The sequence below is a fragment of the Duganella qianjiadongensis genome (assembly GCF_009857915.1).
Taxonomy (GTDB): domain Bacteria; phylum Pseudomonadota; class Gammaproteobacteria; order Burkholderiales; family Burkholderiaceae_D; genus Rugamonas; species Rugamonas qianjiadongensis.
This window is the reverse complement of the sequence record NZ_WWCM01000001.1, coordinates 55529-169265: the sequence shown is the minus strand read 5'-3', so window position 1 is coordinate 169265 and position 113737 is coordinate 55529. Positions and strand designations below refer to the sequence as shown.

Below are 113737 nucleotides of genomic sequence, written 5' to 3'. Positions count from 1 at the left end.
CCGATGTCGTTGAATCCTTCGTTCAGAAGGGGGGCAGCGGAGGCGGGGCTGATGGCAGCGGCAGCCAGCAGTCCGATCAGGGTTTTTTGCAAGTTCATGATGCTCCAATGGTCTTGTTTGCCCTAGCGGGCGAGCGTGTGGAACAAGTCAGAAGGCACGGCTAAGTGCTTCTGGCGCTGACGACTACATGACAAAATTACCTTAAATCTTCTTGTTTTTCTAAAAAATAAAATTAAAAAATACACCATTCGCTTGTGCAAAATACACGGATTCTCACCCTGTAGAGCAAGATTTGAATATTGTCGATGCGGCAAAAAACCATGGAAAATTCGGGACTTTTTTGCAACATGTTCTATGGGAAAAGTTGCTAGAAAGGTTAAGTAGGGCGAGGGGAGGGGCTGGCGGGAAGGAAGGGAGGAGGCGTGCAGGCAGGGCCGTTGCCCGCCCGCACGCCTTGACGTTCGCCAGCCGCGGGGCTACTTAATGAAACTCAGTTGTTTGCTGATGCGTTCCAGCACAGGTTTCTTGCGCTGGTTAAACACCACCTTGTTATCGGAAATCAGGTTGTTACCCTTGGTGTCGATGGAGATGATAAGCGGGCCGAATTCCCTGACGCGGTTGATCCACAGGGTTTCCGGCATGCCCAGATCGGGCCACTCGTAGCCTTCGATTTCTTCCACTTGCGTGGCGGCCAGCACGGCGCAGCCACCGGGGAAAATGGCGTGCACGGCCACGCCTTCCTGACAGCCGGCCACCGTCTCCGGACCCATGCCGCCTTTGCCGACGATCAGTTTGACGCCCGTCTGCTTGATGAATTCGCGCTCGAATTTTTCCATGCGCATGCTGGTGGTGGGACCTATCGATACCATCTCGTAGCTGTCATCGTCCTTTTTGCGCACGATGGGGCCGGCGTGGAAGATGGCGCCGCCTTCGAGATTGACGGGCAGTTCGCGCTTCTGTTCGATCAGGCGGCGGTGCGCCACGTCGCGGCAGGTCACCAGACGGCCAGTCAGATACACCACATCGCCGACGTTGAGGTCGCGCAGGTCTTCATCCCTGATGGGGGTGGTGAGGATTTTTTTCACAGTACGACTCCTTCGTGGGAAATGATTTCATAGGACATGTCGGCGTTGATGCGGATCTTGCCGCGGCGGTGAGCCCAGCAGCCCGTATTCACGGCCACGCCTATGGTGGACGGGTGGCGGGCCGACGATTCGATGTTCACGCCCATCACGCTGTTGTTGCCGGTCAGTCCTTGCGGGCCGATGCCGATTTCGTTCAGTCCCTGTTCCAGCAGCTGCTCCATCAGGGCGGCGTTGGGATTGTCGGCTCTGGAATCGACCGGCCGCAGGATGGCCAGCTTGGACAGGCGCGCCGCCGTTTCCACCGAGGTTGAAACGCCCACGCCAACCAGCAGCGGCGGGCAGGCGTTGACGCCGCGTTCGGTAATCACGTCCATCACGAATTCGGCCACGCCTTCATAGCCCTGACCGGGCATCAGCACCTTGGCGGCGCCGGGCAGAGTGCAGCCGCCACCGGCCATGTAGACATCGATGGTGCAGCTGTCCTCGCCGGGCACGATGCGCCAGTCCAGCCATGGAATCTGGGTGCCCGTATTGGTGCCGGTGTTTTTCTCGTCAAAGGTTTCTACTGCGTTGTGGCGCAGCGGCCCCATTTTTGTGGCGCCCAGCGTGGCGTCACGCAGCACGTCCTCCAGTTCGCCGATCAGGGGGAAGTTGGAACCGGCCGAAATGAAGTACTGGATCACGCCCGTATCCTGGCAGCTGGGGCGGTTCAGTTTGTCGGCCGCCTGCTGGTTGCCGTCCATGGAATCGTAGATCGATCTGGCCAGCGGATTGGTTTCCATGGTGCGTAAATCGGCCAGTTTGGCTTTGACGTCTTTCGGCAGCCGTTTGCCGATGTAGGACGTGAACTTGGCCATGGTGTCCGTCAGGGACTGTACTGCTACTTCCTTGTCCATAATGTGCTCCTGTTAAAAGTCGGTGATAGATGGGTTTAGTGGGCGGCAACGGGGCGGGCTTGCGGCTGGCCGGGACCGCTGCGGGCCAGCAGCAGCGTCAGTACGGCCGACAGCACCAGCAGGCCAGCGACGAAGTACAGGCCGCCCTGATAGCTGCCCGTGCTGTCCTTGACCCAGCCGATCATGGCGGGGCCGGCAAAGCCGCCCAGATTGCCGATGGAATTGATGGTGGCGATACCGGTGGCGGCAGCAGCACCGGACAGGAACATGGTGGGCATGCTCCACAGCGGCGGCTTGGCGCAGCTGATGCCGATGTTGACCAGCGTGAGGGCGGCGATCAGGCCGACGATGCTGCTGGCGCCAGCAGCCACTACCAGCCCGATGGCGGCAGCGCAGCAGGCCAGCACCACGTGCCAGGTGCGTTCGCCGGTGCGGTCCGAGTGGCGCGACCACAGCACCATGGCCAGCACCGAGACGATGGGCGGAATGGCGTTCAGAAAGCCTACCGTGATGGACGACACGCCCAGTTCCTTGATGATCTGCGGGGCCCAGATGCCTAGCGTGTACAGCCCGGCCGAGGTGCCGAAATAGATCAGTGCCAGGGCAATCACGCGCGGATTGGCCAGCCCGGCGAACACGCTGTGGTGGGCCTGTGCGGCCTTGTCAGCCTGTTCCTTCTGCATGGTCTGTATCAGCCATGCGCGCTCGTCGTCCTTCAGCCAACGGGCCTGCTCCGGCTTGTCCGTCATGTAGAAGAACACTACGACGCCCAGCAGCAGCGCGGGTATGGCTTCGAGGATGAACATCCATTGCCAGCCCACCAGCCCAAGAAAGCCGTGCATGTCGAGCAGCGCTGCCGAAATAGGCGAACCGAGGGCGGTGGAAATCGGTGCGGCAGCCATGAACAGGGCCGTGACCCCCGCGCGGTGGCGGGCCGGGAACCAGTAGCTCAGGTAGAGGATGATGCCGGGGAAGAAACCGGCTTCGGCTGCCCCCAGCAGGAAGCGCATGATGTAGAAGCTGGTGGCACCCTGTACAAAAGCCATGGCGCCGGAAATCAGGCCCCAGGTGAGCATCACGCGGGCGATCCACAGGCGGGCGCCGAATCGATGCAGGGCGATATTCGAGGGCACCTCGAACAGGAAGTAGCCCCAGAAAAATATCCCTGCACCCATGCCCAGTATCGAGGCCGTAAAGCCCAGATCGTGCTTCATGGTGAGGGCGGCGAAACCGATGTTGACGCGGTCCAGATAGGCGATGAAATACAGCAGCATGATGAAGGGCACGATGCGCCAGCTGATGCGGCGCATGGTGCGCTGCTCGATATCGAGTTGCATGATAAGTCTCCAGTGTTGCTTTGAGGTGGGCCAGCCTCGTGGCTGGCGGAATGTCCGTCTAGTGCGGTTAGTCCACCGGTCGATCGATATGCCCGGGCAGCTTTCTCGATGGCGTACAACTGGCGAGTAGGTTATAGTTTTTAAAAAACGCAGGGATCGAGCGAAATTTAAAACATTAGTTAAAAAAAATTACGAATGAATGCAGATACGGAACTGGCTTTCTTTTGCCTGCTGGTGAAGCAGGGTACGCTGGCCGCCACGGCGCGCGAACTCAATCTGACCCCGCCGGCCGTGTCGCGCCGCCTGACCCAGCTGGAAGAGCGGCTGGGTGTGCGCCTGCTGAACCGCACCACGCGGCGCATCAGCCTGACAGGTGAGGGCGAGGTGTATTTCACCCACGCCCAGCGCATCCTCGGCGATATTGCGGAAATGGAAAGGCTAGTCGCCAGCAGCCGCGCCGCACCGCGCGGCTTGTTGCGCGTGAATGCGCCGCTGGGTTTTGGCCGCAGCTATATCGGGCCGGCCATTTCGGCGTTTTCACGCCGCTATACGGAAGTGGAAGTGCTGCTGCATCTGACCGACCGCCCCGTCAGCCTGCCTGATGCGGCCGTCGATGTGTGCATACGCTTTGGCGACCTGCCCGATTCGCGTCTGATTGCCAAGAAAATTGCGGCCAACCGCCGCCTGCTGGTGGCCAGCCCCGAGTATCTGCGCCACAGCGGCACGCCGCTGCATCCGCATGATCTGGGCCAGCACAGCTGCATTGTGCTGCGCCAGAACGACGCAGCCTACGGCAACTGGCGTCTGAGTCGTGGCAAGCAGGTGGAAACTATCAAGGTACATGGCAAGCTCAGCACTAACGATGGCGAGGTGGCGCTCAACTGGGCGCTGGAAGGCCATGGCGTGCTGATGCGGGCGGAATGGGATGTGGCGAAATATCTGCGTAGCGGCCGGCTGCTGCAGCTGTTGCCCGAGTTCGAAACGGCGCCGGCCGATATCTATGCCGTGTATCAGGAAAGGCTGAATCTGTCGGCCAAGGTGGCGTATTTTGTCGACTATCTGCGCGACTACCTGAGTCAGCATGCCGATAGCCCGAAGCAGGCACAGCAGCGCTGGTAAGTTCGCTGGGAATTTGTTGGTTAACGGTGCCGCTAAGCCGGCTGATAGGCGGGCTGGCGGGCAAACCAGTCGGCCAGAAATTCCACGCACAGACGTACCCGTGCCGAGACCGACAGACGCGAGGGATAGACGGCCCAGATATCGGCCGGCTGGTAATAGCCGGGCAGCACGGCCACCAGCTGGCCGCTGGCCAGCTGGTCAGCCACGTCCCAGCTTGAGCGCAGGATGATGCCATGGCCGTCGAGCGCCCACTGGCGCACGATTTCGCCATTATTGGACGACAGCTGGCCCTGCACGCGCACCGACTCCACGCCATGGGGCCCATGCAGTTCCCAGCGGCCGAAATCCTGATCGCGCTCGCGGATAGGGATGCAGCGGTGCTGGTGCAGCTGTTCCAGCGTGGTGGGGCTGCCGTGCGCGGCCAGATAGGCCGGCGCGGCGCACAGCAGGCGGCGGTTGCCGGCAATGCGGCGTTTGATGACACTGCCTTCGTGGACATGGCCGACGCGGATATCGAGCTGGAAGCCTTCTTCCACCAGATCGACCGGACGGTCGAGCAATTCCAGCTGGATTTCCATTTGCGGAAACTGCTGGGCCAGTGCCGACAGGGCGGGCGCCAGCTGGCTGCGGCCGAAACCGCTGCTGCTGCACAGGCGCAGCAGCCCATGCGGCGCGGCCTTTTCGCGCGAAATGGCCTGTCCCATCAGATCGACATCCTCGCAGATGCGCAGCGCCCATTGATGCACGATTTCGCCCTGTGCCGTCAGCGTGACCTGGCGGGTGCTGCGGTGGAACAGCTGCTCCTGTACGGCCGCTTCGAGCAGGGCGATGCGCTTGCTGACCACAGCCTTGGAGATGCCTAGCTGGCGCGCGGTGGCGGCAAAGCTGCGCTGGCGCGCCACTTCGCAGAGCAGGCGTAAATCATCGAGCTGAGGGTTGGTGTGCACGATTCGTGTCCGTAAGATTCACATTCTGAGGGATTGTAATTCATACTGTGAACGCTATGCTAGCGGCTTCGAAGGTTCATAGCAGGAGTGTCCAGTATGAAACAGCGTATCGCGGTGATCGCCGGCGACGGCATAGGCAGAGAGGTCATGCCCGAGGGCTTGCGGGTATTGCAGGTGGCGGCGCAGCAGTTTGCGCTGGAACTGGAGTTCACCAGCTTCGACTGGGCCCACTGCGATTACTACGCCGCGCACGGCAAGATGATGCCCGATGACTGGTTCGAACAGTTGCGCGGTTTTGACGCCATCTACTTCGGCGCCGTGGGCTGGCCCGCCAGCGTACCCGATCATGTGTCGCTGTGGGGTTCGCTGCTGAAGTTCCGTCGCGAGTTCGACCAGTATGTGAATCTGCGTCCGGTGCGGCTGATGCCGGGCGTGCCGTGCCCGCTGGCCAACCGCAAGGTGGGCGATATCGACTTCATGGTGGTGCGCGAAAATACCGAGGGCGAATATTCGTCCGTGGGCGGGCGCATGTTCGAGGGCACGGAGCGCGAGACGGTGCTGCAGGAATCCGTGTTTACCCGCAAGGGCGTGGACCGGATCCTCAAATATGCGTTTGAACTGGCCCAGTCGCGGCCAAAAAAACATCTGACTTCGGCCACCAAATCGAATGGCATTGCCATCAGCATGCCGTACTGGGACGAGCGGGTGGCCGCCATGGCGCCGGCCTATCCCGCGGTACGCTGGGACCAGTACCATATCGACATACTGGCGGCCCGTTTCGTGCTCAGTCCCGAGCGCTTCGATGTGGTGGTGGCCTCCAATCTGTTCGGCGACATACTGTCCGATCTGGGGCCGGCCTGCACCGGCACGATCGGCATTACCCCCTCGGCCAACCTGAATCCGCAGCGTACTTTCCCTTCGCTGTTCGAGCCGGTCCATGGTTCGGCACCCGATATCTACGGTCAGGGCATCGCCAACCCGGTTGCCATGATCTGGTCCGGCGCCCTGATGCTGGACTTCCTCGCCCACAACGCCAGCAACGGTGCTGCCTATCGCGCGGCGCACGATGCTATCGTTGCTGCCATCCAACAGGTGCTGCAGCACGGGCCGCGCACGCCCGATCTGGGCGGCAGTGCCAGTACTGTCGCCATGGGGCAGGCTATCGCCGCAGCGCTGGCTGCGCACGCTGCCTGATGGCGCGCCTGCCTGCGCGCCATAGCGGCCAGGGTGCTGCATGCTGAGCGCATACGCCGGTTTTGCTGCCAGCCAGCTTGCGCTGATGCTGGCGATAGGCGCTATCCTCGGCTTCATGGGCGGCATGTTCGGCATAGGCGGCGGGATCATCGCGATTCCGTTTCTGGTGCTGGCCTTCGGCATGGAGCAGGCGCTGGCACAGGGCACGTCGCTGGCGATGATGGTGCCTATCCTGTTGCTGGGCTGGTGGCGCTACAGCCGCCATCACCCGCTGGACTGGCGCGTCAGCCTGCCGCTGGGGGCCCTGGCTGCACTGGCGACGCTGCTGGTGGCACGCTATGCCACTGGTCTGCATCCGGCTGCACTGCGCACGGTATTCGCCGTCTTTCTGCTCTTGCTGGCCTTGCGCATGCTGAGCCAGCAGCGCGCGGCCGCGACGCTGCCAGTGGCCGGGCCGGCGCGTATGCAGCGCGGCTGGCTGCCGCTGGTCGGTCTGCTGGGCGGCGCCTGCATGGGCTTGCTGGGAGTTGGGGGCGGGCTGGTCGCCACGCCGGTATTTACCGGGCTGTTCGGTTTGCGCCAGACCGAGGCGCAAAGCCTGTCGCTGGCGCTGGTGACGCCGTGTTCGGTGGTGGCATTGCTGACCTACGGCAGTGCCGGCCATGTACAGTGGGCCGTGGGACTGCCCATGGCTGCTGGCGGCATGCTCACCGTGACGGCGGGCGTGGCGCTGGCACACCGCCTGCCCGAGCGCAGCGTCAAGCGGGCGTTCGCTGCGATGATATTGGTAACGGCGCTGTGGCTGCTGCTGAAAGCCTGCCTGTGAGTGGCCCTGTACTTAGGCCAGATTAGTCCTGCAGGCTTTTCTGGCGCTGCTTCTTACGCTGGTACATGGCCTGGTCGGCCAGTTCGGTCAGCGCTTCGATGTGGTGGCCATCGTCGGGATAGATGGCACTGCCTATGCTCACCGAGAGCGGCAGCTGCTTGCCTTCGAACTGGTAGAGCCGGCTCGCCTGCTGCACCAGATGCGCGACTTTGGCCTCGATCTGCTGCTGGTCGCCGATATCGGTGAGCAGCACCATGAATTCGTCGCCGCCTATGCGCGCCACCAGATCGGCCTGGCGCACTTCCTGCCGCAGGCGCTGGCCGATTTCGCGGATGGCGGCATCGCCGGCGCGGTGGCCGTAGGTATCGTTGATGAATTTCAGCCCATCCATGTCCACGCCCAGTATGCCGAGCTTGTGGCGCTGGCGCTCGGCCAGTGCCAGACTGCTGCGCAGGCGGTCGAAATAGTGCGCCCGGTTGGGCAGGTTGGTCATGGCATCGTGGGTAGCCTGATGGTAGAGCTGGTCGATATCGTATTTGCTGGCGTGGTACATGGCGGCCGCAATCACGCCCGACATCAGCTGCAGGATGGCGATGGCGCGGGCGTCGAAGCTGGCCGGCTGCGCGGCAATCACTTTCAGCACCCCGACCGCCTGTTCGCCATGGCTGAGCGGCACCACCACCATCGAGCGCAGGCCCACGGCCTGACAGGCGCGCTGGTCCACCCGGCTATCGGTGAGGGCGTCATGGCAGATCAGCGCCTCATTGCTAGTCACGCACAGGCCGGACAGGCTGCCTTCCAGCGGGATGCGCAGGCCCAGCTGGCCGGCGGCGCTGCCGCTGGCGGCGCGATACACCATGAAGCTGCCTTCGGCAATTTCCACCACGGCGCCGCTGCCCTGGGTTAGCTGCTGGCTGTGCTGGCATACCAGATTGATCACCTGACCCAGATCGAGTCCGCAACGGGCAATTTCGGTTTGTACCTGGATGATGTCCAGCAGGATGGCCGGATCGAGCTGGATAGGCGGAAAAATGTGATCCATGTCAGGTTACTGTCGTGCCGGGCACGCCAGAGCATCAATTGGTTGGCAGAAAACAATCTGATGAGTCTGTCTATATTGTAGCCATTTTATTCTACACATTGTTCCATTTATATTGGAGATTTGTAACTTTGATGCACTGCGCAAGATGGGTCAACTTGCGGATTCCTTGATTTAGGTTGCTTGACGTCATCTTTTTAAACCAGTATCGTCGCTGCATCTTTAAAGCCTGCGCCTGCCTGCGCTCGCTGGTTTGTTATGTGCTCCCCACTCCCGCGCACAGTCCGTTTCACGAGAATGACGATGAAATCTATAGACGCACTTCTGGATCGTCTGCTGTTATGGCAGAAATTTGTTCTGCTGGCCGTGGTGGCGCTGGTGGTCGCCCTGATCCCGGCTAGCCTGTATCTGCAGCAGACCACTGCGACCATCGAGGCCGCCCAGACCGAGATCGAGGGCACGCAACCGGCGGCCGCCATCTTCAAAGTCATCCAGCTGACCCAGCAGCATCGCGGGCTGGCTGCGCTGGCGCTGGGCGGCGGCAGCGAGGCAGGACAGAAGCGTGCAGCCAAGCAGCAGCAGGTCGATCAGGCCTATGCCCGCATGGGCGAACTGGTCAAGGCAATGGATGCCCCCCCGCTGGCAGCGCGCTGGGAGCAGCAGCAACAGCGCTGGCAGAGTCTGCGCGAGAGTTTCACCGCGGGCCAGATGTCGGTGGCGCAGAGCTATCAGTTGCATACCAGCCTGATTGCCGGCCTGCTCGGCGTGAACGATATGGTGGCTGACCAGTATGAACTGCAGCTCGATAGCAGCGTCGATAGCCACCAGCTGATCCAGGCGGTGTACTACCAGATGCCGTATCTGGCCGAAGAAACCGGACGTCTGCGCGCCATGGGGACGGCGCTGCTGAACCAGCATGAGGCGAGCGCCGAACAGCGCGCTGCGCTGGCGGGCGCGATTGCCCGCGTACAGGACAGGCTGGAGCAGACCGGCATTGCGCTGCACAAGGCCACGCAGGCCAATGCAGAACTGGCCAGCGCGCTGGCCACGCCATGGCAGAGCGCCGAGCAGCAGACTCAGGCTTTCCTGGCGCTGGCGAACCAACGCATCGTACAGGCTCCGACGCTCGATTATGCGTCGGCGACCTATCTGGAACGGGCCACCAGCACCATCGACGCCCAGTTCGCCATTAACGGTGCAGCAGCCAGCAGCCTGAAAACCATGCTGGAAGCCCGCATCGCTGCGCTGCACACCCGCCGCTGGCTGATGTTTGCCGCCATGGCCGGCCTGATCGTGGCCGCCGGCCTGTTTGCCCGTCTGATTGCCCGTTCCGTCAGCCTGCCGCTGGTGCGGGCCGTGGAGATCACCCGGCGTATCGCCCAAGGCGATCTGACGTCGCGTTTCCAGCCGGGCGGACTGAGCGAAACGGCCCAGCTCATGCATGCCCTGCAGGAGATGAATCAGGGCTTGCTGAACATCGTATCCAGCGTGCGCAGCAGCGTTGGCAATATCGATTCGGCATCCTGCGATATCTCCAGCGGCAATCTCGATCTGTCCAGCCGCACGGAAACCCAGGCTTCCAATCTGCAGCAGACCGCTGCCTCGATGGAGCAGATTACGGCTACCGTACGGCAGAGTGTCGACCATGCGCGCGAAGTCGATCAGCTGATCAGTACTGCTGCCGGCGTGGCCGAACGTGGCGGCGCCGTGGTGCAGCAGGTGGTGGGTACCATGGGTGAAATCAATCTGGCGGCGCGCCGCATCGTCGATATCACCAGCGTGATCGACGGCATCGCCTTCCAGACCAATCTGCTGGCGCTGAACGCTGCGGTGGAGGCGGCCCGGGCGGGCGAGCAGGGCCGCGGCTTTGCCGTGGTGGCGGGCGAAGTGCGCAATCTGGCGCAGCGTTCGGCAGCGGCAGCGCGCGACATCAAACAGCTGATCGATAACAGCGTGCAGCGCATCGAAGCGGGCAATGCGCTGGCCGAACATGCGGGGCTGGCCATGACGGAAGTGGTGGGCAGCGTGGAACGGGTGACCGCCATTATGTCGCAGATGGTGCTGGCCGCGCAGGAGCAAAGTACCGGCATCGAGCAGGTCAATCTGGCCATCGCCCAGATCGACGAAATGACCCAGCAGAATGCCGCGCTGGTGGAACAGTCGGCCGCCGCATCGGAGTCGCTCAAGGAACAGGCCGGCGCACTGAGCGAGGCAGTGGCGGTGTTTACGCTGGAACGGGTGCGTCCGCAGCGTGCTGCGCTGGCCTATGCCTGAAGCAGCAGCTAGGCCTGAACCGGCAGCTGCGCCTGAACCGGCTGCTGCGCCAGCAGCAGTTCGCCCATGGCCTCGGCCGGCATGGCGCGGGCATACCACCAGCCCTGATACAGCTCGCAACCCTGCTCGCGCAGGTAGGCCAGCTGGCCGGCATTTTCCACCCCTTCGGCCACCATCTTCAGATTGAAGCTGCGCGCCAGTCCGATGATGGCCTGGGCTATCGTGCAGTCATTCGAGTCGCCGGGCAGGCCCTGCACGAAGCTGCGGTCGATTTTCAGCTTGCTGACCGGCAGATCCTTGAGCCGCGTCAGCGATGAATAGCCGGTGCCGAAATCATCCAGCGCCACGCTGCAGCCCAGTGCCACCAGCGCAGCGATCTGGGCGCGTGCCTGATCGGGCCGCGCCATCACCACCGTTTCCGTAATTTCGATATCGAGCAATCCGGCCGGTGCGCCCGTGCGCTGTAACATGGCGGCGACCTGCTGGGCCAGATCGGGCTGGTTGAACTGGTGGGCGGAAAAATTCACCGCTATTCTCAGCGGAGTGCCGGCCTGCTGCCAGTGACAGATTTGCCGGCAGGCCTGTTCCAGCACCCAGTCCGACAGCGGCAGGATCAGGCCGGTGGCTTCGGCCACCCCCACAAAGCGCTCGGGCGATACCTGTCCCAGCTGTTCGTCGTGCCAGCGCAGCAGCGCCTCGGCTGCCTGCAGGGTGCCAGTCTGGACATCGACCTGCGGCTGGTAATGCAGCTGCAGGCGGTTTTCCGCCAGCGCTTCTTTCAGCCGTGCATGGATCAGCATGTCTTCGTGCGCGCGCGCATTGAGCTCCTGCGAATAGCAGGCGTAATGTCCGCGCCCGTTCTGCTTGGCCTGATACATGGCCATATCGGCATAGCGCAGCAGGGTATCGACGTTGGCCGCATCGTCGGGCAGGAAGGCGATGCCTATGCTGGCGCCGGAATAGATCTGCTGGTGGCGCAGCGAATAGGGGGCCTTGAGTACATCGAGCAGCTTGGCGGCCACCCGCATGGCATCGTCCGGGCTGCCCAGATCACCGAGCAGGATGGCAAATTCGTCGCCGCCCAGCCGCGCCAGCACATCGCCGCTGCGCAGGACCGACTGGATGCGGCTGCCCGCTTCGATCAGCACGCGGTCGCCCACGGCATGGCCGAAATTGTCATTGATGGTCTTGAAGCGGTCCAGATCGAGGAAGAGCAGGCTCAGACGTGTCGCCTGCCGCGCCGAGCGCAGCGCGGCCTGCTGCAGCAGGGCCTTGAACAGGCGCCGGTTGGGCAGGCCCGTCAGGTCATCATGGGTGGCGCGGTGCTGCAGCGTACGTTCGAAAGCGTGGCGCTCGCTCAGATCATGCACATAGGCGATGGCATGGCGCTGGCCGCCATCCTGCCAGTGGCCGAGCGAAATTTCCACCGGACGCAGGCTGCCGTCGCTGCACAGCAGCGATAGTGCGGCTTCGCCCATGGCACGGGTGCGCGGCTGGGCAAAATAGCCGGCCATATAGCCGGCGTGGCGGGCGCGCTGGGCGGGCGGCAGCAGCAGGGCCACGTTCTGTCCCAGTAGCTGGTCCAGGCTGTAGCCGCTGAGCCTCTGCATGGCCGGATTGGCCATGCGGATGATGCCGTTCTGGTCCACCCGCACGATGCCATCCGGTGCTGCATCGAAGGTGATCTGTTCGCGTCTCTGCTGGATAGCCAGGCGCCGCCGCGGCAGCAGCGCGGCGTGGTGCACGGCCAGTGCCAATAGCAGCACCAGCAGCACGGCCAGCAGGGCAGCGGCGAGCACGCTATGCTGGCGCTGCAGCGCCAGTGCTGCCAGTGCGGCCAGCAGCAATCCCAGCAGCGTCGCCGCCACAGCGCCCGGCAGCTGCAAGCCAGTCCGGCGCGGCGCAGCGCTGGTCACGCCATGCTGGCAGCTGGGCGGTATCATGCGCTAGCGCTGGCCAGTTGCAGGGGCGCGGCAGTGGCTGCCGGCCGCATGCTGCTGCGGGCAGCGCCTTCGAGGCGGAAGCGGGCCACGACTTCGCTCAGGGCGCCGGCCAGCTGGTCGAGCTGGGCGGAAGCATTGGTGGTCTGGTCCACCAGATGGGCGTTCTGCTGGGTCACGCCATCCATCTCGACGATGGCCTGATTGATCTGCTCGATGCCGCAGCGCTGCTCTTCGCTGGCGATGGCGATATCGCGGATCACATTGCTCACCTGCTGCACGCTGTGCACGATGGCCTGCATGGCGCTGCCGGCTTCGCTCACCAGCTGCGAGCCATCTTCTACCTGCGCCACCGAGGTGGCAATCAGCTGCTTGATTTCGCTGGCCGCCGCCGCCGAGCGCTGTGCCAGATTGCGCACTTCGCCAGCCACCACGGCAAAGCCGCGCCCCTGTTCGCCGGCGCGCGCTGCTTCCACCGCCGCATTCAGCGCCAGCAGATTGGTCTGGAAGGCGATGCCGTCGATCACGCCAGTGATGTCGGCAATCCGGCGCGACGACTGGTTGATGCTGTCCATGGTCTGCACCACCTGCTGCACCACGCTGCCGCCGCGGTCGGCCAGCGCGCGGCTGTCGGCCACCAGCGAACTGGCCTGTGCCGTGTGGGCGGCATTCTGCTGCACGGTAGCGGTCAGTTCTTCCATCGAGGTGGCAGTCTGTTGCAGGGCACTGGCCTGATGTTCGGTACGGGCTGACAGGTCGACGGTATCGGCCGCAATCTGGGCGGCCGCAGCGCTGATGCTGACCGTGCCATGGCGCACCTGCTGCACGATGTCGGCCAGATTGCTGTTCATGCGCGCCATGGCGTTGATCAGATGGGTGGTTTCATCGCGTCCGCGGCCAGCCTCGATGCGCTGGCTCAGATTGCCGTCGGCCACATGGTCGGCGGCGCTGACGGCGGCGTTGAGGGGCGCGGTGATGCTGCGCGTGACGGCCCAGGCGCAGGCGACGGCGGCCAGTATGGCGGCGCCGGCCAGCAGCAGCATCAGGCGGATGGCGTCGGCGCTGGCAGCGTGGGCGTCGGCACCGGCGATTTCCATCAGTTTGCCGCCCAACTGGACCAGACCCTGCACGCGTTCGAAATAGACCTGGCGCTGCTGCGCCATGGGGCCCATGATGATGGCAACTGCGCCGTCCCGGTCGCCGCTTTCGAACAGGCTGAGGGCGCGCTGCTGGCTTTGCAGATAATGGCCACGCGCTTCCTGCATATCGGCCAGGATGGCGCGTCCTTTGGGAGTGGTCAGCAAGCGGTCGAGCTGGCTGATGTAGCCGCTCACGCGCTCGCTGCTGGCCTTGATGGCGGCCAGATCGCGCTGCTGTAGTTCCGGATTATCGAGCAGCAGCAGGTTGCGCAGGCGGATGGCGTTATCGCTGATGCCTTCCAGTATCTGGTTGGCATACACGACTTTAGGATAGCGGTCTTCCACGATCAGGCGGATGCTGTCGTCGAGGTTGGCGAGACGGGAATAGGCGAGCAGCGTAATGCCGATCAGGAAAGCGACGATCAGGCCGTAGCCTGCCGCCAGACGGGTACCGACTTTGTAGTGGTTGAGTTGCATATGAAGCTCCGGTGAACACGCACTGCCAGACAGATCTGGGGCAGTAGTTATCGGGCTGCAGGTTCTGTTGCATTGCAGCCGGCTAACGAGGCGTGTTCAGGGCCTCAGGCAGGACAATCAGGGGTAGGGACTGTTCCGTTCAAGTAGTTTTACCGTTTTTTGTGCCGCCGGTCAATTATTTTGGTGCTGTCGGTAGATTATTTGCACCAAGACTGAGCAGGTTGCGCGCACTCACCACCTCGTCGGCCACGTCGGTGAGCTTGCGGCGCTGGCGCCGGGCGGCATCGCGCAGCAGATTGAAAGCGGCGCTGCGGCTCAGCTTGTATTCCATCATGACGATGCCGGTAGCCACGTTGACGCTGCGCTCGGTATCCAGCGCTGTTTGAAGCTGGCGCTGGCTGCGGCGCAGGTTGTCCAGCTCGCTGGCGCGCGCCAGCGCCGCTTCGATCACGGGTAGCAGCTGCTGCACATCCTGCGGCTTGACCAGATAGGCGAGGGCGCCGCTGCGGGTGGCCTGTTCCACCATGGCCGCCTCGCCGTAGGCGCTCAGCATGATGAAGGGAATGTGGTCTAATTGCGACAGTCGTTCGGCCAGTGCCAGTCCGCCCTGACCCTGCATACGCACGTCGACGATGGCCAGATCGGGGCGGGCGCCCGTCGCCAGCCATGCTTCGGCCTGCTCGGCCGATTCGGCGCAATCGACCTGATAGCCAGCATGGCGCAGGCCGCTGGCCATAGTGCTCAGTACCAGCCGGTCGTCCTCGACCAGCAGCAGGGCGGCATGTTTCGTTAAGTTGTACATGGTGTTTCCCGGGTAGTTATTTGGAGTGCAGGTGGCGCCAGCAGCAGGGTGGTGAGCACCAGTTGTTCTTGCTGACGCATGTTCAGGCTGGCGCCGGCGCGCGGCATCAGCGCCTGGACCAGTTGCAGCCCGCTGTAGGGATCGGGCGTGGCGGCCGACTGGGCGGGCAGCAGGCCCTGATTGCTGATGGTGATTTCGATCTGCTGCGCAATCGCTGTGCGGCGCAGCCTGATGTCGACCCCACCATGGTCGCGGCCACCGTGCTTGGCAGCGTTAAGTATCAGTTCGTTGAGGATCAGGGCTATCGGCACGGCCTCATCGTCGGCCACGCCGGCCGGCTGCCAGAGCGGCGGCAGATCGAAGCGGATCACGGTCTGCCACAGCGCGCTGACCTGATCGGCAATTTCGGCGCACAGTTCGCACAGGTGAACGGCACCATCGGCGGCCCGGCCGCGCAGGCCGTGCACCACCGACATGCCTTTGACCTGCGAAATGGCATGGCTGATGGGCTCTTCCAGCTGCGGATGCTTGTAGGTGAACTGGCGCAGGATGCCGGTGATGCCCTGCAGATTATTCTTGATGCGGTGATGCACTTCGCGCACCAGCACATCGCGATGCGCCGCCTCCTGCTGCAGACGCAAGGTTTCGCGCTGGTGGCTTTCGGTCACGTCGATCAGGTGGCAGACGTAATGGGTGACTTCGCCGCGTACGCTGTACACGGCGCTGGTGGTGCCGCGCGCATAGAAGTCCTCGCCATTGCGGCGGCGCAGCCACGCATCGTCGCGGAACACGCCGTGCTTGCGGGTGGTCCGCCACATCTCTTCGTAATAGCCCTCGGGCTGGCGCTGCGAACGCAGGATGTTGATGGGCTGGCCGGACACTTCGGCCGGCAGATAGCCGGTAATGTCGGCAAAGGCCTGATTGACGCGCAGGATGCGCAGGTTGGTGTCGAGCACGGCAATGCCGGCCTGCGCTTCGAAGGCGATGGCAGCAATCCGCAGCGCTTCTTCCGTCTGCTTGCGCTCGGTGATATCGATAGAAATGCCGCACATGGCGTAGATTTCGCCGGACTGGTCGCGCAGCGGCAGCTTGACGCTCTGATAGATGGCGGCGCGGCCATTGCGCCGGTCCACGGTGGGCTCTTCCACCCGCAGTGTGGCGCCATACTGCCACACGGCCTGTTCGTGCTGGCGCAAGATGGCCACGCTGGCGGAACTGAAGAACTCTTCGTCGCGCCGGCCGGCCAGCTGCTGCATGGTACGCTGGAACAGGGTACGTACACGCCGGTTGGCATACAGATAGCGGCCTTCGCGGTCTTTCAGATAGACAAAGCTGTCGGCATGGTCGAGGATGTCGGCCAGTTTGCGTTCGCTCTGCTGCAAAGCCACTTCACGCTGGTTGAGGGCCGCCAGCAGACCGTTAAATGCCACAAACAGGCGGCCGATTTCATCGTCGCGCTGGACGCTGAGCGCCTGCAGCGGCGCGACGCTGACGCGCATCTGGGTCAGCTTATGGATAGCATCCATCAACGGTGCCAGCTGGCGCCGCAAGGTCCACCAGGTGAGCCCGCCCAGCAGCAGGGCAAATACGATGGTGGCCAGCAGCAGGTGGCGCTGCATGGTGGCGACGGGGGCAAAAGCATCGCTGGTGGGCAGGGCAGCGGCCACATACCAGCTGGCCAGTTCGCTGCGATGGGCTGAAGCCAGTACTTCCGTTCGGCTGCTGTTGCGGGTGACGCCGGAACCCTGGTAGCCGCCAACGAAGCGGTCGACCAGTGCGCTCTGTCCCACGGGCGGGATATTGCCCAGCACATAGGCCGGATTGGAGGAGGCGATGACCAGGCGCTGGTCCGGTTCCACCACCATATAGCTGCCGCTGCCGCCATAGCCGGCAGTGAGCAGACGGCTGAGGAAATTGCTGTTGCGTAGATTGGTAAAACCGGTGAGCGTGGCATAGCGCTGGCCATGCTGGTCCAGCATAGGGACCGACAGGGGGAGCAGGCCGGACAGGCGGCTGCTGGCATGGACCGTCACGCGCGCGGGGTTCAGTTCTGCCGGTAGCACGTACGGTGGCGGTACGCTGCCGCCCCGGCTGGCGGCTGCGCTGACCAGCAAATGGCCCTGCAGATCGTGGACCTGCAGGCCAGCGTCGAATTGCAGACCTTTATCCAGTCCTTCGAGCAACTGGCGCAGGCGTTCGGGCCGCTCCAGCATGGACGGGGCGAGGCTATGGGCTAAATGGCTGAGGCTGCTGCCCTGTTCGTTAATGGCGGCATCGAGCGACGTGGCGACCAGTGTTACCGCCGAAAGCTGCTGCAGGCCCAGCATGTGTTCCATATCCTGCCGCAGCACCTGGGTGGAGAAATACGACAGCGACCACAGACCAAGCAGGCTGATAGCCAGCATGGTGACGGTGAGCCGGGTTTTGAGAGTGTGCCTTTGCATCGGAACTGGATCACGCGGGCCGGAAAAACGCGTGGTTTTGATTATTATTAAATAATAGGTTTTATTTTTTGGAAATAATTTGACCCAACTCAAATATACAGGAAGCAGTATGCATCCTGTGTTTTAGTTGCATTTTGCACGTAACTAGCGCTGGCGTGGCTGTGCAATCGGCTGCGCGTTTGTACGTGTTTTGAGTAATTCATGCATAAACATGCATGAATATTCGTTTACCTTCTTGTTTGTGCGCATTATGATGGCGTCATGAACGATATTCCCCGTAACCGGCGCGATCTCATCCTGCACAGGCTGGAGCAGGGCCAGTCCGTCGCTGCGGCCACGCTGGCCAGCGAATTCGGCGTTTCCGAAGATGCCATCCGGCGCGACCTGCGGGCACTGGCAGCGCTTGGTCTGTGCCGGCGCGTATATGGCGGCGCGCTGCCGCTGTCGCCGGCAGCCACCTCCATGGCGCAACGCATGGCCCACGTGCCGGACCGCAAGACGGCGCTGGCACGGGTGGGCGCTACGCTGGTCCAGCCCGGCGAACTGGTGTTTCTCGATAACGGCAGCAGCAATCTGGCGCTGCTGCCGTTTCTGCCGGCCGACAGCGGTGTGACGGTGGCCACCAATTCGATTGCCATCGCCAATGCCGTGCAGCAGCGCGGCGGCTTACAGCTGCTGATGCTGGGCGGCAGCGTGGATGCCCATGTGGGCGGCTGTATCGATGCGATTGCGCTGTCCATGCTGGAGCGGCTGCAGCCGGACCGCTGCTTCCTCGGCGCCTGTGCTTTTTCTATCGAACAGGGGGCGAGTGCCTTCCATCTGGCCGATGCCTGTTTCAAGCAGGCGCTGCTGGCTAGCGCCGGCCAGAGCGCGCTGCTGCTCACCAGCGAAAAACTGCAGACGCGGGCGCCGTACCGCATCTGCGCCAGCGCGGCCATAGACTGCTATGTGCTGGAACACGATGCACCGGCCGCCTGTGCCGATGCGCTCGAACAGCGCGGCAGCCTGGTTTTGCGTGCCAGTCCGCTCGCTTAGCTCCCTACTACCTACTGACTTTTTCTGGAGATACTGTGGCTATAGTTTCCGACGCCCCCGCACGGCTCGCGACACGCGTGCTGTTTCTCGTTGCCGGTTTCGGTTATTCATGCTGGGCTCCGCTGATCCCGCAGACCAAAGCCAGACTAGGTCTCGATGAACATGTGCTGGGCCTGCTGCTGCTATGCATAGGCGTGGGTTCCATCTTGGCGATGGCGCTGACCGGTGCGCTGGCCGTGCGGCATGGCACCCGGCCTTTGCTGATCGTCAGCGGCTTCGGCTTCGCTGCGGCGCTGGCGGCCTTGCCGCTGGCCGACTCAGTACCCGCGCTGGGCCTGAATCTGCTGGCCTTTGGCGCCACGCTGGGCGCACTCGATGTGGCGATGAATATGCATGCGGTGGAAGTGGAAAAAAGGGCCGGTGTGTCCCTGATGTCGGGCTTCCATGCGCTGTTCAGCGTGGGCGGTTTTGCCGGTTCGGCGGTGATGACGCTGCTGCTATCGCAACGGCTGCCAGCGTTGCCTGCTACCGCGCTGTGCGGCGCCGTGATGGTGCTGGGCATGCTGCTGGCCGCGCCGCGCATACTGCGTGATGGTGCGCGCAGCGGCGGCGCCATGTTTGCCCTGCCGCGCGGGCTGGTACTGGGCATAGCGCTGCTGACCTGTATTACCTTTCTGGTCGAAGGTGCGCTGCTGGACTGGGGCGCGCTGCTGCTGACGGAGCAGGGTCTGTTTGCTGTCGAGCAGGCGGGCAGCGGCTATATCGTGTTTTCCATTGCCATGACGCTGGCCCGCTTCAGCGGCGACTATATGGCCACCCGGCTGGGCGACCAGCGCACGCTGCTGGGCGGCGGCGTGCTGGCGCTGGCCGGCTTTGCCGTGCTGCTGACGGCAGCGAGCGGGCTGGTGGCGCTGGCCGGTTTCGGCCTGATCGGACTGGGCTGCGCGAATATCGTGCCGGTGCTGTTCCGCCGTGCGGCCCTGCAGCAGGTGATGCCGGCCGGTCTGGCGATTGCGGCAATCTCCACCACGGCTTATGCGGGCATACTGGTGGGGCCGGCCGGTATCGGCTTTATTGCCAAGCTGGTCGGGCTGCCGCAGGCGTTCTGGCTGCTGGCAGCGTTGCTCGCGTGTGTGCCATGTTCGGCGCTATGGCTCGTATCCGGGCGTCCGGCCAAGGCATAATGGCTTATCGCACCGGCCTTGGTGTCATGAAGGGAAGCAGACTATGCTGCTTATCGCCAGCAAACTGGGTAAGAACGAAAAATACGATCAGCTGCGCTGCGAGCGGCGCGACGGCAGCGAGACGGGTACCATGATCCCGCTGCCGCGCGGGCGCTGTATGACGCAGTACTGGAACTGGCGCAGCGCTGGCAGGCCGTGGCCAGCCACAGCTCACTGAGGCTGGAATTTGCCCCGGCCTAGCGGGCGCGGCGTCGTCTTGTCCAGCCGAGCAGGCCCAGACCGGCCAGCAGCATGGCATAGGAACCGGGTTCAGGCACAGGCGAGGTTTCGATATTATCCACGGTGAAGCCGTTAAACATCGCCAGACTGCTGCCGCTGCTCCTGAAAGTGACAGAGGTGAGATTGCTGAAGCTGCTGTTGAACTGATAGCTGACCAGCGGCATCGGACCGCTGAGCGTCGAGGTGTCGATCAGGAAGGACTGGGTAACGCTAGCGCCGCCCAGCACATGGCCGATGACGTCGATCTGGCGGGGGAAATTGGCAGGCGTGTGCACGTCGTTGAAGTTGAACGAACCGGCGCCATCGAAGCCCACCAGCGAGAAGGTGCCGCCACCGCGTTTTACCATGGTCAGGGCAGCGGAATCGCCCAGAAAGTCGCCATACGGTGCCAGTGCCAGCACGGTACCGTTGACCGGGCAGCTAGGGCCGCAGCTCTGTCCGCTGTACATGCCCGAAGCCAGACCGCTCAGGGTAAAGGCAAACCCTGCGCTGACGAAACTGCCCCGGGTACCGTTGGGCACATCGTCAAAGCTCAGTACTGCCGCCTGTGCACTCAGCGATGCGCCTGCAAGCAGGCAAGTCAACAGGGTCCTTTTTGCAATCTGCATCACGTTCTCCTCTTGAATTTCGCCGTCTGCCGGGCAGCCGGCCGCCCGTGCAGACCTGCACATCCGTGTGATGCTACTCCATGCAATGTGGAAATAATACTGGAAATTATTAATCCACTAGTTTTATTGCGATAAGCGCAATAAATAGTGTGGCTTTTAAGGCCTAAGCGGCCCGGCTATCGCGTGGCGGGCCCGGCCTCAGGAGCTATCGCCGTGAGCACATGCTGTTTGAAGGCCTGTGCCAGCGGCGTCAGCTTCTTGCTGGCAGGGTGGACGATGTGCCAGGCCGAAGGCAGGGGAAAACCGCTCACATTGATCACGCTGACGCCGTGTTCTTTCTGCTGGCCGTGCAGGGCATGGCGAGACACTACGCCTATGCCCAGCCCGCCAGCAACAGATTCCTTGACGGCCTCGTTGCTGCCCAGCTCCATGCGGATATTGGCGCGGAAGCGGTGGGCATGGAAGAACTGGTCGGCGGCCATGCGTGTGCCCGAGCCCGGCTCGCGCAGGATAAATCGCTGATCTGCCAGCTGTTCCAGACTGACGCTGCGGCGCCGCGCCAGCGGGTGATTGCTGGCAGCGATGACGACGATAGGGTTGGGCATGAAGACTTCGTCGCCCAGCGCTATTTCGGCCGGCGGCATGGACATGATGTAGAGGTCGTCCAGATTGTCGCGCAGGCGCTGCACCACGCCATCGCGGTTGAGGATTTCTAGCGCGACATCGATGGCCGGATAGCGCGTGCAGAAGCTGCCGATCAGGCGCGGCATGAAGTATTTGGCGGTGCTGACCACCGCCACGCGCAGCTTGCCGCGCGAGAGTCCCTTGATGCCATCGACCTGCTGTTCGAAGCTGTCCCAGCTGCGGCCGATGGCGCGCGCCGTTTCGGCCAGCTCCCGCCCCACCTCGGTCAGATGGACTTTTTTGCCGATCACATCGTACAGGGGCAGGCCGATCGAGGCGCTGATTTCTCTGAGCTGCATGGATGCGGTGGGCTGGGTTACATGCATGGCGCGCGCTGCCGCGCTGACGCTGCCCGTTTCAGCCAGCGCCAGAAACAGGCGCAACTGCCGGAAAGTGATATTCATAGAGTTTTATCTATGCATGATGAGATAAGAATCGATTTTACATGATATCTGTGTTTCCCTAGAATTCGTTCCAAGGAGAAAAAACCATGCAAAACATTCTAGATCCTGCCATTCTGTTCTTTGTCTTCGGCGTGCTGGCTGGCGCCGTGCGCTCCAATCTTGAAATTCCGCCTGCCATCTCGCGCTTCCTCTCGCTCTACCTGCTGATGGCGCTGGGCCTGAAGGGCGGCTTTGCGCTGTCGCATTCGGGCCTGACGGCCAATGTGGGCCTGAGTCTGGCCGCCGCCGTGGCGCTGGCCATCGCCGTGCCGTTGATCGGCTACACTGTTCTGCGCCAGTTCGTTTCCGGCTTCGATGCGGCTGCCGTGGCCGCGACTTATGGCTCCGTCAGTGCGGTGACCTTCGTCACGGCCGTGCAGTATCTGGAAAACCAGCAGGTGGCGTATGGCGGCCACATGGCGGCAGCGATGGCGCTGATGGAATCGCCCGCCATCATCATGGCCATAGTGTTTGCCAACAGCCTGCGCCAGCAGGCCGGTGGCAGCGCGGTCACGCCCGCTGGCGGCGCTGCCGTGCTGGCCGGTCCGGCAGCGTTGTCCGGCGCTGGCGGCAAGCAGGGTGTCTCGGTCGGCAAGATACTGCACGAGTCGTTCACCGACGGCGCGCAGTTGCTGCTGCTCGGTGCCATGGTGGTCGGCATCGTCACGGGCGACGCAGGCAAGGCCGCCATGCAGCCGTTCTCCGGCGACCTGTTCAAAGGCATGCTGGCGTTCTTCCTGCTCGATATGGGCCTGATGGCGGCGCGTAATCTGCTGCAGATACGGGGCAAATCCCCGGTGCTGGTGGCCTACGCCATACTGGGGCCGCTGCTGCATGCCACACTGGCGCTGACGCTGGCCGTGCTGCTGCACCTGCCTACCGGCGATGCAGCCCTGCTGATGGTGCTCGCTGCCAGCGCTTCGTATATCGCCGTGCCGGCCGTGCTGCGCTATGCCATGCCGGAAGCGACGCCGTCGCTGTATTTTGGCCTGAGTCTGGGCGTGACGTTCCCGCTGAACATCCTGTTCGGTATTCCGCTCTACGTGGCCGTGGCCCGTATCGTGCTGGGCTAGGCCGGCACGGTCAGCAGTGCCTGCGGCGCCAGGCGCAGGTTCTGTGTGCGGCCGGCGCTTGTGGCAGATTCAGGGACGCTGCTGGCGGTAGCTGTGGGCCAGCAGCAGTGCCAGCGCAGCGGAGGCGGTGCGCGAATCGGCCGGATCGGCGCGGCTGGTCAGGGCGATAGGCACGGTGGCGCCCAGCACCACGCCGCAGGCAGCGGCGCCAGCCAGATATTCGAGCTGTTTGGCCAGCAGATTGCCGGCCTCCAGATCGGGCGCAATCAGTATGTCGGCATGACCGGCAACGCTGGAGGTAATGCCTTTGGCGCGCGCAGCGGCGGGCGAAATGGCGTTGTCGAAGGCCAGCGGGCCATCCAGTTCGCCGCCCGTAATCTGGCCACGCTCGGCCATCTTGCACAGGGCGGCAGCGTCCAGCGTGGATGGAATTTTCGGTGTGACGGTTTCCACGGCCGACAGGATGGCCACCTTGGGCGACGGCGTGCCCAGCGCATGCGCCAGCGTGATGGCGTTGCGGATGATGTCGGCCTTGTCGTTGAGGTCAGGCTGGATGTGCAGCGCGCCGTCGGAGATCAGCAGCACCTTGTCGTACATCGGTACTTCCAGCCGGAACACGTGCGACAGGCGGGACTTGGTGCGCAGCGCCGGTTCGGCCAGCACGGCGCTAATCAGTTCATCCGTGTGCAGGCTGCCCTTCATCAGCATTTCGACGTCGCCGCTGGCGGCCAGCTGCACGGCGCGTGCCGCTGCCGCATGGCTGTACGGCACGTCGATCAGCTCCACCCCTTGCAGCGACAGACCGGCTTCGTCGGCCACGGCCTGTATCTTGGCTTGCGGGCCGATCAGCACCGGCACGATCAGGCCTTTATGGCCTGCTTCCAACGCGCCGCGCAGCGAGGCAGCATCGCAGGGATGCACCACGGCGCAGCGTACGGCAGCCAGCCCGGCCACGCTGGTGAACAAGCTGGTGTACTGGTGACGCGATGGCATATACAGGGGCGGCAGCTGGGTGCGCGGACGGCGCACTTTTTCCGTCGGCGCGATCACCGTGGCCAGACCGGACAGTACCACGGCGCCATTCTGGTTCTTGATTTCGCAATCGAGCGTAACGTGCTTCTTCTCGTCTTCCTTGCTGGCGACGGTGGCCGTGATGCGCAGTTCGTCGCCGATGCGCACTGGCTTGAGAAACTTCAGAGTCTGGCCCAGATAGATGGTGCCGGGGCCGGGCAGCACCGTGCCCAGCAGGCGCGAGATCAGTGCCGCGCCCCACATGCCGTGCGCGATCACGCCATGGAACAGGGTGTGATCGGCATATTCGGTATCGACGTGGGCCGGGTTGATATCGCCTGACACGGCGGCGAAAGCGGCAATGTCGTTTTCCGTCAGGGTGCGGCACAGCCGCGCGCTCTGACCGACGCTCAGTTCTGCGTAAGTGATGTTCTCGATGATATCCTGCTGCTCGTGCGTCTCATGGACGGCATCATTTACTGCGTCGGTCATTGCTGTGCCTTTCGGAAGGCCGGATCAGTGGGTCATGAGAACCGGCAGGTTCATTTGTTTGAGCACGTCGCGCGTTGCGCCACCCAGTGCAATTTCACGCAGGCGCGAGTGGCCGTAGCCGCCCATCACCAGCAGGTCGGCCTTCAGTTCGGCGGCCAGTTCCAGCAGTGCCGTACCGATAGGCTGTTTGGTGGTTTTCTGTACCACTTCCACTTGCACGCCCTGACGTGCCAGATAGGTTGCCATATCGGCGCCCGGCTGCTGGCCGTGGGCGGCATAGTGCTCGGTACCGTTGAACACGGCCAGGGTAGCTTTGCCGGCGCGCTGAAGCAGCGGCAATGCCGCGTTGATGGCGCGGGCAGCCTGCTGACCACCGTCCCATGCCAGCAGCGGCGCCTGGCCTATCTGTTCGACTTTGCTGGCGGTCGGCACGATCAGCACTGGCTTACCGCCGTGCAGCATGACGTATTGTAGTACGGCCGACGGCGTGCCGCTGCTGTCGCCCTGCGGCATTACCAGCAGGTCGGCATAGCGCGCCTGCATCACCAGCGCATAGTCGGGCGTGTCGTCGATACGCCGGGTTTCGTAGGAGGAAACGCCATAGCCTTGTGCCTGTTTCGCAAAAGCGGCCAGCTGTGCATCGGCTTTTTCCGTCAGTGCGCTCATATCGGTGGGCAGGGCTACCATGCCCGCTACGGCGGCATTGCACTGGGCGATGGCCTGATCGGCGCCACTGAGGGCGAAGCCCACCAGATGGGCTTCATAGGCGTTGGCAAGCTGGGATGCCAGACGGATGCCGTTGGCGACTGTGTCGGGTAAGTCGGCTTGAACCAAGATGGTCTTGTAAGACATGACATTTCCTTCCGTGTGTGGTGTGGACGAAGGCGGGACGCTCCGCGCACATGCCACTATCGTAGGTATTTCGCTCAAAAAAATGATTGATTCAGATCAAAAATTTCCAGTTTCCTTAGTCTTAAGCCATCAGTGTAATGGTCTTGCGGAAACGTGCCAGTGCGGTACCGAACAGCACTGCGCCAATGGCCGTAATCGCCAGCAACTGCGGCCAGATCACGTCCAGTCCCGCGCCGCGATACAGCAGGGCTTGGCCTGCGGCAACGAAGTGCGTGGTCGGCGCAGCCAGCATCAGATCCTGCACCAGTTGCGGCATGCTTTCGCGCGGCGTGCTGCCGCCCGACAGCAGCTGTAGCGGCAGCAGCACCAGCACCAGCAGCATGCCGAACTGCGGCATGCTGCGCGCCAGCGTGGCGAGGAAAATGCCCATGGCGGTGGTGGCGAACAGGTGCAGCGCGGCCAGCAGGGCGAACAGGGCCACCGAGCCGCGCACCGGCACATGCAGCGCACCCTGCACGATGAACAGTAAAGCGCCCAGCGCGGCAATCAGCACCACCAGACCCATGGCCCAGATTTTCGACAGCATGATCTCCAGCGGCGTAACCGGCATCACCAGCAGGTGTTCGATGGTGCCGTGTTCGCGTTCGCGGATCAGCGCAGCGCCGGTCAGCACGATGGACAGCATGGTGACGTTGTTGATGATTTCCATTAGCGAGCCGAACCACGCCTGCTCCAGATTCGGATTGAAGCGCATGCGCAGCGCCAGATCGACCGGCGCAGCGGGCGCTGCCTGCTGGCGGCGCAGGAAGTCGCCCACTTCGGCAGCGATGATCTGCTGGATGTAGCCATTGCCCGTAAAGGCCTGACTCATGCGGGTGGCATCGATATTCAGTTGCAGCGCAGGCTGGCGGCCGGCCAGCGTATCGCGCTGGTAGTTGGGCGGGATGTCGAGCACAAAAGTGTAGTCGCCCTGATCGAGCCCGGCATCGGCGCGTGCCGGGTCTATCATCTGCGGCGCCTTGAAGTGGGGCGGGTAGAAGGCCGAGGCGATGCGTGCCGACAGCGGCGAGGCATCCTGATCGATGATGGCGATGGCGGCATTGTGCAGACTCTCCGGCATGGCAGTGGCGGCGATATAGATGGAGAAGCTGAAGGTGTAGGCGATCAGCACCAGCATCATCGGGTCGCGCAGCAGGCTCCAGAGCTCTTTCACGCCGAGCCGGTAGATATGATTGAGGCGCGTATTCATCTAGCGCTCCTGTTTGTGCAGCAGTAGCACCGACAGCAGCACGATCACGGGCACGGCCACGGCCAGCGGCCAGAAGGCCGAGCCGAGGTGGGCCAGATCGAGCGCCTTGTTGAAGACGCCGCGGCTGATGGTGAGGAAGTGCGTGGCCGGATAGATCTTGCCGATCAGGCGGCCCGGCCCCTCGAGTCCGGAGACGGGATTGAGCAGGCCGGAGAACTGCACGCAGGGGATGATGGTGCCTATCATGGTGACGAACAGGGCGGCAATCTGGCTGCGCGTGAAGCTCGATGCCAGCAGGCCCAGACCGGTGGCGCAGATCACGTACAGCAGTGCGCCTAGCGTGATAGTGAACAGGCTGCCTTTGAGTGGCACGCCGAACGCGGTCACGGCCAGTATCGTCATCAGGGCGAAGTTGAACATGCCCAGCGCGATATAGGGCAGCTGTTTGCCGAGCAGGAACTCGGCCCGCGTCACCGGCGTGACGTACAGGTTGAGGATGGAGCCCAGTTCCTTTTCCCGCACCACCGAGAGGGCGCTGAGCATGGCCGGTATCATCATCAGCAGCATGGGGATAACGGCCGGTATCATGGCCGGCAGGCTCTTGACGTCGGGGTTGTAGCGGTAGCGGGTTTCGATGCCGCCTGCGCTGGCCGGGTGCATGCCCAGCCGGTGCACGGCCATGTCGGCCAGCCAGCTCTGGTGCAGCGACAGCAGATAGCCGCGCGTGGTTTCGGCGCGCAGCGGCATGGCGCCATCTATCCACGCGCCCAGCTGGACGGGAGCGCCGCGCTGCAGGTCGCGGCCAAAGCCGGCAGGGATTTCGATCGCCATGGCCAGCTCGCCGTTGCGCATGCGCCGGTCCAGATCGTTGTAGTCCAGGATGGGCGGGCGTTCGATGAAATAGCGCGAGCCGGCCAGATTGAGCGTGTAGTTCTGGCTCAGGCCAGTCTGGTCGTGATCGAGCACGGCATACGACAGGTGCTCGACGTCCAGATTGATGCCGTAGCCGATGATGAACATCAGGATCGCCGTGCCCAGCAGGGCCAGCGTGGCGCGCACCGGGTCGCGCCGCAGTTCCAGCGTCTCGCGCAGCGTGTAGCTGTAAGCACGTGCCAGACTGGCGCGCCAGCCACGGGTGGGGGTAGCTGCTGGCTGGGGGGCAGATGGCGGCAGCGGGGCAGCGCTGGTAGCACTAGCGGTAGCGCCGGTGGCATCCTGCAGATAAGCGATGAAAGCCTGCTCCAGTGTGGCGCTGCCGCGCAGGCGCACCAGTTCTTGTGGCGCGGCGCTGATCAGCACCCGCCCCGCGTGCATCAGCGAAATGCGGTCGCAGCGTTCGGCCTCATTCATGAAGTGGGTGGAGATGAAGATGGTGACGCGGTCGCGCCGCGCCAGTTCTATCATCAGCTCCCAGAACATATCGCGCGCCACCGGATCGACACCCGAGGTGGGCTCGTCGAGGATCAGCAGCTCGGGCCGGTGCACCATGGCGACGGCCAGCGACAGGCGCTGGCGCACGCCCAGCGGCAGCTGTTCGGGCATGGCAGCGAGCACGCCGTCAAGGCCGAAGCGGCTGGCCATGTCGGCCACGCGCGCCGCGATCTCGTCTTCCGGCACGCTGAACAGGCGCGCATGCAGTTCCAGATTCTGCGCCACCGTCAGCTCGGTGTAGAGAGAAAAAGCCTGCGACATATAGCCCACGCGGCGCCGTGTGGCCATATCGCGTGGATCGACCTCGTGGCCGAACAGGCGCGCCGTGCCCGCCGTGGCGGGCAACAGCCCGGTCAGCATTTTCATGGTGGTGGACTTGCCGCAGCCGTTAGAGCCGAGGAAGCCGAAGATTTCACCGCGGCGGATGCGGAAATCTACCCCGTCCACGGCGGTAAAGTCGCCGAAGCGCATGGTCAGTCCCTGCGCTTCGATGGCGATATCGTCCTGCGCGCCCGGCTCGAAGGGCGGTACCACCAGTTGATGGTGGCCGCGGCGCTTTTCTTCCGGCAGCAGGGCAATAAAAGCTTCTTCCAGTACCTCGCTGCCGCCTTGCCGGCGCAGTTCGGCGGGCGTGCCGGTGGCCAGTATGTGGCCGCTATCCATCGCCACCAGCCAGTCGAAGCGGTCGGCTTCTTCCATGTAGGCGGTGGCGACCAGCACGCTCATGGCAGGACGTTCCTGCCGGATGCGGGCGATCAGTTCCCAGAACTGGGCGCGCGAGAGGGGATCGACGCCGGTGGTGGGTTCATCGAGGATGAGCAAATCGGGATCGTGGATCAGGGCGCAGCACAGGCCCAGCTTCTGCTTCATCCCGCCCGACAGCTTGCCGGCCGGACGGGCCAGAAACGGCCGCAGGCCGGTGCTATCGGTCAGCTGGTCGATGCGGCGGCGCCGCTCGGCGCCATCGTGGCCGAACAGGCGGCCGAAGAATTGCAGGTTTTCTTCCACCGACAGGGTGGGGTAGAGGTTGCGCCCCAGCCCCTGCGGCATGTAGGCGATGCGCGGGCAGACCGCGTCGCGATGGCGCCGCTGCGCCATGTCGCCGTCCAGTACCTGCACCAGCCCCTGCTGCACGGCGCGGGCGCCGGCCAGCAGCGACAGCAGGCTGGATTTGCCTACCCCATCGGGGCCGATCAGCCCCACCATGCAGTTGGCCGGAATGTTCAGGCTAACCTGATCCAGCCCGACGGCTGCCCCGTAATGCAGGCTGACGCCTTCAACCCGTGCCACCGGCGGCTGTTGCGCCGGACCGTTCACTTGCTCACCCGTACTTGCAGTTCGCTAGGCCACGCCGTCTGGGCGTCGAGCTTGACCCATGCCACGCCGGGCAGGCCGGTTTTCACCTGGGTCAGATGCTGCTGCAGCAGGCTGCGGTCGATCTGCGCTTTGACGCGGAACATCAGCTTCTGGCGTTCGCTGGCCGTTTCCACGGTTTTCGGCGTGAACTGGGCCGTGCTGGCGACGAACGAGACTTTGGCCGGGATCACCATGCCCGGTGCGGCGTCGAGCCGCACATGCACTTCGGCGCCCAGAGCCAGCTTGCCGGCTACCTGTTCCGGCACGAAGAAAGTCATATACACATCGCTCAGATCGACCAGATTGAGCACCTTGCCGCCCGCGCCCAGCACTTCGCCCGCTTGCGCGATACGGTACTGCACCCGGCCAGCACGGGGTGCCTTGAGCGCGCTGTCGCTGATATCGACGCCGATGCGTTCGATGGTGGCCTGGGCTGCCGCCACGGCCGACGTAGCGCCCGTTATCTGGGTGCGCGCCGCTTCGATGGCGCTGCGCGCCGCCGCCGCCTGGGCCTGTGCGGCGCGGATGGCCGCCGTGCTGCTGCGCACGCGGCTGCGGTCATCATCGAGTTCCTGTTCGGACGAGGCGCCTTCCGTCACCAGCGTCTGGGAGCGGCGCAAACGGCGTTCGGCCGCATCGAGCTCGCTTTCACGCAGCGTTACTGCCGCCAGTGCCGCCTGATAATCGCTCTCGCGCACGGCGACCATGGATCTGGCGCTGGCGACACCGGCTTCGGCATGGGCCAGATTGGCACTGGCTTCGGCGCGCTGGGCTTCCAGCGTCAGCACCTGCATGTGGCCGAGCACCTGACCGGCGTTAACGAAATCGCCTTCGTTGACGAGGATATCCTGCAGGCGGCCCGGCAGCTTGGCGGCGACATCGATCTCGGTGGCCTCGATGCGGCCATTGCCGCTGGCGAAAGCCTCGCCGGGACCGCTGTTGCGCAGCTGGGTCCAGCCGTAATAGCCGGCGAGCAGGGCGGCGCCGGCCACGCCGGCGGATATCAGTTTGGTACGGAGAGTGAGCGTCATGAGCGTGGCGTAGATAAGAGTTCAGGAGGTTGTGCGCCGTCCGTTGCGCCGCCCAGGGCGGCATACAGGGCGATACCGGCCGAGAGCAGGGCGCGGCGGGTCTGCACCAGCTGCTGTTCGGCACTGAGCAGATCGCGCTGGGCGTCGAGCACGTCCAGATAAGGCGCGGCGCCGTTATCGAAGCGCAGCTGGGTCAGACGGGCGCGTTCGCGCTGGACTGCCAGTGCGTGACTGGCAATGTCCACCTGCTGGCCTAGCCAGCGGCGTGCCGACAGTGCATTGGCAACGTCGCGGAAGGCGGCCTGCACCGCCTTGTCGTAGCTGGCCACGGCACTATCGCGTCTGGCCTGCATCAGCGCCAGATTGGCATCGCGCCGGCCGCCGTCGAACAGGGGCAGGGTCACGCTGGGAGTGAAGTTCCAGCTGCCGCTGCCGGGCTTGAACAGGCCGTCGAGGGCGGCGCTGGCCGTGCCGCCCGAAGCGGTCAGACTGATGGACGGGAAATAGGCCGCGCGCGCCGCGCCGATATTGGCATTGGCCGCCTGCAGCTGCAGTTCGGCCGCGCGCACATCGGGGCGCCGCTCCAGCAGGGCAGCAGGCAGGCCGGCGGCCAGTTGCGGCAGTTCGCCCAGCGTGCTGTCCGGACTGGTGTTGGCCTGCCATGCGACGGGCTGGCCCACCAGCAGCTGCAAGGCCTGTAGGGCAGCGTCGCGCTGCTGTTCCAGCTGGGCGGCCAGTGCCTGCGCCTGGGTCAGCAGGGTTTCCACCTGCGTCAGATTGAGCCGCGAGGCCGAACCGGCGGCCACGCGGCGGCTGTAGATGCGGAAGCTCTCCTGCCGGCTGGCCAGCGTACGCTGGGCCAGCAGCAGGCGCTGGTCCGCTTCGCGCAGTGCGTAATAGGCATCTGCCACCTGAGCGATCAGACCCAGCGTGGCGGCCTGACGGGCGGCATCCGTGGCCAGATACTCGGCCCGGGCGGCATCGCGCAGGCTGGCCAGCTTGCCCCAGAAGTCCAGCTCCCATGCCGCCATGCCCAGTCCCAGCTGGTACTGGCTGGTGATCATCGGCTGGCGCGTCAGGCTCAGATCGGCCGGCACGTGGCTGCGGCTGCTGCCGCCCTGTGCGGCGATGACAGGTGCCAGTGCGGCCTGCTGGTAACCCAGTGCGGCGCGCGCCTGTTCCACCCGCAGGGTGGCACTGCGCAGGTCGCGGTTGTGCGCCAGCGCCTGCGTTATCAGGCTCTGCAGGGCCGGATCGGTAAAGTAGTGCTGCCAGTCGGCCGGCATGTCAGTGCCCGCGCTGCTGGTCGGATAGCTGGCGGCGACCGCCAGCGGCGGACGGCTATACTGGGGGGCCAGCGAGCTGCAAGCGCTCAGCAATCCCAGCATGGCTACTGCGCCGGAAAGTTGGCGCAGGCGCAGGTGCCCGCGAGTGGAGTAGGTATTGTTGGTCATACGCCACAGTTTATTGAGTAGAATCAGAAATTTGTTTGATGTAGATCAAACATTAACTTTGTTGGCTCGCCAAGTAGTCTTAAAGAAGAATTTGATACAGATCAATTACTTACTTGCGCACGGTCGTTCATAATTTGCTCATCTAATGCTAAGGAGGGCCTGTGAGCTCATCGCCTACTTTCAAGCCGGCAGTGTCGGCGCGCATCACCCCGGGCCGGGCCGGCAAGACCGATTGCCCGGCTGCAACGCCCAGCCAGACACTGGATCTGTTCGTGCAAAGCCAGATGGCCAAGCTGACGGGCGGCGTGTCGCCGATCGGCATGGGGCTCGCTTTCATGGACTGGGCCTGCCATCTGGCCACCTCGCCCGGCAAGCAGATGGACTTGCTGACGCGGAGCTATGCCGTGCCGGTGACGGCAGACGGCCAGCTGGCCGACGGGCGTTTTTCCGGCCCGGACTGGCAGCGCTGGCCGTTCCAGCAATATGCACAGAATTTCCTCCAGTGCCAGCAATTCTGGGAGCAGGCCACCACCGGCGTGCGCGGCGTGGCGCCCCATCACAGCCAGGTGGTGAATTTCACGGCGCGCCAGCTGCTCGATATGCTGGCGCCGTCGAATTTTTTGGCGACCAATCCGGAAGTGCAGCGTGCGGCCATGGAAAGCGGCGGGCGCAGTCTGGCCGACGGCGCGCTGAACTGGCGCAAGGATGTCTGCCGCAAGCTGGCGCCACCGGGCATGGCCGTGCCGGAACCGGCCGATGCCAGCTACCGCCCCGGCGTGGAAGTGGCGCTTACCCCCGGCGAGGTGGTGTTCCGTAACGAACTGATGGAGCTGATCCAGTACCGCCCGCAGACCGCCACCGTGTATCGCGAGCCGGTGCTGATCATCCCGTCGTGGATCATGAAGTACTACATCCTCGATCTGTCGCCGGAAAACTCGATGGTGCGCTATCTGGTGGCGCAGGGCCATACGGTGTTCATGGTGTCGTGGCATAACCCCGGCGCCGCCGAGCGCAATCTGGGCATGGACGACTATCTGGAGCGGGGGCTGTATGCCGCGCTCGATCAGGTCACGGCGATCTGCCAGCAGGCACCGATACACACGGTGGGCTACTGTCTGGGCGGAACGCTGCTGGCGATAGGCGCGGCCGCACTGGGCGCGTCCGATAGCGCAGCGCACGGCACGCTGGCTTCGGTCACGCTGCTGGCCGCGCAGACCGATTTCAGCGAGCCGGGCGAACTGGGCTTGTTCATCGACGATAGCGAACTGGCTTTCCTTGATGCGCTGATGTGGAAGCAGGGCTACCTCGATGGCGACCAGATGGCGGCGTCGTTCCAGCTGCTGCATGCGCGCGACCTAGTGTGGTCGCGCATGATGCGCGAGTATCTGCTGGGCCAGCGCTCGGCGCCGAATGACCTGATGGCGTGGAATGCCGACGCCACGCGTCTGCCGTTCCGCATGCATAGCGAATACCTGCATGGCCTGTTCCTGCGCAATGATCTGGCCGAAGGGCGCTATCAGGTGGGCGGCAAGCCGATAGCGCTGGCCAATATGGCCGGTCCGCTGTTCGTGGTGGGCACCGAGCGTGACCACGTGTCGCCGTGGCGCTCGGTGTACAAGCTGCATCTGCTGACGCCGGCCTCTATCGATTTCGTGCTGGCCTCGGGCGGACATAATGCGGGCATCGTGTCGGAACCCGGCCATGCCCACCGCAGCTATCGCCGCATGGCAGCGGCAGCGGCGACAGGCGGCTACCGTAGCCCTGACCAGTGGCTGGCCCAGTCGGAACTGGAACAGGGTTCGTGGTGGCCATGCTGGCAGCAATGGCTGGCGCAGCATTCGGCCAGCAAGCAGATCAAGCCGCCGCAGCTGGCGCGCAATGCCTCGTTAGGTGCGGCGCCCGGCCATTTCGTGCTCGACGCCTAGGCAGGACGGACTGCGCCGCGCCAGCTCAGGCGCGGCGGGTCCAGCGTTCGATCACGCCGGCAAACGCGGCCGAGGTGAAAGGCTTGGTCAGGTAGTCATCGGCACCGGAAGCGATGCAGCGTTCGCGGTCGCCATCGATGGCGCTGGCCGTCAGTGCCACCACCGGCGTACGCGGCAGGCCTTGCGCCGCTTCCCGCGCGCGCAGCTGTTCGGTGGCCTGATAGCCATCCAGCACCGGCATCATGCAATCCATCAGCACCATATCGTACTGACGCTCGGCCAGCGCATCGAGCGCCTGCTGGCCATCGTGCGCCTCATCGACTTCCCAGCCGAGGCGGGTGAGCAGGATGCGCGCCAGCTGACGGTTCATTTCCGTATCTTCCACCAGCAGTATGCGGCCCTGCTTGCCGTCCGGCGCTGCCGTATTGCTAGCAGTGGCGGTGGCAGAGGTGGTTGCGCTGGCAGGGGTAGGGACAGCAGTGTGCTTCATGGTGATACTTTCCACTTCAGGTTGATGGTCTGATGCCTGTCGCAAGTGCTGCGACGGTACGTCGACGATAAAAGTTGCGCCGCAGCCTGTGCTGCTGCGGCAGGAAATGGTGCCGCCCATCAGTTCGACCAGGCGTTTGCAGATGGCCAGCCCCAGCCCCGTGCCGCCGTAATGGCTGCTGGTGTTGTGTTCCGCCTGGCTGAAGGGCTCGAACAGGCGCTGCTGTCCTTCCGGGCTGATGCCGATGCCGCTATCGGTGACTTCGAAATGCAGGCGCCAGCGGCCACTGCTATCGCCGGGCGGGGTGGCGTTCAGGCTGATACGGATGGTACCGGCCGGCGTGAACTTGATGGCGTTGTTGAGCAGGTTGCCCAGAATCTGGCGCATGCGCAGGGGGTCGCCTTCCATCGGGCCGGGCAGGCCGGAGATATCGGTTTCGATCTGCAGGCCTTTACGCAGCGCCACCGGTTCGTGCAGTGCCAGCACCTGGGCTATCATCTGGGCCGGATCGTAAGCCTGCAGGTCCAGCGTCAGATGGCCCGATTCCACCTTGGAGAAGTCCAGCACATCGTTAATGATGTGCAGCAGCTCGACCGTGCCCTGATGGACGTTGTGGGCGTAGTTGCGCTGGGTATCGTCGAGCTTGGTGCCCAGCATGAGCTCCGACATGCCCAGTATGCCGTTCATCGGGGTGCGGATCTCGTGGCTCATCATGGCCAGGAAGCGCGACTTGGCGGCACTGGCCGCATCGGCTGCCGCCTTCAGTTGCAGCGCTTGCTGCGCATCCTGCTCGCGCCGTTTCAGCAGCTGTTCGACCAGCCGGAACGCCAGCAGTACGGCGATCATGCTGGCTGCCGTAATGCCGGTAATCAGGCGCACGTTGCGCCACCAGCCATGCAGCAGCATGTCTTCGTTGATGGTGGCATTGATAATCAGGGGGAAATCGCGGACCTGGCGCACGGCGCCCATACGGGTCTCCGGCTGCAGATCGTGCGAGGCGCGCGGGCTGCTGGTCAGCACCACGTCGTGCTGCTTGCCCTGGCTGATGACCTGATAGGTGGTGCCGGTGCGGACCTGCTTGCTGATCATTTCCGGCGCATACGGCCAGCGCGCCAGCATGGTGTAGTCGCGGTTGTACAGGGTGATGGTGGAATCCGTGCCGAGATTGACGCGATGGAAGAAGTCGGCGAAGAACTGGCAGGACACGCCGACCAGTACGGCGCCGGCAAATTCGCCGCGCGCATTTTCGATGCGGCGGCTGACATAGAAGGTCCAGTTGCCATTGCCCTTGTTGCGCACCGGCTCGCTCATGTACGGCTGATCGCCGCGGTGGGTGCTGTGATAGCGGAAGTAGTCGCGGCTGGACAGATTGATGGGCGGAGCCGGATAGCTGCGGGTGAAGTTGATGACGTTGCCGTCCACATCGAGCAGCGATACCACATCGACCTGCGGCAGCGCGGCCATCTTGTCGCGCAGGCTGTGATAGATCTCTTCGCTGGCCAGTGCGTTGCGGCGGTTGTCGTTCTTGTGTTCGGGCTGCTCCAGTACCAGTGCCACGACGCTGTCGAGCAGCGTGTAGCTGGCAGCCATGGTCTGGGCGGTGTTCTCGGCCAGCACCAGCGTCAGGTTGTCCATGCTGTCGCGCCAGTCGTCGATCTCATGCTGGCGTAGCGACCAGGCGGAAATGGCAGCCGTCAGCGTCAGCAGCAGCAGCAGGGCGAAGCAGATCAGCTGCATGGCGCGGTGTGCGCTCAGCCCGGCGCGCCGCAGCAGGTGGTAGGGCCGCGACCTGCTATCCGCTATGGTATCAGACTGGCCGGGCCGGGACGCTGGGGCAGCCGGTTTGCTCATGCCTGGCTTTCCAGCTTGCTGTGGCGGATGCTGAGCTGCATCTCGTCGAATACGGCCGGATACAGCACCGCCAGACGCTGCTCGGCTGCACCCAGACGCTGCTGCTGGCGTGCCGCCTGCTCCATTTCCTGCAGCAGCGCGGTCAGCTCTCTGGCGCCGATCAGCATGGTCATGCCTTTGAGCGCATGGCACTGGCTGCCGATGGCAGCGAAATCGGCTTGCTGCAGACCCTGCTGCAGGCGCGCATAGGTGGCGGGCGCACTGTCGATATAGGTCTGTGACAGCAGCAGGGCAATTTCCTGACTGCCTGCCGCGGCTTCCAGCAGCACGGCAGGATCAATCACGTGAAATACGGGCGAGGGCGGTACTGGCGTCATGCGGCTTCCTTGGCGCTGGCGGCTGGATGGGCCGGCGCTTCGATCTGGGGTGGACGGATAAACGGTATGCAGAACACGAACACCGAGCCATGCTCGTCGCTATGTTCGAGTGCAATTTTACCTCCCATCAGCTCGACCAGGCGGGCAGCAATGGCCAGCCCCAGTCCGGCGCTGTCGCGCGCGCGCGAGGCGCTATCGTCGGCAGTGGAGAATTGTTCGAACAGGCGTCCACGCAGTGCAACAGGCACGCCGCTACCGCTATCGCGCACGCGGAAATGCAGCTGGCTAGGCGTGGCGTCGGTCTGCAGCTGTATGCTGCCCGATGCGGTGGCCTGTATGGCGTTATGCAGCAGAATATCCATGACGCGCATCAGCTTGATGCGGTCGCAGATCAGGTGGCTAGGCAGAGTGCTGCCGTTGATCAGTTCCAGCTTGAGGCCCTTGGCAACGGCGGCGCCGCGCTGGCGCGCCAGCGCGCCGTGCAGCACCTCGCTCAGCACGGCAGTTTCGGGCGACAGCTTGGTCTGGCCCGATTCAAGGCTGCTCAGTTCCAGCACCGCTTCGACCAGCCCGAGCAGGCGGATGCCGCAGCTATGGATGGCATCGGCAAAGCCGCCCGCATGGCTGTTGGCAAATTCTGCCTGCAGCAGTTCCGAATAACCAAGAATGCCGTTGAGCGGCGTACGCAATTCGTGCGACATATTCGACAGGAAGCGCGATTTGGCACGGTTGGCGGCATGGGCCTGCTCGCGGCTGACGATCAGGCGGCCGATCAGCACGATAATCCCTACCGTGAAGGCCAGTACCACCAGACTGGTAACGCCAGCCAGCGTCAGTGCCACATTGCGCCGCTCCTGATAGTCGGCCAGCGCTTCTTCGTAGTCGATACCGACCAGGGTGTACAGGGGAGCACCGGGCAGGTGGGAATAGGCGTAGAAGCGCTTGCGCTGGTCGATAGGGCCGGTCTGCAGCATGGTGCCGCGCTGGTTCTTCTGCATGGCGGCGAACAGCGGCGTATTGAAAATATCCTGACCGCGGCTGTCGTCATTGCCGACCCGGCGGGCGCGTACCACGCCATCGTCGCCGACCAGCGCAATCGAACCCTGACGGCCCACATTGATGTCGCTGTACAGACGGGTGAAATACTGCGGGTCCAGCGACACCACGACCACGCCGTTGAAACTGCCGTCCGGCTTGCTGATGCGGCGGGTCAGCTGCAGCGACCACTTGCGCGATACCCTGCCCAGTACGGGCTGGCTGACAAACAGTACGTCGGGACCGGGTTGCATGTGCACGCGGATATGCGGCCGGTCAGCCAGATTGATGGCGGTGAAAGGCTGGGTCGACAGCACTACGTCGGCATGTTCGTCGACGATGGAAAATAGCGTGTACAGATCGCTGGGGCCCAGACCTTCGGCCAGCTCGCGTTTCATATCGAGTTTGGTGCCCAGGCTGTTATAGCGGTGGCGCAGGAAGGTAACAGCCTGATCGGCAGCGGAAATGGTGCGGCTGGCATGCTCGTCGAACAGGCGTACCAGATCCTGCGCTTCGCGCTCGGCCACGGCAATCGAGCGACTCTGGTCCTGATCCAGCTGCCACAGCGTGGATCCCCAGATACCGCTAACGAGCAACAGGGCAAACAGCGCGAGTACCCAGCGCGCGTCCATATGCCTTTGTACGGCTTGCAACATTTCCCTCTCCCTGCACGTGCCCCCGCCAGCCGGAATGGCGGCGGGCCTCGCGAGTAAGCCCTAAGATTGCCTCAGAAACAAAAATTTGTCAAATTCATTAACACCGCTGAATTTACTGCCGGTTACGTTCGTGCTGGGCGCAGCATGCCTTCAGGTAGCCCCGCAGTTCATCATAATTGACAGGTTTGGGGAAAAATACCACGCCGCGGGGTACGCCGCCACGCGACTGCAGCTCGGCCGGATCCAGGCTGGACAGGATGGCGATATGCATCGGGCGCAGCAGCGGATCAGCCACGATGGTGTTGATCAGTTCATAGCCGTCGATGCCGTCCATAACGATGTCGGCCAGCACGATGTCGGGCTGGCGGCGGGCAATTTCCAGCAGGGCCTGATAGCCGTTCTCGCAGAAAGTCAGCGTGGCCTGCAGGTTCCAGCTGGCGATCTGGGTCTCGTACACCTGCCGCTGCATGGGGTTGTCTTCCACCACCAGTATCGTGGGGATGGCATTGTTATTGCGGTTGGCCAGCACGGCTGCGGGCTGGGCCGCCAGCGAGCCGGCCGCCGGTTGCAGCTTATAGGCCAGCACGGCGGCGAGGGGAATGCGGCGGTGGCCGCCCTTGGTTTTCCAGGCCTCGATGACGCCCGCTTCGACCAGTTGCTGCACGGAAGAGACCGAGACGCCGAGGATCTCGGCGGCGCGCTGGGTGGTGCACACTTCATCGGCTTGCGTTGCGTTTTTCATTCTCAGATAAGTCCCAAATTAGCCACAGTAGAATTTAAATATACCAAATTTGTTGAATTCGCAAAAAGCTCGGTATAATTGTTTTTATCGGCCATCGCGTTCATAGCTGCATTATGCCGCCGAAACAGTATTCCGCCTAGTGGTGGCGTAGCGGGGCCCGTTGGCAGGCAGACCGGCGCCACATAGAGCGGGTGCGGCAGCAGCGTGCAAGGCAGCGGACAGGGAAGAGCAGGAGCGAGCATGAAAGTTCTGATCATTGATGACAATCCATTAAATCTGGCATTGCTCAGCCATGTACTGGGCACTATCGCCGTGGCCCAGCCCTTGCCGTTTAGCGATCCCGAAGCGGCGCTGGCATGGTGTGCGCAGGAAGTGCCGGATCTGGTGCTGCTGGACTACCAGATGCCGCAACTGGACGGGCTGGCTTGCCTGCGCCGCCTGCGCATGCTGCCCGGCCTGCAGAACGTGCCCGTCATGATGCTGACCGCCGATACGGCACAGGCCGTGCGCCACGAGGCGCTGCGGCTGGGGGCCAACGATTTTCTTACCCGCCCGTTCAATCATACGGAGCTGCATGCCCGCATCGGCAACCTGCTGGTGTGGCGGCTGGGGCAGAACCGCCTGACCGAACATACCGAGCGTCTGGGCTATGCCGTGCAGCAGGCCGAAGCCAAGGCCAGCGCCCGTACCACGGAGCTGGTGCAACGCCTGCTGGAAGCGGTGCAGCGGCGCGATCCCGACACCTCGGCCCACATGACCCGGATTGCCGATTATGCCCTGCTGATCGCGCACCAGCTGAGGCTGGACGACAACCTGTGCCAGATGATCGCCGATGCCGCGCCGCTGCATGATGTAGGCAAGCTGGCGCTGCCGGACGAACTGCTGTGCAAGACGGGGGTGCTGGATCAGGCCGAACTGGCCCTGATGCGCACCCATGCGGAAAAAGGCGCGGCCATTCTGGCCGACAGCGATGTGCCGCTGCTGCAGATGGCGGCGCGCATGGCGCACAGCCACCATGAGCATTTCGATGGCAGCGGCTACCCGCAGGGGCTGGCCGGCACTGCCATTGCGCTGGAAGCGCGCATCGTTGCCGTGGCCGACGTGTTCGACGCCCTGACCAGTGCCAAACCTTACCGTCCCGGCTGGGACATCGCCACGGCCGCGCAGTATCTGCGCGATGGCCGCGGCAGCCAGTTCGATCCCGAGTGTGTCGACGCGCTGTTACGCGACATGGTCGGAGTCCGCATCATCCATACCCATTATGAACAACAAGCCCAGAGGGCTACCCGGAGAGCAGCATGATGAAAATTCCACGTGGACGCGGCGCCTTGCCCGAGAACTATCCTAACGGCTTCCTCGACAGCGTGATCCGCGAACAGCAGCTGAAAAATGATGCCGAGCTTAGCCGCGTGCTGCAGCTGGCACCGTCCAGCATCAGCAAGATACGCCATGGCCGTGCCGAGGTCAGCGCCGAAGTGCTGCTGCGCGTGCATGAAGCGTTCGGCACGCCTATCGCCGAACTCAAGCGACGCCAGAGCAGCGGCAGCACCACACACTGAGTTCCAGGCGCAGTTACAGGGATCAGCGTGCGGCGGGCGGCCAGACTGGCGGTGGCCGCAGAGATTTGATCGGGCGCAGAATATAGCTTTCGAGTTGCAAGATGCAGGGCGATAATTTTCCGCTAGCAGTTTGCCAGCCGCATAGTCGGTTCGAGCTTGATCTGGCGAACTTTCATCTGGACGACGCGATTTGTGAAGAATCGGCGGGACTTTGTAGCGACCATCAATTAATTTTATTAAATGCAGCGTATAAATGCTGAATTTGATCTCTTGTTGATTCCATCAACGGAAGCTATCGCTTTATGGCGATATCTGCCGGATTTGTTCAGCGCGCAAACAAATTCCCGGCAGCGCCGTATTTGATTTTTGGTATATTGCTCTAATTCATCGACAGTTTCCGTTTGGAAGTATAAAGTTCGCCTTCCGGTTTTTCCGGCGCCCGTATTCAGGCCAGCCTATGCGCCTGAAGCAGCCGGCCAGCTTAGGCCCGCTGCGGCGCTTTTCCCTACACTCTGGACACAACATGGCGTTTGCCCCCATTCTTCTGCGCCGCAGTCTGGCGCTGCTATCGCTGCTCGCGGCTGCCGCTGCATGGGCGGACGAGATGCCGCCTGCCGGCTGGCGGCTCAGCGGTTTCGGCACGCTCGCTTATGTCCATAGCAATGAAAGTCAGGCCGACTACAGCGCCAGCGCACTCAATCCCGGTACCGCCGGCGCCAGCAAGGCCTGGAGCCCCGATGTGGATAGCCGGCTCGGCGTGCAGGCCGACTGGCAGCTCGACCCGCAATGGGTCATGGTGGTGCAAGTGGTTGCCGAGCGCAGCCTGCAGAATGGCTATGCGCCGCAACTGGAATGGGCCAATCTGAAATACCGTCTCAGCCCCGAACTTGATCTGCGGCTGGGTCGCATCGCTTTGCCCCTGCTGCTGGTGGGCGACTACCGCAAGGCAGGCTATGCGCTGCCGTGGGTACGGCCGCCGGTGGAACTGTATGGCGCCATCCCTATCACCAATAGCGACGGCATCGACGCCAACTACCGCTGGTCCAGCGGCGAGATGACCCACGTTACCCAGCTGTTCTATGGCCACGCCGATGTGCCGTTCAAGCCGCAGGCGCGGGCCAAGGCGCAGGCCATGACGGGCCTGTCGCATAGCGCCACGCTGGGCGCACTGTCGCTGCGTCTGAGCGCCATGACTACCCGGGTGTCGGCTAATCTGGCGCCGCAGCTGTTCGACGGCCTGCAGCAGTCCGGCCCTGCCGGAGTACTGCTGGCGCAGCGCTACGCGCTCGACAATGCCCGCACCGGTACCGTGGCACTGGGCTTCAGCTACGATACCTGCGACTGGTTCCTGACGGGCGAAGCGGCCAGCATGGTCAGCCACTCCTTCCTCGGTCACCGCAGTGCTGCCTACCTGAGCGGCGGTGTACGGCTGGGCAACTGGACACCGTATCTGGGGTATGCCATCGCCCAGCCCGTTTCTGCCATACAGGACCCCGGGCTGCCGCTGGCCGGTCTGGACAGCCTGCAGCTGGCGCGCGCCAGCCAGCTCAGTAGCAGCCTCAATTATCTGCTCGCGGCGATACCGCATCAGCATAGCGTCACCAGCGGCGTGCGCTGGGATGTGGCGCCGAACTATGCATTGAAGCTGCAGTACGAGCGCCTGATGCCGGTAACGGGCACGCGCGGCACGCTGATCAACATCCAGCCCGGCTTCCGCGCCGGCCATGCCGTCAGCGTGTTCAGCGTGGCGCTGGATTTTGTTTTCTGACGGGGCGGCCATGTCTAGACTCTGGCAACAATGCTGCGCTTTCGGCGTCAGCCTGATGCTGCTGCTGGCCGATGGCAGCGCGGCCGCTGCTGCCGAGATGGTGGTCATCGTCTCCGCGCGCAGTTCGGTAGTGGCGCTGACCAGCGAGCAGGTGGCCGACATATTCCTCGCCCGTACCGCGCGCCTGCCCGGCGGCGAGGAAGTGCAGGCGCTCGACCTGCCGCTGGGCCATGCCCTGCGCGACGAGTTCTACAACCGCGTGGCGGGCAAATCGCCGGCGCTGATGAAAGCCTACTGGACCCGTATGGTGTTCACCGGCCGTGGCCAGCCGCCGCGCGAACTCAGTTCCATGCCGGCCATCCGCAAGCTGGTGGCGGACAATCCCGCCATGATCGCCTACCTCGAACGCAGTGCGCTCGATGCCAGCGTTAAAGCCGTGCTGGTGCTGCGATGATGCGCAAGTCGCTGTTTGCGCGCCGGCGCCCGTGGCTGCGCCGGGGTATCGATACCTATCTGGCGCTGCCTGTGTTCGCCGGCTTGCTGCTGCTGGCGATCTGGCTGGTGACCTTCCATGAAATCAATAACGAAAGAGCCCATGCGCAGGAAGCCGTCAGCGATTCGCTGCGCGAGCTGATGGGCACTTACGAGGCGCAGGTGTCGCGCAGCCTCGATAGCATAGACCAGACCCTGCGCGTGGTGAAATATGCCGTCGAGCGCAAAGGTGCGCTCGGTGCATTCGCCGAACTGGAACGGGTAGGGCTGCTGCCGCCCGGGGTGGTGTTCAACGTCAGCATCGTCGACCGCAACGGTCAGGTGGTGGCCAGCCGGCCGCGCCGCAGCGCCATGTCGGTGGCTGACCAGCCTTATTTCAGCGTGCATCAGGAACGCGACAGCGGCGCGACCTACGTCAGCCCGGTAAGCCGCGACGTGGCCAACAACGACTGGCATGTGCACTTTACCCGCCGCCTCGACGATGCGCTGGGCAATTTTGCCGGCATCGTCATCGTGGAAACCGATCCGGCCTATTTCACCAGCAGCTACGAGCGCAGCCGCCTGGGCGAGCTGGGCATGCTGGGGCTGGTGGGCTCCGATGGCATAGTGCGGGCGCTGCGCACAGGCGACAAGCTGACTTTCGGCCAGCGCCTGAGCAGCGACGAGTTCCGCCGTCTGGAAGGGGTGGAGCGCTATAGCGACATGCGCGAACTGCATGGCGTGGCGCTGAATGTGGTGGTGGGCCTGGCGGAGCAGGAAGCCATGAGCGGCTTCGAGCGCCAGCGCAAGGACAAGCTGTGGCAGGCCGGGATTGCCAGCGCCGTGCTGGCGCTGGGCACCACCCTGCTGTGCCTGTGGGCCTGGCAGGGCGCGCGCCACCGTACCCACGTGCGGCGCGCGCAGGAAACCTATGCGGCCGCGACAGCAGCCAGCATGGATGCCTTCTTCGTGCTGCGCGCCGTGTACGACAGCCACGGCGAGATTTGCGACTTCGCCTTCTTCGATACCAATTCGCGCGCCGAGAAGATGATAGGCCACAGCAAGGAGCAGCTGCGCGGCATGACTCTATGCGGCCTGTCGCCGCAGGCGCGCAGCAGCGCCATGTTTGCCGGCATGGTGCGGGTGATGCAGCTGGGCGGCGTGCACGAACAGGAATGGGAAAACAATCTGCCCCAGCTCAAGGCGCGCTGGCTGCACCAGCAGATGGTGGCGGTGGAAGGCGGGGTAGTGGCCATCGTGCGCGATATCAGCGAACGCAAGCTGGCGGAAGAACGCATGCTGCATCTGGCCCACCACGATACGCTGACCGGTCTGCCCAACCGCAGCATGATAGGCGCGCGGCTGGAGCAGGCTATCGCTCAGGCGCACCGCCACAACAGTGCGCTGCTGGTGGCGTTTATCGACCTCGATGGTTTCAAGCTGGTCAACGACAGTCTGGGCCACAACGCCGGCGACGAATTGCTGAAAGTAGTGGCCGAGCGCATGGCTGGCTGCCTGCGTGCCGGTGACGTGGTGGGGCGCTTCGGTGGCGACGAGTTTGTCCTGCTGCTGAACGAAAGCTACGGGGTGGAAGCGGCGCCCGTGCTGGAACGGGTGCGCGAAGCCGTGCTTGAAGCCATACTGCTGTGCGATCAGGAGGTACAGGTCAGCTGCAGCATCGGGGTAGCGGTGTATCCGGACGATGGCGCTGATGCCGAAACCCTGCTGATGCATGCCGATACGGCTATGTACCGCGCCAAGGATACCGGCAAGAATAACTGCCAGTTCTATACGCGCGAAATGAATGCCACCATCGAACGCAAGCTGCATCTGCTGGAAGGCTTGCGCAATGCGGTGGACGATGGCCAGTTCCAGCTGGTGTACCAGCCCAAGGTGGACCTGCGTAGCGGCCATATCTTCGGGGTGGAAGCGCTGGTGCGCTGGGCCCATCCCGAATACGGCCTGCTGGGGCCGGACCGTTTCATTCCGCTGGCCGAGGAGAGCGGCATGATCTTCGCGCTGGGCGAATGGGTGCTGCAGACAGCCTGCCGGCAGAACCAGCTATGGCAGGAGGCGGGTCTGCCGCCGCTGCGCATTTCCGTCAACGTTTCGCCGCGCCAGTTCGAAGAGCAGCGGCTGGTGCAGCGCGTGGCGCAGGCGCTGGAAGAGAGCGGGCTGGCGCCGGAATGGCTGGAGCTGGAAGTGACGGAAGGGGTGATCATGCGCGATCTGCAGCAGGCGGTGGCCAAGATGGGCGAGCTGCGGGCGATGGGCATTTCGCTCTCCATCGACGATTTCGGCACCGGTTACTCCAGCCTGTCGGCGCTGAAGTCCTTCCCCATCAGCACACTGAAAATCGATAAGTCCTTTGTGCGCGATCTGGGCAGCAATGCCGGCGATGAAGCCATCGCCAGCTCCATCATCGGGCTGGCGCACCAGCTGCGTCTGCGCGTGATTGCCGAAGGGGTGGAAACGGAAGAGCAGCGCGCCTTCCTGCGTCACAATGGCTGCGACGAGATGCAGGGCTATCTGTTCAGCCGTCCGCTGGCGCCCGAGCAGCTGCGCCAGCTGCTGCTGCGCCAGATGCCGGCCAGTGCCGGCCTGGGCCGGCTGGCGCCAGCGCTGGCATAATCTGCCGCCGCAAGCGCGCCAGTTTCCCCGCAGCGTGCGTCCGCCATGTATCATGGCAGCCTTGCCTTGATCGTGATCGATGATGAGATATTGGTTGGCCAGTGAGCGCGGTGCGCACTTTGTTCTGTTGCTGGGGATAGGACTGGTATTGCTGTTTGCAGTACTGGAATGGCGCTTCCCGGCGGCGGCGCAGCTGGAAACGGCCAGTGGCCGCATCGAATGGGAACGCAGCACCATCGACAGCTACTACTTCGGTCTGCAAGGGGAGGAGCGCATGTTTGTGCTGTACCGCAAAGGCGACCCCGAGCAGAAGCTGCAGGCCGCGCTGCACGATGCGGTGGCCTATCCGGCGCGGGTCAGCTTCGATCCCCGGCAGCGCGGCGGCGCGGCGCTGCTATCGGGCCAGTTCTATCCCGTGTATATGGTCAGTGTGGGCGGCAAGCCGGTGCTGCCGCTGGAGACAGTGCGCAGTTACTACCGTCACGATAATCTGGTTGCACTGGGTCTGGGCCTGCTGTTCATGCTGGCGGGCGGCTGGCGCACCTACCAGTGCGCCACAGCCATCCGGCGCTATCCGCTCGATCAGCTGGATCAGTTGGAATAAGGCTGGCCGTATATCCCTATACCAGCAGGGCGGCATTCATTTCGATGGCGTGGATCTTCGCCTCGGCCAGCATGGACTCTAGCTTTTCGTCATCGATAAACAGTTCGATCGCCGACTCCGAATGGGGCGGCAGGTCGCGCTGGGGTTCCTGCAGCGGCGATTTGACGGGCGTCAGCAGATTGGCCAGCAGCAGGGTATCGAACAGGGTTTCGGGCGGAATCGACAGGAAGCCGTCGCGCAGGTTTTCGATGGCTTCCGAGACCGGCTCGGGAATGCACAGCTTGCGCAGCACTTCGCGCGTGATGATCTCTTCGCTCGCCGCGTGCCAGTTCTCCGCATCTTCTTCCAGCAGGCCGGGGAACTCCTCGGCGCGTGACAGCAGGTAGAAGCCGCTCACTTCGTGCACGATGGAGGCAAACAGCGCCGTGTCGGGATTAACCCCCGTGACCTTGCGCGCGATGATGCGGGCCAGCGCCGCCACGGCGATGGTGTGGTCCCACAGTTTCTCGGCCTTGGCGCGCAGTTCGGGATCGGTGATCTTGCTGCCGAAGGAGCGCACCACCATGGCGGCCGCCAGCGCGAACAGGTTCTGGTAGCCGATGCGCATGATGGCGCCGCGCACATTGGTGATCAGCGGAGCGCCGGCGCGGTTGAACATGGCCGAGTTGGAGATCGCCACCGTGCGGGCTGCCAGTTGCGGCTCGGCCAGTACCAGACTGATGGCTTTATCGATCGGGCATTCCGGATCATCCAGTGCCAGCTGGACGCGCAGTGCCGCATTGACGCTGGTCGGGAAGACCAGTTCGCCACGTATGGCCATCGCAGCGATGTGGCCGTAGGCTTCGAGTTTGTTCATGGTCAAAATTATACGCATGCGCCGAGTCATTCTCAACGCCAGCGTAATAATAGTGCATTACAAAACGACAATGCTGGGTTTTAGGCGATCTGAACTGGACAAAATATAACGGCGCCCTCAAGGCGCCGTGCGGAAAAAGCACGCACCACGGTGTCCGGACCGTGGTGCGGCAAAGGAGATCAGGCGTTGGCCAGTTGTGGCCGGCCGCTGCGATGCTGGGGCTGATAGCGCGCCACCGACAGATCGTCGGCCATGATGGCCGGACGGCGCGAGGAGATCAGATCGGCCAGCAGCTGGGCCGAACCGCAGGACATGGTCCAGCCCAGCGTGCCGTGGCCCGTATTGATGAACAGGTTGCGCACGCCGGTGCGGCCGACTACCGGCGTGCCGTCCGGCGTCATCGGGCGCAGGCCGGTCCAGAAGCTCGCTTCTGCCGTGTTGCCGGCGCCGGGGAACAGATCGTTGACCACCATTTCCAGCGTTTCTCGGCGGCGCGGATTGAGGCGCAGATCGAAACCGGCGATTTCCGCCATGCCGCCCACGCGGATGCGGTCGTCGAAGCGGGTGACGGCGATCTTGTAGGTTTCGTCGAGGATGGTCGAAACGGGGGCGCTGGCCGCGTTCACGATAGGCACGGTGATCGAATAGCCTTTCAGCGGGTACACGGGGATTTTCACCAGATCCTTGAGGAAGGCGGTGGAATACGCGCCCAGTGCCACCACGTAGGAATCGGCAGTGACCACTTCGGCGCCGCACTGCACGCCGCGGATTTCTTCGCCGGCCGTCATCAGGCGGGTGATGTCGACGTTGTAGCGGAACTTGACGCCCAGCTCTTCGGCCATGGCCGTCAGGCGGGTAGTGAATAGCTGGCAGTCGCCCGTTTCATCGTTGGGCAGGCGCAGGCCGCCCACCAGTTTGTTCTGGTCCAGACCGGGCTCGGCCGCAACCAGCTGTTCGCGCGTCAGCAGTTCGTAGGGCACGCCCGTCTCTTCCAGCACGCGGATATCCTTGGCGGCATCGTCGAGCTGCTTCTGGGTGCGGAACAGCTGGGTGGTGCCTTGCTGGCGGCCTTCGTATTCGATGCCGGTGCTGGCGCGCAGGGCTTTGAAGCAGTCGCGGCTGTATTCGGCCAGACGCACCATGCGTTCCTTGTTGACGCCATAGCGTTCGGCATTGCAGTTCTGCAGCATCTGCCACATCCATTGCAGCTGGAACAGGGTGCCATCCGGCGTGATGGACAGTGGCGCATGGCGCTGCAGCATCCATTTCATGGCTTTCAGGGGAATGCCGGGCGCAGCCCATGGCGAAGCATAGCCGGGCGAAATCTGGCCGGCATTGGCGAAACTGGTTTCCAGTGCGGGACCCGGCTGGCGGTCGAGCACGGTGACTTCGTGGCCGGCGCGGGCCAGATAGTAGGCACTGGTGACGCCGATAACTCCGCTACCCAAGATAACAACGCGCATTGCAGTCTCCCCATTATTTGTTCGTGCCAGATATTCCGCTATGGTATTCTCTGTTCACTAGCATTTGTTACTGTATAACTTGCGTATTTCAGTGGATTTTCATGAGAATTCAAAAAGAATCGGTACGTACACTTGACAAGCTTGACAGGAAGATACTGCGCATCCTGCAGGATGACGGGCGGATTTCCATGAAAGACCTGAGCGAGCAGGTGGGCCTGTCGATCACCCCGGCCATCGAGCGGGTCAAGCGCATGGAACGCGACGGCGTGATTACCGGCTACCACGCCCGTATCCATCCGCCGGCGCTGGGTGCCAAGCTGCTGGTGTTTGTGGAAATTACGCTCAATCAGAAGTCGGGGCCGGCCTTCGAGCAGTTCCGCCGCGAAGTGCTGCGCATACCGGAAGTGCTGGAATGCCATCTGGTTTCGGGCGATTTCGATTATCTGATCAAGGCACGCATTCATGAAATGGCGGAATACCGCAAACTGCTGGGCGACATGCTGCTCAGTCTGCCTGGTGCGGCGCAGTCCAAGAGTTATGTGGTGATGGAGGAAATCAAAGAAACGCTCAGTCTGCCAACCGAGCTGGCTACCGGCCAGACGGGTGCGCGCTAGGGTGCGGGCGTGCAGCACGGACTAGGCGTAGCAGCTTGAAACTGATAGGCTGGCACGGTGGTCCCGAATTGCTGCAACCAAGCGGAAAACTTGCGGAAGAAGCCTATGAGATGCCTGATGCTGTTGGCAAGCGGTCTGTTCGCACTGAGTGCGCAGGCTGATGAATTTGCACCTGTGACGCCGTACCGGCCATCCGTGTCGAGTCCGGCGCAATTGCCGGCGGCGGGCCAGCTGGAATTCGAACTGGGTGGGCTGGGCAGCCAGGATAGCGCTGCGCGCCGCTACAGTCTGCCCTATACCTTCAAGCTGGCTTTTAATAGCGAATGGGGTATGGTGCTGGGCGGCGAAGGGCTGGTGTCGGCGCCGGACGATGGGGCACGCCTGCGCGGCGTGGGCGATACCCAGCTGGTGCTCAAGCGGGCGCTGGTACTCAGCGAAGAAACTGCGCTGGGGCTGGAACTGGGTAGCAAGCTGCCCACTGCCCGTAGCGGCATAGGCAGCGGCAAGGCAGACTACAGCCTGAACGGCATCGTCAGTCAGGATATCGGCGAGATACACACGGATGCCAACCTGAATCTGACCCGTATCGGCGCCATCGAGGCGGGCAGCGGCCGTATCCAGACCGGGCTGTCGGCCTCGTTTTCGCTGGCGCTGGACGAACGCTGGGGCGTGACCGGCGAATGGTCGGGCAGCCGGCGCCGTGGCAGCGAGCGCAATTCGCAGCTACTGGCAGCCCTGAGTTTCAGCCCTGGCAAGCTGCTCACGCTGGATATCGGCGTGGCCCATGGTCTGAGCGCGGCGACGCCCAGATGGTCGCTGTTCAGCGGCGCCGTGCTGCCGCTGGCGCGGCTGTGGTAGCCGGCCGTGCTAGGTGCTGGCCGGTACCGGCAGCTTTACCGTCAGCAGGGTGCCGCCGTCCGGCGCTTCTTCCAGCGACAGCGTGCCGCCCAGATACGCTGCTCTTTCTCGCACCGTACGCAGGCCGAATTTGCCGCTGCTCTGGTCGTTGCCGCCAGCGATGCCGATGCCGTTATCTTTCAGCTGCAGAGTAATACTGTGCGGCGACTCGCTCACCTGCACATCGACAGCGCTGGCATGGGCGTGCATGGCGATATTGCGCAAGCCTTCTTCCAGCGCGTGCAGCAGCACCACGCTGTGACTGCGCGGGCACTGTAACTCCTGTTCGGGCAGACGGCAGCGTACTGTGATGTGCTGCTGCGCGCCGAACTGTTCTGCCGCCTCGCACAGTGCGACGCGTACGCCGAGAAATTCCAGTCTGTCGTTCCACAGCCGCATCTGCATCTGGCGGTTGGTTTCCACGACCTGCAGCAGTAGCTGCTTCATTTGCGCGGCACGGTCCTGCAGCGCCGGGTCGGGCGGCATTTTCTGGGTCAGCAGGCCCAGATGCATGGTCAGCGCTGTCAGCGTGGAACCAAGGCTGTCGTGCAGCTGGCGCGACAGCGAGCGCCGTTCATTGTCCCAGCAGTTATGCAAATGGCCTAGCAGGTCGCTCAGCTCGGCATTACGCTGCGCAGCAGGGTGCGGGGCGGGTGACGGTGGCGACGCTGGTGCAGGTTGGGCAGACATGGTGAGCTCGCGAGCAGGGGCAGGTTGCGCCGATCATACCCGAGTCGGCATAAATGTGGCGCACTGTCGCGTGCGCGCATCACGCGCGAGTGTGAGTGGGCTAACGCACAGACTGCAAGGCGGCGGCGGACCAGACTTGTACTACAGCCGCCATGGGGGAGGGTCATGAATATCGATACCATCGTAGACAAGGAGTATGCCGGCCTGAGCTTTCGCGCGCTGGCGGCTGCGCCCGTGAGCGCTCTGCGCGGCCTGAGTCCGCGCGATGCGCGGGCGCTGGCACAGGCTTTCAATGTGCATAGCGTGCGCGATCTGGCCGAGCTGGCGCTGGTGCGCTGGGCCGTGGCGATTACCACGCTGGCCGATCAGGAGTTGCCCGAGCCGGCGGCGCAGGCGCAGGAACATCTGCTCGACGATGGACTGGAGATGACCTTTCCTGCCAGCGATCCGCTCTCGGTCGATGCCGGCGTCACGCGCATCGAAGTGGCGCCCGAGATGGTCGATGCACACGATGACCATCAGCATGCGGACCAAGTGGCGCAGAGTACCGAGACGGGCTTGCGGGATGCGGCGATAGCGCGGCCGGACTAGTGCCGGCCTCGAATTGCCCGCGAGCGATCAGGCGTGGCTTACGGCTTCCTGCTGGAGGCCGGTGGCACGCATGGCCAGTGCGGTGCAACTGCAGTTCTTGCCGCTGCGCTTGGCTGCATACAGGGCAGCATCGGCGGCGGCTATCAGCGGATTGACTTCCGTCGCATCGTCGGGGAACAGGGCGATGCCTATGCTGGTTGATAGCTGCAGTTCCAGTCCGTCCACCTGATAGGGGCGGGCAACGGCTTCGATCAGTTTGGCAGCCGGGTCGCGCGTATCGTCCAGCTGGTTCAGACTGCCCATGACGATGACGAATTCGTCGCCGCCCACCCGCGCGACCGTATCTTCCTTGCGGGCGCAGCCGGTAAGGCGCTGCGCCACCTGTTTGAGTACGGCATCGCCGGCAGCGTGGCCATGGGTGTCGTTAATGGCTTTAAAACCGTCAAGATCGAGATACATGACGGCAGCCTTGTTCTGCTGCCGGGTGGCATGCTGCAGCACGTGGCTGATGCGGTCTTCCAGCAGGCGCCGGTTGGGCAGGCCGGTCAGCGCATCGTGCAGAGCCAGCGCCTGCTGCTGGCGGCTATACTGGGCCAGCTCGCGGTATAGCAGCCGTACTTCCAGCATGTTGTGTATGCGTTTATACACTTCCATCAGGTCAAATGGCTTGCTGATGAAGTCGCGCGCACCGGCTTCCAGCGCCGCAATCTTGAAGCTGGGCTGGGCCGTGAGTGCCAGCACAGGCAGATAGCCACCCTGTTCGATCTCCTTGAGCCCCTGCATGACCTGAAAACCGTTAAAGCCGGGCATCTGCAGATCCAGCAGTATCAGGTCGTAGCCATGCTGGCGGTGCATGGCGCACACCTGTTCCGCCTGCGAGGTTGCGCTGACATCGCGATAGCCTGCATCCTGCAGGATCTCGCACATCAGTTCGAGGTTGTCAGCGTTGTCATCCACCACCAGTATTCGGGCGTTGAGGATATCTTCTCGGCTTGGCATAAGGATCCCGGTCGATAAGTTCTGCTGGCGCTTAGGCCATTTATATTAAAACCATGTTAGCGCAGGGTGCAGCAGCGCGTCGCACACATGCAAGATATTGCCGCATGGAAATTTATTGTACATGTTTCTTTGTGGATTTGGTAGTTTATCCAAGGAAATTAATCTGATTGTGGTAAGCTTGTCTTTTTGCTCACTCAGTCCGGTGCCGGTGCTGCAGGCAGGTGCAGCGTAAAGCGGGCACCCTGGCCGAGTCCGGCACTTTCTGCAGTCAGCCGGCCATGATGAAGTTCGGCCAGCTGGCGTGCTATAGCCAGTCCCAGTCCCAGCCCGCCGTGGCGGCGCGACATGCCCGGATCGGCCTGATGGAAGGGCTCGAAAATATGCGGCAGTGCGCTCTCCACGATGCCTATGCCCTGATCTGCGACCGTAATGCAGATGGTGGAACCGGCGCGCCGGGCGCCCAGGCACACGCGGGTGGCCGGTGCGCTGAACTTGATGGCGTTGTGCAGCAGTTTGCTCAGCAACTGCTGCATGCGTTCGCTATCGCCCAGCACCCGCAGGTCGGCCTCCACCGCTGCCAGTTCGAGCTGTATGCTGGTGGCACTGGCCAGCGCCTGCCACTGCGCCATGGCCGCTGCAAGTAAAGGGGCGATGGCGACGCTGCTCAGCTGTAGCTGCAAACGGCCGCCGGAGAGGCTGCTCATATCGAGCAGATCCTCGATCAGCTGCGCCTGCAGACGGGCATTGCGTTCTATGGTTTGCAGACCGCGCTGCAGGTCGGCAGCGTCGCGGCCACCGCGCCGCAACACCTGGGCCCAGCCCAGTATGGCTGTCAGCGGGGTGCGCAGTTCGTGCGACAGTGTGGAGAGGAACTGGTCCTTGATGCGGGCGTAGCCGGCGGCCTCGGTGCGGATGCGGCGTAGCTGGTCGACATCGGTACAGGTGCCCAGCCAGCGCACGATCTGGCCGTTATCGAGTACCACCGGCTGTGCGCGTGCCAGAAACCAGCGGAATTCGCCGTCGGCGCTGCGTAGCGGCACTTCCAGCTCATAGGGTTGACCATTGCGGCGCGCCTGCTCCCAGCGCGCGGTGAGTGCCGCCAGCGCTTCCGGCGCACAAACCTGACGCCAGCTCTCGGTGTGCAGCTGCGCCGGCCTGATTCCGGTATAGCGATACCACGGCTGGTTATGCCAGATCGTGCCGCCATCCTGCTCGGTGATCCATGCGGGATGCGGCATGGAGTCGAGCAGGGCACGCAGCGCTAGCTGGTCGGACTGGTGGGCAGTGCAGGTCGCGGGCTTCATCGGGAGTGCTACAGGCGTGGCGCAACGCGCATGACATTAATCAACAGCGCTATTCTAGTGCGGCCACGGCCGCCAGCCGCGCACGATACGCCGTCTGAATGGCCGGGCAAAAAAAAGCCCGCTACGGGAGCGGGCTAAATCTATTTCCTTGGAGGAGAATAGAGGAGACAGGTGCATGATGCTGCAATGCGCAAACGTTGGCAAATTCTATGTTGTGATGAGAGAAATCACTAGCATGAATGAAGCTCTGCAGTACACTATGGCAGAGGGGCCATGCGGCCCCGGTTTGCATGTATGGGAGGTGGTATGGTGACCGTGGTTAAGCACAGAAAAGTGAATATCGTGGTGCTGGAAGGCGAGGAGCAACTGGCCGAGCATTGCAAGGCGGGCGATATCGCCATCCTCAATGATCAGGAAGGCTGGTGGATAAAATTCGTCGGCGAAGGCGGCCAGGTCGATTGTTACGGTGAGCCATTCCCGTCCTATAACGAAGCGCTGTGGTCCTCCAAGGCGGCGGCCGAATTCGGCGTATAAACCGGCCGCTGTGATGTAGCACTGGACAAGAGCACGGCTGCTCCCTATAATGCTGCTTCTTTCGCACGGCATGCCGGTCGAAAGAAAGTAGTTAATAAGGCAGTGAGCGGTTTTGCAAATAGTTCATTCGGCGTTTCGTGCGCTTAGCGAACAAAATGATGGAAATATCAAACTTTGCAAAACGAAATTAATGCTTTATAATGCACTACAACGCGGCTGTAGCTCAGCTGGATAGAGTACTTGGCTACGAACCAAGGGGTCGTGGGTTCGATTCCTGCCAGCCGCACCAATTCGTCAGTGAGAGGGCCTGTAACGCAAGTTGCAGGCCCTTTTGCTATAAGTGTAAGCCTCCGATTCGGATAATAAAATTTCTTGACGGAATGCTTCGCTAAACGAGAAAACGCTGTTATAATCTTGTTTTTCGCGGCTGTAGCTCAGCTGGATAGAGTACTTGGCTACGAACCAAGGGGTCGTGGGTTCGATTCCTGCCAGCCGCACCAAAATTCGTAAGTAAAAGGGCCTGAAGAGCAATCTTCGGGCCCTTTTACTATAAGTGTAAGACCTGTGTTTTGATTCGGTGTAAATTCGGAATTACTTCACAGAATACTTCGTAAAGATAGGAAAAGCTGTTATAATCCTGTTTTCGCGGCTGTAGCTCAGCTGGATAGAGTACTTGGCTACGAACCAAGGGGTCGTGGGTTCGATTCCTGCCAGCCGCACCAGAATTACTAAAAATACCCGGAAGTCATAGGCTTCCGGGTATTTTTTTTTATCCCGCATAGCTGCACCTTGCAGCTTGCTCGCGCGCTGCCGCGCAATTCCTGTTCGTTCAATAAAAAAGCCGCCTTCAGGCGGCCATTGAGCAGCTTTCTGCTTATGCCTGGCTCTTGCGCCGGCGCAGCACGACACCGCTCAGAGCGAGTCCGGCGATCAGCATGGCATAGGTTTCCGGCTCAGGTACAGCCGTAACCGAGAAATTAACTACCGCAATGCCATTCTGGCCATAGTTGCCGATATTCTGGGTCGGGAAAGAGAGTCCTGTGCCGGACAACTGCAAATCACGAACCCAGCTGTAGCCGGCTGCACTGGTGACGCCCGTTAAGTTGATCGGAGCAGGCGCAGCGCCGCCCAGATAGGTGCCGCCGATAACGTAGTTACCTGCGCTCAACGTCAGTGTTGTAATAGCCGCATAATTAAAATGACCGTTCAGCGTGTCGCTGCTGTGAACGGTCGTGGATGCCAGTAGGTGGCCGGCAGTATCCCACAGACCCACCTGGTGGTCGCTAGCCGTGCCATCGTTGAAATAGGCCAGCGCATAGATCGAGGTGGTGCCAGAGAGCGAAAACTCGAAACCTAGCGAGTAGGGATTCGGGTCGCTCGCCATGGAGGAGCCGGTAAATTCATAGGCGGGTGTAATGGCATAGGCATTGGCGGCGAATGCCAATGCCAGACTTACTGAAATGACATGTGCGCGGAATTTCATGATCAGATCCCCCAGGCTGGTTAGGATTAGCCACGTTATCATAAAAATATTAAATTATCATAATTGTATTTATTTATGGTTTGCTTTGCCTCATGCGAGGCGAACTATAAGGCCTTGTTCCGCTACAGGCCGGTGGCTGCTGCTTACAGGGGGCTAGCCGGTCTCTGGCGACATGTATTTTTCTTGTTGGCATTTGCGCAGAAATCCCCGATGATCGTACGGTCACCGTTGCGGAGTAAATTCCATGGCCGTCATTACCAATATCGAAGATCTGCGCCAGCTGGCCCGGCGGCGCGTGCCGCGCATGTTTTACGATTATGCCGATGCCGGTTCGTGGACCGAATCGACCTATCGCGCTAACGAGGCGGATTTCCAGAGCATCAAATTCCGTCAGCGCGTGGCCGTGAATCTGGAAAACCGCAGCCTGCGCTCTACCATGGTGGGGCAGAGTGTGGCCATGCCGGTAGCGCTGGCGCCCACCGGCCTGACCGGTATGCAGCACGCCGACGGCGAAATTCTGGCAGCGCAGGCGGCGGAAAAATTCGGCGTTCCGTTCACGCTGTCGACCATGAGCATCTGCTCGATCGAGGATGTCGCGGCCCATACCAGCCAGCCGTTCTGGTTCCAGCTATACGTGATGAAGGATCGCGACTTCATTAACCGCCTGATCGACCGTGCCAAGGCGGCGCGCTGCTCGGCGCTGGTGCTGACACTGGATTTGCAGGTGCTGGGGCAGCGCCACAAGGATATCCGCAACGGTCTGTCCGCGCCGCCGCGCCTGACGCTGCCGAATATTCTGAATCTGGCCACCAAGCCGCGCTGGGTGCTGGGCATGCTGCAGACACCGCGCCGTACTTTCGGCAACATCGTCGGCCATGCCAGTTCGGTATCCGATATGTCGTCGCTGTCGTCGTGGACCAGCCAGCAGTTCGATCTCAGCCTGTCGTGGCAGGATGTGGCGTGGATTAAGCAGCGCTGGGGCGGCAAGCTGATTATCAAGGGCATCATGGACGCCGAGGATGCAAAGCTGGCCGTGGCCACCGGCGCCGACGCCATCATCGTCTCCAACCATGGCGGACGCCAGCTCGATGGTGCGCCATCGTCGATCGCCGCGCTGCCGGCCATCGTCGATGCGGTGGGCAGCGAGATCGAAGTGCATATGGATGGCGGTGTCCGTTCGGGGCAGGACGTGCTGCGCGCGCTGGCACTGGGTGCCAGAGGCGTGTATATCGGCCGGCCTTTCCTGTATGGCCTGGGCGCCATGGGCCAGCAGGGCGTGACCCAATGTCTGGAGATTATCCGCAACGAGCTCGATCTGAGCATGGCCTTCTGCGGCCTGCGCAACGTGGCGCAGGTGGACAAAAATATTCTGCTGCCCGGTAGCTACTGATACGGCTCAGGCGACGACGTTGCGCGGTGCCCCGGCCACCCACGCCTCCACATTGTCGATCAGCTGGTCCACCAGTACCTGCATGGCCTGCGAACTGGCCCAGGCCGAATGGGGCGTGAGGATAAAATTGGGCAGGCGCAGATTGAGCAGCACGTTGTCGGCTGGCGGCGGCTCCTGCACCAGCACGTCGAAACCGGCGCCGGCAATCAGGCCGCTGCGCAGGGCGTCGGCCAGCGCCGTCTCGTCCACCAGCCCGCCGCGCGCCGTGTTGATCAGCAGTGCGTTGCGCTTCATGCGTATCAGCTGGCTGGCGCCGATCAGCTCGCGCGTCTGCGGCGTCAGTGGCAGATGCAGGCTCAGAATGTCGGAGGTCTCCAGCACTTCGTCGAAGCTGGCTTCGCGCACGCCGTCGCCAGCCGCATCGGCGAGCGGCGAGCGGGTATGCACGATGACTTCCATGCCGAAGGCGCGCGCAATCTGGGCTACCGATCTGCCCAGCGCACCATAGCCTAGCAGGCCAAGCCGGCTGCCGGCCAGATCGCTGATAGGGTGGCCGAACAGGCAGAAGCGCTCCGACTTCTGCCACAGGCCCGCTTCGATATCGGCGCGGTAGGCCACGATCTGGCGGCGCAGCGCGAGGATCAGCGCAAACGTATGCTCGGGCAGCGTGTGCACCGCGTAGTTGCGGATGTTGGAGACCACGATGCCGCGTTCGCGGCAGGCGGCCAGATCGACGATGTCGGTGCCGGTGGCAGCCACGGCGATCATTTTCAGCTCAGGCAGCTGGTCCAGATCGGCGGCACGCAGCGGCACCTTGTTGGTGATGGCGATGCTGGCACCTGCGTCGCGCAGGCGCGCCACGGCTTCGCCGGCGCGGGTGGCCGGATACTCGGTCCAGCGGTGCTCGAATGCGGGGCGGCGGATATGCGCGATAACGCTATCGCGGTCGAGAAAGACGATGCTGTGTGGTGCGCTCATAGTTCAGCCTATCGAAAAAGTTACAGGGCCAGTTCGGCAGTGAGCGGACGTGCGGCCGCTGCGATCTTCGGCAGGCGCATGCCCGGATGGTTGGAGAACAGTTCGGCCACCCATTCCACGAATACCCGCACCTTGGCGGACAGGTGGCGGTTCTGCGGATACACCACGTGGATGGGCAGCGGGTCGGACTGCCAGTCGGCCAGTATCTGTTCCAGGCTGCCCGCATTGAGCATGGGCTGGAGCATAAACTGCGGCATCTGCACGATGCCCAGACCGGCAATGCCGGCGGCCGTGTAGGCATTGCTGTCGTTCAGCGCGATCAGGCCCGGCAGCGGCAGCTGTATGCGTTCGTTACCGCGGGCGAAATCCCAGTCGAAGATTTTGCCGGTGCGCGAAGAAAAATAATTCACGCAGCGGTGGCGTTTGAGTTCTTCCGGATGAACGGGGCGGCCGTAGCGGTCCAGATAGGATGGCGCCGCGCAGGTAATGAATTCGAGGATGCCGACGCGGCGCGCAATCAGGCTGGAATCGGCCAGCGCGCCGCCGCGCACGGCACAGTCCACCCCCTCCTCGATCAGATCGACCGTGCGGTCGCTGCAGCCGAGTTCCAGCTGGATGTCGGGATAGCGCTGGAAAAAATCCGGCAGGGCAGGGATCAGCACTTCGCTGGCCAGCCCCGTCGGGGCGTCCACGCGCAGGCGGCCGCTGGGGCTCAAGCGGGTGCGCGAGAGCGATTCTTCCGCCTCGCGCACATCGGACAGGATGCGCAGGCAGCGCTCGTAATAGGCGGCGCCGTCGGCCGTCACGCTCACTTGTCTTGTGGTCCGGTGCAATAATTTGACCGACAGCGCCGTCTCCAGAGACTGGATCAGGGTGGAAACGGTGGCCTTGGGCAGTTGCAGGTGTTCGGCGGCGCGGGTGAAACCACCGGCGTCTACTACCTGCACGAACACTTCCATGGCTTGCAATTTATTCATCGACCCACCTTATTGTTCGGGATTCTGAACAATCAATTCATCTTATCCGTATTTATTGGATTGTAAATCATGTTTAATATGTGCGTACTGTCCAAGTAAACCTCGCTTCAGGAAAGGAGATGCACATGAAATATCGGGATGGAATTTTTGCTACCGTCGCACTGGCGCTGACGTCGCTGGCACTGGCTAGCGTAGTTTATACCGATGCCTATTCGCAGGCGGCCAAGGCCGAAGCGAGCGGCGTGCGCGCCCTGACTGAAGTGGCTGCCGGGACGACGACGCTGGCGGCTGCCGAACCGGCCCTGCTGGCCATCGCTCCCGTCCAGGTGCAGTGATGGGCGCGGGCGTGGACGAAATGCCGGAGTTTTCTGCGCACCTGAAAATCCGCAACCTTGAGGTGGGCGGGGCAGAGGGGCATCTGGCGGCGCGGCTCTATGCCGTGGCGCCAGATGCCGGCAAACGCGACACGCTGATCGTGTTTTTCCACGGCGGCGGCTTTACCGGCGGCGGGCTGGATGAAGGCGATCTGTTCCTGCGCCATCTGGCCGACGAGAACACCAGCAGCGTGGTGCTGGCCAGTACCTACACGCTGGCCGCCGTCAAGCCGTTTCCGGCGGCAGTGGAAGACGCCCACGCAGTGCTGCAGTGGGTGAAGAAGCACAAGGCCAAGCTGGGCTGGACTGGCAAACGTCTGCTGGTAGCCGGCATCGAAGCAGGCGCCAATCTGGCAGCAGTGTGCACGCTGATGTCGCGTGACCGGGGTGGCCCGGCACTGGCTGGCCAGATACTGATTATGCCCATGCTCGATCCCGGCCTGTCCACCTGTTCGATGCGCGATATGCAGCACGGGCAGGAACTGCTGGAAGTGGCCGACGCCTGCGCGGCGGCCTATCGCGGCTACCTGCCGAATGCGGCCGACCGCATCCATCCGTATGCGTCGCCCTTGCAATCGAGCCGTCTGAAAAATCTGCCGCCGGCACTGATCCTGTCCACCGAGGACGATCCGCTGCGCGACGAGGCAGAGCAGTATGGCGCCAAGTTAATGAGCTGCGGAGTGAAAACCACCGTCACCCGTATGCCGCCCGCACCCCTGCATGAAACGGGGGCACGGAACGAATGTGCGTGCAAACGTTACGCACTGGGGGAAATTGCCAGCTTCATCGCTGGTCTGGAACGGGCTGACACAGCAGCGACCGGCTAGAGCTCCCTGTATCTCTTGTAGTTGTCATCGAAACGTCCCCACCGGCTTGCCGGCGGGGCGCTAGTACCGGGTTTTCTCGCGATTTCGCCGAGCTGGCCGGTGCCGCCATTTCTATTAAATTTTTTCATGCAAAAAGGAATAACAATGAAAAACGTTAAACATATCACCGCGATGGCCCGGCCGCTGGCTGCTGCCATGGCGCTGGCGGGACTGGCCGCAGCCACCGGATTGGCCCTGACCGGCTGCGACACGGCAACCGGTAAAACGGCCGAAGCGCCGGCTGCCGGTGGCCCGCCCGTGTCGGCTGCGGTCGTCGTGGAGAAAACCGTCACCGAGACGCAGCAGTTTTCCGGTCGCCTGGAAGCCATCGAACAGGTGCAGATCCGGCCCCGTGTGGCCGGTTTCATCACTGCCATCAACTTCAAACCCGGCAGTCAGGTAAAGAAGGGCGATGTGCTGTTCGTAATCGATCCGCGTCCGTTCCAGGCCGAAGCCAATCGCGCCGAAGCGGCGGCCGGTTCGGCCCGCGCCAAGGCGGATCTGGCCCGGCTGGAACTGAATCGTGCGGAAAAGCTGCTGGCCGATAAAGCCATCGCCCAGCGCGAATACGATGAACGCGCGTCCAGCCTGAAGCAACTGGACGCCGATGCCCGCGCTGCGCAGGCCCAGTTCGAAGCGGCGCGTCTGAATCTCAGCTACACGCAGGTGCAATCGCCGATCAATGGCCGCGTCTCGAAAGCGGAAATCACGCTGGGCAATCTGGTCGATGCCTCGGCCGTGCTGACTTCGGTGGTGTCGCTGGAGCGCATCTATGCCTCGTTTGACGGCGATGAAGAGACCTATCTGCGCGTGGGGGCAGCTGCCCATCAGGGCAAACCTGCCACGGTGCGCATCGGTCTGGCCAACGAGGAAGGCTATCCGCACGAAGGCAAGCTGGAATTCGTCGATAACCAGCTCGACGTGCGCAGCGGCTCCGTGCGCATGCGCGCGACGCTGAACAATGCTGATGGCGCGCTGGTGCCCGGCCTGTTCGCCCGTGTGCAGCTGGCCGGTTCCGACAATGCCAAACCGGCGCTGCTGATCAACGAGCGTGCCATCAATACGGACCAGAACCGCAAGTTCGTCTTCGTGGTGGATAAGGACAACAAGGCCGAATACCGTCCGGTGCAGCTGGGCCAGTCGGTCGATGGTCTGCGCGTGGTGCGCGATGGCCTGAAGCCGGGCGAGAAAATCGTCGTCAACGGCCTGCAGCGCGTGCGTCCCGGCGCACCGATCACGCCGAATGTGGTGGCGATGGATGTCGATCCGCTGGCTGCCAGCGCCCAGCCGCCCGCCGGCAAGGAAGTGGCCAAAGACGCTGGCAAAGACGCCGGCAAGGACGCTGCCGCCAAGGCTGATAAGCACGCTGCCAAGGATGAAAAAGTTGCCATCGCCAAGACTGGCACTCGCAAGGAATAAAACGCTATGAACATTTCCCGATTTTTTGTCGATAAGCCGATCTTCGCGGCCGTGCTATCGATCGTCATTTTTGTCGCCGGCCTGATCTCGATCTTCAAGCTGCCGATCTCGGAATATCCGGACGTGGTGCCGCCATCGGTGGTGGTGCGCGCCCAGTATCCGGGCGCGAATCCGAAGATCATTGCCGAAACCGTGGCCGCGCCGCTGGAAGAGCAGATCAACGGCGTCGAGAACATGCTGTATATGTCCTCGCAAAACACCTCCGATGGCGCACTGGCGCTGACCGTCACCTTCAAGATCGGCACCAACGTCGAGCAGGCGGAAACCCAGGTGCAGAACCGCGTGCAGCGCGCTTTGCCACGCCTGCCGGAAGAAGTGCGCCAGATCGGTGTGACCACCGTGAAGTCGTCGCCCAACCTGACCATGGTGGTCCACCTGAATTCACCCAACGGCCGTTACGACGACCTGTATCTGCGTAACTACGCGGTGCTGAATATCAAGGACCAGCTGGCCCGCCTGCCCGGCATGGGCGAGGTGCAGATGTTCGGTTCCGGCGACTACGCCATGCGGGTCTGGCTCGATCCGCAGAAAGTGGCCCAGCGCGGCCTGACGGCGGGCGACGTGGTGAACGCCATCCGCGAGCAGAACGTGCAGGTAGCGGCCGGCGTGATCGGTCAGGGTCCCAGCAAGGACGCGGACTTCCAGCTGACCGTGAATACGCAGGGACGTCTGCAGACGGCAGAAGAATTCGGCAACATCATCCTGAAAACCAATAACGACGGCGCGGTCACCCTGCTCAAGGACGTGGCACGACTGGAGATGGGCTCGAATTCCTACGCGCTGCGTTCGCTGCTGAATAATAATTCGGCGGTGGCGATTCCTATCTTCGAAGCGCCTAACGCCAATGCGCTGCAACTGTCGGCGGACGTACGCGCCACCATGGCCCGTCTGTCGAAAGATTTCCCGGAAGGCGTCGAATACAGCATTGTGTACGACCCGACCCAATTCGTGCGTGAATCGATCCGTTCCGTGATCCATACGCTGGTGGAAGCGATCATCCTGGTAGCACTGGTGGTGATCGTGTTCCTGCAGACCTGGCGCGCTTCGGTGATTCCGCTGCTGGCCGTACCCGTGTCGGTGGTGGGTACCTTTGCCGTGATGCTGGGCTTCGGCTTCTCGATCAACACGCTGTCGCTGTTCGGTCTGGTGCTGGCCATCGGTATCGTGGTCGATGACGCCATCGTGGTGGTGGAGAACGTCGAGCGCAACATCGCCAATGGTCTGTCGCCGCATGACGCCACCATACAGGCGATGAAAGAGGTGAGTGGTCCTATCATCGCCATCGCGCTGGTGCTGTGCGCCGTGTTCGTGCCGATTGCCTTCGTGTCCGGTCTGTCGGGCCAGTTCTACAAGCAGTTTGCCCTGACTATTGCCATTTCGACCGTGATCTCGGCATTCAGCTCGCTGACCTTGGCGCCGGCCCTGTCGGCTGTGCTGCTCAAGCCCCATGATGCACCGAAGGACCGCCTGACCCGCATCATGGACCGCATCTTTGGCCGCTTCTTCGGCTGGTTCAACCGCTTCTTCAACCGTGCTTCGCATGGCTACGAAACGGGCGTGACCGCTGTGCTCAAGCGCAAAGGCGGCTCGCTGGTAGTGTATGCCGTGCTGGCTGCTGCAGCCGGTTTCATGTTCAAGCTGGTGCCGCCGGGCTTTGTGCCGGCGCAGGACAAGCAGTACCTGATCGGCTTTGCCCAGTTGCCTGATGCTGCCTCGCTGGACCGTACCACGGCCGTGATCCGCAAGATGTCGGATATTGCCAAGGATATTCCCGGCGTGGCCGATTCGGTCGCTTTCCCCGGCCTGTCCATCAACGGCTTTACCAACGCGCCGAACGCGGGCATCGTGTTCACGCCGCTGAAACCGTTCGAGCAGCGTACCAAGCCTAGCGAATCGGCCGAAGCCATAGCCGCCGAAATCAACAAGCGCATGGGCGTGATCGAAGGCGCGTTCGTGATGGTGCTGTCGCCACCGCCAGTCAATGGCCTGGGCACGACGGGCGGCTTCAAGGTGATGATAGAAGACCGCGATAACCTCGGCTACGACGCGCTGTACAAGGCAATTCAGGCGGTGCAGATGAAAGCCTGGCAGAACCCGAAACTGGCTGGCGTGTTCTCCAGCTACCAGATCAATGTGCCGCAACTGTTTGCCGACGTGGACCGCGCCAAGGCCAAACAGCTGGGCGTGCCGCTGCAGACCATCTATCAGACCCTGCAGATCAATCTGGGCTCGCTGTATGTGAACGACTTCAACCAGTTTGGCCGTACCTATCAGGTGCGGGTACAGGCGGACCAGCAGTTCCGTTCGCACGCCGAAGATATTGCCCAGCTCAAGGTGCGCAACGACAAGGGCGAAATGATCCCGCTGTCGTCGCTGGTGCGGGTCAAGGATAGCTATGGTCCGGACCGCGTGCAGCGTTACAACGCTTACGTGGCCGCTGAAATCAATGGCGGTGCCGCGCCGGGCGTATCGTCGGGCGAAGCGCAGGCCGAGATGACCAAGATCCTCAACGAAGTGCTGCCGAAAGGGATCAGCTACGAATGGACCGAGCTGGTATATCAGGACATCCTGTCCGGTAACACCATGATCTATGTGTTCCCGCTGTGCGTGCTGCTGGTGTTCCTGGTGCTGGCGGCCCAGTACGAAAGCTGGACCCTGCCGCTGGCGGTGATCCTGATCGTGCCGATGTCGATATTGTGCGCGCTGCTGGGGGTGAAGCTGACCCACGGCGACAACAATGTGTTCACCCAGATCGCCCTGTTCGTGCTGGTGGGACTGGCCTCGAAGAACGCGATTCTGATTGTGGAATTCGCCCGCGAACTGGAACATCATGGCCGCAGCATCGTGCAGGCTGCACTGGAAGCTTGCCGCCTGCGTCTGCGTCCGATTCTGATGACCTCGATCGCCTTCATCATGGGTGTGCTGCCGCTGGTGTTCTCCCATGGCGCCGGTTCGGAAATGCGCCATGCCATGGGCGTGGCCGTGTTCGGCGGCATGCTGGGCGTGACCTTCTTCGGGCTGTTCCTGACGCCGGTGTTCTATGTGCTGCTGCGCAAGCTGGCAGTGCGCCTTGAGAAAAAACCTGCTGCCTCGCCGGCAGCAGCAGAAAAACTGGAAGGGAGCCATTGAGATGAATACTATGCAGATGATCGCCCGTGGCGTGGCACCTGTCATGGCCGCTCTGCTGATGACCGCGTGCGCCGCACCGGCCTTCAGGCAGCCGGCCATCGAGGTGCCGGCCGCCTATAAGGAAAGCAGCGGCGTGCAGACGGCGGCCGACGGCAGCACCTGGCAGCCGGCGCAGGCGGCAGAAGCCCGCTCGCGCGGCGAGTGGTGGCTGGCGTTTAATGATGCGGCGCTGAATCAGCTGATTAACGACGCTACCCGCGCCAATGCCAATCTGGCGGTAGCGGCAGCACGCGTCAAACAGGCGCGTGCGATTGCCGGTGTGGCCGAAGCCGACCGCATCCCGCAAGTGGGCGTGAGTGCTTCGGGCCAGCGTCAGCGCGCCTCCGATCTGTCGCTCGGACTGCCGGCCGGTACGCCGGTGGCGCCGAGCAAAGCCTTCAATGCCAGCCTGACGGCCAGCTATGAAGTCGATCTGTTCGGGCGGGTAGCGAGCAATGTCAGCGCAGCGCGCAGCGATGCCGCTTCGATCGAAGCGACCTACCAGTCGGTGCTGCTGGCTGTGCAGGCCGATGTGGCGCAGACCTATTTCCGTCTGCGCGCTACGGATGCCGAACTGGAGACCTTGCAGCGCACCGTGCAGACGCGCGAGGAAAACGTCAAGGTCAATCAGCGCCGCTTCGACCTTGGCGACATCGGCGAGTTCGACCTGTCGCGGGCAAAAACGGAGCTGGCCAGCGCCCGCGCCGAGGCCATAGGCCTGCAGCGCCAGCGCGCTACCACCGAGCATGCGCTGGCTGTCCTGCTGGGCAAACCGGCCGCCAGCTACACCGCTGGTAACAGCCCGCTGCTCGATAGCGCGCTGCTGCCGGAAGTGCCGGCAGGGCTGCCTTCGACACTGCTGGAACGCCGTCCCGACATCGCGGCCGCGCAGCGCAGCATGGAAGCAGCCAATGCCCGCATCGGCGTGGCCCGCTCGGCCATGTTCCCGGCGCTGAGCCTGAATGCGGCAGCAGCTGGCGCCTCCGGCAGCACGGTGGCGGAAGTGTTCAAGTGGAGCAGCCGTTCGTGGCTGCTGGGCGCGATGATGTCCATGCCGCTGATCGATGGCGGCCGCAATGCGGCCAATATCCGCCGTGCCGAAGCGGCGCTGGAAGAATCGGTAGGCAGCTACCGCCAGAGCGTACTGCAGGCCTTTGCCGAAGTGGAGGATAACCTCGCCGGTCTGCGTATTCTGCAGGCGCAGGCCGTGCAGCTGGACGAAGCGCTGGTTTCGGCACGCCGTTCGGCCGATCTGGCCCAGAAGCTTTATGCGGCAGGCCGTTCCAGCTATCTGGATCTGCTCGATGCGCAGCGCAATCTGGCGTCGGTGGAGCGCAGCGCCGTGCAGTTGCGCGGCAGCCGCGCCATTACCACGGTGGCGCTGATCCGCTCGCTGGGCGGCGGCTGGGATGGCGGTGCGGGCCAGCTTCAGCTGGCGCAGCACTGACAGAGTTATCCTGCGGCGTTGCGGGAAGTAGGCGGCGAGGGTGCTTGCCGCCGGGGCCAGTGACGGCGGACCTGTTCGGGGTCTGCTGTTACTGGCCCTTTTTTTGTCTTTCGATGGAACGCAAAAATTTCCTTATGGAATATTCTATTTACAAAACTCAATTTCTTTAAGATAACTTAAATTATCGCTTGACAACAGTTGTTGCGAATGTTTTAATGTCACATCTACACGATTTCTGGAGTTTTTGACATGAAGAAAATCCCTCTGTTGCTGGCTGGTCTGGCATTGGCTGGTTCTTCGAACGCAGCGGTATTGCAGTTCGATTTCACGGCAAAGATTCAGGAAATGGTGCAGTTCTCGCCCCTGACTTTTGCCGGTGGCATGGTCAGCAGCAGCGATCTGAACGGCTCGACCGTGTCGGTAGGGGATGCCATCAGTGGTCACTTTACCTATGACACCAGCACCGCCCAGATCAGCAACGTCGGCGGTCTGGCCATGTTCTCGGCAGCGGCTGCACAGAATGCGCTGAATGCAGCGATCGGCACCACCAGTCTGGGTCTGGACCATGCCCTGAGCAATACCACCACCGTTCAGGTTGGTAACAATGTCGCCGGCCTGAAAGGCGCCGATAGCTTCGGCATCGCCAATGTCAGCGCCAATGGCCAGGCGTCCCAGATGATGGCGCTGATGCTGTTCGATTCCACCGGCCATGCCTTCAGCGACAGCACCCTGCCAGCCGCGCTGGACTTCTCCGCCTTTGGCACGTCTACTTTCTACTACACCTATTCGTCGGCCAGCACCCATGCCATGATGGGTGCCAACGGCAGCCTGACCTCGCTGACCGTAACCCAGCTGCCAACGGGCGGTAATCCGACCACGCCGGTTCCTGAACCGGAAACCTATGCCATGCTGCTGGCTGGTCTGGGCCTGCTGGGCTGGACCGCACGCCGCCGTCAGGCCCGCTAAGCCGGTCTGCGCCTTGCGGCACAGGCCGCGCTCTGCTGTGTTTTACATCAGACGGCTGCCTGCAGGCAGTCTGGCCGGCGCGCATCCGTCCTGCAATTGTTCACAAAAAAGCAACAAAAAAAGCCGTTCAATAAGTTTGTGCGGAAATATTTTGATCTAAAAGACAAAATTTATTGCTATTCGTGAATGATGTGTCAAACTTATACGGATTTGTAATTTTCTAATTTCTTTGGTTGATGCAGGAGTGCAAGATGGCGGGTCGGAGCGTGAGTGCGGGCGTGTTTTTCAGTACGGATAGCGTTCAGCGCATGGCCTTTCAGGCGCTATGCGGCGAAATGTTTGCCCAGCTGCATCTGGCAGACAACGTCGACCAGGTGGTTGACCTGCTGGGCCAGCGTCAGCCTGACCTGCTGGTGCTGGACCTGAACGGCTATAACTACCTTAATGAACTGGCCGGCATCGGCACCCTGATCCGCAGCCGGGCTGGCGCGCCGGTGCTGGTGCTATGCCCGTTCGACCACACCTCGTGGCTGCCGGAACTGATGACCTTCGGCCATTTCGACTACCGTATCTGCCCCCTGATCGACGACGAACTGCGTCAGGCCGTTGCGCAGGCGCTGGCCCAGCCGGTGGATGCGGCGGCGGCCCTGCAGCAGCAATTGCTGGACAAGGAAAAGGAATTGCGTGATGTGCTGGGCGTGCAGCGCAGCCTGCAGCGCGCGCTGGCCGCGATCGAGCCGGTGGAGACCATGGCTGCCCATATCTGTCTGGCGCTGTGCAATTTCCCCGGCGTGCGCCATACGGCGCTGCTGCATATGAAAGAACGGGGCGACCTGCAGCTGGTAGCGCAGGAATCGCGCAACCACCTGGATCTGTCGCGTCTGCTGCAGCGGCGTGACCGCCTGCTGCAATCGCCGCTGCGCGATATCTTCCCGCCGCTGCTGTCCGTCGCCCGCGGCGAAATGATGCTGCTGGATGCGCCCGAGAAGGCCGGCAACCCCGAATTCGCCATGGCGCTGCACGACCGCGGCGTACGCATGGTGCTGTCGCTGCCATTGCGCGCGGCGCCCGGTGGTCCGGAAATCGGCGCGATCAGCCTGATGTTCGACCGTCACATCACCTTTTCGCGCGAACAGTTTGCCTGCTTCAGCGGTCTGGCCCAGATCATCAGCTTCGCGCTGGGTATGAGCGCGCTGCAGCACCAGAACGAAGAACTGAGCGGCCAGCTGTCGCAGATGAGTACCGTCGATAGCCTGACTGGCGCCGCCAATCGCCGCGCCGGCGAGGAAATGCTCGATCACGAACTGCGCCGCGCGCGCCGCTACGGCATTCCGCTGGCTGTGCTGTCGTTCGACGTGGTGGGCTTCCAGTCCGAAAACGATATATACGGTTCCACCGTGGGCGACGCGGTACTGCGCGCGGTAGCGACCATCGTCAAGGAACGTCTGCGTACCTCCGATCTGCTGGCCCGCATGCAGGGCGAACAGTTCATCGTCATCGCCACCCACACCAATGCGGCCGATGCCATGCGTCTGGCCGAGAAGCTGCGCAAAGCTATCGTGGAAGCCGATCTGCCTAGCGAAGCGACAGTGGTGATCAGCCTCAGTGTCAGCCAGACCCGCAGCGACGACGGCGTCTCCGCCGTGCTGGAACGGCTGGATGTGGCGCTGCAGCGCGCCAAACGCGTGGGCCGCTGCTGCATCGAACTGGCCGATTAGGCCTGCAGCGTTCAGCCCGGGCTGGACCTGCGGCGGTTGATGGCGTAGTCTTGCGGTATTTTTCGAGTACCGTGGACAAACTATGCTGTATTGGCTGAGACACTACCGGCGCGCCTATCTGGCGGGCGACCTTTCTGCCGGTGTGGTAGTGGCAATGATGATGATCCCGCAGGGCACCGCGTATGCACTGGTGGCCGGCCTGCCGCCCGTCGTCGGCATCTACGCCAGTATCCTGCCGCCGATGATCTATGCGCTGTTCGGCAGCAGCATGACGCAATCGGTGGGGCCGATGGCGATTATCTCGCTGATGACAGCCAGCGTGATTGCGCCGCTGGCGGCACCCGGTTCGGCACTGGCTACCGTGCTCGCTGCGCAACTGGCGCTGGTGTCCGGCGCCGTGCTGCTGCTGTGCGGCTTTCTGCGGCTGGGCTTTCTGGCTAACTTCTTCTCCCGTCCCGTCATGAACGGCTTTACCGTCGGCTCGGCGCTGCTGATCGCCTACGACCAGCTGCATAGCCTGCTCGGCGCGCCGGTCGGACAGGTGCATCTGCCCAGCGCCATGCTGGGCCTGAGCGCCTTGCTGCTGCTGGTGCTGGCGCGGCTGTATCTGGCACGCCTGCTGGTGCGCTGCGGCCTGTCTGCCACGCTGGCCGATATTGCCGCCAAACTGGCGCCCATGCTGGTGGTGCTGGGCGGCATAGCGCTGATGGCGGTCACCACGCTGGCGGCGCAGGGCGTACGCACCACCGGCGCCATACCTGCCGGTCTGCCGGGCCTGCATCTGGCCACTTCGTCGGCGCACTGGCGCAGCCTGCTGCAACCGGGGCTGCTGATCGGCTTCATCGTATTTCTGATGTCGATGTCGGCGGCCCAGTCGCTGGCACTCAAGCGCAATGAAAAGCTGGTCAGCAACCATGAGCTGATCGGTCTGGGAGCGGCCAATATCGCCAGTGCGCTGACGGGTGGTTTCCCTGTCACGGGCAGCCTGTCGCGTTCCGCTGTCAACTTTGCTGCTGGCGCCCACACACCGCTGGCCAGCCTGATTACCGCTGTCCTGCTGGCCTGCGCCTTGCTGGCGCCTACCGGCTGGCTGGCGCTGCTGCCGCTGCCGGTGCTGGCGGCCACCATCATCGTGGCGGTACTGGGCCTGCTCGATCTGGGCATCCTGCGCACGGCGTGGGAGTATGACCGCGGCGACGTGCTGGCGTGGGGGGCAACCTGTCTGGGCGTGGTGGCGCTGGGCGTGGAAGCGGGCGTACTGATCGGCGTAGCGCTGTCCATGGGCACCCTGATCTGGCGCGCCAGCCGGCCCCACATCGCCGTGCTGGGGCGCATCGCCGGCACCGAACATTTCCGCAATATCGAACGCTATCCGGCCCAGACCCGGCCCGAGCTGCTGATGCTGCGGATCGACGCCAATCTGTTCTTTGGCAATATGGAAGCGATTACCGAGCGTATTGAGAGCGAACTGGCCAGCCATCCCGAGGCGCGCCATCTGGTGCTGGTGATGAGCGCCGTCAGTTCGATCGATACCAGTGCCCTGTATGCGCTGGCAGAGCTCAACCAGCGCATGGGCCGGCGCGGACTGGGGCTGCATCTGGCCGAAGTAAAAGGGCCGGTGCTGGACCGTTTGCGCCAGAGTGCCTTGCTGCGCGAGCTGCACGGCCAGCTCTATCTGAGCGCCGTGATGGCCTGCGAAGCCCTGCAAACGCCGCCGCACGGACGCCTGCATGTAGGCGAAACGGCCGGGTCGGGAATCTGAACAGTGTATTCTTGATGCGTTTTAGAAACAATATTCATGGACTTCATAGGGCTTTGCTCCTATGATTTCACGCGTTGCCAGCAGATTAACCCCGAAAAATGGTTAGCCGATGTTAGAACGCCTTGCCCGCCGTGCCGCCAATGTCTCGATTGCCGTCTATGTCAGTGTCACGCTGACAGCCGTGGTGACGCTGGTACTGACCACCTTTGCCCTGTATTTCTATCAGGTGGAACGGGCGCAGCGCTGGGAGCAGCTGCACAAGACGCTAGCCGATAGTGCCGAAGAGCTGGCCGTGGCGGTAGCGCTGCCGGCGTGGAATTTCGACGAGACCCAGATCGTCACCATCATGAAGAGCGGCCTGAGTAACCGCGATCTGTATGCCAGCGCCGTGACCCCGGTGTCCAGCAGTCCGCCGTTCATCCTCACCCGCAGCGAGTCCGGCCAGCTGGTCGAATCGACCCTGCTGCCGCAGCGCGATGATCTGATTTCGGCGCAGCGGCCGATTATCGTTTCGGGACAGCAGATCGGCACCATCACCGTATATGCCTCGCCGGCGCAGCTGATAGAGCAGCTGCGCCAGCGCCTCTACACCATCATCGGCATGATCTTCGTGATGGTGGTGACGCTGGTACTGAGCCTGTATCTGCTGCTGTGGCATCTGGTGCTCAAGCCGCTGACCACCATCGAGCGCTATGCCGCCAATGTGAAGGCCGGGCAGAACCCCGGTGCCGAGCCGCCGCGCGACCTGTTCCTCGGCGAGCTGAAAACCCTCAATGGTTCGATCCGCGAAATGGTGCGCCTGATGGATAGCCGCTATGTGGCCATGCATGCCAGCGAGGAGCGTCTGCAGATCGCCAGTAGCGCCGCTGCCATCGGCATCTGGGACTGGAATATTCCCCGGGATATCGTGGTGTGGGACGAGCAGATGTACCGCCTGTACGGCATCGAAGGGCGCACCCTGGCGCGGCCCATGGACCAGTGGCGCAGCATGATGCACCCCGACGACAGGATACCGACCGAAGCCCTGCTGCAGCAGGCGCTCGACGGCCACGCCGAATTCGATGCGGAATTCCGCGTGGTGTGGGAGGATGGTTCGGTCCACCATATCAAGGGCGACGCCATGATCTTCCGCGACCCGGATGGCAAGCCGGCCCGTATGGTGGGGGTTAACTACGATGTGACGGAAAGCCGCGAGGCGGCGCAGGAATTGCGGCGCCACCGTATCCATCTGGAAGATCTGGTGACCGAACGTACCAATGCGCTGTCGGTGGCGGTGCTGCAGGCGCAGGCTGCCAACAAGGCCAAGAGTACCTTCCTGGCAAATATGAGCCACGAGCTGCGCACGCCGCTCAATTCGGTGATCGGCTTTTCGCGCCTGCTGGCCGATTCCAAAAACATGCTGCCGGAAGAGAAGCGCAATCTGGCCATTATTCACCGCTCCGGCCAGCATCTGCTTACCCTGATTAACGATATTCTGGAACTGTCCAAGATCGAAGCTGGCCGCGCCGTGCTGCAGACCGACGTGGTGGCGCTGGCCGACATGCTGCAGGAAGTCATGGACATGGTCAGCATGAAGGCCAGCCAGAACGATGTGGAGCTGGTGCTGGAAGCGGATGGTCTGCCGCCGGGCGCCTGTGTGGACGGCACCAAGCTGCGCCAGGTGCTGCTTAACCTGATGTCGAATGCGGTCAAGTTTGCACCGCGCGGGCGCGTCACGCTGGCCGTGCATGGCCGGCTGTTGCAGACTGCTGCCGGTGACCACTACGAACTGGCGTTTGCCGTCAGCGACAATGGCTCCGGCATTGCGCCGGAAGACCAGAGCCGTATCTTCGAACCGTTCATTCAGGCCGATACGCCGGGCGGACACGAGGGCACGGGGCTGGGCCTGACCATTTCGCGCGAATTTGTCCAGCTGATGGGCGGCGAACTGACCGTCGAATCGCAAGCGGGCGCCGGTGCAACCTTCCGTTTTGTGCTGGCCCTGCCGGTAGCCGATGCCGTGCCTGCTGCCTGCGGCGAGGAGACGCTGGTGAGCCTGCCGCAGGCCAGCGAGGTGCGTCATCCGGTGCCGCATGCGCTGACGCTGGCCGATCTGCTGCGGCTGGACGCCGGCCTGCGCAGCGACATGAAGAACGCTTTGCTGGAACTGAATCTGACCCGGGTGGGGCAGTTGCTGCTGCCCTTGCCGGCCGAACTGGCGGCGGTGGTGGCGGGCATCGAATACATGTTGCGTCAGCACCAGTATCCGCAGTTGTGCCGTTTGCTGGAAGATGCGGAAAGCAGCACAGCGGCGCAGCGCTGATCGGTATATCATCAACAATGCCCGCAAGGGGGCAGCTAGTACGAAAGAGTTTTTACATGGTGCGGGAAATATCGGAGCAGTCGGGCAAGGGGGAAGTGCTGATCGTGGAAGACACGCCAGCCTCGCTCAAGCTGCTGAGCGATCTGCTGACGGAGGCTGGATACTATGTGCGGCAGGCGCCTAACGGCGAACTGGCGCTGTGGACCGTGCAATCGCGCCCGCCCGAACTGATACTGCTCGATATCCGCATGCCGGGCATCGACGGCTTCGAAGTGTGCAGGCGCCTGAAAGCAGCGCCCGAACTGAGCCAGATTCCGGTGATTTTCCTCTCCGCCCAGCACGATACGGACGACAAGGTGCGCGGCTTCGCACTCGGTGCGGTGGATTTTATCGCCAAGCCTTTCCAGGCCGAGGAAATACTGGCCCGCACCGATGCCCACGTGCGTCTGGCACGCACCCAGAAGGCGCTGGCGGCTGAACGCGCCATGCTGGAGCAGCGGGTTACCGAGCGCACGGCCGAACTGGTGGCGCTGGCCGCCTCGCTGGAAAAGGAAGTGGAACAGCGCCGCGCCAATGAGGAATTCATGCGCCTGTCCAGCCAGGTGTTCGAAGCGACCCAGGATGCCATTGTGGTCACCGACCGCTATGGCCGCATCGTCGCCTGCAATCCCGCCTTCACGCGGATTTCCGGCTATCCGTCCGGGGAAGTCATCGGGCAGGGCGCAGCGCTGCTGCATGCCGGTGAAGCGGATATGAAGACCTTCCAGCTGATGGTGCAGGCCATCGTCAAGACGGGCCACTGGTCGGGCGAGATTATGGCGCGGCGCAAGAATGGCGATACCTTCCCCGGCCTGCTCAGTCTTTCCGTGGTGCGCGACGCGCAAGGGGAGGTCAGCAACCACGTTGCCGTGTTCATGGATATCAGCGAACGCAAGGCGGAGCAGCATCTGATCGATTTCCTGTCGCACCATGACGCACTCACCGGCCTGCCCAACCGCCTGCTGGCACGCCAGCAGTTCGAGCAGAAGTTTGCCGCTGCCCAGCGCGAGAACCGCTGCGTGGCCGTGATGTGCCTCGATCTGGACCACTTCAAGAGCATCAACGACTCCTATGGCCACGATGTGGGCGACAAGGCGCTGCAGGTGGTGGCGAGCTTCCTGGGCCAGTGCGTGGGCGAAGACAATATCGTTACCCGTCAGGGCGGCGACGAATTCCAGATCATCGTTGCGGACGACCGCCAGCTGGCGCAGACCATGGCGCTGGCGCAGCGCATACTGGCCGGCCTGCGGCAGGAACTGGTGATCGATCAGCACGTGATTACCGTAACATCGAGCATAGGCATCGCCGTGAGCCTTAGCGATGGCGAGAGTTTCGATGAACTGGTGCGCAACGCCGATACGGCGCTGTTCCGTGCCAAGGAAGTGGGGCGTGATAACTACGCCTTCTTCACCGAGCGCATGGATGCGGAAGTGCGCGACAAGCTGGCGATCCAGAGCCAGCTGCGCGGTGCCATCGCGCGCGACGAATTCGAGGTGTATTACCAGCCGCAGATGTGCTTGCAGACCGGTGCCATCGTTGGCGCCGAAGCGTTGCTGCGCTGGGATAATCCGGTGCTGGGACGGGTGCCGCCCAACCGTTTTATTCCGCTGGCCGAGGAATACGGGCTGGTGAACTCTATCGGCGAATGGGTGCTGGCCAGCGTGTGCGCGCAGATCAAGCTGTGGCACGATCAGGGACTGGGCGCCATCAAGGTGGCGGTGAATCTGGCGGCCAGCCAGTTTGCCAATGACGCCACCGTGCCGTATGTAGAAAACACGCTGCGCGACTTCAAGGTGGCGCCGCAATATCTGGGACTGGAAATCACCGAGGGTACGGTGATGGGGGATCCCGACAAGGCGGTGGCGGCGCTGCGCCGCCTGAAAGCCATCGGCGTGAGCATTTCGCTGGACGACTTCGGCACCGGCTATTCCAGCCTCAGTTACCTGAAGCGCTTCCCTATCGACGTGCTGAAGATCGACAAATCCTTTGTCGACGATATCACCACCAACCCGGCCGATGCCGCAATTGCGCTATCGGTGGTATCGCTGGCCCACAATCTGAACATGCGCGTGATCGCCGAGGGCGTGGAGACGCGTGAACAGATGGCGTTCCTGCACCAGCATGGCTGCGATGAAATGCAGGGCTATTATTTCAGCCGTCCTGTCGATGCGGCGGCTTTCACCAGTTTGCTGCGCGAGCGGCGCTGTTTGCAGGACCTGTCTTAAACCGACTCACAGGAGTGTTATGGATAAGAAGTTCAACGCTGCGCTCTCTGGCGCAACCATGCTGCTGGCATTCGGCGCCGCCCTTACCCTGGCGCAGCCTGCCGCTGCTGCTGCTGCTGCCACCGCAGCCGAAAAACCGGCGCCCGGTGCCCAGCCTGCCGATGCCCGTTTCAAGGCCATCTATCAGCAGGAATGGAAGTGGCGCCAGAAGCAGAAGCTGGAAGAGGGCGAGGACGATGACGACAGCGGTGTCGACAGCAGCCTGCCGCGCATCGATGCCGCCACCCAGAAGCAGCGCCTCGACTACTGGCTGGGGGTGATGAAAAAACTTGACGGTATCAGCGAGCGGCAGCTGTCCGCCGCCGAAAAGGTCAACTATCAGGTCTACAAGGCGCAGATCGCTGCGCTGATCGCGGGGCAGCAATTCCGTGAATACGAGAAGCCGCTCAACGCCGATTCGGCGTTCTGGTCTAACCTCGCCAGTGCGGCACGCCGCCCCCTCACGACCGAAAAACAATTGCGCGACTACCTCAAGCAGCTAGCCGATCTGCCGCGCTACTTCAACGACGAGATCGTGAATATGCGTGCCGGTCTGGCGCGCGGTTTCACGCCGCCCCAAGTTACGCTGGTGGGGCGCGACAGTTCCATCACCTCTGTCACCGATGCCAAAACGCCGCAGGACACCGTGTACTACCTGCCGTTCAAGACGCTGCCGGCCAGTATGTCTGCAGTCCAGCAGGATGCGCTGCGCGCCGAAGCGGTGCAAGCCATCGAGACTTCGGTGCTGCCGTCCTACCGCAAGCTGCTGCAGTTCATGCGCGAGGAATACGTGCCGCATGCGCGCGTAGCGCTGGCCGCCGAGAGCCTGCCGGATGGTAAAGCTTACTATCAGTCGAAGATAGTGGAGTTCACCACCACCAGCATGAGCGCAGAGCAGATCCACCAGATCGGTCTGTCCGAAATGGCCAAGATCCGCAGCGAAATGCAGGACGTGATCAAGCAGGTGGCCTTCGACGGCGATCTGCCAGCCTTCCTGCAGTTCCTGCGCACCGATCCCCGCTTCTATGCCAAGACGCCGGAAGAACTGCTGATGCGCTCGGCGTGGGTGGCGAAGAAATTCGACGGCAAGGTAAGCCAGTATTTCGGCTATCTGCCGCGGCGCCGCTTTGCCGTGATTCCCGTACCGGACGATCAGGCGCCGTTCTACACTTCCGGCCGTGGCGGCCCCGGGGTGTATCTGGTCAATACCTATAACCTGCCGTCGCGCGCGCTGTATTCGATGCCGGCGCTGACACTGCATGAATCCGCACCGGGCCATGCTTTCCAGATGCCGGTGGCGATGGAGCAAAAAGGCCGTCCGGCTTTCCGCAACGCCTACATTTCGGCCTTCGGCGAAGGCTGGGCGCTGTACTCCGAGCGGCTCGGCGTGGAGATGGGCATGTATGAAACGCCTTACGAAATCTTCGGCATGCTCAGTTATCAGGCGTGGCGCGCTTCGCGTCTGGTCGTCGATACGGGCATCCACAGCAAGGGCTGGACGCGCAAGCAGGCGCAGGATTATCTGCACGAAAACACCGCACTGTCCGAGCATGAAATCGAAACGGAAGTGGACCGCTATATTTCGTGGCCCGGTCAGGCGCTGTCCTATTATCTGGGCGAGATGAGCATCATGGCGGCGCGCCGCAAGGCGGAAGCTGCACTGGGCAGCAAATTCGATATCCGCGCCTTCCACGACACTGTGCTGCAACTGGGTTCCGTGCCGTTGCCGGTGCTGGAAGCACGCATCGACCGCTTCATCGCGGAGGGCGGCAAGAGCCCCTATCCTCACCTTGACTAGGCGGGTGCCGCACCACCGCGGCGCTTAGTAGCAGCCTCCTTGCAACGGCGCACCGGATTGGTGCGCCGTTGCTGCTTTGGTGCGTGCAAATGCGTAGCGCCATCTCCTATGGGCTGGCATGGTGATTGCATATGCCACCACATGCCTGATACCACCGCCATCCGAGACGACCACGCCGCCAGCCAGCCATGGCAGGCTAGCCTTACGCTCGGCTTTGCGCTCGACGGCAGCACCACCCGCCTGTACGACAACCTGCATGTGGGCCCGCTGCGCGTGCAGAAGGCGCTGTATCCCGAAGGGGATAAGGTATGCCACGCCATCATCGTGCATCCGCCCGGCGGTGTGGTCGGTGGCGACCAGCTCAGCATCGTCGCCAGTGTCGCTGCCAACGCCCATGCGCTGTTGGCGACGCCCGGCGCGGCCAAGTGGTACAAGGCCAACGGCAAGATCTCGCGCCAGCAGGTGAGGCTCGATGTGGCCGCAGGCGGCGCGCTCGAATGGCTGCCGCAGGAAACCATCTTCTTCGATACCGCCCATGTCCAGCTGGAGCAGGAAATCCGTCTGGGCGCTGCTGCGCACTACCTCGGCTGCGAGATACTCTGCATGGGCAGGCGTAGCTCTGGCGAAGTTTATGCCAGCGGCTGCGTGCGTCAGCGCAGCAGCATCTACCTCGACGGTAAATTGATCTGGTGGGAGCAGGGTGCGCTGCTTGGTGGCCAGCTCGATAGCCCCCTATCGATGCAGGGCCAGACCGTCTGCGCGACTTTTCTTGCGGCTGGCCGGCAGGTGCCTGCGCCGCTGCTGGCGGAAATCCGCAACGACATTGCCGCCGATGGCGAGCATCAATTCGGCATTACCCAGACCCGGGGCGTGCTGGTGGCGCGCCATCTGGGCAATGACAGCGAGACGGCGCGCCGTCTGATGCTGGCGGTGTGGTACCGGCTGCGGCCATTTTTTCTGCAGCGCTCCGCTGTCATGCCGCGCATCTGGCAGACCTGAAAGCGATACACCGACATGGACCTGACACCAAGAGAGAAAGACAAGCTGCTGATCTTCACCGCCGGCATCGTGGCGGAGCGCCGCCTTGCGCGCGGCCTGAAGCTCAACTATCCCGAAGCGGTGGCGCTGATTACCTGCGCCATCATGGAAGGCGCACGCGATGGCAAGAGCGTGGCGCAGCTGATGTCTGACGGTACCCGCGTTCTGACGCGGGCCGATGTGATGGAAGGCGTGCCCGAAATGATCCCTGACATACAGGTGGAAGCCACTTTCCCTGATGGCAGCAAGCTGGTCACGGTGCACCAGCCGATTCCCTAAGACTTAACCGTAGCACCGAAAGCAGTAGATGAAACAGCAGAAACCCAGCAAGAACCCATACCGAATCCAGTGTTTGACAAGGAGCTCACGATGATACCCGGTGAATACCTGCTCGAAGAGGGCGAGATCGGACTCAATCAGGGCCGGGCCACGGCAACCGTGGTGGTCAGCAATCAGGGCGACCGTCCCGTACAGGTGGGCTCGCATTTCCATTTTTTCGAGGTGAATACGGAGCTCAAATTCGAACGCTGGAAAGCCTATGGCATGCGGCTCAATATCGCCGCCGGCACTGCCGTGCGTTTCGAGCCGGGCCAGCAGCGCACGGTGGAACTGGTGAAGCTGGGCGGCGAGCAGAAGGTGTACGGCTTTAATGGCAAGGTGATGGGCAAGCTGGCCGACCAGCCGCCCCGTAAATAAGCACGCAATAAGCACACAGATAGGGCAAGGATACCTATGGTAACGATGACGCGGCGCGCGTATGCAGAGATGTTCGGCCCCACCCGCGGCGACCGTATCCGTCTGGCTGATACCGAACTGTTTATCGAGATCGAGCATGACTACGCTACCTATGGCGAAGAGGTGAAATTCGGCGGCGGCAAAGTGATCCGCGACGGCATGGGCCAGTCGCAGCGGCTGGCGGCCGAGGTGATGGATACGGTGCTGACCAATGCCGTCATCGTCGACCACTGGGGCATCGTCAAAGCGGATATCGGTCTGAAGAATGGCCTGATCGCTGCTATCGGCAAGGCTGGCAATCCCGACATCCAGCCCGATGTCACCATGGCCATCGGTGCGGCCACCGAAATCATCGCCGCCGAAGGCATGATCGTCACGGCGGGCGGGGTGGATACCCATATCCACTTCATCTGTCCGCAGCAGATCGAAGAGGCGCTGACCAGCGGCGTGACCACCATGATAGGCGGCGGCACGGGGCCCTCTGCCGGCACCTCGGCCACCACCTGCACGCCGGGGCCGTGGCACCTGCATGCCATGCTGTCGGCCGCCGATGCATTCGCTATGAACTTGGGTTTTCTAGGCAAAGGGAATGTCAGCCTGCCGCAGCCGCTGGAAGAACAGGTGCTGGCCGGCGCCATCGGGCTTAAGCTGCACGAGGACTGGGGCAGCACGCCTGCGGCCATCGATAACTGTCTGAGTGTGGCCGATAAGCTCGACGTGCAGGTGGCCATCCATAGCGACACGCTCAACGAAGGCGGCTATCTGGCCGATACGCTGGCCGCGTTCAAGGACCGCACCATCCATACCTTCCACACCGAGGGCGCCGGTGGCGGCCACGCGCCCGATATCATTGCGGCAGTAGGCGAGGGCAATGTGCTGCCATCGTCCACCAATCCTACCCGTCCCTACACGGTCAATACGCTGGACGAGCACCTCGACATGCTGATGGTGTGCCATCACCTCGACGCGGCGATTGCGGAAGATGTGGCGTTTGCCGAATCGCGCATACGGCGCGAAACCATCGCTGCAGAAGATATTCTGCATGACATCGGCGCCATCTCCATGATGTCGTCCGATTCGCAGGCCATGGGGCGGGTGGGCGAGGTCATCATGCGCACCTGGCAGACCGCGCACAAGATGAAAGTGCAGCGCGGCGCGCTGGCGCCCGATACCGCCCGCAACGATAACTTCCGCGTCAAGCGCTACATCGCCAAATACACCATCAATCCGGCCATCACGCACGGTATCGCCCATGCAGTCGGTTCGCTGGAGGTGGGCAAGATCGCCGATCTGGTGCTGTGGAAGCCGGCCTTTTTCGGCGTCAAGCCTTCCATGATACTCAAGGGCGGCATGATCGCGGCAGCGCAGATGGGCGACCCGAATGCCTCTATCCCTACGCCGCAACCGGTGCACTACCGCATGATGTTCGGCGCCTTTGGCGGCGGCCTGAAAAAGTCCTTCACCTTTGTCTCGCAAGCGGCTTACGACGCCGGCATAGGCCAGCAGCTGCAGCTGAACAAGACCCTTATCGTGGCGCGCAATATGCGCTCGCTGCGCAAGTCCGACATGATCCATAACGGCGCCACGCCCAAGATGGAAGTCGATGCCGAAACCTATGAAGTGCGCGCCGACGGCGAACTGCTGGTGTGCCAGCCGGCCAGCGTGCTGCCGATGGCGCAGCGCTACTTCCTGTTCTAACCAGTCGAATCGAATTGCCATGCTGACCCTACATACCAAACTCGATAGTGCCGAATTGATCGCCGCGCAGCTGGTGCTGCCTTACGAATTGCGCGAGAAATGCCGCTTGCGCGCCACGCTGGATAGCGGCGAAGAAGTGGCGGTGTTCACCGTGCGCGGCACGGTGCTGCGCGACGGCGATCTGCTGACGGGGGAAGACAGGCGGGTGATCCGTGTGGTGGCCGCCGACGAGCCGACTTATCAGGTGACTTGTGCCGATGCGCAGGCCCTGCTGCGTTGCGCCTTCCATCTCGGTAACCGCCACACGCAGGCGCAGGTGGGCGACGGTTTTCTGCGCATCCGTGCCGACGCGGTATTGAAAGAAATGCTGCTGGGACTGGGCGCCACGGTGATCGAGCAGCTCGCGCCGTTCGAACCGGAAGCGGGCGCCTATGGCGGCGGCCACGGCCACCACCACGAAGCCGGCCAGCACAGCCATCTTCTGGCGCCTGTGCCGTTGCGCCAGAAGATACACCGGCCGGGCGACGCGCGCTGATGCAGGCCACAGCCTTATTGCATCTGCTGCAGTTTGCCAGTCCGGCATTGCCGATAGGCGCCTACAGCTATTCGCAGGGGCTGGAGGCGGCGCTGGAGCGGGGGCTGGTGCACGACGCCGCCACGGCACGCGACTGGATAGTGCGTCATCTGCACGAAGTGATGGCGAACTGGGAAGCGCCGGTGTGCTGGCGGCTGATGCAGGCCTATACGCGGCGCGACTGGGTGGATGTGGCTTTGTGGAGCGAGCGCTTTATCGCCTCGCGCGACAGTGCCGAGTTTCGCGCCGAGACCATACAGATGGGCTTTTCGCTGAGCCGGCTGGTAGCGGAACTGGGCTTTGTCGATGATGAAATGCTGGGCCATTTGCAGGGACAGAGCGAGGTGGCCCTGCCCACCGCCTATGCCTGTGCGGTGGCGGCGCTGGGCATACCGCACGAAGCTGCCTTGCTGGCCATGCTGTTTGCCTGGGCCGAAAATCAGGTGCTGGTGTGTGTGAAATCCGTGCCGCTGGGGCAGGTGGCGGGCCAGCGGCTGCTGCTGTCGCTGCGCGCCGAACTGGAGGCGGCAGCGCTGCATGCGCGCAGCGTGCCTGACGATGAAATGAGTAACTGGGCGCCGGGTCTGTCGCTGCTGTCGGCCCAGCACGAAGTGCAGTACAGCCGTTTATACCGATCCTAACAAGAGAGTTTTTATGAGCATTCCATCCAATCCCCTGCGCGTCGGCATCGGCGGCCCGGTCGGCTCGGGCAAGACCGCACTGTGCGAAATGCTGTGCAAAGGCATGCGCGAGCGCTACGACATGGCCGTGATCACCAACGATATCTACACCAAGGAAGATATGGAGATACTGTTGCGTGCCGATGCATTGCCCGCCGAGCGCCTGATGGGCGTGGAAACGGGCGGCTGCCCGCATACGGCGATCCGCGAAGATGCTTCCATCAATCTGGAAGCCATCGCCCGCATGCAGGCCGATTTTCCTGCGCTGGACCTGATACTGGTGGAATCTGGCGGCGACAATCTGGCCGCCACCTTCAGCCCGGAACTGTCCGACCTGACCATCTATGTGATCGATGTGGCAGGGGGCGAGAAAATCCCCCGCAAGGGCGGGCCCGGCATCACCCGCTCCGATCTGCTGATCATCAACAAGACCGATCTGGCGCCCCATGTGGGGGCCGATCTCGATGTGATGGCGCGCGATGCCAAGCAGCAGCGCGGCGCGCGTCCCTTTTTGTTCACCAACCTGCGCAGCGGCGAAGGCGTGCAGGCGGTGATCGACTTTATCCGCGTGCAGGGGCTGATGGAAGCCCGTGCCGCTGCCTGAACCCGAACTTTACCGGAGCACTGATATGAACCCTATCCGATTTATCGCCCTCGCTGCACTCGCTATCGCCAGCACGTATGCGCAAGCCCATGTGCAGGGGGCAGGCTGGCATAGCCATGGATTCCGCGACGGCCTGCTGCACCCGCTGACGGGGCTCGATCATCTGCTGGCCATGCTGGCAGTTGGTATGTGGAGCGTGCGCCAGAGTGCCAAAGCGGCACTGCCGCTGGGCTTTCTGGGGCTGCTGCTGGTGGGCGTGCTGAGCGGTGTGGCGGGTCTGGAAATCCCCGGGCTGGAAGCCGGTATCGCGCTGACCGTGGCTATGCTGGGCGTGCTGCTGGCAGCGGCCGTGCGTTTGCCGCAATGGCTGGCGGCGGCTATGCTGGCCACGTTCGCCATCCTGCATGGCAATGCGCATGGCCATGAACTGCCTGCCGTGGCGAGCACGCTGGGGTTGATGCTGACCAGTGCCTTGCTGGTGTATGCAGGCCGCGTACTGGGCCTTGCGGTGTCGCTGCGGATGCTGAAATGGACCGGTGCTGCGCTGGCGGCGAGCGGCGCCATGCTGCTGACGCTGGCCTGAGGCCAGATAGCGGCGCGCCATCTGGCATCTGGCCCCTGGCGCCAGCGCGGTTTAAGCCTGACGGGAATCGGCCGCGCTGTCCTCGTCTGGACGGCGCTCCTGAAACACGATGGGCGCAGCCTTTTCCGGATACAGGCCCTGGCGGCCGGCAAAACCGGCGCGGATGCGGTCCAAGTCGGTGGCCTGATCGCCCGTCAGTTCTACGTGTTCTACCAGTCCCAGCGATTTGGTGGCGTAGTCGATGTACACCAGCACCAGCGGAACTTTGGCTTCCAGCGCCAGATGGTAGAAACCGCTTTTCCAGTACGGACGATAGCCGCGCGTGCCTTCCGGCGTGATGCCCACCCAGTACCAGTCGGCGGCATTCATGCGGGCTGCCTGCGTCTTGATGGTGCCGCTAGGGGTGCCCCGTTCGACCGGCTCGCCGCCCAGCGAGCGGAACCAGTTACCGAGCGGGGTTTTGAACAGCGAGTCCTTGGCCAGCCAGCGGAAGGGCAGGTCCAGCGCCCACTTGCCGAACAGGCCCACCATGAAATCCCAGTTCGAGGTGTGCGGGTAGATGACGCAGATGCCGCGCGGGCCGGGTAGCGGACGGAACAGCAGTTTCCAGCCGAACAGATGTAGCACGCGCAAGGCGGTGCGCTGGCCCCACTTGGGCAGGTCGGCCGGCTTTAATTGAAAATTACTCATTTGTTTGATCCCGTCGTTGTTTTAATATTTTCACTATTGACAGGTCGGCACATCCCTAGTCAAAAAAACTGCGCAGGCATTCTATATTGCTGCCGTAGTTGCGGCAAGCAACTTGTTCTGGTTCAAATGACAAGAGCGAACTATTGTCATTTATGCCAGTCCAACCGGCATGACCTCTCACTCTGCCATTCTTTGTGTGACGCTAGGCAAAGTGCCGTCACCGGCGTCTCTGGCGCAAGCCGTCGCAGGCTATTCGCTTCATCAAGTTGCCAGTCTCAAGGAAGCGGAACGGCTGCAGGTTCTACAGCCTGTGCGGGTGGGCTTGCTGCTGATCGGTACCGAATTTAGCGAGCCTCCCGCAGCACTGGAAGAGTTCCTGCTGCGGCACTGGCAGGTGCGCTGGGTGGCGTTGCTGCCACCTCGCTTGCTGTGTCAGCCTTGCTGGCGCGCGCTGGTGCATGCCCACTGCCATGATTTCCACACCATGCCGCTCGATGCGGCTAGGCTGGGCCAGACGCTGGGCCACGTGCAGGGACTGGCGGCGCTCGGCACAGCGCTGTTGCCGGCGACAGCGCCTGTGTTGCCGCATATGGTGGGCATCAGCAATGCCATGACGCGCATGCGTGGCCAGCTGCAGCGTGTGGCCGGGGTGCTGGCGCCCGTGCTGATCAGCGGGGAAAGCGGCAGCGGCAAAGAACTGGTGGCGCAGGCTGTGCACGGACTGTCGGCGCGCCGCAAGGCGCCGTTTATCGCGGTGAACTGCGCGGCCTTGCCGGCCTCGCTCATTCATGCCGAGCTGTTCGGTCATGAACGGGGCGCCTACACCGGCGCCAGCCGCGAACGGCGCGGTCTGATCGAAGCGGCGCAGGGGGGCACGCTGCTGCTCGATGAGATCGGCGATCTGCCGCTGGAACTACAGGCCAGTCTGCTGCGGTTTTTACAGGAAAAGACCATTCTTCGGCTCGGTTCTACCGTCAGCCGCACAGTCGATGTGCGGGTGCTGGCGGCGACCCACGTTGATCTGGCGCAAGCGGTCGCACGGGGCAGTTTTCGCGAGGACCTGTATTACCGCCTGAATGTGCTGTCGCTGGAAGTGCCGCCCTTGCGCCAGCGACGCGAAGATGTGCTGCCGCTGGCGCAATACTTCTTCCAGCAATATGCCGGTGAACGCAGTCGCCAGTTGCGCGGTTTCAGCCGCACTGCTGCACAGGCGCTGGCGGCGCATGACTGGCCCGGCAATGTGCGCGAACTGCTGAACCGGGTGCGGCGCGCCATGGTCATGGCGGACGGGCGCTGGATCATGCCGCCAGATCTCGGCCTGGAGGCAGTCGCGCGCAGCCGAGCGGAGCTGGGGCTGGACGATGCGCGCGTGCTGGCCGAGCGCGCTGCGATCGCCGCCAGCCTGCTGGAAGCCGGCAGCAATGTCGCGCAGGCGGCGCGGCGTCTGGGGGTGTCGCGCATGACGCTGTACCGCCTGCTGGCCAAGCATGGCATCGCAGTGCGGTCACACCAGCGTGACACTCTGCGCTCAGCACCGGATTGATAGATGCTTCATTCGTCGTTGTGGCCAGCCGGCCTGGCAGTGGGGTGATGCTTATACCCGCCGTGTCGCATGGCTGTGACACCCTGCGCAGGGCCGCTTGCCTCAATCTTCAGCGGGCGACGCTGGCAGCGTCGAAATAACTCTTCCAGTCAAGGACTTAGGTGGCAGGCATTCAGGGTGGCACCGTGTTTGCCTAGAGAGGACTATCGGGTGCAGGGCGGCCCGGTACCCCCCCATTTTTTCCTACAACTTGTCGAAGCAGGAGTCTCTATGAAGAAAACCTTAATTGCCACGGCGCTGGCATTGGCTTTTGGCAGCAGTATGGCCCAGACCACCACAACCCAGTCCGGTGCTGGCGCTCACGCTAATGACGCCTCGTCAGCAGTACAAGATAGCAGCAGTAACAGCAACCGGAGCAGCGGCGCCGCCACTGCGAGTCAGGTGGGTGCCGCAGCGGCCAATAACGGCGCCACGGCCAGTTCTGCGATCAGCAATTCCTATAACACTTCAGCCGCTAACGCGAATAGCACCCTCAGTGGCTCGGTATCAGGCAACACCGTCCAGAATATCGGCAACAACGCCAGCAATAGTGCCGGTAGTACTGGCGGTGACGGCTATGGCGGCGTGGCTGGCAGCGCAACGGGCGGCACAGCCAGCGGCAGTGGTGGTTATGGTGGCGACAGCTATGGCGGCAACGGCGCCGCTGGTGGCAATGGTGGCAACGCCGTGAATGGCAGTGCCAGCAACGGCAGTGCCTCGGCTGGCGGTGGTACTGGCGGCGCCGGTGGCGCGGGTGGCTATGCCGCCGCTGCGAGCAGCGGTGCTGGCGGCGCTGGTGGCATGGGCGGCGCCGGTGGTGCAGGCGGACGGGGCGAGGTGGCCACGGGTGGTGCCGGCGGTAGCGGCGGTGCAGGCGGCATGGCCAGTGGCGGTGCAGGCGGCGCCAACGGCCCGGCAACGGGTGGCGCTGGCGGTATGACGGGTACGGCTACCGGCAGCAACGGCGGCAACGGCGGGGTCACCGGCAATGCCGGTAATGCCAGCGCCAACGGCGGCAGCAGTGGCGCCGGTGGTGCCGCTTCGGGTGGCAGCAACACGGCAGGCAATGGCGCGGCAGGTGGTGCGGCCACCAGCGGTGCCGGCGGCACCGGCGCCGCAGCCAGCCAGACCAGCGGTGCAGGCGCCTCGGCCAGTACCGGCAATAGTGGCGCTGGCGGTACCGGTGGCGCCGCTAGCAGCACGGGCGCGGCCGGTGGCGCGGGTGCAGCGGGTGGCAATGGTGCTGCCAGCGGCAGCGCCAGCAATACTGCCGGCAGCGGTGCAACCGGTGGTGCCGCAGCAGGTGGCAGCGCCAGCAATGGCAACCCCACCAATGGCAGTTCGACCGGTGGTGCCGCCGGCGCTGGTGGCGCTGGCGGTGGGGGCAATCTGGCCGGTGCCGGTGGTAGTGGCGGCACCAATACGGGTGGCGCTGCGACAGGCGGTGCCGGCAGTGGCGGTATCGGCGGGGCAGGCGGCAACGTTTCGGTCGACGCCGGCACTTTTAACATGTCTAACGCCATGAGCAATGTCGGCCAGTCCGCCGCTGGTGTAATGGTGGTGGCGCAAAACAGCGGCATTTCGTCGCTGGTACAGCAGAGCGTCAACGTGCAGGCCAATCTGGCTGTCGGCAAGTAATGTCCGGGCGGGCTGCGTACAGCAGGATGTGGCCCGCCCAGAAACAGGGAGCGATAATGCAAAAATTCTCGGAAGTGATAGCAGGCTTGCTGTGCATGGCTGTGTCGGCCGCCGGCGCGGCACAGGAGCGTGGCGGAGAGGTGCAGCAGGGGCAGCACGAGCTGCCGCGCCAGCTGCGAGCGCAGGCGGGCTGGCGGCCGCTGGCGCCGCAGGCGCTGGCCGATAAGCGTGCCGGTAGCGATACGGTCAGCAACAACATGGATGTCGCTGGCACAGTCAGCGGCAATGCCGCCATCAACGTGGTGACGGGAGCGAACGCCATATCCGGCGCATCGTTTGCCAACGCGGCCGGTCTGCCGGTGGCTATCCAGAACTCGGGCGCGAATGTACTGATCCAGAACGCCACCATCATCAATGTGCAGATGCGATGAAGCTGCGCACTATCGTGGCCGCTACCTTGCAGCTGCTGCTAGCGGGCAGCACGCCGCTGACCAGCGCTGCCGATCTGCCCCTGCCGGGTGGCGGCGGTGTAGCGGTACCCGTCACCAGCATCAAAGCTGGGCGCTTTCTCACTACCGTGCATCAGCAGACGGATTTTAGCTGCGGCTCGGCGGCGCTGGCAACGCTGCTGACCTATCACTACGGCCGAGCGGTGAGCGAGCAGCAGGTGTTCGATGCCATGCTGGCTCGCGGCGATCCGCAGCGCATACAGCAGCAGGGATTTTCGCTGCTCGATATGCAGCGTCTGCTGGCGAGTCTGGGGCTGATTGCCGATGGCTACCAGCAGCCGCTGGAGAAACTGGCACAGGCCGGTCTGCCCGCCATCGTGCGCATAGCCGAGCAAGGCTATTCCCATTTCGTTGTTATCAAGGGCGTACAGGCGGACCGTATTCTGCTTGGTGATCCGGCCAGCGGCACCCGCGCTCTCAGCCGTACGCAGTTCGAGCATATCTGGCAGGACGGTCTGCTGTTCGTGATCCACGAGTGGCCGGGCCAGCCCCGTTTTAATCTGGCCGCTGACTGGCAGGTGGCACCGCAAGTGCTACTGGCTTCGGCGGTGAGCAACGTGATACCGGCCATGTCGGTGTTGCCCAAAACAGGCAGCGGAAATTTCTAGAGGAGTCGATATGCAGCGTAAGAAACGGCGATCGCCATGCGGCTGGCTGATCTGTGCTTTCGGCCTGTGCGGGCCCGCACCGGCAGCTTCCTTGCCGGAGGACTGGCAGGCAGTCAGTGCCGCGCAGCTGGAACAGGCGCGCGGCGGCTTCGAGCCGGGCAACGTTCTGCTGGTGAGTCTAGGTGTAGAACGTTTGGTTTCGATCAATGGCGGTGTTGTAGCCAGTAGTCGGTTTGACTACGCAGATGTGACAAAGTTGAGCGCTGCGGAGATCAGCGCGGCCAGTGTGGCGCTGGCCGGTGTGCGGGTGAGCGATGGCGGCGCGATGGCCCTGCCGGATAGCCCCGGTGCACTGCTGATCCAGAACAGTCTGAATGATCAGGCTATCCGCAGCCAGACCACCATCAGCACCACTGTCAGCAACCTGGCCATGCTCAACAGTCTGAATTTTGAAGGCGTACTGAGGGCAGCTCTGAGCGCGGCAGTGGGACCTAAGTAAACACCAGCGCGGAGGGCAGGCATGCCGAAGTTACAGCAGAAATCAGAGTCGAAGTGCAAGCGGAAATTCAATATCAGGCTAGCGCTAGCGCTGGCATTGATCAGCGGGGCCACGTCAACTGTCGCGCGGGCCGACGCTGCCACAGCGCCCGCTGTTGCGCCACTGTTCGAGCAGCCGGGCGTACTGACGCCGCGTGGCGATCTGATCGTCGAGCCGTCGGCGCAATTCGGCTATTCGTCCAGTAATCGCGTGGTACTGGTGGGTTACACCATCATTCCTGCCTTGCTGATCGGGCTGGTAGATGTGCGTGAGGTCAAGCGCAACACCGCCACTGCGGCACTGACTCTGCGCTACGGGCTGGGGCGCCGCGCCGAGGTCGAGCTGAAGCTGCCGTATGTGTATCGCTCCGATTCGACTGTCAGTCGCGAACTCTTCACCGGAACTGGGGTCGACCGGGTATTCGAGACTAGCGGCAAAGGCATAGGGGATGCCGAACTGGCGCTGCGCTACCAGCTCAATCAGGGTGGTAATGACAGCCCCTATTATGTGGCGGGCTTGCGCTTCAAATCGCGCACGGGGCGGGATCCGTTCAGCGTGGTGACCGATTGTACGCGTCGCTGCGTGGGCGCCGATGCCACCGGCACCGGCTTGCCGCTGGATTTGCCCACCGGCTCGGGCTTCTATGCGCTGCAGCCCAGTGTCACCTGGCTATACGCGAGCGATCCTGCCATACTTTTCGGCGGCATCAGCTACCTGTATAACTTCAAGCGTAACAACGTCAGCCGGCGCGTGCTGGCGGGTGAACTGGAGCCGCTGGGCACGCTGGCACCGGGTGCTGTGTTCGGCTTTAATCTGGGCCTGGGTCTGGCCCTCAACGATAAGGCCCTGATCAGCTTCGGCTATGACCACAGTTCCATCGCCCGCACCAGACAGAACGGGGTGGCGGTGCCCGGTTCAGTGCGGACCCAGCTGGGAACCCTGCTGATGGGCTTGTCCTACCGGCTCAGTGCAAAGCGCACCGTCAGCGTCGCCATCGGTGCCGGATTGACGCGCGATACGCCCGATGTGCAGTTGTCGGTGCGCATGCCCATGACGTTTTAGCAGCAGGCAAACACGGCCGTGGAATTTGCGGTATCGTAGCGTTTCTTCTCTAAAAAATAACAAGGAGCGCCATGATACCCTTTAAACTGAGCCGTTCTGTCGCTGTGCTGGTTGCCATCGCAGCCGCGAGTTCTGTCGCGCAGGCAGCCGCGCCGATGGCAAAATTCCAGGCCCCGGGTTTCTATCGCACCACGCTCGGTGATTTCGAAGTGACGGTGCTGAACGACGGTACGGTAGATCTGCCGGTCAACAAGCTGCTCAAGCAGCCCGCGGAGAAAACGGATGCAGCATTGGCCAAGGTGTTCGAGCACAGCCCGCTGGAAACGTCCGTCAACGGCTTCCTGATCAATACGGGTAGCAAGCTGGTGCTGGTTGATGCCGGTGCGGCCAGCCTGTTCGGTCCCACGCTGGGCCGTCTGCTGAGCAATCTGAAGGCCTCCGGCTACCAGCCCGAGCAGGTCGATGAAATCTACATCAGCCATATGCACAGCGATCACGTGGGCGGCCTGTCGTCCAACGAGCAGCGCGTATTTCCTAACGCCGTCGTGCGCGCCGGTAAGCTCGATGCCGACTATTATCTGAATCAGGCCAATCTGGACAAGGCCGGACCGGAAGCCAAGGATAACTTCCTCGGCCCCATGGTGTCGGTCAATCCGTATGTGAAGGCGGGTAAGTTCCAGCCCATCGTGGCCAATACGGAACTGGTGCCCGGTGTGCGTTCCTACTTCAACGGCGGCCATACGCCAGGCCACATTACTTATGTGATCGAGAGCAAAGGGCAGAAGCTGGTGCTGCTGGGCGACCTGCTGCACGTGGAAGCTGTGCAGTTTGCCGATCCGGGGGTGGGCATCCAGTTCGACACGGATAGCAAGATCGCGATTGCCGAGCGCAAGGAAGCTTTTGCTGCGGCGGTCAAAGGCGGTTATCTGATCGGCGCGGCGCACCTGCCATTCCCGGCACTGGGCCATGTGCGTGCGGCAGGCAAGGCTTACGAGTTCATTCCGGTGAACTACACCCAGCCACGCTAGGCAACGACCAGCGTAACGCCGGCAAGCAGATGCCGCTTACGCCACGCAGTGATCTACTCTGCGCAGCAATAAAAATGGGCTCGGTGCAGACCGGGCCCATTTTATTAGTGCGCATGCTCAGAGCCGTGCGCCGGATTAAGCGGCCGGATTAAGCGGCCGTATCAGGCCAGTGCCGGATAGTCGGTATAGCCTTCCGCCGTGGCGCCGTAGAAAGTGGCAGGCTGCCAAGGGTTGAGGCTGGCATCCTTTTGCAGACGGCTGACCAGATCGGGATTGGCGATGTAGTCCTTGCCGAATGCCACTGCATCGGCCTTGCCCGCATCCAGCAAAGCCTGTGCGCCCGCCTTATCCAGTTTTTCGTTGGCGATGTAGACGCCGCCGAAAGCTTCCTTCAGCAAGGGGCCCAGACTGTCCGGGCCCACTGCTTCGCGGGCGCAGATGAAGGCAATCTTACGTTTGCCCAGCTCCTGCGCCACGTAGCCGAAGGTGGCGGCGGGATTGCTGTCGCCCATATCGTGCGCATCGCGGCGCGGTGCAAGGTGCATGCCGACGCGGCTGGCGCCCCAGACTTCGATGCAGGCATCGGTGACTTCGAGCATCAAGCGGGCACGGTTTTCGATCGAGCCGCCGTAGTTGTCGCTACGCTGGTTGGTCTTATCCTGCAGGAACTGGTCGAGCAGGTAGCCGTTGGCGCCGTGGATTTCCACGCCGTCAAAGCCTGCTTTTTTGGCGTTTTCCGCCCCCAGCTTGTAGGCGGCTACGATGCCGGCCAGTTCGGCCGTTTCCAGTGCGCGCGGCACAGGGTAGGGGCGTTCCGGCCGCAGCAGGCTGACGTGGCCCTGCGCAGCGATCGCGCTAGGCGCTACCGGTGGCTCGCCGGCGAAGAAGCTGGGGTCGGAAATCCGGCCCACGTGCCACAGCTGGGCAAAGATGCGGCCGCCAGCAGCGTGCACGGCCGCCGTGACCAGCTTCCAGCCTTCTACCTGTTCATCCGACCACAGGCCCGGCGTATTTTCATAGCCCACGCCCTGTGGCGTGACGGCGGTGGCTTCGCTCAGAATCAGGCCGGCGCTGGCGCGCTGGGCATAATATTCAGCCATCAGGGCATTCGGCACGCGGCCGCCGCCGATAGCACGGGCACGCGTCAGCGGGGCCATGACGATACGGTTTTTCAGCGTCAGGTCGCCGATAGTAATGGGGTCGAACAGAGTAGCCATGTAGGGTTCCTATAATGTCATTTGAGCGATGAAGGCCGCGATGGTTGCTTCATTGCGTTTAAAGTAATTCCACTGACCCACCTTCTGGTTGGTGATCAGGCCCGCCTTCAGCAGGATGGCCAGATGCGCCGACACGGTGGACTGCGATAAACCGGTCTGCTGGTCGATCAGACCGGCACACACGCCCAGACTCAGTGGATGCTGCTGTGCTGCGAAATACACCTCGGGCTCCTTCAGCCACGCCAGTATCTGGCGCCGCATCGGGTTGGCAAGGGCTTTGTGGATAGCGTCTATGTCCATCTTCTTACCTCGGGCTATGCTGGGTCCTATATGCATCGCATTTTTCCGATTTCAATATCGGAATTCTACGATATGTAAAAAATTTCTGCTGTGTGCGTTGAAATGGTTTATTTTATGTTCATCTTGATCAAAAAATAATGTACGCCATGAACAACCACTATCTCGATGTGGCACTCGGGCTTTCCGCCACCTATCTGGCCCTGAGCCTGCTGTGCAGTGCCAGCCGTGAAGCCATCGCCTCGCTGTTCCAGAGTCGCGCCAAAATGCTGCTCGATGGTGTGCTGACGTTGCTGTACGAACCGGCCGGTCTGGCGCTGTTGCGTGGCATCCTACCATCACTGCAGCGGCTATTGCGGCGCGAAGGCGGTTTTGATCTGGCGGCACTGGGCAGTGGCTCGCTGGCGGCGGCGGTGATGCGCCATCCGCTGATTACGGGGCAGGCGCAGGCAGGATGCATGCCGTCGTATATCTCTTCGGCGATTTTTGCCCGCGCCACCATGGATACGCTGCAGCAGCGGCTGGGCGCCCAGACCAGTGCACGGGCCTTACTGGCGCAGCTGAACAATCCGGCTTTGCAGCGCACCCTGCTGGCGCTGCTGGGCGAGGCCGACGATCTGGCGGCGCTGGAGCAGGCGCTGCGCAACTGGTATGACACGGTGATGGCGCGCACCACGGGCTGGTACAAGCGGCGCTCGCAGAGCGTGCTGTTCGGGATCGCGCTGGCGTTTGCTGCGGCGCTGAATATTGACACTTTTGCCCTGAGCCAGCGCCTGTGGAACGACGCAAACACGGCACAGCAAAGTGCCGAACTGGCCAGCCAGTTGTCGGCCCAGCTGGCGAGCCAGATGGCAGCGCAGGCCGGGCAGCAGAATCCGCCGGCCGACGTGCTGCCACCGTCGTCGGCGGTGCTGGGTGCGGCGGCTAGCCAGCTCGATAGCCTGCCCATAGGCTGGCCTGCCGCACGGTTGAGCGGACTGGCAGAAAAGAGCACAGCAGCAGCACTGCTTGCCGTGCTGCTGACCCTGCTGGGCTGGCTATTGACAGCGTTTGCTGCGTCGCTGGGCGCGCCGTTCTGGTTTGACGGGGTGGGCTGGCTGCTGGCCTTGCGCGGCACAGGCGGCCGGCCCGCCAGTACGGTCTCAGGCGAGCGCGCGCAAGGCCAGCGCTAGCACCGCCGGTACGGTCTGGATGAACAGGATGGAGCGCTTGACCGTCAGCGTGCCCCAGATACCGGCAACGGCCACACAGCACAGGCCGAAGATGGTGAACGCTGCGCCCGTGCCAGCATCGGGATGCAGCCAGCCCACGCACAGCGCGGCAACCAGAAAACCGTTGTAGCAGCCCTGATTCGACATGGCCGGGCGCAGCACCTCGGCCTGTTCTTTGCTCAGGCCGAACACGCGCCGCCCGCGTGTGCCGAACAGTACGGTTTCCAGCAGTACGATGTAGACGTGGATCAGGGCGACCAGTGCGGTCACTATCTGGGCTACTAAATGCATAAAGTCTCCTTGGTTAATATTGATATTCGATTATGTCTGCTGGCGCTCAGCCGAGGTAGTGTTCAGCGTTGTTTTTTCGTCAGTGCTATAGTTCGTGCAACATTGGAGAAGTTTATGACTTGGATAGCACTGATACTGGCCGGCTTGCTCGAAGTGGTGTGGGCAGTAGGACTCAAATATACCGAAGGCTTTAGCCGTCCGCTGGCCACAGCGCTGACGCTAGCCGCCATGGCCGGCAGCGTGGGCTTGCTGGGTCTGGCCTTGCGTGGTCTGCCGCTGGGTACGGCCTACGCCATCTGGACCGGCATCGGCACGGTAGGCACGGTCATTTTCGGCATCGTCGCCCTGAACGAACCGGCCAGCGCTCTGCGGCTGGGCTGCATCGCCATGATTATCGGCGGCATCGTCGGCCTGAAACTGACGACTGCCTGATCCGGCAGGTTCAGAAATCCGGATTGCTGCGGCACAGGTAATACCATTCGCAATGGGCGCCAGCGGCCGCATCAGGGAACAGGATGCGGCCATCGAAGGCGGCCAGTTCCACCGTACCATCGGCCCGTACGCCGATCTGCTCACCGGCGCGCACAGGATCGAAACTGGCCCACGGCCGGCTGAACGCATCGTCGGCGTGCTGTTTGTCCACCACCGTCGCCATGCTGAGCGCTTCCATTGCCTGATCAGCGATAGGCTCGGGCGAGGGCGCGTCGATCAGTCCCAGGAAGGCCAGGGTATTCATGATGGCGCGGTAGCCTACTTCGGGTGCTTGCGGATCATCGTGCTGGCCGCATTCGAGCGTGAGCGCATAGCCGCCTACGCTGCGCATGTATTCGGTGGTGCCCATGCCATACCGCAGCACGGTCTGCAGTTCGCTTTGCTGGCGCAGGCGGCGCTGCACACCGGCGCCGTAGGTACGCAGCCAGCCATCGACGAAGCGGCGCACACCGAGCCGGCGCGCCATGGCGCGCTCCTGCAGCTGATGACGGAACGGTTCCAGCGGGCCGTCGTTGTCGCGCGGCCCCACCATGACGAAGGGCTCGCTGTGGGCATTGAACGAGTGCAGGTCGAGCAGCACATCGTGGCGCGCCAGCAGCGGGCAGAGCCAGTTGGCGATGCGGTCCTCGAAGTCCTGCGGCGCATCCTGCGGAAACAGATTGCGGTTCAGATTGCGTTCGCCCGCGCGCTCGCCTTTGGCATAGGCCAGCGGATTGGTGACCGGCACCAGCGTCAGGCTGCCGCGCCGGATCAGCAGGCTGCCATCGTCTAGCATGGCCAGCACGCGCCGGATCGCCCTGGTGCCGCAGGTTTCGTTGCCATGCACGGCGCCGGTAACGATCAGGCGTGGTCCCGGCAACTGGCCGCTGTACTGGTGGGAGACAAATTGCAGGTGGTCGCGGGCGTTCATGGGCGCTGGGCTAGGGTGGCAGATACCGGCTTTATACCATGGCGGCAGCGCTGTATCTATGCCTGTGCTTGGCCTTTTGCTATGATCCGCGCATGACTACTACCACTACCGCGCGCAACGCCGGACTCGATACGCTGCGCGCGCTGGCTATCGCGCTGGTATTTGCCAACCACTACATGCTGTTTGTCAGCGGCGCGCCTACGCTGGGCTGGTTTGGCGAAATCGGCTGGAGTGGGGTAGATCTGTTCTTCGCTTTGAGCGGCTACCTGATCGGCAATCAGATACTGGGCGCGATACGGCGCGGCCAGCAAGGCACTCGCCGGTTTTCTCTGCCCCGTTTTTATGCGCGCCGCCTGCTGCGTACCCTGCCCAATTTCTATGTGGTGCTGGCGCTGTTCGCCTGCTGGCCTTACTTCCGCATGGAGCTGGTGCTGCCGCCGCTGTGGCAGTTCCTGAGCTTTACCCAGAATATCGGGCTGCAGGCGGGAACGGCGTTCTCCCATGCGTGGTCGCTGTGCGTGGAAGAGCAGTTCTATTTCCTGTTGCCCGCAGTGGCTATGCTGATCGCGGCCTGCCGCAAGTCGCTGGTGCTGGCCTGGCTGGCGGTGGCAGCTGCGCTGATCGCCGGTATGCTGATCCGCAGCTACCTGTGGAGGAACCATGTCGCCGTTGCGCCGGACGGCGGCCGCGCGTTTTACACCCTGATTTACTATTCTTCCCTGTGCCGCTTCGACGAACTGGTGATAGGCGTGGCGCTGGCGCTGCTGAAGAACTACCACACCGCTATCTGGGCACGGCTGACGGCGCATGGCAACTGGATGCTGCTGGCCGGTTGCGCGGCGCTGGCGCTGGTGTGGTCGCATTTCCTCGAGAACCATTACGGCTACGCCATGACGGTGTATGGCTACCCATTGCTGGGGCTCAGCTATGCGCTGTTGCTGCTGGCGGCCCTGAGCCCCGGTGCCTTACTGCAGAAGGTGCGCATACCCGGCGCAGCATCGATCGCGCTGTGGTCGTATGCGATCTATCTGGTGCATAAAACGCTGTGCATGCTGCTGCGCGTACCGCTGCAGGCACAAGGCTGGGAGCCTGATCACTGGGCTAGCGTGCTGCTGATGGCCGGTGCCAGCGTGTTGGCCGGCTGCCTGCTATACCAGTTGGTCGAGCGGCCGTTCATGGCGCTGCGCGACCGCTATGTGCCTAGCCATGAAGTGCAGGCTGTCGCACCGTTAGCGGCAGGGATGGAGCGCAGCGGTGCCTAGTTCAGATCGATGACATCGAACGGCGACTGCATGTCGCTCAAAAATGCCATCAGGTTGAGGGCGCGTTCCGGCATTTCGGCGTGGCGGGTAGCGGCTACGGCGGCGCGCAGACCGGGCAGCACTTCCATGATGTGCGGGCTATCGTAAGCGTGCACCAGCAGGGCTGCCAGCTCGCTGGCGCGGCCACGGTTATTGCGCATACGCTCTTCGAGTATGGCGAGCAGGGTGCGCTGCATGCGCGGCGTGGGATTGGTGATGTAGCCGAAGACTAGCGGCGTATTGCTGATGGCGTCGCACAGCCGCTGTTCTATCTGTTCCGGCTTGACGTCGGAAGCGATATCGAAATACGCGCCTTGCCAGCGCGTGCGTTCGTACAGATGGCCGGCAGGGAAGGACTCGGCCGTTTCAAAGCCGAGCAGGTGACTGAGCTGGCGCAGCCAGCGGAGCAGGGTAGGCATCATGGCGGCATTGTAGCCTGAGATGCTTAAGCCCGCTGCCGCCGGCCTTAGTTGCCCTAGCCTGGCTGCTGTTTGACTACGGCCTTGCCTCGCCCTTACTGTGGCGCGTGTTCACCGAGGCGGCCGGCGCGGAAGTCTTCCACTGCCGTATGCAGCTCGGCCTGGGTGTTCATGACGAACGGACCATACTGCGCTATCGGCTCGTTCAGCGGTGCGCCGGCCACCAGTATCAGGCGGGTGGCTACGGCAGCCTGCACGCGCAAGCCATCGGCTTCAGGACTGTTGGCCAGTATCGCCATGCGTCCCGTGGCGACTTCCTTGTCGCCCACCTGCGCCGTGCCCTGATAAGTAAAGACAAAGGCATTGTGGCCGGGCGGGATGGCCTGCTCGAAGCTGGCGCCTGCGGGCAGGTGTATGTCTAGATACAGCGGCTCCGTTACCGGACGCTGCACGGCTCCCGTCACGCCATGGCTGCTGCCGGCGATGACCTTCACTGCCACGCCATCGGGCGTGGTGTAGGCCGGCACCTGCTCGCCATTGAAGTCGCGGTACCATGGCTGACACATCTTGTCCTTGGCGGCCAGATTGAGCCACAACTGGAAGCCTGACATCAGGCCTTCTTCCTGCTCCGGCATTTCGGAGTGGATCACACCGCGGCCCGCGGTCATCCACTGCACACCGCCATTGGTCAGCAGGCCTTCGTTGCCGGCGCTGTCCTTGTGGCGCATGCGACCCTCCAGCATATAGGTCACCGTTTCAAAGCCGCGGTGCGGGTGGCTGGGGAAACCGGCGATGTAATCATTGGCCTGATCGCTGCCGAAGTTATCGAGCATCAGGAAAGGATCAAGCCGGCGCTGCAGCGTCTGGGTCAGGATGCGGTTGATCTTGACGCCCGCGCCATCCATGACGGCCTGGCCGGTGATGATACGTTCGACACTGCGTGCCTGTGTGACTGCTTGCGTCATGTTCTGCTCCCTGTCGGTTTAAACCAGAATGGCGTTGATTTCAGCTTCGGCCTGCGCCTGTGCTTTGGCGACGGCTTCCGGGCCCATGCCCATGCCTTCGGCGAAGACATACTGTACATCGCTCAGGCCCACGAAGTTAAGGAACATCTTGATGTGTGCCAGCTGGGTGTCGGTGGGGCCATCACGGTGCAGGCCGCCGCGCGACAGCGCGACATACACTTTTTTACCGCTCAGCAGACCGACCGGCCCCGTCGCCGTATATTTGAAGGTCACGCCGGCGCGGGCGATGGCATCGAACCAGCTTTTCAGCTGGGTGGTAATGCCGAAGTTGTAGGTCGGTGCGCCGATCACGATCACGTCGGCTGCCTGTACCTGTGCGATCAGGGCATCGTCGAGGGCAACGCGCGCGGCCTGTTCGGCGCTGCGCTGGTCGGCCGGGGTGAACAGGGCGCCCAGTGCGGCTTCGTCCAGCACCGGATGAGGATCGCTGGCCAGATCACGGCGCTGAACCGTCGCTTGCGGATAGCCGGCGCTGATTTTGGCGACCAGAGCGTCAGCCAGACGGGTGGATTCGGAACCGCTGCTGCGGGCGCTGGAATTAATTTGCAGGATGTTCATAAAGCCTCCGGTGTGGGGTGTAGGTTGAATTAAGTGCTGCGATGGGATAACTTTATCAGTTCCATATTCGTGCCAGAAGCCGTTAAAATGGATAACATTAATCCATATATGGAACAATCATGGACATCGATCCCGGCGACCTGCTGCTATTTGCCCGCATAGTGGAATGCGGCAGCTTCAGTCTGGCTGCGCAGCGCGTGCAACTGCCCAAATCCACCGTGTCGCGCCGCATTTCGCTGCTGGAAGCGCAACTGGGCGAGCGCTTGCTGCAGCGTACTACCCGCAAGCTGACGCTGACGGAATTCGGTGCCAGCCTGCTCGAACATGCGCAGCGGGTGGCCGATGAAACCCTGCAGGCGGGCGCATTGGCCCAGCACCGGCAGGGCCAGCCTAGCGGCTTGCTGCGTGTTTCCATGCCGGCCGATTTCGCCAGCCAGACCATGGGCCTGCTGATGGCGCGTCTGCTGCGCGACTATCCGGCCATTTCGCTGGAACTCGATCTGTCGCCGCGCCGGGTTGATCTGCTGGCGGAGAATTTTGATCTGGCTATCCGCATGGGCAATCTGCCGGACGATGCCACACTGGCAGCGCGGGCGATTACCACCAGTTCGATCGCGCTGTATGCGGCGCCTGCCTATGCCAGCCAGCGCGGCCTGCCCGAGCATCCCGATGAATTATTCCAGCACGATCTGCTCAGCCTGCCGCCGCGTCAGGGCGGCATGGTGCACTGGACGCTGGTGCGCGGCAAAACCCGCTGGGAGCGTGATCTGCCGGTGCGGCTGCAGGCCAATTCACCGGAACTGCTGGTACGCATGGCCACTACCGGCATCGGCATTGCCACTTCGACCGAGATGATTGCGGGGGAGCTGATAAGAACAGGAAAGCTGGTGCGGGTGCTGCCCGAGTGGGCATTCCCGCCGGTGACGGCATGGGCGGTGTTCCCCGGGCGCCGGCTGATGCCGGCCAAAACCCGGGTCTTTCTCGACCTGCTGCAAAGCGTGTTCGAGACGCCGGCCGGAGGCAGTGTCTAGCGGCAGTTAGCCATGGTTTCGCCCAGACGCACTGCGGCTGCGGGTTGCCATGCCTGATTGAAGTTGAGCACATCTTTAGGGAACAGCATCACCACGGTGGAGCCGAGCAGGAAGCGGCCCAGTTCCTCGCCCTTCTTCAGGACGATGTTCTGGTCGTCGTACTGCCATTCGCGCACATGGCTGGAGCGCGGCGGGTTCACCACACCATGCCATACGGTGGCCATGCTGCCGACGATGGTGGCGCCCACCAGCGTCATGACGAAGGGGCCGTGTGCGGTGTCGAATACGCAGACCACGCGCTCGTTACGGGCGAACAGGCCGGGAATGCCGCGCGCCGTGGTCGGATTGACGGAGAACAGATCGCCGGGCACGTAGATCATGCGCGTCAGGCGGCCTTCGCAAGGCATGTGGATGCGATGGTAGTCGCGCGGGCTCAGATACAGGTTGGCGAAGCTGCCGTTGCGGAACTGCCCGGCCAGTTCGGCATCGCCGCCAACTAAGGCGGTGGTGCTGAAATTATGCCCTTTGGCCTGGAAAATCTGGTCGTCGTTGATTGCGCCGAACTGGCTGATGCGGCCATCGACCGGGCAGATGAAATCGGCATCGGCCAGCGGACGGGCATCGGGACGCAGCGCGCGCGTAAAGAATTCGTTGAAGCTGCTGTAGTGGCTGATATCGGGATCGAGCGCTTCGGCCATGTTGACGTTGTAGCGCCCCACGAACCAGCGGATCAGCGCGGTGGTACGGCTGCCATTGCGGGCATTGGCCACGCGGCCGGCAAAGTTGGTCAGCGCTCCCTTGGGTAGCAGGTACTGCGGCAGCACGGCAAGACGGTCGGACACGATGGAGCTTTCCTACAAATTAAGATGGCGCATTATAGCGCTACCTGTGGCCGGTTTTGTAAGGCTTAGAGCCTGCTTCCGGTTTTATGCGCGCTGGCGTCTGCGCCGTATCAGCGCCAGCAGGGCCAGACCGGCAGCGAACATGAACGCGCCGGAGGGCTCGGGTACTGCGGAAGGAAGGTTGGTGCTTCCAGCACCGCCACCATTGCCACCTCCGCCAACGGAGCCGGGGTTGCGCCAGCTATCGTCGGAGCCTGTCCAGATTACCGGCGTGCGGCCGGGCAGACGGTTGCGCGGCGTTGCATCAGTATCTGCCTGTACCACCGGTGCAGGGGCTTCGGCCTCCGTCAGCGGTAATCGGGGCGTATCCGGTGCCGATGCAGCTTCCGCCTCGGGGCGCATGGCGGTATGTAATGGCGCCGCGGGGGCGGGCGCCGGTTGCACGGTGCTTGCGGGGGAATGCTGCAAGGGGGCTAGCCCCTCTTGCGGCTTGGCTGCACCAGGCGAGGCGTAATAGGCCGCCTTGCCTTGGGCTGGTGCTTCGAGGCGGGTGATGCGGCTGATATTGCCGCAGATTCGGGGCACAAGTAGGCAGACCTGACCAACGCAATAGACTTTGGCGGGCTCCCGCCGGCTGGCATTCCAGCCCTCGCGTGACACGCTGGAGCATACCGAGGCGGCGCCGAAATGCATGGCGCGGATTTGCGCAGCGTAGCGTTCGCGCCCCGTAATGGCGTCGCGCGTGATGATGACGTTGTCGTCGGGCTGGTTTTCCCCCATCCGTCGCTTGAGTGTGCTGGCTATGGCTGGCGCGATGTCGGTATAGCGGTCTATGGCTGCTGCAATGCTGCCGCGATACGGGTTGCGTCCCGGATGGTCCCAGGAACAGGGCGGTTCGGTTGCAGCGATGCTGGCGCTGGCAAGCGTAATCGCAAGAGAAATGGGCATGACTAGGGCAATGCTGAATCAACCCGCACAGCCCGGCCTGTGCGGCGCGGGCTATGTGGGCAGGTTCGGACGGGCCGCCGTCCGGGCGGCCCGTCCGAACGGGTTATCAGGCAGCTTTTTTGGCGGCGCGACGACGAACCAGACCCAGCAGGCCCAGACCACCGATCAGCATGGCATAGGTTTCTGGCTCAGGCACTGGAGCTGCGGTGTAGTCGTAGCTCACTTTGACGCTGCCGGCGGCCGAAGTGTTGAACTGCGACAGCAGGTTGCCTGCGCCACTACCGCTGGACAGGCCGGTTGCGCCCAGTGCCAGCTTGATGGTACCGCCGCCTGCTTGCGAGAACAGCGCGAAATCGCTAGCCGAAGTCGAGTTGTAGCTTTCGCTGTGGCTGCTGCTGACAGCGCCGGTTTTGACACCCGACGCGCCAGCGAAGTCGATGGCGCCGTCGAATGCGCCCAGATTGTAGGCATTGCTGAACACAGGGTTGGTGACGACGATGGTCGAACCATCAGGACGGGTCAGCTTCAGCAGCGAGCTCAGCGACAGGGTCACTGTCGATGGCGAGGCATCCAGCGATTCAGCTCTGCCGCTGCCGGTGACGGTGCCGCTCAGTTCGAAGGTGATCGAATTGAGCGTGCCCAGATTGGAGTTGAATTTGCCGAACGTTAAAACGTCGTTCCATGCGGTCAGGGTTTCCGCTTTGTCGGCGCTGAAGGAAATGACGTTAGCCTGGGCTGCGCCAGTTGCGCCGAACAGGCCGGCGGTAGCCAGAGCGATGATGATTTTTTTCATGAGGTCCTCGGTAGGGTGGGGTGCTTCGTAAAAGAATTGAAACTATGCGTAACACTTAAATAATAAAGTTGCCTGTAGTTCCATGGCTACCCACCATTCCTGACGGTGTGTGACCAAATGTGACATCACCCGTTCCAGCTAGGCTGATTGGTCCTCCTCGTGACGGATGTCGCCGGCAAAACAGTAGCCGACGGCATGCACGGTGCGCAGGGGAATTTCCAGTTCCAGCTGGCTAAGTACTTTGGCCCTCAGGCGCCGGATCAGCGTGTCCAGCGATCGGCTGCTGTGGTAGTCATCGCGCTGATACAGGCGCGTCAGTATGGTGCGTTTCTGTACGGCGCTACCGGGTTGGGCAGCCAGCAGTTCCAGTAAGTGCAATTCTTTCTGGCTTAGCGCGATAGCCGGTCCCTGGCCGTAGCGCAGTTCCCACTGGGTGAGCGAGATTGCCCAGCTATCCGAGGCGGCTGCCGGCAGGGCGCTGTTTTCGACTGGCGCTGCTGCCTGCAAGCGCGCAGCGACGCTGCGGATGACGGCGGCCAGCTCGCGGCAATCGACCGGCTTGACCAGGTAGGCATCTGCGCCGGACTGGTAGCCTTTGAGTTTATCGTCGATGCCGCTGCGCGCGGTCAGGATGACGATGCCCATTTTGAAGTTGTTGCGCGCATATTCGGCCAGCACAAATCCCTCCTGATCGGGCAGATTCAGGTCAAGCACGGCGATCTGGAAGGCGTTCTGCGGCAGGGCCTGATAAAACTCTGCGGCACTGCCCACGGCAGTGACGGGGGTATGGTTGATGGCCATCCATTCGACTATGCTTTCGCGTAAGTCCGGATCGTCTTCGACCAGTATGACTCTGACAGCTTCATTCACGCGCAATTCTCCTGTTGGGGTACGGGGAGCGTGACGGTGATGCAGGTGCCGCCTTCGCTGCGGTTGCTCAGGCCTATGCCGCCCGCGTGCTGGCTGATGATGCGCAGCACCAGATACAGTCCCATGCCGCTACCTGCCACCATGCGGGTACGGCTGCCCCGGTAATATTTGCCATACACGAGTTCCAGTTCGTGCTCGGGTATGCCGGGCCCCCGGTCGCTGATGGTGATACGCACGCTATCGCCCTGCAGGACCATCTGTATTGCCACCAGAGCGCCAGCCGGGCCGTACTTGATGGCATTGTCGAGCAGGTTGAGGAAGGCTGTTTTGAGCAGTTGGCGGTCGCCCCTGATCTGGCAGGTGGCGGGAATATCGAGTTCGATGCGCGGCAGGCGCTCGCTCCAGAACTGGCTGGCTTCGCCTGCCGTGGCCTGCAGAAATTCCGCCAGATCCAGTAGCTCCATGATAGGACCGATCTTGCTGTTTTCGCGCGGATCGCTTAGCACGGCAGTTTCTGCTACTTCCACCAGCCGTCCTACGGCGCGCTGCATTTTCTCCAGATTCGGTTCCATGATCTGGCGGTCGCCCTGCAGCTTCTGCTGCATGATGTCGAGATTGGTGCGGATGATGGCCAGCGGGGTGCGATATTCGTGCGAGAACATTTCGACGAAACGGGTCTGGGTTTCCAGTGCTTCCTGCTTGGCGCCCAGCGACAGCAGCAGCTGATCTTTAATGCGTTCGAAATACATCAGCAGCAGGCCGGGGAAGAACAGCACGGTGCCGGCCAGTGGAATCAGATAGGCAGTCAGTGCGTGCACGGCTTGCAGGCCGTCCGGATTGACAGCGGGTGGCAGGCTGGACAGGATGACCACGCGACCTATATGGCCTAGCAGCAAGAGGCACAGACCGGAAATCGCCGTCCTGCGGGCGTAGGCGTGGCGGCCATTCTGCGGACCCTGCAGCAGAGTTTGCAGGCACAGCAGAAATATCACGATCAGGCTGGCGCTGCAGAATATTGAACGGGTGTTGAAGCTGGCATCGAGTCCGATCAGTGCTACATAGCCAGCAGTAAAAGCGGCGCCCAGCAGATAGTTGCCATGTACAGTGGAGCGGCCCAGAAAGGCGCGCAAACCTACCCACACCAGTATGCAACCCGCGAAGAGTGAAACATTGCCGGCAATCAGAAAGATGCCGGGCGGACGAGTCGAGCCTACGAGCACTAGCGACATGCCCACCGAAGTGAGTACACCGAATTGCGCCCACAGCCGCGTATAGCGTTCCCCCGGGGCAGCGAAATACACCCCGATCATGATGATGGAAATACAGAACTGGGTAATTGAAAGGGCAATACTAGAAGTGGCGGCATCCATGGAGATAAATCTACTAAGTACGGGGCAGGGGGGCGATGCCGGCAATTTATCACTGATAACAATGTTGTGCATAAATAAATTGATCGGCGTGCCTGAGGTGATGTGCGTCAGGCCCTGTCCGGGTACTGCTCCGTAATGGTGGGCAGATCGTCGCAGCCGGGGAGAATTGCAGCAGCGCCATAATTTCGGCAGCCTGGCAGTTTCGGGGCGGCTGGATGATGCAATCAAGCGCGAGTTGAGCCGGCGAGCATCTGCAGGGGCAGCGGTCTAGGTGTAATTGGCCGACGCCGGAACGTAAAAGTGGTGGCTTTCCTGTCCGGCGCCGGTCGATACCGCTGTCGTTCTATTTAATTCTTATCCTAGTGGGCGCCAGGCCAGGTTTATTTGCTTCGGGCGAACTAATAGCGCGTTAATAGCGCGGTATATTGCAGGATACTTGTCTGTCAGCTTGCATCGGACACCAGTCCGGTTTAATTTGATTGATATTTATCGTATCCGCAGGTGCAATGTATATTCAGCTTATGGTAAATTGCGCGGGTAGATTTTCACCTCAAGATATTTAGTGTGTTAAACCCGTCCTGCCGATAAGAAGGAAATAAAATGACAACCTATCAGGAATACAAAGCCAAGATCGCTGAACTGGAAACTCTGGCAGAAACTGCCCGCAAAAATGAAAAGGCTGCGGCTAAAGAACAGATCCTTTCCCTGATGCGCGAGTTTGGCATCACTATTGCCGAGTTGGGCGCTCCCGGCAAATCCAAATCCGGCAAAAAACGTGCGCCGGTACCGGCCAAATACCGCGATGATGCTACCGGCCAGACCTGGACAGGCCGTGGCCGCGCGCCGAAATGGCTGGAAGGCAAAAACAAGGACCAGTATCTGATTAAATAATAGTTACTGTCAGTCCTAAACGGCGGGTTTATAGCAACTATAAACCCGCTATTGTTGTTTTAGCCACAGGAAACCCGTGATGCAGCCAGCAATGATGTCAGTATTGCAGCATATTTCTCAGCAGATGATCCGGCGATTATCGGGTTTGCCGGCAACGGCAGCGTTAATATCTTCGGCCTTATTGCTTTTAAATTCGCTGCCACTGGCGGCGGCAGAAACTGGCGTAGCTGCGCCGACTCCCCTCTTAATTACTCCGGCCCGGCTGTGGACCGGCGAAGGTGCGCCCCATACTGACTGGTCGGTATTAACTGTCCAGAACAAAATTGTTGCCGTGGGCCCCAGTGCGCAAATCGCTGGAGTAGCAGGTGCCGAGCATATTGTTTTGCCCGATACGACGCTGATTCCCGGCTTGATGGATTTGCATGCCCATGTATTGCTGCATCCATATAATGAAACTTCATGGGACGATCAGGTTTTAAAGGAACAGATCGAATACCGCACGCTGCTGGCCGCGCGTCATGCTGCTGCCACCTTGCAGGCCGGATTTACCACGCTGCGCGATCTAGGCAGCGAGGGCGCGATGTATGCCGACGTGGCCATCAAGAAGGCGATCGACGACGGCGTGATCCCCGGTCCGCGCCTGTGGATAGCCACGCGCGCGATTGTGGCGACGGGCAGCTACGGGCCTTCGCCGCGCAGCTACCGTGCCGATCTCGACCTGCCTAAAGGCGCACAGGAAGCCAGCGGCGTGGACGAAGTGGTGCGGGCCGTACGCGAGCAGAGTGCGCGCGGAGCGGACTGGATCAAGGTCTATGCCGATTATCGCAATGGTCCGGATGGCAGCGCCCATGCCACGTTCACCCAGGCCGAGCTGGATGCGCTGGTGAGTACGGCGCATGCGTCGGGCCGCAAAGTCAGCGCCCACGCCAGTACCGATGAAGGCATGCGGCGCGCCACGCTGGCCGGGGTGGACAGTATCGAACATGGCTATGGCGGCAGCGCAGCCACTTTCCGCCTGATGGCCGAGCGCAAGGTGGCGTATTTCCCCACTCTGACTGCGCCCGAAGCGAGCAGCGAATACTTCCAGAAATACCAGCGCAGCGGCGCGCCGACGCCGTCCATGCAGGCCGCCGCACGGGCCTTCCTGCTGGCCCGGCAGGCCGGGGTGGTGATAGGCAACGGCAGTGATGTCGGTGTATTTGCCCATGGCAGCAATGCGCGTGAACCGGAATGGATGGTCCGGCTGGGCATGACACCGCTGGAAGCCCTGCGCGCGGCGACCGTGGTGAATGCCGAGGTGCTGGGCCAGTCTGCCACGCTGGGCCAGATCCGCGTCGGTTATCTGGCTGATCTGGTGGCAGTGCGCGGCGACCCGACGCGCGACATTAGCGCCTTGCGCGATGTGGTGCTGGTGGTGAAAAACGGACAGCTAGTGCGCCGGCCTTAAAAAAAACCTAAACTTGTACGTGATTCACTAATCCAGACAGCTCGGGTTCGTGCGATGATAGCGCTATGGTAACGCTCCCTTTATTTCCGCTGAATACAGTTTTGTTCCCCGGTGGCCATCTGCCACTGCAGATCTTCGAGGTACGCTACCTCGATCTGGTCAAGCGCTGTATCGAAAACGGCGAGGCTTTCGGCGTCGTGCCGCTGCTCGAAGGCAGCGAGGTGCGCGTACCGGGCCAGCAGGAAAAACTCAGTGGCGCCGGCACCATGGCGCGCATCATCAGCTGGGACGCGCCCGCTGCCGGTCTGCTGAAAATCCATTGCATAGGCACCACGCGCTTCCGCATCCTGTCCTGCGAACAGCAGAAGAACGGCCTGTGGATGGGCGAAGTCGTGGCGCTCAACGATGATCTCGAGGTGCCGGTGCCGAGCGAGCAGCAGGATGTGGCGAATGCGCTGGCAACGCTGATCCGTTCGCTGCAGAAGAAGCAGATTCCTACTGAACGCATGCAACTGGCGCCGCCGTACCGGCTAGACGATGCAGGCTGGGTGGCGAATCGCTGGTGCGAGCTGCTACGGCTCGATATGACGGAAAAGCAGCGCCTGCTGGTGCAGGAGAATCCGCTGGTACGGCTGGAACTGATACAGGATGTGCTGGGCGCCAACGGCCTGCTGGGTTCCGGTGAAATAGCCGGCTAGCCGGCCACCGTGCTAGCCCGCGTGGGCTTCGCTACCCTCGTCCAGCGCGTGCACGCGCAGCGACCACATGACACCGCAGGTCAGCAGGATCATCGCCGCCACTTCCAGCGGGCGCGGTAGCTGCTGCTTGTAGATAAAGCCGTACAGCAGCGCAAACAGGGTTTCGAACAGGATCAGCTGACCCGATAGCGTGAGCGGAACCTTACGGCTGGCGATATTCCACAGGTGGTTGCCGATCACGGAAGCGCCCAGCGCCAGTACCCCATTCACCATCCAGAATAGGCCCCAGTCGCGGCCACTGGCCTGCGCACCGGCACCCGTCACATCGGCATGGAACAGGGCTAGCGCCACCAGCGCGATTGCCAGCGCAATCAGCCCGCTGGAGACGCCGTACAGGGCCGACCATTCGCCACTGCTGTAATGGGGATTGCGTTTCAGGTAGCGCGCATTGTCGACCGAATACCAGGTCCAGCACAGCAGGGCGCCCGTGGCGCATAGCACGCCGGCGAGCTTGTATGCCAGCGGGCCGGAAGCGGCGCTCTGGTGCGAGAAGACATCGAGATTGATGCAGCCTATGCCTGCCGCCACCAGCAGCAGCGGCAGGGCCAGCTGGCGCAGCGGCACCGAGCCGTGATCGTTCTTGCCCAGCAGGGTGACGCTGATCGGCAGCACGCCGATGATCAGCGAGGTGGCTGCTACACCAGCCAGTTTGACGCCCATGGCCAGCAGCATGTAGTAGACGATATTGCCGGCCAGCGCGTGCTTGACCAGTGCGATCATGTCGGCCCGGTCGAGCCGGCGCAGCAGGGCAGGCAGGCGGTTAAACAGCAGTCCGGCCGAGATCAGGCCGTAGGCGATGTAGCGGCCGCAAGCCAGTTCCAGTGGCGTAAACGCCGTCAGATAGGCCGGTGCTACAAACACCAGACCCCACATGGCGCCAGCCAGCAAACCGCATAAAACTCCGTGCCACATAAACTATTCCTAGCGGGTGAAATAAAAACGCATACAGCCTGTCAGCAAGGCCAGATTCAGCATGACGCTGAGCCAGAACAGCAGCAGGAAAGGCAGCTTGCGCGTCTTGTGGCGCAGCGTCTGCTGCGCCAGCCATGCGCCGGGCCAGCCGCCGCACAGTCCCCACAGCAGCAAGGTGCGTTCGGCGATACGGCGGCGCTGGGCGATGGCGGCCGACTTGTCGAGCGTGTACAGCACATAGGTGATGCTGCTGGCGCCCCCGTACAGCGCCGCCAGGCCAGTCAGGAGGGACGCCAGATCGGGCATCAGAAGTAGCTCAGACCCAAAGCGGCTTTGACTTCATCGGCCGTTTTGGCTGCCACCTCGCGTGCGCGGGCTGTGCCTTCCCTGAGGATCTGCATGATGTAGCCGCGATCCTGTGCCAGCTCCTCGCGCCGCGCGCGGATAGGCGCCAGCATCTCCTGCAGCACTACTTCCAGCCGCTTCTTGACGATGGAGTCGCCTAGACCGCCGCGCACATAATGGGCCTTCATTTCTTCCAGCTTGTCCTTTTCCGGATCGAAGGCGTCGAGGTAGGTGAAAGCGACATTGCCTTCCAGGTGGCCGGGGTCTTCCACGCGCAGGTGCAGCGGATCGGTGTAGACCTTTTTCACGGCTGCGGTAATTTCGGCAGCGCTGGCGCCCAGATTGATGGTGTTGCCCAGCGATTTACTCATCTTGGCTTTACCGTCGGTGCCCGGCAGGCGGCCGATTTCCGGCACCAGCGCCTTGCACTCGACCAGAATCTCGCGGTTGGCGATGCGGTTGAAACGGCGCACGATCTCGTTGGTCTGCTCGATCATGGGAATCTGGTCTTCGCCCACCGGCACGATGGAGGCCTTGAACGCCGAAATGTCGGCCGCCTGCGAAGCGGGGTAGGTGAGGAAACCGGCCGGAATATCGCGCTCGAAGCCGCGCAGGGCGATTTCGGTTTTCACCGTCGGATTGCGCTCCAGACGGGCCACGGTGACCATGTTCAGGTAGTAGAAAGTCAGTTCGGCCAGTTCCGGTATCTGCGACTGGATCAGGATGGTCGATTTGGCGGGATCGATGCCTACCGCCAGATAGTCGAGCGCCACTTCCACCACATTGCGGTGCACCTTGTTGGTGTCATCCATGTTGTCGGTCAGCGCCTGCGAGTCGGCCAGCATGATGTACTGCTTATATTCGTGCTGGTAGGTCACGCGGTTGCGCAAGCTGCCCACGTAGTGGCCCAGATGCAGCGGGCCGGTCGGACGGTCGCCGGTCAGGATGATGCTCGGGCCTTTGCTGGCGCCCGGGGTGGCAATAACTTCGGAGGTAGGGGACTGGCTCATCGGACTTCCTTCAGGTTGCTTACACTAGCCCTGACGGTGGCGCACAGTCGTGAAAACGCCACCAGACGAGGGCGGCATTGATAAAAATATCACATCACTAGGGGTGATTCAGGGCCGCAGGTCAGCAGCGGCGCCAATTCAGGCAGGGACGTAGTGTGGACAGAAAATTCATGCGCGTATGGTTGCAGTTAGCGGGCGGTCTGTCAAGCCGCAAGGCTGGGCAGGAAGGCTGTGCCTGGAGTAGTATGGCTTTTCTCATGCTGTTTTCATACCAATAACTACCGGAGCCGGAATGTATCCACCTGCTGTCGCCTCGCCTGCTGCACTGACTGCCGCACTGTTTGCTGTGACTGCCCTGCTGGCAGCGGGCGTCCAAGCCCAGACTGCAGCGATGGCGCCCGACGTGCCGGCCAGTTTCGCAATGCGCACGCCCGCTGCCGACTATGTGCGGCGCGAAGTCATGATCCCCATGCGCGATGGCGTACGCCTGCATACCGTGCTGCTGATTCCGAATGCCGCCCGGCAGGCGCCCATGGTGCTGAGCCGTACACCCTACAATGCCAGCGGCCGCGCGCGCCGCAACGATAGTCCCAGTCTGCTGGCGACAGGCGGGCAGGGCGACGAAGTGATGCTGGCGGCCGGCTATATCCGCGTGTATCAGGACGTGCGCGGCAAATACGGCTCGGAAGGCGATTATGTGATGACGCGGCCACTGCGTGGCCCGCTGAACAACACCCGCACCGACCACTCCACCGACGCGTGGGACACGATAGACTGGCTGGTCAAGAACGTCCCCGAGAGTAACGGTAAAGTGGGCATGATAGGCTCGTCCTACGAAGGCTATACGGTGCTGATGGCGCTGGTCGATCCCCATCCGGCGCTCAAGGTGGCAGTGCCGATGAGTCCCATGGTCGATGGCTGGCGCGGCGACGACTGGTTCCATAACGGTGTATTCCGGATGACGAATATCTCCTACATTGCGCACCAGACCACGGCTCATGGCAGCGGCAGCGGTCTGCCGACCGGTGTGTACGATGATTACGAAGGCGTGCTGCGGGCCGGTTCAACCGCTGATTACGCGCGCCAGTTCGGCCTCGACAAGCTCAATTTCACCCGCAAGCTGTTCGAGCATCCGGCTTACGACAGCTACTGGCAGCATCAGGCGGTCGACAGGATACTGGCCCAGCGTCCGCTCAAAGTACCGACCATGACGGTGGTAGGCTACTGGGATCAGGAAGATATCTACGGCGCCTACGCCGTGTATGCTGCGCTGGAAGCCAAGGACAGCGACAACCGCCGTAACTTCCTCGTAGTGGGCCCGTGGCGCCATAGCGGGGTGAATTACGACGGCTCCAGTCTGGGCGTGTTCAAGTTCGCGGGCGATACGGCGCTGGAATTCCGCCGCGACGTCATGCAGCCTTTCCTCGACCAGTATCTGAAAGACGGCGCGCCCGTGGCCGATACGCCGCCCGTGCTGTTCTACCAGAGCGGCAGCAACCGCTGGCAGCGGCTGGAACGCTGGCCGCTGGCCTGTGCCGAGGGCTGTGGCGCGCCATTGCGCCCGCTGTACTTGCAGGATGGCCTGAAGCTGGGCTTTGCCGCACCGGCTGGGGACGCCGCGTATGACGAATATGTGAGCGATCCCGCCAAGCCGGTGCCGTTTGTGCCGCGTCCTGTGCGCATGAACGATGCGGGCGTGTGGCGGCCATGGCTGGTGACGGACCAGCGCAGTTATTCCGACCGCACCGATGTGCTGACCTATATGACGCCAGCGCTGACGGCGCCGCTGCGCATTGCCGGTGCCGCGCAGGTGCGGCTGCATGCAGCCACCACGGGGACGGATGCCGACTGGGTGGTCAAGCTGATCGACGTGTATCCCGATGAAGTGCCATCGCAGCCCGAACTGGGCGGCTATCAGCTGGGCGTGGCCATGGATATTTTCCGTGGCCGCTATCGCCACAGTCTGGAACAGCCGTCGCCTATCGTCGCCAACGCCATCGAGCAGTATCGGTTTGCGCTGCCCAATGCCAATCACCTGTTCCTGCCCGGCCACCGCATCATGGTGCAGATCCAGTCCAGCTGGTTCCCGCTGTACGAGCGCAATCCGCAGACCTATGTGCCCAACATCTTCTATGCCAAGCCGGCTGACTACCAGAAGGCGACCATGCGCGTCTATCACGGTGGCGCCAGCGCCAGCGCGATCGAGCTGCCCGTCGTCGAATAAGCCTGCCGTGTCAGTCCTGCCGGTGCGCCTTGAAGTAGTGGCGCGCCACCAGGATGGCCAGCAGCTGCAGCAGCGCGCAGAAATAGAAGCTGGCGCCCATGCGCCAGTCGTTAGACGGCAGATGGCTGACACGGCCCAGTATCTCGGCGCCGATCAGGGGCATGAAGATGATGCCCAGACTGTTGACGGACTGCAGAGAGCCCATCAGCTCACCCTGTTCGGCCGGCGGCGTGGCTTTCGAAGTCAGCGCCTGCAGGGCCGGGCCGACGGCGAAGGAGAGGATGTTGCACAGGATGAGGACGTACATCATCCAGCCTTGCGTGGCCAGTCCGTACAGCAGGAAGGTAATCGCACCCGAACCCATGCCCAGCAGGGCGAGTCGGACTTCGCCAAAGCGCTTGATCAGCACGCCGAGCAGTCCGGCCTGCACCACCGCCGCCGTCAGGCCCACGCAGAATAGCGCAGCGCCATTCTGGCCCGGCGTCCAGTCGAAGCGGAAGTGGGTGTACAGCACCCAGGTAGTCTGCAGCATCATCTGGGCACAGGTGACCAGCGCGAAGGTGATCACCAGACCACGGATATCCGTGCGGCGGGCCAGCCGCAGCAGCGCCGTCAGCGGATTGATGCGGGCCAGACTGAAAGGCGCGCGGCGTTCGGCCGGCAGCGATTCCGGCACGACGAAATAGCCGTACACGAAGTTCAGCGCCGACAGCGCGCCCGCTACATAGAACGGCAGGTGCAGATCGACCGAGCCCAGCAGCCCGCCCAGCATGGGGCCGCAGATGAAACCGAGACCGAAGGCGGCACCGACCTTGCCGAAACTCTTGGCCCGGTTGTCTGGCGTGGAAATGTCGGAGGCATAGGCCGAGGCCACCGACATGCTGGCCGAGGACATGCCGCCCACCACACGGCCGATGAACAGGCAGGCCAGATTCGGCGCCCAGGCTGTAGTGAGGAAGTTGACGCACATGCCGGCCATGGAATACAGCAGCACGGGGCGGCGGCCGATACGGTCGCTGATGGCGCCCAGCATGGGCATGCAGAGGAATTGCATCAGCCCGAACACGGCGCTGAGGATAGCGAACCAGTGCGCCTGATTTTCGCGGCTGCCGGTAAATTCGCCTACCAGCATGGGCAGCACGGGCACGATCAGGCCTATGCCCAGCATGTCGATGAAGACGCTGAACAGAATGAAGTTGAGACTGGCCGGTGCGGTGGCGCCGATGCGGCGGGCCGGGTTCGAGGTCGGGGTGCTGGACATGGAATAGTGGTCAGGTATCAGGGTGTGGCAGGGCTAGGGGCCCATTCGGCGATAAAGTCGTCGCGGAAGCTGGTCAGTGCCAGCAGGCGGGTATTGGCCAGCTGGCGTCCCGCCGCTGTCTGCATTTTGGCGGGCAGGGTGGCCAGCTTGGTGTCGATATGGTCGATGGCATAGGCTTTTTCATCGAGTTCGCGCTGTAGTGCCATGGGATCGTCGGCATGCGCCAGCCCCGTGCCCATGCGGCCCGCCGTATAGAACAGCCGCGCCAGACCGACGGCGCCCAGAGCGTCGAGACGGTCGGCATCCTGCACGATTTTCGCTTCGATGGTTTCGGCAGCGATGCCGGCGGAAAAGCTGTGGCTTTCGATGGCATGCGCCACGGCGCTCAGCTTATCGCGCGGAAAGTCCAGTTCCGCCAGCTGGCGGCTGGCCAGCAGTGCAGCCTTGCGCGAGGCCAGATGGCGTTCGGGATCGTTCTTGGGCAGGTTGACCAGATCATGCAGATAGCAGGCCGCCAGCACCACCAGCGCATCCGCCTCGGGGTAGTCTTGCAGCAGCAGGCTGGCGTTGCGCCAGACGCGGTGCAGGTGGTTGCTGTCGTGTGCGCCGTCACTGCCGGCAGCGCTGGTGGCGAGCTGGACCAGACGCGGGTGCCAGCTGCTGAGCAAACTATTCATGGGTCTCCGGTGGTGGGGCGTTCAGATGATCTGGATCATACAGGCTGGCGCTACGCTTGTGCAGACTCCGTTTTTTGCAAGAATGTTACATCGCACTTGCAAAGCGGCGGGTGATTGTGCAAAATGCTTTCATAACTGACAATTAGTGGCGATTCTTATGCACATCAAAATAACGCTGGCTGTGGTGCTCTACACCGTAGGCGCGTCTATGGCGTGGGCGCTGGATGATACGCCCACGCTGGCGCCGCGTTATATGCCGCGTCCCGACGAGGGCCGCGCTGTCAGTCGTGGCAGTGCGCCG

Annotated in this window: 103 protein-coding genes and 3 tRNA genes (2 of these 106 cut by a window edge); 58 read left to right on the top strand and 48 right to left on the bottom strand. The window is 62.6% G+C overall.

Annotated features, from left to right (window positions below; translation table 11 throughout):
• The 4 genes from GTP27_RS00820 to GTP27_RS00805 form a co-directional block, all read right to left on the bottom strand.
• Positions 1-98, bottom strand: the start of a protein-coding gene (locus GTP27_RS00820) for a choice-of-anchor J family PEP-CTERM protein (protein WP_161037298.1). 1036 nt of this gene lie to the left of the window's left edge; the window shows 98 of its 1134 coding nt (coding positions 1-98); the start codon lies at positions 96-98; the stop codon falls past the left edge of the window.
• 378 nt (positions 99-476) lie between these two features.
• Complete coding sequence (gene ttdB, locus GTP27_RS00815) at positions 477-1085, bottom strand: L(+)-tartrate dehydratase subunit beta (protein WP_161037297.1); 609 nt, start codon at positions 1083-1085, stop codon at positions 477-479.
• The gene (gene ttdA / locus GTP27_RS00810; protein WP_161037296.1) at positions 1082-1981 is read right to left on the bottom strand and encodes a L(+)-tartrate dehydratase subunit alpha; all 900 of its coding nucleotides are present in this window, start codon (positions 1979-1981) and stop codon (positions 1082-1084) included. The genes ttdB and ttdA overlap by 4 nt, the downstream gene beginning before the upstream one ends.
• A 35-nt stretch (positions 1982-2016) precedes the next feature.
• Positions 2017-3318, bottom strand: coding sequence for an MFS transporter (locus GTP27_RS00805; protein WP_161037295.1), 1302 nt, complete (start codon positions 3316-3318; stop codon positions 2017-2019).
• A 195-nt stretch (positions 3319-3513) separates the two neighbouring features.
• On the opposite strand from GTP27_RS00805, the gene GTP27_RS00800 reads away from it, so the two are divergent.
• On the top strand, positions 3514-4437 hold the full coding sequence (locus GTP27_RS00800) for a LysR family transcriptional regulator (protein WP_161037294.1): 924 nt from the start codon (positions 3514-3516) through the stop codon (positions 4435-4437).
• 32 nt (positions 4438-4469) lie between these two features.
• Here GTP27_RS00800 and GTP27_RS00795 read toward each other — a convergent pair whose 3' ends face one another.
• On the bottom strand, positions 4470-5384 hold the full coding sequence (locus GTP27_RS00795; RefSeq protein ID WP_161037293.1) for a LysR family transcriptional regulator: 915 nt from the start codon (positions 5382-5384) through the stop codon (positions 4470-4472).
• A gap of 96 nt (positions 5385-5480) precedes the next feature.
• Here GTP27_RS00795 and GTP27_RS00790 point away from each other — a divergent pair, with 96 nt between their 5' ends.
• Complete coding sequence (locus tag GTP27_RS00790; RefSeq protein ID WP_161037292.1) at positions 5481-6578, top strand: tartrate dehydrogenase; 1098 nt, start codon at positions 5481-5483, stop codon at positions 6576-6578.
• 40 nt (positions 6579-6618) lie between these two features.
• Positions 6619-7404, top strand: a complete 786-nt coding sequence (locus GTP27_RS00785) for a sulfite exporter TauE/SafE family protein (protein ID WP_161037291.1) — start codon at positions 6619-6621, stop codon at positions 7402-7404.
• 22 nt (positions 7405-7426) lie between these two features.
• On the opposite strand, the gene GTP27_RS00780 is transcribed toward GTP27_RS00785, so the two are convergent.
• The gene (locus GTP27_RS00780; protein WP_161037290.1) at positions 7427-8446 is read right to left on the bottom strand and encodes a sensor domain-containing diguanylate cyclase; all 1020 of its coding nucleotides are present in this window, start codon (positions 8444-8446) and stop codon (positions 7427-7429) included.
• Positions 8447-8746: 300 nt separating this feature from the next.
• Here GTP27_RS00780 and GTP27_RS00775 point away from each other — a divergent pair, with 300 nt between their 5' ends.
• Positions 8747-10717, top strand: a complete 1971-nt coding sequence (locus GTP27_RS00775; protein WP_161037289.1) for a methyl-accepting chemotaxis protein — start codon at positions 8747-8749, stop codon at positions 10715-10717.
• 8 nt (positions 10718-10725) lie between these two features.
• Here GTP27_RS00775 and GTP27_RS00770 read toward each other — a convergent pair whose 3' ends face one another.
• The 4 genes from GTP27_RS00770 to GTP27_RS00755 form a co-directional block, all read right to left on the bottom strand.
• A complete protein-coding gene (locus tag GTP27_RS00770) occupies positions 10726-12660 on the bottom strand; it encodes a putative bifunctional diguanylate cyclase/phosphodiesterase (RefSeq protein ID WP_229633268.1) in 1935 nt (644 codons plus the stop codon).
• Positions 12657-14273 (bottom strand): methyl-accepting chemotaxis protein, encoded by a 1617-nt coding sequence (locus GTP27_RS00765; protein WP_161037288.1) that lies wholly within the window; start codon positions 14271-14273, stop codon positions 12657-12659. The genes GTP27_RS00770 and GTP27_RS00765 overlap by 4 nt, the downstream gene beginning before the upstream one ends.
• A gap of 175 nt (positions 14274-14448) precedes the next feature.
• Positions 14449-15075 (bottom strand): ANTAR domain-containing response regulator, encoded by a 627-nt coding sequence (locus GTP27_RS00760; protein WP_161037287.1) that lies wholly within the window; start codon positions 15073-15075, stop codon positions 14449-14451.
• On the bottom strand, positions 15063-17519 hold the full coding sequence (locus tag GTP27_RS00755) for a PAS domain S-box protein (RefSeq protein ID WP_161037286.1): 2457 nt from the start codon (positions 17517-17519) through the stop codon (positions 15063-15065). The genes GTP27_RS00760 and GTP27_RS00755 overlap by 13 nt, the downstream gene beginning before the upstream one ends.
• Positions 17520-17780: 261 nt before the next feature.
• Here GTP27_RS00755 and GTP27_RS00750 point away from each other — a divergent pair, with 261 nt between their 5' ends.
• Genes GTP27_RS00750 through GTP27_RS00740 form a run of 3 tightly spaced genes read left to right on the top strand, consistent with a single transcriptional unit; the run spans position 17781 to position 19955 of the window.
• On the top strand, positions 17781-18554 hold the full coding sequence (locus GTP27_RS00750) for a DeoR/GlpR family DNA-binding transcription regulator (RefSeq protein WP_161037285.1): 774 nt from the start codon (positions 17781-17783) through the stop codon (positions 18552-18554).
• A gap of 41 nt (positions 18555-18595) precedes the next feature.
• Positions 18596-19738: an MFS transporter gene (locus GTP27_RS00745; RefSeq protein ID WP_161037667.1), complete on the top strand. Its 1143-nt coding sequence runs from the start codon at positions 18596-18598 to the stop codon at positions 19736-19738.
• 43 nt (positions 19739-19781) lie between these two features.
• Entirely contained in the window at positions 19782-19955 is a 174-nt protein-coding gene (locus GTP27_RS00740; protein ID WP_161037284.1) for a hypothetical protein, read from the top strand.
• A gap of 19 nt (positions 19956-19974) precedes the next feature.
• Here the strand turns inward: GTP27_RS00740 and GTP27_RS00735 are convergent, their stop codons facing one another.
• Positions 19975-20625: a PEP-CTERM sorting domain-containing protein gene (locus tag GTP27_RS00735; RefSeq protein WP_229633266.1), complete on the bottom strand. Its 651-nt coding sequence runs from the start codon at positions 20623-20625 to the stop codon at positions 19975-19977.
• Positions 20626-20801: 176 nt separating this feature from the next.
• A complete protein-coding gene (locus GTP27_RS00730; RefSeq protein WP_161037283.1) occupies positions 20802-21713 on the bottom strand; it encodes a LysR family transcriptional regulator in 912 nt (303 codons plus the stop codon).
• Positions 21714-21799: 86 nt separating this feature from the next.
• On the opposite strand from GTP27_RS00730, the gene GTP27_RS00725 reads away from it, so the two are divergent.
• Positions 21800-22825, top strand: coding sequence for a sodium-dependent bicarbonate transport family permease (locus GTP27_RS00725; RefSeq protein ID WP_161037282.1), 1026 nt, complete (start codon positions 21800-21802; stop codon positions 22823-22825).
• Between the two features lie 69 nt (positions 22826-22894).
• Here the strand turns inward: GTP27_RS00725 and GTP27_RS00720 are convergent, their stop codons facing one another.
• The 6 genes from GTP27_RS00720 to GTP27_RS00695 form a co-directional block, all read right to left on the bottom strand.
• Complete coding sequence (locus GTP27_RS00720) at positions 22895-24328, bottom strand: bifunctional enoyl-CoA hydratase/phosphate acetyltransferase (protein ID WP_161037281.1); 1434 nt, start codon at positions 24326-24328, stop codon at positions 22895-22897.
• A 24-nt stretch (positions 24329-24352) separates the two neighbouring features.
• Positions 24353-25180, bottom strand: coding sequence for a universal stress protein (locus tag GTP27_RS00715; protein ID WP_161037280.1), 828 nt, complete (start codon positions 25178-25180; stop codon positions 24353-24355).
• Positions 25181-25301: 121 nt separating this feature from the next.
• The gene (locus GTP27_RS00710; RefSeq protein ID WP_161037279.1) at positions 25302-26429 is read right to left on the bottom strand and encodes an ABC transporter permease; all 1128 of its coding nucleotides are present in this window, start codon (positions 26427-26429) and stop codon (positions 25302-25304) included.
• Positions 26430-29177 (bottom strand): ribosome-associated ATPase/putative transporter RbbA, encoded by a 2748-nt coding sequence (gene rbbA / locus GTP27_RS00705; RefSeq protein WP_161037278.1) that lies wholly within the window; start codon positions 29175-29177, stop codon positions 26430-26432.
• Positions 29174-30247, bottom strand: coding sequence for an HlyD family secretion protein (locus GTP27_RS00700; protein ID WP_161037277.1), 1074 nt, complete (start codon positions 30245-30247; stop codon positions 29174-29176). The genes rbbA and GTP27_RS00700 overlap by 4 nt, the downstream gene beginning before the upstream one ends.
• Positions 30244-31701, bottom strand: a complete 1458-nt coding sequence (locus GTP27_RS00695; protein ID WP_161037276.1) for an efflux transporter outer membrane subunit — start codon at positions 31699-31701, stop codon at positions 30244-30246. The genes GTP27_RS00700 and GTP27_RS00695 overlap by 4 nt, the downstream gene beginning before the upstream one ends.
• A gap of 161 nt (positions 31702-31862) precedes the next feature.
• Here GTP27_RS00695 and GTP27_RS00690 point away from each other — a divergent pair, with 161 nt between their 5' ends.
• Positions 31863-33626 (top strand): PHA/PHB synthase family protein, encoded by a 1764-nt coding sequence (locus GTP27_RS00690; protein ID WP_371865869.1) that lies wholly within the window; start codon positions 31863-31865, stop codon positions 33624-33626.
• 25 nt (positions 33627-33651) lie between these two features.
• On the opposite strand, the gene GTP27_RS00685 is transcribed toward GTP27_RS00690, so the two are convergent.
• From GTP27_RS00685 to GTP27_RS00670, 4 genes are all read right to left on the bottom strand, one after another.
• Positions 33652-35967, bottom strand: a complete 2316-nt coding sequence (locus GTP27_RS00685) for a hybrid sensor histidine kinase/response regulator (RefSeq protein ID WP_161037275.1) — start codon at positions 35965-35967, stop codon at positions 33652-33654.
• Positions 35964-36344 carry an Hpt domain-containing protein gene (locus GTP27_RS00680; protein ID WP_161037274.1) on the bottom strand — a complete coding sequence of 127 codons (381 nt, stop codon included), beginning with the start codon at positions 36342-36344 and terminating at the stop codon, positions 35964-35966. Before GTP27_RS00680 ends, GTP27_RS00685 begins: the two co-directional genes overlap by 4 nt.
• Entirely contained in the window at positions 36341-38035 is a 1695-nt protein-coding gene (locus tag GTP27_RS00675; protein WP_161037273.1) for a sensor histidine kinase, read from the bottom strand. The genes GTP27_RS00680 and GTP27_RS00675 overlap by 4 nt, the downstream gene beginning before the upstream one ends.
• 112 nt (positions 38036-38147) lie before the next feature.
• Positions 38148-38777, bottom strand: coding sequence for a response regulator (locus tag GTP27_RS00670; RefSeq protein ID WP_161037272.1), 630 nt, complete (start codon positions 38775-38777; stop codon positions 38148-38150).
• Positions 38778-39017: 240 nt separating this feature from the next.
• On the opposite strand from GTP27_RS00670, the gene GTP27_RS00665 reads away from it, so the two are divergent.
• The 6 genes from GTP27_RS00665 to GTP27_RS00640 all read left to right on the top strand — a co-directional run bounded on the left by GTP27_RS00665 (position 39018) and on the right by GTP27_RS00640 (position 45810).
• On the top strand, positions 39018-40079 hold the full coding sequence (locus GTP27_RS00665) for an HD domain-containing phosphohydrolase (protein ID WP_161037271.1): 1062 nt from the start codon (positions 39018-39020) through the stop codon (positions 40077-40079).
• Positions 40076-40336 (top strand): helix-turn-helix domain-containing protein, encoded by a 261-nt coding sequence (locus tag GTP27_RS00660; protein WP_229633264.1) that lies wholly within the window; start codon positions 40076-40078, stop codon positions 40334-40336. Before GTP27_RS00665 ends, GTP27_RS00660 begins: the two co-directional genes overlap by 4 nt.
• A gap of 523 nt (positions 40337-40859) precedes the next feature.
• Positions 40860-42104, top strand: a complete 1245-nt coding sequence (locus GTP27_RS00655; protein WP_161037270.1) for a hypothetical protein — start codon at positions 40860-40862, stop codon at positions 42102-42104.
• Between the two features lie 10 nt (positions 42105-42114).
• Entirely contained in the window at positions 42115-42558 is a 444-nt protein-coding gene (locus GTP27_RS00650; RefSeq protein ID WP_161037269.1) for a type 2 periplasmic-binding domain-containing protein, read from the top strand.
• The gene (locus tag GTP27_RS00645; protein ID WP_229633262.1) at positions 42555-45206 is read left to right on the top strand and encodes a bifunctional diguanylate cyclase/phosphodiesterase; all 2652 of its coding nucleotides are present in this window, start codon (positions 42555-42557) and stop codon (positions 45204-45206) included. The genes GTP27_RS00650 and GTP27_RS00645 overlap by 4 nt, the downstream gene beginning before the upstream one ends.
• A gap of 148 nt (positions 45207-45354) precedes the next feature.
• Entirely contained in the window at positions 45355-45810 is a 456-nt protein-coding gene (locus GTP27_RS00640; RefSeq protein ID WP_161037268.1) for a hypothetical protein, read from the top strand.
• Positions 45811-45826: 16 nt separating this feature from the next.
• Here the strand turns inward: GTP27_RS00640 and GTP27_RS00635 are convergent, their stop codons facing one another.
• Positions 45827-46666 (bottom strand): HDOD domain-containing protein, encoded by an 840-nt coding sequence (locus GTP27_RS00635; protein ID WP_161037267.1) that lies wholly within the window; start codon positions 46664-46666, stop codon positions 45827-45829.
• Between the two features lie 179 nt (positions 46667-46845).
• Positions 46846-48129 (bottom strand): D-amino acid dehydrogenase, encoded by a 1284-nt coding sequence (locus tag GTP27_RS00630; protein WP_161037266.1) that lies wholly within the window; start codon positions 48127-48129, stop codon positions 46846-46848.
• 101 nt (positions 48130-48230) lie between these two features.
• Here GTP27_RS00630 and GTP27_RS00625 point away from each other — a divergent pair, with 101 nt between their 5' ends.
• Together GTP27_RS00625 and GTP27_RS00620 are read left to right on the top strand one after the other, a co-directional pair.
• Positions 48231-48743: an Lrp/AsnC ligand binding domain-containing protein gene (locus GTP27_RS00625; protein WP_161037265.1), complete on the top strand. Its 513-nt coding sequence runs from the start codon at positions 48231-48233 to the stop codon at positions 48741-48743.
• Between the two features lie 117 nt (positions 48744-48860).
• Positions 48861-49601 (top strand): transporter, encoded by a 741-nt coding sequence (locus GTP27_RS00620; protein WP_161037264.1) that lies wholly within the window; start codon positions 48861-48863, stop codon positions 49599-49601.
• A gap of 9 nt (positions 49602-49610) precedes the next feature.
• Here the strand turns inward: GTP27_RS00620 and GTP27_RS00615 are convergent, their stop codons facing one another.
• The gene (locus tag GTP27_RS00615; protein ID WP_161037263.1) at positions 49611-50330 is read right to left on the bottom strand and encodes a sensor histidine kinase; all 720 of its coding nucleotides are present in this window, start codon (positions 50328-50330) and stop codon (positions 49611-49613) included.
• Positions 50331-50495: 165 nt separating this feature from the next.
• Here GTP27_RS00615 and GTP27_RS00610 point away from each other — a divergent pair, with 165 nt between their 5' ends.
• Complete coding sequence (locus tag GTP27_RS00610) at positions 50496-50921, top strand: hypothetical protein (RefSeq protein ID WP_161037262.1); 426 nt, start codon at positions 50496-50498, stop codon at positions 50919-50921.
• A gap of 27 nt (positions 50922-50948) precedes the next feature.
• Here the strand turns inward: GTP27_RS00610 and GTP27_RS00605 are convergent, their stop codons facing one another.
• Both GTP27_RS00605 and GTP27_RS00600 read right to left on the bottom strand, forming a co-directional pair.
• Positions 50949-51920 (bottom strand): diguanylate cyclase, encoded by a 972-nt coding sequence (locus GTP27_RS00605; protein ID WP_161037261.1) that lies wholly within the window; start codon positions 51918-51920, stop codon positions 50949-50951.
• A gap of 194 nt (positions 51921-52114) precedes the next feature.
• Positions 52115-53224, bottom strand: a complete 1110-nt coding sequence (locus GTP27_RS00600) for a PAS domain-containing sensor histidine kinase (protein ID WP_161037260.1) — start codon at positions 53222-53224, stop codon at positions 52115-52117.
• Between the two features lie 306 nt (positions 53225-53530).
• Here GTP27_RS00600 and GTP27_RS00595 point away from each other — a divergent pair, with 306 nt between their 5' ends.
• The 4 genes from GTP27_RS00595 to GTP27_RS00580 all read left to right on the top strand — a co-directional run bounded on the left by GTP27_RS00595 (position 53531) and on the right by GTP27_RS00580 (position 54480).
• Positions 53531-53758 (top strand): hypothetical protein, encoded by a 228-nt coding sequence (locus GTP27_RS00595; protein ID WP_161037259.1) that lies wholly within the window; start codon positions 53531-53533, stop codon positions 53756-53758.
• Between the two features lie 212 nt (positions 53759-53970).
• Positions 53971-54047: transfer RNA gene (locus tag GTP27_RS00590), tRNA-Arg, on the top strand.
• A gap of 134 nt (positions 54048-54181) precedes the next feature.
• Positions 54182-54258: transfer RNA gene (locus GTP27_RS00585), tRNA-Arg, on the top strand.
• Between the two features lie 145 nt (positions 54259-54403).
• Positions 54404-54480, top strand: a tRNA-Arg gene (locus tag GTP27_RS00580).
• A 152-nt stretch (positions 54481-54632) separates the two neighbouring features.
• Here the strand turns inward: GTP27_RS00580 and GTP27_RS23700 are convergent.
• Positions 54633-55241, bottom strand: a complete 609-nt coding sequence (locus tag GTP27_RS23700) for a DUF4082 domain-containing protein (RefSeq protein ID WP_229633260.1) — start codon at positions 55239-55241, stop codon at positions 54633-54635.
• A gap of 244 nt (positions 55242-55485) precedes the next feature.
• Here GTP27_RS23700 and GTP27_RS00570 point away from each other — a divergent pair, with 244 nt between their 5' ends.
• Positions 55486-56631: an alpha-hydroxy acid oxidase gene (locus GTP27_RS00570; protein ID WP_161037258.1), complete on the top strand. Its 1146-nt coding sequence runs from the start codon at positions 55486-55488 to the stop codon at positions 56629-56631.
• 6 nt (positions 56632-56637) lie between these two features.
• Here GTP27_RS00570 and GTP27_RS00565 read toward each other — a convergent pair whose 3' ends face one another.
• Both GTP27_RS00565 and GTP27_RS00560 read right to left on the bottom strand, forming a co-directional pair.
• Entirely contained in the window at positions 56638-57609 is a 972-nt protein-coding gene (locus GTP27_RS00565; protein WP_161037257.1) for a D-2-hydroxyacid dehydrogenase, read from the bottom strand.
• A 20-nt stretch (positions 57610-57629) separates the two neighbouring features.
• On the bottom strand, positions 57630-58586 hold the full coding sequence (locus GTP27_RS00560) for a LysR family transcriptional regulator (RefSeq protein WP_161037256.1): 957 nt from the start codon (positions 58584-58586) through the stop codon (positions 57630-57632).
• 125 nt (positions 58587-58711) lie between these two features.
• Here GTP27_RS00560 and GTP27_RS00555 point away from each other — a divergent pair, with 125 nt between their 5' ends.
• The 19 genes from GTP27_RS00555 (at position 58712) to GTP27_RS00465 (ending at position 82681) form a co-directional block, all read left to right on the top strand.
• Positions 58712-58921, top strand: coding sequence for a hypothetical protein (locus GTP27_RS00555; RefSeq protein WP_161037255.1), 210 nt, complete (start codon positions 58712-58714; stop codon positions 58919-58921).
• Entirely contained in the window at positions 58921-59787 is an 867-nt protein-coding gene (locus GTP27_RS00550) for an alpha/beta hydrolase (protein ID WP_161037254.1), read from the top strand. The genes GTP27_RS00555 and GTP27_RS00550 overlap by 1 nt, the downstream gene beginning before the upstream one ends.
• Before the next feature lie 144 nt (positions 59788-59931).
• Positions 59932-61245, top strand: coding sequence for an efflux RND transporter periplasmic adaptor subunit (locus tag GTP27_RS00545; protein WP_161037253.1), 1314 nt, complete (start codon positions 59932-59934; stop codon positions 61243-61245).
• 6 nt (positions 61246-61251) lie between these two features.
• On the top strand, positions 61252-64434 hold the full coding sequence (locus GTP27_RS00540) for an efflux RND transporter permease subunit (RefSeq protein ID WP_161037252.1): 3183 nt from the start codon (positions 61252-61254) through the stop codon (positions 64432-64434).
• 1 nt (position 64435) lies between these two features.
• A complete protein-coding gene (locus GTP27_RS00535; RefSeq protein ID WP_161037251.1) occupies positions 64436-65920 on the top strand; it encodes an efflux transporter outer membrane subunit in 1485 nt (494 codons plus the stop codon).
• A 249-nt stretch (positions 65921-66169) separates the two neighbouring features.
• A complete protein-coding gene (locus GTP27_RS00530) occupies positions 66170-66886 on the top strand; it encodes a PEP-CTERM sorting domain-containing protein (RefSeq protein ID WP_161037250.1) in 717 nt (238 codons plus the stop codon).
• A 251-nt stretch (positions 66887-67137) separates the two neighbouring features.
• Positions 67138-68604: a GGDEF domain-containing response regulator gene (locus GTP27_RS00525; RefSeq protein WP_161037249.1), complete on the top strand. Its 1467-nt coding sequence runs from the start codon at positions 67138-67140 to the stop codon at positions 68602-68604.
• 82 nt (positions 68605-68686) lie between these two features.
• Positions 68687-70366: a SulP family inorganic anion transporter gene (locus GTP27_RS00520; RefSeq protein WP_161037248.1), complete on the top strand. Its 1680-nt coding sequence runs from the start codon at positions 68687-68689 to the stop codon at positions 70364-70366.
• Between the two features lie 109 nt (positions 70367-70475).
• Positions 70476-72668 carry a PAS domain-containing sensor histidine kinase gene (locus tag GTP27_RS00515; RefSeq protein ID WP_161037247.1) on the top strand — a complete coding sequence of 731 codons (2193 nt, stop codon included), beginning with the start codon at positions 70476-70478 and terminating at the stop codon, positions 72666-72668.
• Between the two features lie 56 nt (positions 72669-72724).
• Positions 72725-74932, top strand: a complete 2208-nt coding sequence (locus GTP27_RS00510; protein ID WP_161037246.1) for a two-component system response regulator — start codon at positions 72725-72727, stop codon at positions 74930-74932.
• Positions 74933-74951: 19 nt separating this feature from the next.
• Positions 74952-76769 carry a DUF885 domain-containing protein gene (locus GTP27_RS00505; protein ID WP_161037245.1) on the top strand — a complete coding sequence of 606 codons (1818 nt, stop codon included), beginning with the start codon at positions 74952-74954 and terminating at the stop codon, positions 76767-76769.
• Positions 76770-76910: 141 nt separating this feature from the next.
• The gene (locus tag GTP27_RS00500) at positions 76911-77768 is read left to right on the top strand and encodes an urease accessory protein UreD (RefSeq protein ID WP_161037244.1); all 858 of its coding nucleotides are present in this window, start codon (positions 76911-76913) and stop codon (positions 77766-77768) included.
• 15 nt (positions 77769-77783) lie between these two features.
• Positions 77784-78086 (top strand): urease subunit gamma, encoded by a 303-nt coding sequence (locus tag GTP27_RS00495; protein ID WP_161034481.1) that lies wholly within the window; start codon positions 77784-77786, stop codon positions 78084-78086.
• Positions 78087-78176: 90 nt separating this feature from the next.
• The gene (locus GTP27_RS00490; protein ID WP_155433827.1) at positions 78177-78503 is read left to right on the top strand and encodes an urease subunit beta; all 327 of its coding nucleotides are present in this window, start codon (positions 78177-78179) and stop codon (positions 78501-78503) included.
• A gap of 36 nt (positions 78504-78539) precedes the next feature.
• Positions 78540-80240: an urease subunit alpha gene (ureC, locus tag GTP27_RS00485; protein WP_161037243.1), complete on the top strand. Its 1701-nt coding sequence runs from the start codon at positions 78540-78542 to the stop codon at positions 80238-80240.
• A 19-nt stretch (positions 80241-80259) separates the two neighbouring features.
• The gene (gene ureE, locus GTP27_RS00480) at positions 80260-80775 is read left to right on the top strand and encodes an urease accessory protein UreE (protein WP_161037242.1); all 516 of its coding nucleotides are present in this window, start codon (positions 80260-80262) and stop codon (positions 80773-80775) included.
• Positions 80775-81455 carry an urease accessory protein UreF gene (locus GTP27_RS00475; protein WP_161037241.1) on the top strand — a complete coding sequence of 227 codons (681 nt, stop codon included), beginning with the start codon at positions 80775-80777 and terminating at the stop codon, positions 81453-81455. Before ureE ends, GTP27_RS00475 begins: the two co-directional genes overlap by 1 nt.
• Positions 81456-81468: 13 nt before the next feature.
• Complete coding sequence (ureG, locus tag GTP27_RS00470; protein ID WP_161037240.1) at positions 81469-82098, top strand: urease accessory protein UreG; 630 nt, start codon at positions 81469-81471, stop codon at positions 82096-82098.
• 25 nt (positions 82099-82123) lie between these two features.
• The gene (locus tag GTP27_RS00465; RefSeq protein WP_161037239.1) at positions 82124-82681 is read left to right on the top strand and encodes a HupE/UreJ family protein; all 558 of its coding nucleotides are present in this window, start codon (positions 82124-82126) and stop codon (positions 82679-82681) included.
• Positions 82682-82732: 51 nt separating this feature from the next.
• Here GTP27_RS00465 and GTP27_RS00460 read toward each other — a convergent pair whose 3' ends face one another.
• Entirely contained in the window at positions 82733-83371 is a 639-nt protein-coding gene (locus GTP27_RS00460) for a 1-acyl-sn-glycerol-3-phosphate acyltransferase (protein WP_161037238.1), read from the bottom strand.
• A gap of 169 nt (positions 83372-83540) precedes the next feature.
• Here GTP27_RS00460 and GTP27_RS00455 point away from each other — a divergent pair, with 169 nt between their 5' ends.
• The 7 genes from GTP27_RS00455 to GTP27_RS00425 all read left to right on the top strand — a co-directional run bounded on the left by GTP27_RS00455 (position 83541) and on the right by GTP27_RS00425 (position 90336).
• A complete protein-coding gene (locus tag GTP27_RS00455; RefSeq protein WP_161037237.1) occupies positions 83541-84914 on the top strand; it encodes a sigma-54 dependent transcriptional regulator in 1374 nt (457 codons plus the stop codon).
• Positions 84915-85184: 270 nt separating this feature from the next.
• Complete coding sequence (locus GTP27_RS00450; RefSeq protein WP_161037236.1) at positions 85185-86591, top strand: hypothetical protein; 1407 nt, start codon at positions 85185-85187, stop codon at positions 86589-86591.
• A 56-nt stretch (positions 86592-86647) separates the two neighbouring features.
• Positions 86648-87022 (top strand): hypothetical protein, encoded by a 375-nt coding sequence (locus GTP27_RS23695; protein ID WP_229633258.1) that lies wholly within the window; start codon positions 86648-86650, stop codon positions 87020-87022.
• Positions 87019-87708 carry a C39 family peptidase gene (locus GTP27_RS00440; RefSeq protein WP_161037235.1) on the top strand — a complete coding sequence of 230 codons (690 nt, stop codon included), beginning with the start codon at positions 87019-87021 and terminating at the stop codon, positions 87706-87708. The genes GTP27_RS23695 and GTP27_RS00440 overlap by 4 nt, the downstream gene beginning before the upstream one ends.
• 10 nt (positions 87709-87718) lie before the next feature.
• On the top strand, positions 87719-88207 hold the full coding sequence (locus GTP27_RS00435; RefSeq protein WP_161037234.1) for a hypothetical protein: 489 nt from the start codon (positions 87719-87721) through the stop codon (positions 88205-88207).
• 21 nt (positions 88208-88228) lie between these two features.
• Positions 88229-89308 (top strand): acetate kinase, encoded by a 1080-nt coding sequence (locus GTP27_RS00430; protein ID WP_308495148.1) that lies wholly within the window; start codon positions 88229-88231, stop codon positions 89306-89308.
• Positions 89309-89379: 71 nt separating this feature from the next.
• Complete coding sequence (locus GTP27_RS00425; protein ID WP_161037233.1) at positions 89380-90336, top strand: MBL fold metallo-hydrolase; 957 nt, start codon at positions 89380-89382, stop codon at positions 90334-90336.
• 161 nt (positions 90337-90497) lie between these two features.
• On the opposite strand, the gene GTP27_RS00420 is transcribed toward GTP27_RS00425, so the two are convergent.
• Both GTP27_RS00420 and GTP27_RS00415 read right to left on the bottom strand, forming a co-directional pair.
• Positions 90498-91553, bottom strand: a complete 1056-nt coding sequence (locus GTP27_RS00420; protein WP_161037232.1) for an alkene reductase — start codon at positions 91551-91553, stop codon at positions 90498-90500.
• Between the two features lie 9 nt (positions 91554-91562).
• Positions 91563-91853 carry an ArsR/SmtB family transcription factor gene (locus GTP27_RS00415; RefSeq protein WP_202416461.1) on the bottom strand — a complete coding sequence of 97 codons (291 nt, stop codon included), beginning with the start codon at positions 91851-91853 and terminating at the stop codon, positions 91563-91565.
• A gap of 146 nt (positions 91854-91999) precedes the next feature.
• Here GTP27_RS00415 and GTP27_RS00410 point away from each other — a divergent pair, with 146 nt between their 5' ends.
• Positions 92000-93022 carry a hypothetical protein gene (locus GTP27_RS00410; RefSeq protein WP_161037230.1) on the top strand — a complete coding sequence of 341 codons (1023 nt, stop codon included), beginning with the start codon at positions 92000-92002 and terminating at the stop codon, positions 93020-93022.
• Here the strand turns inward: GTP27_RS00410 and GTP27_RS00405 are convergent.
• Positions 92993-93352: a DUF1304 domain-containing protein gene (locus GTP27_RS00405; protein ID WP_161037229.1), complete on the bottom strand. Its 360-nt coding sequence runs from the start codon at positions 93350-93352 to the stop codon at positions 92993-92995. The genes GTP27_RS00410 and GTP27_RS00405 overlap by 30 nt on opposite strands.
• Positions 93353-93466: 114 nt before the next feature.
• Between GTP27_RS00405 and sugE the strand changes: the two genes are divergently transcribed.
• Complete coding sequence (sugE, locus tag GTP27_RS00400; RefSeq protein WP_161037228.1) at positions 93467-93784, top strand: quaternary ammonium compound efflux SMR transporter SugE; 318 nt, start codon at positions 93467-93469, stop codon at positions 93782-93784.
• A gap of 10 nt (positions 93785-93794) precedes the next feature.
• On the opposite strand, the gene GTP27_RS00395 is transcribed toward sugE, so the two are convergent.
• Positions 93795-94754, bottom strand: coding sequence for a M14 family metallopeptidase (locus GTP27_RS00395; protein ID WP_161037227.1), 960 nt, complete (start codon positions 94752-94754; stop codon positions 93795-93797).
• 92 nt (positions 94755-94846) lie between these two features.
• Between GTP27_RS00395 and GTP27_RS00390 the strand changes: the two genes are divergently transcribed.
• Positions 94847-96016 carry an acyltransferase family protein gene (locus tag GTP27_RS00390; protein WP_161037226.1) on the top strand — a complete coding sequence of 390 codons (1170 nt, stop codon included), beginning with the start codon at positions 94847-94849 and terminating at the stop codon, positions 96014-96016.
• On the opposite strand, the gene GTP27_RS00385 is transcribed toward GTP27_RS00390, so the two are convergent.
• The 3 genes from GTP27_RS00385 to GTP27_RS00375 all read right to left on the bottom strand — a co-directional run bounded on the left by GTP27_RS00385 (position 96013) and on the right by GTP27_RS00375 (position 98057).
• Entirely contained in the window at positions 96013-96477 is a 465-nt protein-coding gene (locus GTP27_RS00385) for a hypothetical protein (RefSeq protein WP_161037225.1), read from the bottom strand. The genes GTP27_RS00390 and GTP27_RS00385 overlap by 4 nt on opposite strands.
• Before the next feature lie 92 nt (positions 96478-96569).
• Positions 96570-97439 carry a pirin family protein gene (locus tag GTP27_RS00380; RefSeq protein ID WP_161037224.1) on the bottom strand — a complete coding sequence of 290 codons (870 nt, stop codon included), beginning with the start codon at positions 97437-97439 and terminating at the stop codon, positions 96570-96572.
• An 18-nt stretch (positions 97440-97457) separates the two neighbouring features.
• Complete coding sequence (locus tag GTP27_RS00375) at positions 97458-98057, bottom strand: FMN-dependent NADH-azoreductase (protein ID WP_161037223.1); 600 nt, start codon at positions 98055-98057, stop codon at positions 97458-97460.
• A gap of 119 nt (positions 98058-98176) precedes the next feature.
• On the opposite strand from GTP27_RS00375, the gene GTP27_RS00370 reads away from it, so the two are divergent.
• Positions 98177-99088, top strand: a complete 912-nt coding sequence (locus GTP27_RS00370) for a LysR family transcriptional regulator (RefSeq protein ID WP_161037222.1) — start codon at positions 98177-98179, stop codon at positions 99086-99088.
• On the opposite strand, the gene asd is transcribed toward GTP27_RS00370, so the two are convergent.
• The 5 genes from asd to GTP27_RS00345 all read right to left on the bottom strand — a co-directional run bounded on the left by asd (position 99085) and on the right by GTP27_RS00345 (position 103911).
• Positions 99085-99930: an archaetidylserine decarboxylase gene (gene asd, locus GTP27_RS00365; RefSeq protein WP_161037221.1), complete on the bottom strand. Its 846-nt coding sequence runs from the start codon at positions 99928-99930 to the stop codon at positions 99085-99087. The genes GTP27_RS00370 and asd overlap by 4 nt on opposite strands.
• An 84-nt stretch (positions 99931-100014) precedes the next feature.
• A complete protein-coding gene (locus tag GTP27_RS00360; RefSeq protein WP_161037220.1) occupies positions 100015-100878 on the bottom strand; it encodes an MHFG family PEP-CTERM protein in 864 nt (287 codons plus the stop codon).
• Between the two features lie 106 nt (positions 100879-100984).
• Positions 100985-101671, bottom strand: a complete 687-nt coding sequence (locus tag GTP27_RS00355) for a choice-of-anchor E domain-containing protein (protein ID WP_161037660.1) — start codon at positions 101669-101671, stop codon at positions 100985-100987.
• Positions 101672-101809: 138 nt separating this feature from the next.
• Positions 101810-102541 (bottom strand): response regulator transcription factor, encoded by a 732-nt coding sequence (locus tag GTP27_RS00350; RefSeq protein WP_161037219.1) that lies wholly within the window; start codon positions 102539-102541, stop codon positions 101810-101812.
• On the bottom strand, positions 102538-103911 hold the full coding sequence (locus GTP27_RS00345) for a sensor histidine kinase (protein WP_161037218.1): 1374 nt from the start codon (positions 103909-103911) through the stop codon (positions 102538-102540). The genes GTP27_RS00350 and GTP27_RS00345 overlap by 4 nt, the downstream gene beginning before the upstream one ends.
• A gap of 600 nt (positions 103912-104511) precedes the next feature.
• On the opposite strand from GTP27_RS00345, the gene GTP27_RS00340 reads away from it, so the two are divergent.
• The 3 genes from GTP27_RS00340 (at position 104512) to GTP27_RS00330 (ending at position 106947) form a co-directional block, all read left to right on the top strand.
• Positions 104512-104802 carry an H-NS histone family protein gene (locus GTP27_RS00340; protein WP_161037217.1) on the top strand — a complete coding sequence of 97 codons (291 nt, stop codon included), beginning with the start codon at positions 104512-104514 and terminating at the stop codon, positions 104800-104802.
• A 382-nt stretch (positions 104803-105184) separates the two neighbouring features.
• On the top strand, positions 105185-106249 hold the full coding sequence (locus GTP27_RS00335) for a metal-dependent hydrolase family protein (RefSeq protein WP_229633256.1): 1065 nt from the start codon (positions 105185-105187) through the stop codon (positions 106247-106249).
• Between the two features lie 65 nt (positions 106250-106314).
• Entirely contained in the window at positions 106315-106947 is a 633-nt protein-coding gene (locus GTP27_RS00330) for an LON peptidase substrate-binding domain-containing protein (protein ID WP_161037216.1), read from the top strand.
• Positions 106948-106959: 12 nt separating this feature from the next.
• Here GTP27_RS00330 and GTP27_RS00325 read toward each other — a convergent pair whose 3' ends face one another.
• Genes GTP27_RS00325 through trpS form a run of 3 tightly spaced genes read right to left on the bottom strand, consistent with a single transcriptional unit; the run spans position 106960 to position 109274 of the window.
• Positions 106960-107919, bottom strand: a complete 960-nt coding sequence (locus GTP27_RS00325) for a DMT family transporter (protein WP_161037215.1) — start codon at positions 107917-107919, stop codon at positions 106960-106962.
• Positions 107920-107928: 9 nt separating this feature from the next.
• The gene (locus GTP27_RS00320; protein ID WP_161037214.1) at positions 107929-108225 is read right to left on the bottom strand and encodes a DUF1294 domain-containing protein; all 297 of its coding nucleotides are present in this window, start codon (positions 108223-108225) and stop codon (positions 107929-107931) included.
• Positions 108225-109274: a tryptophan--tRNA ligase gene (gene trpS, locus GTP27_RS00315; RefSeq protein ID WP_161037213.1), complete on the bottom strand. Its 1050-nt coding sequence runs from the start codon at positions 109272-109274 to the stop codon at positions 108225-108227. Before trpS ends, GTP27_RS00320 begins: the two co-directional genes overlap by 1 nt.
• A 292-nt stretch (positions 109275-109566) precedes the next feature.
• Between trpS and GTP27_RS00310 the strand changes: the two genes are divergently transcribed.
• Positions 109567-111498 (top strand): CocE/NonD family hydrolase, encoded by a 1932-nt coding sequence (locus tag GTP27_RS00310; protein WP_161037212.1) that lies wholly within the window; start codon positions 109567-109569, stop codon positions 111496-111498.
• 10 nt (positions 111499-111508) lie between these two features.
• Here the strand turns inward: GTP27_RS00310 and GTP27_RS00305 are convergent, their stop codons facing one another.
• Entirely contained in the window at positions 111509-112759 is a 1251-nt protein-coding gene (locus GTP27_RS00305; RefSeq protein ID WP_161037211.1) for a TCR/Tet family MFS transporter, read from the bottom strand.
• 17 nt (positions 112760-112776) lie between these two features.
• The gene (locus GTP27_RS00300) at positions 112777-113436 is read right to left on the bottom strand and encodes an HD domain-containing protein (protein ID WP_161037210.1); all 660 of its coding nucleotides are present in this window, start codon (positions 113434-113436) and stop codon (positions 112777-112779) included.
• Positions 113437-113593: 157 nt separating this feature from the next.
• On the opposite strand from GTP27_RS00300, the gene GTP27_RS00295 reads away from it, so the two are divergent.
• A protein-coding gene (locus tag GTP27_RS00295) for a hypothetical protein (protein WP_161037209.1) crosses the window boundary here: on the top strand, positions 113594-113737 show its start. It continues 171 nt past the right edge of the window; the window shows 144 of its 315 coding nt (coding positions 1-144); it begins with the start codon at positions 113594-113596; the stop codon falls past the right edge of the window.

Excerpts from the sequence above, each read along its gene's own strand:
- GTP27_RS00610 (WP_161037262.1), top strand. The coding sequence starts at position 50,496 with ATGAATATCGATACCATCGTAGACAAGGAGTATGCCGGCCTGAGCTTT.
- GTP27_RS00670 (WP_161037272.1), bottom strand. The coding sequence starts at position 38,777 with ATGAAAAACGCAACGCAAGCCGATGAAGTGTGCACCACCCAGCGCGCC.
- GTP27_RS00555 (WP_161037255.1), top strand. The coding sequence starts at position 58,712 with ATGAAATATCGGGATGGAATTTTTGCTACCGTCGCACTGGCGCTGACG.
- GTP27_RS00450 (WP_161037236.1), top strand. The coding sequence starts at position 85,185 with ATGAAGAAAACCTTAATTGCCACGGCGCTGGCATTGGCTTTTGGCAGC.
- GTP27_RS00740 (WP_161037284.1), top strand. The coding sequence starts at position 19,782 with ATGCTGCTTATCGCCAGCAAACTGGGTAAGAACGAAAAATACGATCAG.
- GTP27_RS00560 (WP_161037256.1), bottom strand. The coding sequence starts at position 58,586 with ATGAATAAATTGCAAGCCATGGAAGTGTTCGTGCAGGTAGTAGACGCC.
- GTP27_RS00635 (WP_161037267.1), bottom strand. The coding sequence starts at position 46,666 with ATGAACAAACTCGAAGCCTACGGCCACATCGCTGCGATGGCCATACGT.
- GTP27_RS00780 (WP_161037290.1), bottom strand. The coding sequence starts at position 8,446 with ATGGATCACATTTTTCCGCCTATCCAGCTCGATCCGGCCATCCTGCTG.
- GTP27_RS00510 (WP_161037246.1), top strand. The coding sequence starts at position 72,725 with ATGGTGCGGGAAATATCGGAGCAGTCGGGCAAGGGGGAAGTGCTGATC.
- GTP27_RS00785 (WP_161037291.1), top strand. The coding sequence starts at position 6,619 with ATGCTGAGCGCATACGCCGGTTTTGCTGCCAGCCAGCTTGCGCTGATG.
- GTP27_RS00720 (WP_161037281.1), bottom strand. The coding sequence starts at position 24,328 with ATGACCGACGCAGTAAATGATGCCGTCCATGAGACGCACGAGCAGCAG.
- GTP27_RS00305 (WP_161037211.1), bottom strand. The coding sequence starts at position 112,759 with ATGTCCAGCACCCCGACCTCGAACCCGGCCCGCCGCATCGGCGCCACC.
- GTP27_RS00385 (WP_161037225.1), bottom strand. The coding sequence starts at position 96,477 with ATGATGCCTACCCTGCTCCGCTGGCTGCGCCAGCTCAGTCACCTGCTC.
- GTP27_RS00730 (WP_161037283.1), bottom strand. The coding sequence starts at position 21,713 with ATGAATATCACTTTCCGGCAGTTGCGCCTGTTTCTGGCGCTGGCTGAA.
- GTP27_RS00495 (WP_161034481.1), top strand. The coding sequence starts at position 77,784 with ATGGACCTGACACCAAGAGAGAAAGACAAGCTGCTGATCTTCACCGCC.
- GTP27_RS00615 (WP_161037263.1), bottom strand. The coding sequence starts at position 50,330 with ATGTCTGCCCAACCTGCACCAGCGTCGCCACCGTCACCCGCCCCGCAC.
- GTP27_RS00355 (WP_161037660.1), bottom strand. The coding sequence starts at position 101,671 with ATGAAAAAAATCATCATCGCTCTGGCTACCGCCGGCCTGTTCGGCGCA.
- GTP27_RS00460 (WP_161037238.1), bottom strand. The coding sequence starts at position 83,371 with ATGAGTAATTTTCAATTAAAGCCGGCCGACCTGCCCAAGTGGGGCCAG.
- GTP27_RS00710 (WP_161037279.1), bottom strand. The coding sequence starts at position 26,429 with ATGAATACGCGCCTCAATCATATCTACCGGCTCGGCGTGAAAGAGCTC.
- GTP27_RS00695 (WP_161037276.1), bottom strand. The coding sequence starts at position 31,701 with ATGACCAACAATACCTACTCCACTCGCGGGCACCTGCGCCTGCGCCAA.
- GTP27_RS00680 (WP_161037274.1), bottom strand. The coding sequence starts at position 36,344 with ATGACGCCAGTACCGCCCTCGCCCGTATTTCACGTGATTGATCCTGCC.
- ureG (WP_161037240.1), top strand. The coding sequence starts at position 81,469 with ATGAGCATTCCATCCAATCCCCTGCGCGTCGGCATCGGCGGCCCGGTC.
- GTP27_RS00570 (WP_161037258.1), top strand. The coding sequence starts at position 55,486 with ATGGCCGTCATTACCAATATCGAAGATCTGCGCCAGCTGGCCCGGCGG.
- trpS (WP_161037213.1), bottom strand. The coding sequence starts at position 109,274 with ATGAGCCAGTCCCCTACCTCCGAAGTTATTGCCACCCCGGGCGCCAGC.
- GTP27_RS00375 (WP_161037223.1), bottom strand. The coding sequence starts at position 98,057 with ATGAACATCCTGCAAATTAATTCCAGCGCCCGCAGCAGCGGTTCCGAA.
- GTP27_RS00760 (WP_161037287.1), bottom strand. The coding sequence starts at position 15,075 with ATGTACAACTTAACGAAACATGCCGCCCTGCTGCTGGTCGAGGACGAC.
- GTP27_RS00735 (WP_229633266.1), bottom strand. The coding sequence starts at position 20,625 with ATGCAGATTGCAAAAAGGACCCTGTTGACTTGCCTGCTTGCAGGCGCA.
- GTP27_RS00320 (WP_161037214.1), bottom strand. The coding sequence starts at position 108,225 with ATGCCCGATCTGGCGTCCCTCCTGACTGGCCTGGCGGCGCTGTACGGG.
- GTP27_RS00775 (WP_161037289.1), top strand. The coding sequence starts at position 8,747 with ATGAAATCTATAGACGCACTTCTGGATCGTCTGCTGTTATGGCAGAAA.
- GTP27_RS00380 (WP_161037224.1), bottom strand. The coding sequence starts at position 97,439 with ATGACGCAAGCAGTCACACAGGCACGCAGTGTCGAACGTATCATCACC.
- GTP27_RS00390 (WP_161037226.1), top strand. The coding sequence starts at position 94,847 with ATGACTACTACCACTACCGCGCGCAACGCCGGACTCGATACGCTGCGC.
- GTP27_RS00545 (WP_161037253.1), top strand. The coding sequence starts at position 59,932 with ATGAAAAACGTTAAACATATCACCGCGATGGCCCGGCCGCTGGCTGCT.
- GTP27_RS00505 (WP_161037245.1), top strand. The coding sequence starts at position 74,952 with ATGGATAAGAAGTTCAACGCTGCGCTCTCTGGCGCAACCATGCTGCTG.
- GTP27_RS00395 (WP_161037227.1), bottom strand. The coding sequence starts at position 94,754 with ATGAACGCCCGCGACCACCTGCAATTTGTCTCCCACCAGTACAGCGGC.
- GTP27_RS00405 (WP_161037229.1), bottom strand. The coding sequence starts at position 93,352 with ATGCATTTAGTAGCCCAGATAGTGACCGCACTGGTCGCCCTGATCCAC.
- GTP27_RS00500 (WP_161037244.1), top strand. The coding sequence starts at position 76,911 with ATGCCTGATACCACCGCCATCCGAGACGACCACGCCGCCAGCCAGCCA.
- GTP27_RS00325 (WP_161037215.1), bottom strand. The coding sequence starts at position 107,919 with ATGTGGCACGGAGTTTTATGCGGTTTGCTGGCTGGCGCCATGTGGGGT.
- GTP27_RS00600 (WP_161037260.1), bottom strand. The coding sequence starts at position 53,224 with ATGAAGCCCGCGACCTGCACTGCCCACCAGTCCGACCAGCTAGCGCTG.
- GTP27_RS00520 (WP_161037248.1), top strand. The coding sequence starts at position 68,687 with ATGCTGTATTGGCTGAGACACTACCGGCGCGCCTATCTGGCGGGCGAC.
- GTP27_RS00665 (WP_161037271.1), top strand. The coding sequence starts at position 39,018 with ATGAAAGTTCTGATCATTGATGACAATCCATTAAATCTGGCATTGCTC.
- GTP27_RS00755 (WP_161037286.1), bottom strand. The coding sequence starts at position 17,519 with ATGCAAAGGCACACTCTCAAAACCCGGCTCACCGTCACCATGCTGGCT.
- GTP27_RS00455 (WP_161037237.1), top strand. The coding sequence starts at position 83,541 with ATGACCTCTCACTCTGCCATTCTTTGTGTGACGCTAGGCAAAGTGCCG.
- GTP27_RS00605 (WP_161037261.1), bottom strand. The coding sequence starts at position 51,920 with ATGCCAAGCCGAGAAGATATCCTCAACGCCCGAATACTGGTGGTGGAT.
- GTP27_RS00620 (WP_161037264.1), top strand. The coding sequence starts at position 48,861 with ATGCTGTTGGCAAGCGGTCTGTTCGCACTGAGTGCGCAGGCTGATGAA.
- GTP27_RS00360 (WP_161037220.1), bottom strand. The coding sequence starts at position 100,878 with ATGCCCATTTCTCTTGCGATTACGCTTGCCAGCGCCAGCATCGCTGCA.
- GTP27_RS00765 (WP_161037288.1), bottom strand. The coding sequence starts at position 14,273 with ATGCAACTCAACCACTACAAAGTCGGTACCCGTCTGGCGGCAGGCTAC.
- GTP27_RS00685 (WP_161037275.1), bottom strand. The coding sequence starts at position 35,967 with ATGAGCAAACCGGCTGCCCCAGCGTCCCGGCCCGGCCAGTCTGATACC.
- GTP27_RS00465 (WP_161037239.1), top strand. The coding sequence starts at position 82,124 with ATGAACCCTATCCGATTTATCGCCCTCGCTGCACTCGCTATCGCCAGC.
- GTP27_RS00440 (WP_161037235.1), top strand. The coding sequence starts at position 87,019 with ATGAAGCTGCGCACTATCGTGGCCGCTACCTTGCAGCTGCTGCTAGCG.
- GTP27_RS00540 (WP_161037252.1), top strand. The coding sequence starts at position 61,252 with ATGAACATTTCCCGATTTTTTGTCGATAAGCCGATCTTCGCGGCCGTG.
- GTP27_RS00550 (WP_161037254.1), top strand. The coding sequence starts at position 58,921 with ATGGGCGCGGGCGTGGACGAAATGCCGGAGTTTTCTGCGCACCTGAAA.
- GTP27_RS23700 (WP_229633260.1), bottom strand. The coding sequence starts at position 55,241 with ATGAAATTCCGCGCACATGTCATTTCAGTAAGTCTGGCATTGGCATTC.
- GTP27_RS00310 (WP_161037212.1), top strand. The coding sequence starts at position 109,567 with ATGTATCCACCTGCTGTCGCCTCGCCTGCTGCACTGACTGCCGCACTG.
- GTP27_RS00340 (WP_161037217.1), top strand. The coding sequence starts at position 104,512 with ATGACAACCTATCAGGAATACAAAGCCAAGATCGCTGAACTGGAAACT.
- GTP27_RS00435 (WP_161037234.1), top strand. The coding sequence starts at position 87,719 with ATGCAGCGTAAGAAACGGCGATCGCCATGCGGCTGGCTGATCTGTGCT.
- GTP27_RS00675 (WP_161037273.1), bottom strand. The coding sequence starts at position 38,035 with ATGTTGCAAGCCGTACAAAGGCATATGGACGCGCGCTGGGTACTCGCG.
- GTP27_RS00345 (WP_161037218.1), bottom strand. The coding sequence starts at position 103,911 with ATGGATGCCGCCACTTCTAGTATTGCCCTTTCAATTACCCAGTTCTGT.
- GTP27_RS00800 (WP_161037294.1), top strand. The coding sequence starts at position 3,514 with ATGAATGCAGATACGGAACTGGCTTTCTTTTGCCTGCTGGTGAAGCAG.
- GTP27_RS00625 (WP_161037265.1), top strand. The coding sequence starts at position 48,231 with ATGAGAATTCAAAAAGAATCGGTACGTACACTTGACAAGCTTGACAGG.
- GTP27_RS00770 (WP_229633268.1), bottom strand. The coding sequence starts at position 12,660 with ATGATACCGCCCAGCTGCCAGCATGGCGTGACCAGCGCTGCGCCGCGC.
- GTP27_RS00645 (WP_229633262.1), top strand. The coding sequence starts at position 42,555 with ATGATGCGCAAGTCGCTGTTTGCGCGCCGGCGCCCGTGGCTGCGCCGG.
- ureE (WP_161037242.1), top strand. The coding sequence starts at position 80,260 with ATGCTGACCCTACATACCAAACTCGATAGTGCCGAATTGATCGCCGCG.
- GTP27_RS00660 (WP_229633264.1), top strand. The coding sequence starts at position 40,076 with ATGATGAAAATTCCACGTGGACGCGGCGCCTTGCCCGAGAACTATCCT.
- GTP27_RS00475 (WP_161037241.1), top strand. The coding sequence starts at position 80,775 with ATGCAGGCCACAGCCTTATTGCATCTGCTGCAGTTTGCCAGTCCGGCA.
- GTP27_RS00565 (WP_161037257.1), bottom strand. The coding sequence starts at position 57,609 with ATGAGCGCACCACACAGCATCGTCTTTCTCGACCGCGATAGCGTTATC.
- GTP27_RS00300 (WP_161037210.1), bottom strand. The coding sequence starts at position 113,436 with ATGAATAGTTTGCTCAGCAGCTGGCACCCGCGTCTGGTCCAGCTCGCC.
- GTP27_RS00630 (WP_161037266.1), bottom strand. The coding sequence starts at position 48,129 with ATGCGCGTTGTTATCTTGGGTAGCGGAGTTATCGGCGTCACCAGTGCC.
- GTP27_RS00805 (WP_161037295.1), bottom strand. The coding sequence starts at position 3,318 with ATGCAACTCGATATCGAGCAGCGCACCATGCGCCGCATCAGCTGGCGC.
- GTP27_RS00790 (WP_161037292.1), top strand. The coding sequence starts at position 5,481 with ATGAAACAGCGTATCGCGGTGATCGCCGGCGACGGCATAGGCAGAGAG.
- GTP27_RS00715 (WP_161037280.1), bottom strand. The coding sequence starts at position 25,180 with ATGTCTTACAAGACCATCTTGGTTCAAGCCGACTTACCCGACACAGTC.
- GTP27_RS00370 (WP_161037222.1), top strand. The coding sequence starts at position 98,177 with ATGGACATCGATCCCGGCGACCTGCTGCTATTTGCCCGCATAGTGGAA.
- GTP27_RS00515 (WP_161037247.1), top strand. The coding sequence starts at position 70,476 with ATGTTAGAACGCCTTGCCCGCCGTGCCGCCAATGTCTCGATTGCCGTC.
- GTP27_RS23695 (WP_229633258.1), top strand. The coding sequence starts at position 86,648 with ATGCAAAAATTCTCGGAAGTGATAGCAGGCTTGCTGTGCATGGCTGTG.
- GTP27_RS00410 (WP_161037230.1), top strand. The coding sequence starts at position 92,000 with ATGAACAACCACTATCTCGATGTGGCACTCGGGCTTTCCGCCACCTAT.
- GTP27_RS00330 (WP_161037216.1), top strand. The coding sequence starts at position 106,315 with ATGGTAACGCTCCCTTTATTTCCGCTGAATACAGTTTTGTTCCCCGGT.
- ureC (WP_161037243.1), top strand. The coding sequence starts at position 78,540 with ATGGTAACGATGACGCGGCGCGCGTATGCAGAGATGTTCGGCCCCACC.
- GTP27_RS00535 (WP_161037251.1), top strand. The coding sequence starts at position 64,436 with ATGAATACTATGCAGATGATCGCCCGTGGCGTGGCACCTGTCATGGCC.
- GTP27_RS00425 (WP_161037233.1), top strand. The coding sequence starts at position 89,380 with ATGATACCCTTTAAACTGAGCCGTTCTGTCGCTGTGCTGGTTGCCATC.
- GTP27_RS00420 (WP_161037232.1), bottom strand. The coding sequence starts at position 91,553 with ATGGCTACTCTGTTCGACCCCATTACTATCGGCGACCTGACGCTGAAA.
- GTP27_RS00650 (WP_161037269.1), top strand. The coding sequence starts at position 42,115 with ATGTCTAGACTCTGGCAACAATGCTGCGCTTTCGGCGTCAGCCTGATG.
- sugE (WP_161037228.1), top strand. The coding sequence starts at position 93,467 with ATGACTTGGATAGCACTGATACTGGCCGGCTTGCTCGAAGTGGTGTGG.
- GTP27_RS00415 (WP_202416461.1), bottom strand. The coding sequence starts at position 91,853 with ATGGACATAGACGCTATCCACAAAGCCCTTGCCAACCCGATGCGGCGC.
- GTP27_RS00725 (WP_161037282.1), top strand. The coding sequence starts at position 21,800 with ATGCAAAACATTCTAGATCCTGCCATTCTGTTCTTTGTCTTCGGCGTG.
- GTP27_RS00490 (WP_155433827.1), top strand. The coding sequence starts at position 78,177 with ATGATACCCGGTGAATACCTGCTCGAAGAGGGCGAGATCGGACTCAAT.
- GTP27_RS00700 (WP_161037277.1), bottom strand. The coding sequence starts at position 30,247 with ATGACGCTCACTCTCCGTACCAAACTGATATCCGCCGGCGTGGCCGGC.
- GTP27_RS00750 (WP_161037285.1), top strand. The coding sequence starts at position 17,781 with ATGAACGATATTCCCCGTAACCGGCGCGATCTCATCCTGCACAGGCTG.
- GTP27_RS00530 (WP_161037250.1), top strand. The coding sequence starts at position 66,170 with ATGAAGAAAATCCCTCTGTTGCTGGCTGGTCTGGCATTGGCTGGTTCT.
- GTP27_RS00595 (WP_161037259.1), top strand. The coding sequence starts at position 53,531 with ATGGTGACCGTGGTTAAGCACAGAAAAGTGAATATCGTGGTGCTGGAA.
- GTP27_RS00525 (WP_161037249.1), top strand. The coding sequence starts at position 67,138 with ATGGCGGGTCGGAGCGTGAGTGCGGGCGTGTTTTTCAGTACGGATAGC.
- GTP27_RS00655 (WP_161037270.1), top strand. The coding sequence starts at position 40,860 with ATGGCGTTTGCCCCCATTCTTCTGCGCCGCAGTCTGGCGCTGCTATCG.
- ttdA (WP_161037296.1), bottom strand. The coding sequence starts at position 1,981 with ATGGACAAGGAAGTAGCAGTACAGTCCCTGACGGACACCATGGCCAAG.
- GTP27_RS00430 (WP_308495148.1), top strand. The coding sequence starts at position 88,229 with ATGCCGAAGTTACAGCAGAAATCAGAGTCGAAGTGCAAGCGGAAATTC.